A 108,523-nucleotide genomic window follows, 5' to 3' on the forward strand; every position below is an offset into this window, starting at 1 on the left:
CAAACGACAGCGGACAAAAGCAAGGCTACCGCAAAATCCGTGGCGGGCGCCCTGATGTCAGAACCGCGCTGTTCATGCCAGCCCTGCGCGCCGCAGCTGGAAGGGGCGAATTCGCACCCTTCTACAAACGCCTCGTCACAAACGGAAAAAAGCCAATGGTGGCAATCGCTGCCGTCATGCGAAAGATCATCGTTACCCTAAATGCAAGACTAAGGGACGCCGCCATTTCTCAGAGTTGATGACGAAGCGCGGGGGGCTTGGCGCTAACGAGGGAGAGGCAAGCCCTGTCGCTGACCATCCCCTGGTCCGCGCACTCCTTGCACCTTCGACCCCACCCCACCCCCCACCGGCCGGTAAAGCACCAGCGCGATCACCACGAACTTCGTCATCAGCGTCGTCTTCGAGGCCAGGCTTTCGGAGGTGTTGAGCAGGATCAGCCAGCCCAGCATCGTCAGCCAGAGGCCGGAATGGCAGCGGCGCGCCACTTCATGCATGAACAGGGTGAAGCCGACAAACAACAGCAAGGTGAAGAAGGCGCCCTGGTAGAGGACCAGGCGGATGATCGGGTTCTCGATGCCCTGTTCGAGGCCGTTGATGCGGCGCAGGCTTTCGATGAGATCGATATCGGGCCCCACGATCAGGTCGCGCAGTTCGAAATGTTTGAAGAGCTCGAACATTTCGACGCGGGCATTGGCGCTGCCACTGTCCGACACGAAGCGTTCCAGCAGCGCGTCGAAGAAACCGTATGACGCCGCGAGCGCGATCACGACCGGCACCAGCGCGGCAAGGATGAGGCCGAGTGCCGCGCCAAGCAGGTTGACGCGCCCCGTGCGCAGGCTGCGCAGGCCCTGGATGAGCAGGTAGCAACCGCCGAGCACGATCGTCGTCACCATCGCTGAGCGGCCGCCAAACGCGACCAGCGCCGCGAATTGCAAGCCGATCAGGCCGAGCCGCACTGGCATGGACAGCGATCTCGAACCGGAGAGCAGCGCCAGCACATAGACCGAGGTGACCGTGGCATTGGACAGCGGGTGGCCCTGAAGTGCTGTCGAGCGCAAGTCGGCCATGAACACCTCGCCGTCGAGGCGATAGGGAAAGATCAGCGTCTTGGTGGCGAACTCGAACAAAGCGAGCAAGGCGTTCACGGTCATGATGGCGTGAACGACGGTCTGCATCCGGGCGAATGTCTTCCCGTCGTCCTCGCCCAGCATCATCACCAGCAGCGCCGGCGCCACGAAGGTGTCGATCATGCCGGCCATGCCGGGACGCTGCCTGGCGATGACGATGACCAGCAGCACGATCGAGATGACCGCCATCAGCGTGCTGGCCGGACGCCGGTCGGCGACGGCGACCGCATAGCCGATCGGATTGCCGAAGGTGCAGGCGCGCCAGGCAAACACCAGCACGAGCAGATAGGTCGAAGGATGGATCTTGGTCGCGGGATTACCGGTCAGGCCGTCGTAATTATAGCCCACCAGCCACAACATGCCGCCGGAGATGCCGAACAGCAACGCCACCGTTGCGACCAGGCCGAAGCTGGTCAGCCAGTCGACGGAACTGCCCGCGCGCCCAGTGGCCTGACCCGAACCGCCTTGACTGGAACCGGGCCAGCCGGCAGCCCCGGTGCCAGTCTCGGTGGTGGCCATGTCAGGCAGCCTCGTCGACCAGCAAGGCGCCGGTCGGCAACCGCCCCATGACGGAAATGGCCTGCGAGGCCGCCGTGACGTCGGCCATCGGCGTCGAGTTGAGCGTCGCAACCATCACGATCTCGTCGACCATGGCGACCAGAGGCGAGGCGTTGAGATTGTCGGCAAGCGCGCCACCGTCGATGACGACGAGGTCGAAGTTGCGGCCGGCCTGGGCCAGCATATGCTGGGTGAAATAGACGCCCTGCGCCTCGGAGAAGACGGCCGTCTGCCGGCCCCTGCCCAGAACCGCGACATTGCTGCCTGCCGTGTAATGGCTCAGCGCCTCGAAGGCATATTCGCCGCGCAGCACGTCGAGGAGGCCGGGCTGCGTCTCCTTCTTGCCGCTGCCGGCATTGGTGTCGATGAACAGGACACGGCTGCCCCTGGCAGCCGCGGCATTGGCGAGCAGGCGTGCCACCCGGCTCCGATGCGCGGCGTCCTCGGGCGGCGACGTCAGCAATATGGACGGCACCAGCGGCCAGTTCGGCGGACGCCGGCTGGAGGCGAACAGGCGCCTCAGCGCCAGGCCCGCGACCGCATCCGTCTTCTGCCCTGCAGCAGTGGCGGCGCCGAAAGGCCACCAGCGGCGACGGGACGATTTTGCCGGCAGCACGCCAAACACCGGCGCATCGATGGCCGATTGCATCTGCGCGCTGGAAAGCACGGTCGGCGAGGAATATTCGGCGATCAGCGCCAGCGCGGTGCCGAGCCCCAGCCCGCCGAAGAGGGCGCCGAAAAGCAGCAGCGGCAAAGGCGGCCAGCTCTTCTTCAAGGCGGGCATGGCGTTGGAGATGATGCGCGCATTGGTGCTGTCGACATTGATCTGCTCGCGCGTTTCCTGCGCCCGCTGCAGATAGGTGGCATAGACGGAGCGCACTGCCTCGAGATCGCGCTGCAGTTCGCGCAGCTTGACCGAAGCCTGGTCGGTGTCGAGCGACTTGCTCTTCATGCCGGCGACCTTGGCCTCCAGCGCCTGCTGGTTGGCCAGCGCCCGCTCATAGTCGGTTTCGGCGGCAGCGCCGATGCGGCCGAGTTCACGCGCGATCAGCGAGCGCGTGTCGCGCAGCTGCTGCTGGGCGGCGATCATCGAAGGGTGGCGCGGCCCCAGTTCGGTGCCGAGCTGCGAGACCTGGTCGACAAGCGTCGCCTCTTGCGCCCGCAGGCTCGAAATCACCGACGAGCGCATCGCTTCCGAGGTGGCGTCCGGCGCGCCGCCGGACCGGCGCAATTGGTCGACCTGCGCCTTCAGTGTCGCGGTGCGGCTCTGCGCGGCCGAGAGCTGCGTGTTGATCTCGGTCAGCTCCTGGTCGCTGACCAGATTGCCCGCCGCCATCACCATGTTGTTGGCGGACTTGTAGGCCTCGACGGCGTTCTCGGCCTTCTGCACGCGCTTGCGCTGCTCATCCAGCCGCGCGGTGATGGAATCGGAAGCGTCCGTGGCCATCTTGGCGCGCGCGCTCGCCTGATCGGCCAGATAGGCCTGCGCGATGGCATTGGCGAGCTTCGCCGCCTTGTCGGCGCTCTTGGCGGTAACGATCACGTCGAGGACCAGCACCTTGTCGGCCCGCTTAACCGCCAGCCGCCGGCGCAGCGCATCGAGCGTCTTGCCCGTCCTGTCGGTTTCGGCCGAGCCCGAGCCCAGCACGCCGCCGAGCAAACGGCTCAACAACCCGCCCTGCCCGTTGAATTCCGGATCGTCGGTCAGATTGGTGGCCTGGATGGCCTTGAGCAGCACGCCCGTCGACTGGACGACGCTGACCTGGCTTTCCACCATGGTGATGCCGCCATCGGGCGGAACGCGGCTCGGATTGACGTCGTTGGTGACCACCTGCAGGTCTTGCGGATCGATGAGGATTTCCGACACGGAGCTGTAAAGCGCCGGCGTGAGCAATCCATAGGCCAGCGTCACCAGGGTCAGCAGCGCGGCGGTGGCAAGGATCAGGAAACGGCGGCGCACCAATATGCGCTTCAGGTCACCCAGTTCGACGGTCGAGGATGAATAGGTCGCCATCGGCACCGGCTCCGGGGCATATTGCATCGCCTCCGGAGCTTGTTGTTGCGGTAACGAGAGCAGGGATGATTGCAACGGTCGCTCCGACAACACTCCATGTGCCCCAAAAGAATAAATTGCGGCCTCAGCCTAGCTATTCCTTGAACTGTTAAAACACTGTTAATTATGTTGAGAGCTCGTCTGATTTTCGGCAGGGCGTTTACGCATTTTTGGCACGGAGTTTGCGTAATATTAGGCACAGGCGCTGATACGGGCGCGAGCGAGCAGGAGACGAATGGAAATGGGGCAGCACTTAAGTCCAGCCCTGCCGTGCCGCCATTTCCCCTGCCCTGATATCGAACACCGGCCAGACACGAGACATCACAACGCCAGGGGTGCGACATGCAAGTGAGCCTGCGCCTAGACAGCGAGTGTGTCCGTGCTTTCCACCTGCTGTTGCTGCAGCGGCTGAGCGCTCTCGCGCAGATCGAGGTTTCCGTCGACGCCAAGCCGGCCGGCGGCGGCATCCCAGGCAGTGTCGCGGCGCTGTTCCAGCTTGAAACGGTCCTCCATGGCCTGCCGGCGGAGGGGCTGGCCAAACGCCTGCCGCGGTCGGCGCTCGCTCCCTATCGCACGCAGTCACCCGCCTCTCCCGATCTGGTGATCGACCTCTGCGGCGACGTGAGCCTGCAAGGAGTGCGGGTCTGGCGCGTGACCTATGACGGCGCCGCCGGCGAAGCGGCTCTGCTGGCGCTGATCCTCGACGGCCGCACGCCGATTGCCCGCATCGAGGAGAGCGGCACCACTGTTGCCGAAGGACGCCTGGGCACCGAATATGGCGGCATCGCGCTGGCCTCCTTCCAGGACATGCTGGCGCGCACGGCAAGCCTGATCCTCGCGGCAATGCCCCCCTCGGCAATGAATGGCGCTGCGCGAGCCGTGCCTGTGCTGCCCGAACCGGCGCAGGCCGGTACCCCGCCGACGATACCCTCGCCCGCCAAGCTTGGCGTCAGGGCAGGCAAGGCGCTGGCGCGGCGCATCGTCCAGAAGATCTACCACCTCTGCTACAACGCCCCGCACTGGAAGGTCGGCTGGCGCCAGACCAATGGCCGTGACCTCTACGACCTGCGCGCCCATCCGGCATCCGGCTGGCAGGTGCTGCCCGACGACGGCAGCCGCTTCTACGCCGATCCGTTTCCGATCCTGTATCAGGGAAAGGTCACCCTGTTCGTCGAGGATTATATCCACCGTCTGGGCCGGGCCATCATCTCCGCCGTGCCGTTCGGCCCGTCAGGGCCGATCGGACGTCCCGAGCCGGTGCTCGACCTGCCCTATCACCTCTCCTACCCCTTCGTCTTCGAGCGCGACGGCGAAGTCTGGATGGTGCCGGAAAGCTGCGCCAACCGCACGGTCGATCTCTACCGGGCGACAGCCTTCCCCGGCGGTTGGGTCAAGGAAGCGACGCTGCTGTCCGACATCGTCGCCAGCGACGCCACTTTGGTCGAGCATGGCGGGCGCTGGTGGCTGTTCGCCACCGTCCGCGACGGCGGCGGTGCCTTCTCCGATGCGCTGCATCTGTGGTCGGCGCCGGACTTTCGCGGCCCCTGGACGCCTCATGCCAAAAATCCCGTTTTGGTCGATATCGCCTCGGCGCGGCCGGCCGGCCGCATGGTTGAGCGCAATGGCCAGTTGCTGCGTCCGGTGCAGGATTGCCGCAGGAGTTATGGCGCCGCCCTGGGCATCGCACGCGTCGCTCACCTTGATTTGAACGGCATGGAGCAGGTCGTCGAGACCATATTAACTCCTGGCGCGCTATGGAATGGGCGCAAGCTGCACACGCTCAATGAAGCGGGCGGCCTGGAATTCATCGATGGCTCGGCGATCGCGCCGCGCTGGAAACAGAAGGGCGACCGTCGTTAACCTAAACATTCGTTACTACCAGCCACGCGCGCTGGTTGCTTGAGGTTGATATGGGTCCACGGGATATTTCCACCACAGATTGTGGAGACGGAAGATGACTAGCATGAAGGGCGGTGCCATGCCCCCCGCCGAGCCCGCCCCGGCTGAAGTCGACGTGGCGATCATTGGCGCCGGAATGGCCGGCACCACCCTGGCAACGGTGTTGGGAAACGCCGGGCGCAAGGTGGCGCTGATCGATCCGCACCGCGTCCATCATGACGAGTTCCGGGCCGAGAAGATCGGCGCGAACCAGATGCAACTGTTCGAGAAGCTCGGTCTCGACAAGATGGTCATGCCTCTCGTCACCCCGTTTTCCGACATCGATGTCTTCCGCCTCGGTCAATTCTTCGCGCGTGAAAAGAAGTGGGAATACGCATTTTCCTACGGCGCGCTGATCAATGGCCTGCGCGATGCCTTGCCGTCGCAGGTACCGCTAACGGTCGGCAAGGTAACCGAGGTCTCGACCGGACCGGACCGGCAGCGGCTTGTGCTGGCCGACGGCACCGTCATCGATGCCCGCCTGCTGGTGGTGGCCACCGGCTACAGCGAATTGGTGCGGCGCGCCATCGGCGTCGAGCGCATCGAACTGTCGAAGGCGCATTCGCTGTCGATGGGATTCGACCTCGCCATTGCGCCGCGTGATTGCGCCTATCAGGCCGTCACCTGCTACGGCAAGCGGGCCTCGGACCGCGTCGCCTATCTCACCGTCTTTCCCATCGGCGACAGGATGCGAGCGAACATGTTCGTCTATCGCACCGTCGCCGAACAGTGGACGCGGGATTTCCGCGCCGATCCGCAAAAAATGCTTTGCGAACTGATGCCCGAAATTGCGGCGCAGTGCGGCAACTTCGAAGTGGCGAGCCCCGTCGAGGTCAGGCAGGTCAATCTGACCACGACGCAAGGCCATCGTCGCGACGGGGTGGTCTTCATTGGCGATGCATTCGTGACGACATGCCCGACGCCGGGCGTCGGCATCGGGAGGGTCATGATCGATGTCGATCAGCTCCATTCGGTTCACATTCCGCGCTGGCTGGAAACGCCAGGCATGGCCGCTGACAAGATCGGCGCTTTCTACGACGACCCGGTCAAGGTGGCTTCCGATGAGGAAGGCATGCGTGTGAGCATCTATGCCAAGCGGATCACCACCGAAACCGGACTGGAATGGCGCGTACGGCGCCTGCGCAACAACACGGCACGGCAGCTGATGATCCTCGGCCGCAAGATGCGTCATCTGGGACCGCGGCGGCAGCCCGGCATGGCGTGAGGGTCTTCCCCCTCACCCCAGTTGCAAGCCGGCCTTCCTCGCCTCTTCGCGCAGGAACGGCAGGCCGACGCCAATGACATCGTCTGGGTTGTCCGCCACCGGCCGCCATACCGCCAGCCCGCCGGCAATGTCGACATCGACATGGTTCATGCTTTCGAGCGTAATAGCGCCGGTGTAGCCGATGGCGGCGATTGCCTTCATGCAGGCCGCCCAGTTGAGCATGCCGCGCCCCGGCACGCCGCGATTGGCTTCGGAAACATGGACATAGCCGAGATAGGGTGCCGCCGCCTTGAAGCCGGCCTCGAAACTCTCCTCCTCGATATGCATGTGATAGGTGTCGAGATGGATGAAGATGTTATCGGCGCCGACACGTTCGATGATCCGCGTCGCGTCGATGCCGCGGTTGATCAGGTGCGTCTCGTAGCGGTTGCAGGGCTCGATGCCGAGCTTCAACCCATGCGCCTTGGCGGCCTTGGCGGCCCGGACCAGGAAGCGGCACATGCCGTCGATTTCTTGTTCGGTTGGTGCACGGCCCGACGTCTTGCCGATCGTGCCATAAGTGACGCCACCAAGGGCTGCGCTGCCGACCGCTTCACAGACGCCGAAGGCCGGCTCGAGAAAGGCCAGCGCCTCGTCCGGCCGTGCCACAACGTCGAGTGAAGCAGGCAGGCCAAGCGACGGAATAAGCTCGACATTCCAGCGTTCGGCGAAAGCCCGTGTACGCTTGGTGTCGATTTCCTCCGGCCGCAGCAGCGGGATTTCGAGCAGGCCGATGCCGAGGCCCTTCAGCCGCTCCATCTGCGGCTCGATCAGGTCGAGGTCCCAGACCGGGGCGATGGCGAAAGTGTGCAGTCCAAAAGTGTTCATCTCAGCCTCTCTGTTCGTGCGCCGCCGCGGCGCTGGTGTCGCCGCCGCCGACGATGCGGCCGACGACTTCGTTCATGTTGGTTTTCGCGGTGACGAGATTGGCCTCGGCGCGGCCGTGGCGCAGCACGACGATGCGGTCGGTGACCGCCAGCACGTCGTTCAGCCGATGCGAGATCAGGATGACGGCGATGCCTTCCGATTTCAGCCGGCGGATCAGGTCGAGCACGCTCTGCACCTCGCGCACGGCAAGTGCCGCCGTCGGCTCGTCCATGATCACCAGCTTCGGGTTGAAGGTGAGTGCCCGGGCAATCGCCACCGTCTGCTGCTGGCCGCCCGAGAACGAGCCGACCGAGCGGTTGATCGACGGCAGATGCGCGCCCAGCCGCTCGATCATCTTGGCCGCCTGCCGGTCCATCTCGGCCTTGTCGACAAAGCCTGGAATGAGCCCAAAGAGCTTCTTCACCGGCTCGCGGCCGAGGAAGATGTTGGCGGCCACGTCCTGCTGCTTGGCCAGCGACAGGTCCTGGTAGATCATCTCGATGCCGAGCTGGCGGCGCTGGCCGGGATCAAGCGGCAGGATGTCCTTGCCGTCGAGCTGGATGGAACCGGAATCGGCGCGATAAATGCCGGTGATGGTCTTCATCAGCGTCGACTTGCCGGCGCCATTGTCGCCGACCAGGCCGATCACTTCGCCGGCCTCGACCGAGAGGTCGACGCCATGCAGCACGTCGACCGCGCCAAAGCTCTTGCGGATGCCTTGCAGGGTAAGGAGGGTCATACGCGTGACTCCTTGCGCACCTGGTACTGGTCGATGAACACCGCCAGGATCAGCACCGCGCCGATCGCCATCTGCTGGTAGTAGGATTGCACGGCCAGCAGCGTCAGCCCGTTCTGCAGCACGCCCATGATCAGCGCGCCGATCATGGTGCCGAGGATCGAGGCGCGGCCGCCGAACAGATTGGTGCCGCCGATGATCGCAGCCGTGATCGCGGTGAGTTCGTAATTGATGCCCGCGGTCGGGTCGCCGGCATTGACGCGGGCGGTGAACAGCAGGCCGGCAAGGCCGGCGAGCGCCCCGGACAGCGTGTAGATGATGCGGCGGTGATGCTCGACGCGGATGCCGGCGGCGCGCGCCGCGCCCTCGCTGTCGCCTAGCGCCAGCGTATGGCGGCCAAAGCGCGTATAGGCAAGCAGGCAGTGCGCGACGATGGCCGTCAGCACCAGAAGGATGACCGGCATCGGCACGCCGAACGGCCGGCCCTGACCGATATAGACGATCTCGGGCGGCAGGCCGTAGATTGCCCTGCCCTGCGAGATGACCAGAGCCAGCCCGCGCGCCAGGCCGAGCATACCGAGCGTGACGATGAAGGCCGGCACGAAGGCGCGGGTGACCAGCTGCCCGTTGATGTAGCCGGCAACGCCGCCGGCGATGATGCAGGCGAGAACCGCCAGCGGCGACCACCAGCCGAGATTGACCGCGACGAAGGCGCCGGCGACGCCCGACAGACCCATGACGGAGCCCAGCGACAGATCAAGCCCGCCCGAGCCGATGACGAAGGTGGCGGCGATCGCCAGCACGCCGATCGTCGACGTGGCCAAGAGGATGTTGAGGAAATTGCTGAGCGACAGGAAATACGGCGACAGCACCGCCATGACGGCGCTGAGCGCCACCAGCACCAGCAGCGATTCCAGCCTGATATGAAGCCGTTCAACGGCTGCACGCTGCAGCCCGGACCAGAATGACATTTGGGTGCACCTTTTATGAGGGCAGTAGGGCAGTAGGTGAACAGAAGAGAGCAGAGGCGCGAAAACCGCCTGGTTTCCCTACTGCCTTACTGCCCTACTGCCCTATTCCCTTCCTACTTCACGTATTCCAGCATCGGCTCCTTGCCGGCGTCGATGACCTCTTTGGTCAGCACCAGGGTCGGCACGGCGATGCTGTCCTCGACCTTCTCGCCGGCCAGCGCCTTCTTGACGTTTTCGACCGCCTGCTTGCCGACGAGATAGGGCAGCTGCGCGACAGAAGCGTTGAGGCGGCCGTCCTTGATCGACTTCACGGCATCGGAATTGCCGTCGACGCCGATGATGGTCACCTGCGGACCCTTGCCGGCGGCGTAGACGGATTCCACGGCACCCAGTGCCATGCCGTCATTGGCGCAGAAGATGGCGACGAGGTCGGGATGCGCCGTCAGCGTGTCGGTGGCGATCGAGGCCGCCTTGCCGCGGTCCCAGTCACCCGGCAACGAGGCGACGATTTCCAGACCGGGCGCCAGCTCCTTCAACTTGTCGGCAAAGCCCTTGGCGCGTTTCTCGCCGGTGATGTTGCCCGACAGGCCCTCGATCACCAGCACCGGACCCTTGGCGTCCTTGCCGAGCTTGGAAACGAGATACTCGGCCCCTTGCGCGCCGGCGGCGTTGTTGTCGGAACCGATATGGAAGGTGACCTTGATGCCTTCCTTGTCGAGCACCGCCTGGTCGAGATTGTTGTCGAGGTCGACGATCTTGACGCCGGACTCCTGCGCCACCTTCAGGCACGGCAGGAGGTTGGTGGAGTTGATCGCGGCGGTGATCATCGCCGCCGGCTTGCGCTCCAGCATGGTGTTGCACAGGTTCAGTTGCGGCTCCGCTGCCTGGTCGCTCTCGGCCGCCTGCTCGAAGATCTTCACGCCGGCTCCCTTGGCGCCGGCCTCGACGCCCTGGCTCATCGCGCCCCAGAACGGATTGGCCAGCGTCTTCATCAGCACGCCGTATTCGGCATCGTCGGCCTTCGCCGCCGTGGCGGCGCAAAGCGCCATGGTGACGCCAAAAGCCACAGTAAATCGATTTATCTTCGGGATGAACGAGGTCATTTGTTTCTCCTCCGGTTGATGTCCGATGCCGCGAGCCGAGGCCAGGCGCAGCTACTGTGTCGACAATGGGGGCTATTGTCGGTTTCCTCCCCCGGAATGCGGGCCGCTGCCTGGCGAGCCAACGGATTCCCGCATCAAAACCCGGCAAGGCTCGAGCCGCGCTCTCGGCGGCCCCTCCTCGCCTTCAATCCTGGCAAACAGCGCCTCCATGGCGTGGCCTGCGATCTGCCGCACCGGCTGCACCACGGCGGCGATGGCCGGCCATGTCACCTGCATCCATTCGGCATCGTCGAAGCCGACCAGCGAAATGTCGTTCGGACAATGCCAGCCGCGCCGGCGGAACTCCGACAGCGCCACCAGCGTGCCCTTGAGGAACAGCGAATAGACCGCCGTCGGGCGCTCGCCCTTTGCAAAATAATCGCGCAACTGCGCCCTGAGCGGCTCGACATCGGTTTCGGCCAACACGACATCGATGCGCACATCCGGCGCCAAATGGAGCGCGGTGGCGCGGAACCCATCGAGACGGGCGCGCACCGTCGCCGCCTGCTCGCCAAGGCCGACCACCAATATGTGGCGGTGGCCCTTGCCGATCAGTTGGCTCGCCACCTCGGCGCTGGCGGCGGCACTGTCGGCCGACACGGTGTCGAAGGCGTCGTCGGACAGCACGCGGTCGATCAGCACCCCGGTCATGCCATTGGCCTTCATGAAGGCTGCCGCCGGGCCGTGCTCGTTGCGCACCGGCGCCAGCACCACGCCGGCCACCCGCCAGTCATGCATGCGGGCCAGGATTTCGGTTTCGCGTTCTTCCGATTCGCGGCTCGACGCCGCCACCAGCGTATAGCCGCGCTGTTCGGCCAGGCTCTCGAGCTGGGTGACCATCTGGCCGAAGAATTCGCTTTCGAATTCCGGCATGATGGCGCCGATGATGCGGCGCTTGGCCCGCCGCATGTCGGAGGCCAGCGGATCGACGCGGTAACCGAGATGTTCGATGGCATCCAACACGCGCTGCGCATTCTCGGGCTTCACGGTGGTGACGCCGGCCATGACCTTGGAGACGGTGGCGGCCGACACGCCGGCACGGCTGGCTACGTCGTGGATCGACGGACGCCGCTGCTGGTCCTGCCTATACGCCATTGCTCCTCCTCCCGAGGCGCGGACAGAGGCATTTTCTATCCGCTGACAAATGAGTAAATCGATTTTTCGCAGTTGTAAATCGGTTCATCGGCGGTATTTTAGCTGCCGAGCCACATGTCGACCGAAACTCTACAGCGGTTTTGCGACAACTACATGTGCAAAGCAAAAACGCGCGGGTAGCATCGCGCCGGGAGGAATCGTCATGCCAAACAAGGATTTGCCGCTGGTCATCAGCGCACCGGAACCACGCTCGCTCGAGCTGATCTTCACGCCACCGCAGTTGGCGCGCTTCAAGGCAAAGTACCGCATTGTCGAGACCACGGACGACGGCCTCGCCAAACTGCCGGCTGATGTACTGGCTGAGGCCCGCTACATCCTCGGCCAGCCGCCGATCTCGCCGGAGACGCTGGACACGATGAAGGCGCTGCGCTGCGTCTTCAATGTCGAGACCAACCTGCTCAACAACATGCCCTACGAGACGCTGTTCGCGCGCGGCATCCATGTCGTCACCACCGGCCTGGTGTTTGCCGAGCCGGTGGCCGAGCTTGGCCTTGCCATGGCGCTCAACCTTGCCCGCGATATCGTCGATGCCGACCTCGCCTTCCGCAAAGGCGAGGAATTGTGGGGCGGCGACGGCAATCTGACGGCGCGGCTGCTTTCGGGCGCCGATGTCGGCATCGTCGGCTTCGGCGATCTCGGCCGCGCGCTGAACCGGCTGCTCACAGGCTTCCGTACCCGCACAAAAGTGTTCGATCCCTGGCTGCCGCCCTCGATCCTGATCGACAATGGCGTCGAGCCGGCCTCGCTCGATGAAGTATTGACGCAGAGCGACTTCATCTTCGTCGTCGCCTCGGTCACCTCTGAGAACCAGGGTTTTCTCGGCGCCGACGCTTTCGCCGGCATGCGCAGGGGCGCCGCCTTCATCCTGCTCAGCCGCGCCGGCGTCGTCGACTTCCCAGCGCTGATGGCGGCGGTCAAAAGCGGCCACATCGTCGCCGCCAGCGACGTCTTCCCGGAAGAGCCGCTGGCGAGCGAACATCCTGTCCGAGCCCTGCCCGGCTTCCTGCGCTCGGCCCACCGCGCCGGCGCATTGGACATCGCCTTCAAGCGCATGGGCGACATGGTGCTGGAGGACATGGACCTGATCGACCGCGGCCTGCCGCCGCTGCGCTCCAAGCGCGCCGAGCGCGAGACGGTGTCGAGGATGCGGTCGAAGCCGGTGGTCCGGAATTGAGGGCAGCCTAGGAGACGTTTCCGTACCCGCATTTGCGCCGTCCTGCCTGCCCGCTTGACAATGAGCCGGCACGCAACGACCCTCAACCCTTCGAACGGCAGGAGGACTCGATGCGAAAGACCTATGACAAGCCGACCCTCGTCAAGCGGCAGAAGCTGTCGGCGGTAACGGCTCAGGAAGTGATCTCGGGCCCGATCGGCCCATCCGGCTAGTTTTCCACCCTTGATCGCTGCAAATGCCTGTTCGCTCGGCCCAGCGCCGCGCGGCCAACCAGACGGACCGAGGCCCCGCCATCGGAACCTTTTCCGCAGCGTTTGCGTTTCTTATCCGGATCGTCTCCCATTCGATCCGTTGATCCTCCAATCAACACCCCGTCAGGCTCTGGCCGGCGGGGTTTTTTGCGTCTGCTTGCGGCAACCGAAACAGTTGGCCATCCCTCCTTCTGAAGCGAAATCCAGCCATTTCGCACCATTTTGTGGGGTTTTAGCATCAGCAAGCCCTAAAACAACGAATGGCTCGTGTCTGAGGGACCGAAACGTTTGACACCGCGTTTTCCCCGGCGTCATGCTGGCTAACGTTGGGGTAAGGGGAAATGAAATGAAGAAAAACTACGCAAAGCCGACACTTCTGAAGCGCCAGAAACTGTCCTCGGTGGCAGCTGCTATCTGTCCGATCTCGCAGTGCGCGGACTGAAATCATCGTGCGCCCGGGGCTTGGGGCGCTTTGTTGAGGCCTGAATAGCGGCCCGGGACAGGGCTCGCCTCGGGCATATCAGAACGGGGGATTACATGAAAAAGACCTACCAGAAGCCAGTTTTGGTGAAGCGTGACAGGCTGTCAGCCGTGACCGCCAACTGCACCCCTTCGAACCCTTGCCAAAGCTGATCTCACACAGGGGATAGGCCATGAAGAAAACCTACGCCAAGCCGACGCTTTTGAAGCGCCAGAGACTCTCGGCGGTCACCGCGGGCAATTGCACCTCGATTTGCATCTGAACCGCAGGGCTTGTCGAAGAGCTGAAGCTTGAGACATAGGCGAAGTCTTGCGACCTCGCGCCAGGAAGACCTGCATGATCGGCAAAGCCCGCTCCCCTGAGGAGGCGGCTTCCGGTTGTGATGGAACGATCATGGCGCCGTGAAGTTTTCCAAACAGCCGGGCGGTGGGACGCCCGGTGTACTCCAGAAGGCCCGTCACGATTCGCGTCGGTGGCGGGCCTTTTCGTTTGGCGCCCTCCCCTGTGATGAGCGGAACTTTCCAAACAAAGCGACGTTGGTCCCCGCAAACAATCACGAAAGGAACTCCCATGGGAAGCACCAGCGACAAGGCATCGGGTCTCGCCAATCAGGCCGTCGGCAAGGCCAAGGAAGGCGTCGGCAAGGCCGTCGGCAATGACCGCCTGCGCGCAGAAGGCGCGGCACAGGAAGCCAAGGGCAAGGTCCAGAAGGCTGTCGGCGACGCGAAGTCGGCCGTCAAGGACGCAACCAACAAGACAGCCGCTGCGATCAACAAGAACCTCTGAGGTCCTGGTCGAGGTGAATCGAGGGCTGCCCGTGCGAACGGGCGGCCCTCTTCTTTGTTCGTCCGCATTCGACACGGAACGCATTGCCATCACGGAGATTGAGGAACGAGCGCAGCCCGCGCATTGACCTCAGGGGATTTTTCGTCATGGCCAAGCAAGCATCCAAACCGGCCGGGACGGCCGCGACCATTCATGATCAGAAACTGCAGCGCGGCGAAGGCGGCGAACTGCACCAGACGGCAACCGGATCGACACCGGTGCTGACCACCGCCCAGGGCGGCCCGGTTTCCGACGACCAGAATTCGCTCAAGGTCGGTGCGCGTGGCCCGACCGTGTTGGAAGACTTCCACTTCCGCGAAAAGATCTTCCATTTCGATCACGAGCGCATCCCGGAGCGGGTCGTCCATGCGCGCGGCTATGGCGCCCATGGCTATTTCGAAACCTATGAATCGCTGGCCAAATTCACCCGCGCCGACATCTTCCAGCGCGCCGGCGAAAAGACCCCGGCTTTCGTGCGCTTCTCCACCGTCGCCGGCAACAAGGGCTCCGCCGACCTTGCCCGCGACGTGCGCGGCTTCGCCGTAAAACTCTACACCCAGGAAGGCAACTGGGACATTGTCGGCAACAACATGCCGGTGTTCTTCATCCAGGACGCGATCAAGTTTCCCGACCTGATCCATGCCGCGAAGGCCGAGCCCGACAGCGACTTCCCGCAGGCGCAGACCGCGCATGACAATTTCTGGGACTTCATTTCGCTGACGCCTGAAAGCATGCACATGATCATGTGGGCAATGTCCGACCGCGCCATCCCGCGCTCCTTGCGTTTCATGGAAGGGTTCGGCGTCCACACCTTCCGGCTGCTCAACGCCAAGGATGAATCGACCTTCGTCAAATTCCTCTGGAAGCCGAAGCTCGGCCTGCAGTCGGTGGCCTGGAACGAAGCGGTCAAGATCAACGGTGCCGACCCCGATTTCCACCGCCGTGACCTCTGGGACGCCATCCATGCCGGCAATTTCCCGGAATGGGAACTGCAGCTGCAGCTCTTCGACCAGGAATTCGCCGACAGTTTCGACTTCGACATTCTCGATCCGACGAAACTCATCCCCGAAGAGGTGCTGCGGCCGATCGCGGTCGGTCGCCTGGTGCTCGATCGCATGCCCGACAATTTCTTCGCCGAGACCGAGCAGGTCGCGTTCATGACGCAGAACGTGCCGCCCGGCGTCGACTTCTCCAACGACCCGCTGTTGCAGGGCCGCAATTTTTCCTATCTCGACACGCAGATCAAACGGCTGGGCAGCACCAACTTCACCCACCTTCCGATCAACGCACCGAAATGTCCCTTCCACAATTTCCAGCAGGATGGGCACATGGCGATGCGCAACCCGGTCGGGCGGGCCAATTACCAGCCCAATTCATGGGATGAAGGCCCGCGTGAATCCCCGGCCAAGGGGTTCCGCTCCTTTGCCGAAGTCGAAGCCGGACCGAAGGCACGGCTGCGGTCGGAAACCTTCGCCGACCACTATAGCCAGGCGCGCCAGTTCTACATCAGCCAGCAGCCGGTGGAACAAGGCCACATCGCTGCCGCGCTGACCTTCGAGCTGAGCAAGGTGCAAACGCCTGTCATCCGCGAGCGTATCGTGTCCCATCTGCTCAACATCGATGACGGGCTGGCGGCCAAGGTGGCGGATGCGCTCGGCCTGAAGGCGATGCCGAAGCCCGCCGATGCGGCGTTGCCTACGCGTCGGGATCTCCCCGCGTCGGATGCGCTCAGCATCGTCAAGAACGGCCCCGGCCGCTTCGAGGGCCGCAAGCTCGGCATACTGGTGACCGACGGCACCGACGCCGCTCTGCTCAATGGCCTGAAGCAGGCGCTGACCAAAGCAGGCGCGACGTTCGAGATCATCGCGCCGAAAGTCGGCGGCGCCAAGGCGAGCGACGGCAGCTGGATCGACGCGCAGCAGATGATCGCAGGCGCGCCATCGGTTCTCTACGACGCGGTCGCGCTGTTGCCGGCAAAGCCTGCAATGGCCGACCTGCTGAAGGAATCCACCGCCCGCGATTTTGTCGCCGACGCCTTCGCGCATTGCAAGTTCATCGGCTTCGTCGAAGCGGCAGCCCCGCTGCTGGACAAGGCAGGCATTGTCGAGGATGAGGCGGTCATTGTGCTGGCCTCAGCCAAGGATGTCGCGGGCTTCATCACCAGGCTCGGCGACCTGCGCTTCTGGGCGCGCGAACCGAAGGTGAAGCTGGGCTGACATGCTGGTGGCAACTGGATTTGGCTGCGGTCACGTCACACCGCCAAGCCAAATCCAGTCGCTGAAAGCATTGCCGAAAAGCCACATCGGTCACTGCGGCTCTAGAGGGCACTGACAACTGCCGTTGCGCCCTCGGTTAAAAACGTACAGTCAAATCCCAGTGGGATCGATCGCGTCATTGACCAGTAGCCGGTAGTTGTGGGCACTGGCGTTTAGAGAGTTTGCAAAGCTCTCCCGCCACCTCTTAAGAGCCAGATCCCGGACCATGACCATGAAGGCGAGCATGTCTCGGCCTTCGCCTTCGACATCGTGTGCCAAACTTTCAGGAAGTCCGTTTGCGACCATCGTTTTCAACCGCGACCATAGATCAAACAAATCAGATGGGCCGATTGCGCCCAACTGTTCGTTCCGCTTCTGCTTCGAGCATCGTAAGCTTTTCCCGGATTTCTTCCGGTTCGGCATGCTCCAATCCGACAACGTCGTTTCTGGTCTCGTCCAATGAAACGATGATCTCGTCGAGCTTGGCGTGAATGGCAGCAGTGTCGCGATAGCCTTGTATCAGGACCACCCCAGTGATCACGATGGCCGCGACCGATAGTGCGTAGGTGACTGCATTTGTCAGGCCGAAAGGCACCAGCGCGGTGCACAACGCCATCGCTATCATCATGACGTAGAAGCCCGGTGGCCGAGAAAGAAAGTCGGCCGCCACGAACAGGATGCGGTTCATACCCCGGCCAAGGTCAACAATGCGAGCAGTGCGGTGATGGCAACGCTTATCGGCACTGCCGCGAGCAAGCCTGCCTCGAGCAACCGGGTCTCTTTGTCGCGGAACATCAGAACCTCACACGCTCGAATTTGGTTTGGATAGAGGGTTCGCTCGCCGCATAAGCGGCGGAGCGAACCCTATCAGCGCAGGAAGGGACATAGCTGCGCGGATCTGCACGAATGTTAGCCAACGATCACCCCCAGGAGTAGAAACGTGAGGGCGGTTGCGAAGATCGGTGCGAGCAACCACCGCGCTTGGCCAACACTCCTATCCATCTGTTTTCTCCCAATTTTTCGGAGACAAAACCTCGCGAAGACAGCGCGGTTCCACGGGTCGGCAACGCTCGGACCATTGCGTTTTTCCCATCGGACCTAGGTCCGGCACGACCCCCGACTCAAGCCGTAAGGGCGGAACGTTGCATCTGCATCGAGGTTGGCTGTCGGGCGCCGATCGATCTCGTTCGGCCCTGATCTAACAAGGAGAGAAATCATGAGAACGCATCTTTCTGCCGCAGCCGCGGCTTTTCTTCTGCTCGCCGGGGTCGGCGTCGCCGCTGCCGAAGACATCATCATCCAGCCCGAACAGGAAACGGTGATCCGCACCTATGTGAAGAAGCAGCCCTTGGCGTCGGTGAAGGTTCCCGGCGTGGAACTCAATATCGGCACCGCTTTGCCTGATACGGTCGAACTTCGCGAAATTCCCGACGTCAAATATCGCTACGTCGTGATCGACAACCGGACCGTCCTTGTGGATCCCGGCACGCACAAAATCATCAAGGTCTACGACTGACCACCTGCTGACATCTTCCAATCTGAGCCCGTCGCCTTGGTGGCGACGGGCTAACTCGTCAAACGGAAAACATCGCCATGTCGAACTCCGAGACTGAAAAATCCGATAGCTTGGGAACGCGCGTGGCCGACCTCAAGACCAGGATGCTGCATGCCCAAATTACAACCGGCGAAATGAAGACTTTCCAGAAGGTCTTGGCGGTCATGGAGTGCGGCCAAGGTCGTATTGACGGCGATGACCTCATTGCCGCTTCGTTCCTCGCAGGACAGTGACCCCGAAGTGGCTAAGACACCCGCCAGATGACCAAGGATGTCGCAGGCTTCCTCACCAGGCTCGGCGACCTGCGCTTCTGGGCGCGAACCGAAGGTGAAGCTGGGCTGACTTCGAACATAGCTCGGCCCACTCATGAGCAAAAGCGCCGCGAGCAGGCTGGCATGGCGGCTTCGCCCTTTCGACAGGGCTTGCGTATACAAGCGGTATGTCGGTTCTCGATTCTGCGAAGCAATGGGCGCGCAATATCAAGCGCGATGTCGTGGCACTCTGGCTTGCCGCGCGTGATCCGCGCGTTCCATGGTATGCAAAGGCCACTGCCGGCGCGGTCGCGGCCTACGCTCTAAGCCCTATCGACCTGATACCGGACTTCATTCCGATCATCGGCTATCTGGACGACCTCATCATTGTGCCGCTCGGCATCATGCTTGCCGTCAAGCTGGTGCCGACCGATCTCATGCAAGAGTTCCGGGACGAAGCGACACGCCGCGCCAAGCCGGTAAGCAAGGCAGGGCTGGCATTCGTGGTCGCGGCATGGATACTGGCGGCGCTTGTGATGCTCTGGCTGTTCTGGCCGAAGCCAGCTTAGGTAGCGCGACTTCGATTCGGGGCGCGCGAGCCGAAGGTGAAGCTCGGTTAAAAGTGATGCAACAACAGGGCCGTCGCCGTGGCCGCAAACTCGACTCTCTGATAGGGACATCGGACGATCTGGCTCCCGGCCCGCGTTAGACTGGCGTCCATGCGAGACAAGTACAGCTTTCTTCGCAGCTTCATATGGGTGGCGTGCCTGACCGCGCTCCTCATGTGGGCTTCAATGGCGGTGACAGTTATTTTTGTCGACTTTTTGCATGGCAACCCTCACAGGACACAATCCAATGCCATCGCAACGGTGCTCGAGGTTGGCCCGCTGTTCGCTTTGATGGTGCTGGTGATGGCGATGCTTGCTTTTGGCCCGCCTCAACTGTTCCAAGCAGTTCTGTCGAAAATCACGTCACGGGTCTTCGACAGGAGGACCAGCGCCATCATCCTCATCGCAGCACTCCCAATCACAGCGGTCATCACATGGTACTCGTTCGATTATCTGGTTCCGCTGGCGGACCCGTCACCATACCCTGATGACTGGGAGCCCTATCAGCATGGGATGACGACGACCCGCTACCTGTACTCCCTCGGAGCCCAACTGCCTGTCACTCTGTTCAACGTAGCATACGTCAATACGGCTTCTCATCGGCGGCTTCGCGTACGACTGATCGTATTCGCGCTGGCAGCCGTTGCCGTCGCAGGCGTCGTCATGGGCCACCGAGACGCCGTGAACCAATATAAGTTTCTTTAAACCGCGCCCGGACAGCAACCGTTCAACGGAAAGCGCGACACCTTTGGCCGGTTCCCCAGGCCGGTGTTCATTCATGTTGCAGCCTGGTCAGTTGCTTCTCGGCTTCCTCGACGGCGTTGGCCATCACCATGTCGAAGTCGATCATCGCTTCCAAATGGCCGTGGTCATCGATGGATTTCCGCAGCATTCGCATTGCCAGGATGGCGTCCGCCATCGCCTGTTCGATACTGACCACCATAAAGCAATCCTTGCTTCGCGAATAAACCTTTCTGGAAGCGTGCGGTTCCGCCCAAAACAAGACGGCATTTGCCAAACCGATACTTGCCTGGGCTCGCATCGATGGGACTGGCTGCGCCCTACGCGTCCGAAGGGTCGCTCTTCGTCGCATCCGGCCCGGTCCGGAAAATCCGCCTGAGAATGTCGCGCGCGATCTCGGCCCGATGCCTGTCCTGGCCGCGCAACTCAACCCCACCTAGCCTTGCGGGCGCGCCGCCCTTGTGGTCCCACACCATCCAGCTGCCGGATTCTTCCTTCAGGCACTCGAATCTGTCCCCTGGCATCAGGCGGATCTATCTCTCGGCATCAGCGTCTCCATTCACAGGCCCCGCAATCGAGGCATTTTCACCGCTGGCCATACCGGGTTGGGTTTGATGCCGGCCGTGTCCCGCGTCGGTCAAAGCGGCACCTGGGGTCCACCCCCGCGAAGCTAGCGAGTTGCCGGTGGCCGAACAATGAAGGAGGTCGCTTGGTACGTTTCCGAACAGTTCGCAGGACTGGCTAACCGATTGTCGGAAGCGTACAGTCGCTCTGTCGCCGGCCGTTGAATGGGCGCTGGCGCTTGAAGAGCCGTTCGCGCTTTCGCCCCACCGATGGGTAAAACGCGATGGTGCCAAACGGTTCGGCGGACTCAAATCAGCTTTCGATCCTGGCCAAAGTGCTCGACGAGTATTGTCGCCAGGCCGGCATTGGTGCCGGTCACGCGGCGCGGGAGTGGCTTGGCCGCCGCGTCATGGAGCTGTTCCAGGGCGGCATGGACAAGTCCGCGGAATTGCATGCCGCCATGAACGCCAGCTACGCCGAATGGCTGGGCGAGGTCGATCGCCTGTCTTCATCTTCACAACAGCCTGTCTTGTGGGCGATCGACCCTGCAATCACGGAACCATCCGCTGCCGAGACTGTTGATTCAGGTGGCGGCGGAGCATTGCGCTTCCCTCAAGCTGATGAGGCGGATCACTCCGCTATTTCGTCGCCACACCCCCTCTGAGAGACTGTTTGAAAACGGAGCGCCAGACAGGAGCAATCAGTCGGGAATCGGCAGCGGTGCCTCACTCAAGGTCCGCAGGTAAGCGATGACGTCTACTCGCTGCTTCTCGTCCTGCAGACCCGGGAAAATCATATCTGTTCCAGGCAAAGTGAGTGCGGGGTTTGAGATAAAAAGATTGAGTTCCTCAAAGGTCCAATCGCCACCAGCGTCCTTCAGACTTGATGAATATTCGACGTCGCTTTGCGAAGCCTTCCGCCGCCCTACGATGCCCCACAGATTGGCCTTTTTGGAAACCTTGACCCCCGGCGCCGCAAGATGGCAAACCCCGCACGTTCTGCCGAAAATTTCTTTGCCAGATTCAGCGCTTGCCGATGCTAGTCGTGCCGAAATCGGCGCAAGGGCGGGTCGTACGGCGCCATGACTGCGCAAGTAGGCCACGACGTCCTCGTGACCACCGAGCTTGGCCAAATGTATGGGCGGATTTCCATTCGATGTCAGTGCATTGACCTCTGCTCCAGCATCCACAAGATGGATGACGCACTGAAGGCAGCCCTTCTCGGCAGCCACGTGCAGCGGGGTCTGCGCTTTCGCCACCTGATTTGGATTGGCCCCATTATCGAGCAACAGCTTCACGATGTCGGCGTACCCACCCTTGTTGGCGGCGTAAAGTGGCGTTCTTTGCCAACTGACGGGCAGGTTAACGTCCGCCCCATGCTTGATCAGAAGTTTTGCCAATTCGACATTTCCGGCCTCGCAGGCGATATAGAGCGCCGTAACACCGTCAATTTCATTGATATCGGCGCCTTTGTCCAAGGCGGAAGTCACCGCTGCGACGTCGCCATTCCTGACAAGATCACCTAAGTTGCTGGCCTGGGCGGGCAGTGTAAAAAGCCAAAGGGCCGACGCAGCCCCTATCACCCACGTGCGCCCCCGCTTAATCATTGTATCTCCCTGACGAGAGTTCCATGACGGGTTTATCTTATAACAAGGGCTTGCTGGCGACAATGTATCGCTCACTGACGTTCTCAAACGGCTCCTGAGAAGAACTCCAGAAAAGCAACGCGGAACGGAACGACTCGCTATCGGAATGTCGAAAGCGTACAGTTCTCCTGTCGCTAGCCACTGAACGGGCGCTGGTGCTTGAGAGTGTCGATCGTACTCCCGCCCCTGCGGGAGCTACGCGATGAATTACGAAATTCCAAAATCGACTGTCACCGGCCAGGCACTGGCCGACGAAACCTCCACTCAGCCAAGATACCGAAATGAACTGTTGTGCAAGATGAGCGCGCAGGACCTTGCGCTGCTTGAGCCCAGCCTGCAGCGGATAGCTCTGCCGCTGAGAATGCCGCTTGTGACGCCCGGTGCGCCGATTGCAGCCGTCTACTTCATCGAGCACGGCATTGCGTCGGTGGTCGCGCGCACGTCCGGCGGCCGGGAGGCGGAGATCGGGTTCATCGGCTTTGAGGGGCTGGCAGGATATTCGCTGGTGATGGGCGACAACCGCTCGCCGCAAGCCTGCTTCGTGCAACTCGAAGGCGAAGCGATGCGCATCGACGCAAGCAGCTTCGACGCGGCTCTGGCGACCAGCCCTACATTGCGATTGTTCCTGTTGCGCTTCGTCAATTCTCTGCAGATCCAGACCGGCTATACGGCACTTGTCAATGCGCGGCTGAAGTTGGCAGGCCGCCTGGCCCGGTGGTTGCTGATGTGCGACGACCGCGTGGTGGGCGTACGGTTTTCCATTACCCACGAATTCCTCGCCACGATGCTGGGCGTAAGACGGCCAGGCGTCACCATCGCCCTGCAGGAATTGGAAGGACTCACTCTGATCCGATCGCGCCGGGGTGAGGTTGTCATCCTCGACCGGCCTGGGCTGATTGCGCTGGCTGGGGGCGGATATGGGGTACCGGAATCTGAATATGCCAGGCTTTTGGGAGAGGTCGGCTCGGAGCCTGAATTGACTGGCTAATGGATTGTCGGAAGCGTACATTTGCCCGGTCGTCCGCCGTCTGCGGCACACGGACGCTTGGGAGCCAAATCAGGTGCTTTCGCCCTTTCGGGAGGAAGTCATGGCTGAAGCAGAACAACCTATTCCGGATGGCGTCGAAGTCACCGAGACCATGGGCGAATGGCGTGTTCGGGTCGTCATCAACGGCAACGTGCACTTGAGCACGTTTGATGTGGAATCCTACGCCCGGTCCTTTGCCGATAGCCAGCGCATGCGCGTAGGGCTGACCCGGCTCGCTTCACGCATTTGATGCGAATTGCCCGCGCCGCCCAGATTGTCGGTTTGGTACCAATACTCGCCAACGAGCTTGTCGGAATCGTACGGTTCCAACAAAGTAAACGGTGAATTTGAACAAAATTGAATATTGTTATACTGATGCGTCATAGTTAATAGACGGAGCCTTGTTTAAGTGCTTAGTCAAGATGTCATCAGCTTTTGCACGGGCGCTGGTGCTTGAGAGCGCTTAACATTCTCCCGCCCAAGCGGGAGCTATGCAGTGACCGTCAACCAACCAAACATGTTTTCCGGAATTCCCATCGAGCGAAGTGACGGCACCATTTCGGTGCTTTGTACACTTCCCCAAATGGCCGACGCCTTGGCAGACGACTGGCCGTCCAATGGTCCCATGTTTCTGGCGGCACTTGCCGCCCTGGTGGGGGAACGGGTGGGATGCTGCAGCACAAGGGAGGTCCACCGGGCTTTCATTGCGGCCGCGGTCGAAGCCGATTGTCTTCCCGACAGCTACATGAAGGAGTGAACGCGAAATGCCCCTCACCCTGTGCACGACGCTTTGCGAAACGAGAGATGCGCTGCACGTGCTGCGACGGGCTTTGTTTGTCCGCGGGCATATCGAAGCCATGGAAGAGATCGATTCCCTCATAGGCGTCGCCGAAGACAAGGCAGTTCATCAGATCGGCAACATTGACCGGGCAGAGATAAGAAAGCCTGTCCTGGTGGCGGTCGCACATCCGGTAGAGCCGGCAGGTATTGTTCTGCCGATTGCGCAGCCGAAGAACCTTGGCGAGCTTCGGGAACAGGGCATGGGCCTAAGCATCTATTGCGGCAATGCACGCTGCGGTCATCTGCGCTCGCTGGACCTCGATGACCTGATCGAGACCTACGGCACCCACTATGATTTCAACATCGAAAGGCGGCTGGCATCGAAGCTCGTCTGCAAACGGTGCCATCATGTTGGAGGAAGGCTGGTCGTCGTTTCCGACAAAAGGCCCCGATATTGAAGACCAGGCGACGGACTGAAGCGCGTCGCGTGAAAACGGATTCATGCGACGCGCTTTAGTTCTTTGTTCTTATGCATGTCGTGTTCCCAAAACCGAGGTCACTTTTGGGCGACATGCATCAACCTCTGAGCCGCTCGTGCTTTTCGTGCGCGGACGGAACCTCTTGGCCGACAACCCGTTCCTGGTAGCGCCTCGGAAGCCCCCGGCCGAAAAAGGCGCCGGAAAGTTAGTCAAACAACTTTTCATTGAGCCCACCACTGACCCCTCGGTGGCGGGCTTGCATTTGTCGGTTTCGTACCAAGCCTCGCTATCAGATTGTCGGAAGCGTACAGTTTTCTTGTCGCTGGCCACTGAACGGGCGCTGGCGCTTGAGAGTGTACATCGTACTCCCGCCCCGAGGGAGTGAGACGATGAACGACGACACCGACAGGCCGGTCTCTGCCCTCGATTTCCATACCCTTCGCAGCGCATTCAGAAGTTTGGTCGCCGAAGGCTTGTTGCCTGAAGCCATTTGGGTTCGCCATGCCGAAGAAATGGTCAGGGACCTGACCGGATCGAGTGTTGTCGACCCCGAGATTGTCCTGCAGATCATCCGCAAGTGACGCTCAGGACGCATTGGCAAGTACAGTCAATTGCGGCTCACGCGGCGCGGCCAAACTCGTTCTGGACGATGTCGAGAAGCAGGCCGTCATTGTCCCAGCCAACAGGCTCTTTCAGCCGCCAGTCGCACCCCGAACGGTCGAACACGATCGGTGCCGAATAGAGCTGTGCGAAGCCAAGCACCAGCCGTTCGGCGTCAGCGTACGACAGGTCGCCGTGGCGGTCGGCCAGTTGAGCGGCCAGAACCGGCACGTTCACAATTCCATACTCGTAGATTGTCTTGACCAGCGTGTAATTCAGATCGTCACGCAGTTCGACCGGGTAGTTGTGCATGGCAAACTCCTGTCCGAAGGACTGGGTTTTCCCTCACTTTCACCATGCGCCAGGCGATTCGTTAAAGCAAGACAAATCTCAACAAAACATTAATAAAATCAATTAGTTAGTATGTTTAGCCGGTGATGCAACCCAGGCACTATGAGTATGTGGCGCAACAAAAGTGTTTGACTACCTCGGAACCAAATAGGCCATTGGCAAATTGTGGAACAGATAAGTCACTTACTCATTCGGCTCACCGGCTGGATTGCCGGAAGCAGGAGGCCATGATGACCGACAATCTTGAACGCCCCGAACGGCTGCAGGTGATGCTGAACGAAGAGGAATTCGCGGCGCTCGACACATGGCGTTTCGACAAGCGCATGCCGAGCCGCGCGGCTGCAGTGCGTGAACTGCTGCGCCGTGGCCTGGCTGCCGAAGGCTTTCTGCATGCCAACAGCGGCACGCGTTCCGGGGATTTCGGTCTTCTGAGCGGCGAACAGGGCGCTAGCAAGACGAAGCCTTCGTAAGAATATCAGCCTATCGCGTCGACGTCGGCGCGATGGCGTCCGCCAGGGCCTCGAAGCTTAAAACCTCGCTCAGCATTTCGACAGGGGCAGCCAGGCCCTCAAGGGTGGCGCGTATGCCCAACGTCACCATTACAAGGTGATCTTCAGCCTTGCCGTTGTCGTTCGCCTGCCTAGCGGCGGGCGGCTTCACTTGCGGATGATCCACTCGATGAAGCCGGTATCGACGTGAAGGCTGCCGGTGAGGTCGCGCATCATCGCCGTGGCGTGCTCCACCCATTGCCCTTCCGGCAATTGCAGTTCGGCGATCGATGCCTTGAAGGCATTTCTCAAAATGTGGGAATCGTGAGCGGATATCATGCCGCCCGGGCCTTGGTCGTCTTCCATCCGATGTCTCCCGGCAGGGCGGGAGTACAGGAACTCTCAAGCACCAGCGCCCGTTTCGTGGCCGGTGACATCTGAGTTCTAAGGCCATCGTGCGCGCACACAACAACAAATGTGATGTCGTTTCCGTACCGAGTCCCGGCTGCTGGAACATTTTCCTTCGGTCCGCATTTTCAGTGCCACCGAAGCAAAGGAGGATGCCGTGGCCCGACTGCCCCAGGACAAGGACCGGATTGAACGCGCCACCCGCGAGTCCCAAACGATCATTGATCTGGAACGTCAAGCTCGTGAAGCCAAGACAGCCCGGCTGCGGGCCCAGCGGCTCTCTGCCGACGCCCCTGCTCCTGCCCCACCTGCTGCGTCCAGGCGCAAGAGCGCAACTGGCAAAGCCCCGCGAAAAATCATCGACGCCAACTGACGCCACGCGGATACTTGCGGAACCGGCAAGATCTCTTTGGGCACGATCCAGCCCGCAATGTCCAGGGCCACTCCCGTTCGGCGATGCAAGTCAATTCACGGTGGAACGTTGGTCCTGCTTCAGGGTTGTAACCCGAGGAGGGCCGCCTGTGCCGGATCAACCCAGCATTGTCGAGACCTTGCGGACTGTCAGGGGGTTCCTGAGCCTGGCGCGAAAGGCGGTTATCGATGCGCGCCATCTCGAGGCGATGATCGAGATCGATACGCTGATGCAGGTCGCGCAGTCGGAAACCGACAAGCGGATTGCGAGCCTGGAGCGGGCCGCCGGCTTGTCCAAGCCATGATCTGCTCAGACACATTTTCGGAAAATCCGGGGATCAAGTCGAGCAGCCTGCAACAGCCGTCTGGTCGTTAGCCGGCGGATTTTCTCCGCCATCCTCCAAGTCAAGCCTTCGCGCAATATGTCGGTTTCGTACCAAGAGACGTTTGGTACGTTTCCGACACTAACTTTGACGTCGATCTTTTCGTATGCGAGCGGCTGTGGGGGACGCCGTGCATCGAATTCCAGACTGTATTTGTAGGTTTCTTCGTTCAAAGCCCCTATATCTGAGCGATCGTCGGCACGTTGATACGGGCGCGGACGGCTGGGAGATCGGATGGCTCTTGCCCTGCATGGGGCCGCGCCATGACTAAACCTGATCTCGACCGAAATCATCACTACCGAAACCAATTGCTGCTGCACATGAGCGCGGATGATCTGGCGTTGCTGGAGCCGCATATGCAGCGCTGCGAATTACCGCTGCGCATGATGCTTGTCACGCCCCATGTCCCGATCGAGGCGGTCTATTTTCTCGAACGGGGCATTGGCTCGGTCGTCGCCAGGACGACGAGCGGCCACGAGGCGGAGGTCGGCTTCGTCGGCTTCGAAGGCATGACCGGAACCGCCCTGGTGATGGGCGACGACCGTTCGGCGCATGCCTGTTACGTGCAGCTCGAAGGCGAAGCCATCCGCATCGATGCCGCGCCTTTCAACACGGCCCTTGCGGCAAGCCCGACCTTGCGCCTGTTCCTGCTGCGCTTCGTCAACGCCCTGCACACCCAGGCCGGCTGTACGGCGCTGGTCAATGCAAGGCTGAAACTCGAGGAGCGGCTGGCGCGCTGGCTGCTGATGTGCGACGACCGGGTGCCCGGCGAACGCCTTGCCATCACCCACGAATTCCTTTCAATCATGCTTGGCGTGCGGCGGCCCGGCGTGACTGTCGCCTTGCAACTTCTGGAAGGCCGCGCGCTGATCCGCTCGCGCCGCGGCGAGATCGTCATTCGCGACCGCGCCGGGCTGCTGGAACTCGCCAATGGCGGTTACGGCGAACCCGAAGCGGAATATATCAGGCTGATCGGTGAGATCATGCCGGGCTGATCGGAACGATCATCGCCGGCCGACACATCAAGCGTCGGCATTCCCACCGGACGTCCCGGCATCCGACGCCACCGGACTTTCGCCACGCCCGATCTCGTCGCTTGCCTCCATCACCACCAGCCGCGCTGGCGGCGAATAGGGAGGCATGCTGATCTGGTGCCACAATCCGTCGAACTCTTCCGCCGTGCCCGGATGCTCGAAGAATGGCACGCGCGGATCGAGCGGCGTCACGTCGAAGCGCTGCCCGGTCCGAGGGTTCTCGACGATGACATGCTTGTCGAGAATGTCGCCTGGAGACATCAGCCAGCCGCGCAACACCCGCCAGTCCGGATGTTCAGCGACAAAATCATGGCTGTTCTCATGCGCGTCGTAGCCGTCCATGGGAGACGAACCCAACTTGACATATCTGTAAGGTATCAAGACCGCCGCACGGCTGCCGGCGCGAAGTCTGGCGAAAAGGCTCAAGGCAGGCGCCGCACGCGCGTCGCTGCCTTGCCGGCGTCCGGCTTGGCCGCCCTTGCCTGGAAGCGGGCAACAGTGCCGCTCGCGCCGACTGGCGCATCCCTGCCAACAGGCGCATCCCTGCCAACAGGCATGCCGGCATGCTCGAGGCCGGCGAGCTTGCACTTCGTCTGCTCGGCCGCCGCGCCGATCAGGCAATCGATGGTGAACATGGTGCCGGCATGGTTGCTTGCCGCGACCGTCTGGCGGATCTTGCTCAATTGAGTGTGAGTATAGTCGAGAAGATCGATGAGCTCTGCATTGTCCAAAGCACTCTCCATCATTCGATGTCGAGACGCCGATCTAGGTCGCTCTTCGTACTAAATTACGCCCATTCGCCTGACTTGCATAGGCGCAGAGTACGAAACCGTACAATTTGCGCATTTCCGCAACGACTAACGGATGCCGACCAATAGCCGCCGCGTATTGGCCTAAGGTCCCATTCGCAGCAACGCGATGTTGTGCAAGATTGCAGCAATATAAGCAATTGCTGAACAATGGTTCGGACGGCTGTCGAGGGGCGTGTCGTGCCAATCCGCAAGAATCTTGCCGCGAATCTGCGACGGCTGGTTTCCGGCCATGCGTCGGTGGCCGCCGTATGCCGCGGGCTGGACATGAACCGCTCGCAGTTCGAGCGCTATCTGCAAGGCAAGAGCGTGCCCAACCGCGCGACAGCGAAGCTGATCTGCGCCTATTTCCGCATTGACGAGGATGAATTGTACCGCGCGCCGGAACCCGCCGCGCCCGAGCACCCGTTGCTGTCACCGCTCCACCAGACGCTCTACGAGAACATGGTGCGCGGCCCGGCGCCGGCGCTGGCCGGCGGCACCTATTTCACCTACTTCGCGGTTCCGGATCGGCCCGACCTTCTGATGCGGTCGGTCACCTTCGTGCGGCGCGGGGCCGAGCAGGTGACTTTCAGGCGCGTGACCCGCTGGGCCGAAGGCCTCCGCCGGGGCGGAGCGCGGGCGCCGGGCTGGCATTATGGCGTGGCGATCTCGCAGCTGAACTGGATCTATTTCGCCGGCATCAACCGCCGCCAGACCGGCGAGCCGTCGATCGTTGCCGTCCAGTGGGCGCCGTTCTCGGAGCCGGTCCTGGTCGGCAGCGCCTTCGTCCTGACCGGAACGAGGCCGGTCTGCGTCAAGGTCATCATGCGCCAGGAGACAGGCAGGATCAGCCTGAGGCAGGCGCTGCAGATGTCCGGCATCGTCAGCCTCGATGACCCACGCCTCGACCAGCTTGTGGCCAGCCTTGTGCGCGAAGACCAGGCAATTCCAGAGAAAGTGTGAACCGGGTTTCCCGGAAAAGCGCGTAGCGCTTTCCCCACAGGAATTGCGTCAAAACAAAGCGATAGAGCGGTTCGCAGTTTCTTTGAAACGGCGGACCGCTCTGGAGTGGCATCCCGGGTCAACAAAGATTAGCCTTGGCCAACAAGAATTTGTCCGGGCCGGCAAGGTCGGCCTGGCGCCAACAAGGGGTTGGCCGGGGAATACAAGGGTTCGCGATGCTCAACAGCTTCGACTATGGCGGCAAGGAAGCCGACACGGTGCACGCGCTGGAGGAGGACATCATCTTCGGCCGGCTGGCGCCCGGCACGCGCCTGGTCGAGGATGTGCTGCTCGCCCGCTTCCCGGTTTCACGCCACATCATCCGCCAGGCGCTCTACCAGCTGGAAAAACTCGGCATCGTCACGCGCGAGCGCAACAAAGGCGCCATGGTGCGCCGGCTCTCGCCAGACGAGGTGCGGCAGATCTACGAAGTGCGCGAAATGCTGCAGCGCCAGGCGGCGCTGATGATCCCGCTGCCGGTCAGCGACGAACTGATCGCGCAATTGACCGAGATTCATCGCATCTACAGCAGCCATGTCGACGCGGGCTACCTGCGCGGCATCCACGAGGCCAATGACCGTTTCCACCTCACAATGTTCTCGGCCTGCGGCAACGCCTATCTCGTCTCCTCGATCGAGCATTATATGCGTCTCAGCCTGCCGGTGCGGGCCAATTCACTGGCCGACCGGGAAAAGCTCGACGTCTCGCGCCAACACCACGCAATGATGATCGAGGCGCTGAAGCGCCGGGACAATTGGGTGCTGGCGCAGCTCTGTGTCGACCATTTGCAGCCGAGCAAGACGTTTTATCTCCAGGAGATCGAGACGGCACCAACGCTCTGAAGCAACGGTCTTCCTGCGAACACTCTCCCTATCTGACCTTGACGACGACCTTGCCCTTGGCACGCCCGGTTTCGACATAGGCCAATGCCTCGTTGGTCTTCTCGAACGGAAACGTCCGATCCATGACGGGGCGTATGACGCCGGATTCGATGAGCGAGGTGATCTTGCCCAACTGATCGCCCTGCGCCCACATGAACAGGAACGAATACCCGACACCGGCGCGCCTGGCCTTGCCGCGTATGCCGAGGCTCAGCAGGCGCAGGATCAGCTTCAGCACCATGTTCAGCCCCTGCTTGCTGGCAAATGCAGGATCCGGCGGGCCGGAAATGGAGATGAGTTTCCCGCCCGGCTTCAGCACATGCAGGGATTTTTCGAGCGTTTGGGCGTCCTGGCTGTTCAGGACGACATCGTAGCCTTGCAGGATTTTCTCGAAATCGTCTTTCTTGTAGTCGATGACGATATCGGCCCCGAGACCTTTCAGCAGATCGGCATTCGCCGCGCTCGCTGTCGTCGCGACGGTCGCGCCGAGATGCTTCGCCAGCTGGATGGCGAAGGTTCCTACGCCACCGGAACCGGCCTGGATAAACACCTTCTGGCCTTTCTTCAGCCCGGCTGTCTCGACCAGCACCTGCCAGGCGGTCAGGCCCACCAGCGGAGTCGAGGCGGCTTCCTCCATGCTGAGGTTTTTTGGCTTCAGCGCCACATCGGCTTCATCGATAGCGATGGATTCGGCGAACGTGCCGATCCGCCCGTCGCGCGGCCGCGCATAGATTTCGTCACCGGGCTTGAACCTGCGGACTTTCGACCCGACCCGCACGATGATCCCTGCCACGTCATGGCCGAGGATGAACGGCGGGCGATAAGGCACTATCAGCTTGAACTCCCCGTCCCGAAGCTTGGAATCGATAAGGTTCACCCCGGCAGCGTGAATCTCGACCAGGACATCATTGTCCCGCAACTCGGGTTCCGGCATCTCGGCGAGCCGCAGGGCGCCCTTCTTTTGATACTTGTCGACAACAAAGGCTTTCATCATGGTCGCTTTCTAAAAATGATTTCGGTGGCCGGCACGAACGGCCAAGCGATGCTTGCGTGTCGCACAAGCGTGAAGTCAGTGGCTGGGCTCAGACAGGCAGGCGAAATTGCTTGCGCAAGACTTTATCGAACATCGCAGCCGGCGCGAAGCGGCGCAGCATGCTGACCTGCCACGCTGCCTTGCCGGCAGTGTAGCGCCGCAGTGGATGCCTGTCGGTCGCGGCCTTGAGAACCACCTTCGCCACCACATCAGGCAGATCGGCCTTGGGCATCACCTCGCGAAGCAGTGCCTCGACTGCGGCGCGCGCCTGATCATATTCCTCTATGCGGGAATCGGGCTCGAATCCGTTCTGGTCGAATACCGTGCGCACATATGCCGGTTCGATGACCGAAACGCGGATGTTGAAGGCGCGAACCTCGTGGTCGAGCGATTCCGAATAGCCCTCAAGCGCGTGCTTGACGGCTGAATAATGGGCCGAGTACGGCGCCGGGACCACCCCCAGGATCGAGCCGATATTGACGATGCGCCCCTCGCCCAGCCGCCGCATCACCGGCAGCACCGCGTGGGTCATCCGCATGACGCCAAACAGGTTGACGTCGAACAGGGCCTGCGACTGCGAGACCGAGGATTCTTCCGCGCCGCCGAGCAGCCCGACACCGGCATTGTTGACCAAGAGGTCTATCCGGCCGGTCTTGCCGAGAACAGTCGACACCAGGGACGCGACGGACGCGTCGTCGGTCACGTCGCAGACCAGCATCGATATGCCGTTCATGACTTGGCTGGACGCCTTGCGGCTGGTGCCGAAGACAGTGAAGCCGGCGCGTGCCAAAATCTCGGCGCTGGCACGGCCAATGCCTGAGGAGGCGCCGGTGACAACAGCGGTCTTTCCAGAATTCCGGTTCATTTCTGAAGGCTCCAAACGTAAGAGGTCTTGCTTGTGATCATTCATTGAATTATGATTGTAATATCACATTACACTCATAATGCAATAGGGAAACGAGAAGGAGCCATCATGCGCTATGACAAGGGCCGGAAGGACGCATCACGCAGCCGGATCATGGAGGTCGCTTCGCACCGCTTCCGCGGTGACGGCATCGCCGCGTCCGGACTGGCCAGCATCATGAGCGACGCCGGGATGACGAATGGCGCCTTCTATCCGCACTTCCAGTCCAAGGCCGACCTGGTGCGCGAGAGCATGGCATCGGCACTGGAGACCCAGTCGCAGCAATTGCAGGAGGCACTGGCCTCAGGCGGCCTGGAACTGGCGATGGCGATGTATCTATCGCCCGAGCATAGGGATCATCCGGAGACCGGCTGTGCTTCCGCCGCGCTGTTGCCGGAAATCACGCGTCAGCCGCCCGAGACGCGCGCTCTCTACACCGAAAAGCTGCTGACCCTGGTGCGCCAGTTGGCCAAGGACCTGCCGCCGCACACCCGCGATCCGGAAGGCGTGTCGCTGGGCGTCTTCGCCGCGCTCATCGGCGCCCTGCAATTGGCCCGTGCGGTGGAAGGAACGGATTTGTCGGACCGCATTCTGGCCGCGGGCGCGAATGCAGCGCGCACGCTGACCCAGCCGCGGTAAGGGACGAGACATAAGCGTGACCTTGCCGGTTCGAACAGCAGCCCGAACCGACCTTTACCTCCGCCGTGAGAGTGCCGCTTATGTCGGTCTGTCAGGTCGCTTCGAGCACCATGTTGAGCGGCGTCTGGGCGGCCCGCCGGACATGCGAAAAGCCGCCGGACTGGATGACCTCCGTCAGTCGGGTCTCTCCGGCCTGCGCGCCAAGCGCGAGCCCGGTTTCCTGCGCCAGCGAGGTCGGCACGCAGATCATCGTCGACGCCGCGTAGTATAGCCTTCCGACCGGATTGATGTTTTCCTCAAGCGTGTTGCCGGCCATCGGCTCGACCACCATCCAGGTGCCGCCCTTCTTCAGCGCCTGGCGGATATGCGCCGCCGCGGCCTTCGGGTCGCCCATATCGTGCAGGCAGTCGAAGCAGGTGATCAGGTCGAAGTCCCTGCCGCCGAAATCCTGCGCCCGGCCGACCTCGAAAGTGAGGTTGGTCAGCCCGTGCGAGCGGGCATGCGCGGTGGCGGCGGCAATCGAGGCCGGATGGAAATCATAACCGGTGAACCGCGAAGCCGGGAACGCCTGCGCCATCAGGATGGTCGACAGCCCGTGCCCGCAGCCGACGTCGGCCACGACAGCTCCCGCCTTCAGTCTGTCGACGACCCCGTCCAGCGCCGGCAGCCAATCCTGCACGAGTGCATTGACGTAACCCGGCCGGAACAGGCGTGCGACCGCGCAGAACAGGCAGCCGGCCTGATCGCCCCAGGCAACGCCGCGCCCGGTCTTGAAGGCCGCCTGCACCTTCGGCTGGTTCTCGACCATCGCGGCCGCTGTATCGAAGCCACCGATCAGATTGACCGGGCTGTCGGGCTCGGCAAACACGAAGGACTGCTCTGGCGTCAGCGAGAACCGCCCATGCTCATAATGCACGTAGCCGGACGCCGCCTGCGCCGAGAGCCATTCCCTGACATAGCGGGGCGCGCAGCCCGCCGCCTCGGCAAGTTCGTCGGCATTTGCCGGCCCGATCTCCCGCAGTGTCTTGTAGAGGCCGAGCGCGTCGCCGATGCGGACCAGCGGCACGCTGACCGCGCCGCCAAGATCGCCAAGGATGCGGCCAACCAGTTCATTGAGCGTTGCTTCATTGAGTTGTGTCATGTCGGTTTCCTCCTCAAACGGCGCTTTGTCGCTCCGTCGATGCGAGGGATAGAACCCGCAATGGCCCTTGGCATGATGCGCCTGTCCCGCGCGGCCAGGGAATTCGCGGGCCTTACAGGGACAGATGTCCCGCCTTCGCAGCCAATGCCGCCGTCAATCCATCTCAGGCGCCCGGCCCTTGCCGGACAGCGTCATGACGATTGCCTGCGAGCGGCTGTGCACACCAAGTTTGCTAAAGATCACCGACAGCTGGTTGCGCACGGTCTTGACGCTCTTGTCGAGGCGCTCAGCGATCGCACGGTTGTCGAGCCCCTCCGCGACCAGCCCCAGCAGCGCCGTCTCAGCGGCTGTCAGGCCGGCCTCGCGGATGGCCTGCGGCTGCGTGGGCCGCTCGCGCCCGAGGAAGGCGGCGAGCTCGTCCTGGAACACCGCCCAGGCCGGTTCGTTCGGCAACAGCACGTGGTTCTTGCTGTCAAGCGGCACGAAGCGCGCACCGGGAATCGCTGCCGCAAGCTTACAGCCTTCGTCGAACGGCACGCGCATGTCGCCGCGACTATGCGCGATCAGCGTCGGCACGCGCAGCCTTGCCGCAAGGTCCAGAACATCGATCCCCTGCATGTGCGAGAGCAGCTGCGCGGCGACGTCGGGGGTTGCCGTCACACGTTCGAGGTCACCCCACCAGCGATGCTGTTCCGGCGTCCCGTCAGGGATGAATAAATTGGTGAAGAACCGGCAGAATGCCGGGTTTTCGCGTCCCCAGCCAATGCGCACGAAATTGACGAGTGTTTCCGCTTCCAGCCGCTCGGCCTCGGTTTTCGCCCGAACTCTGCCACCCTGGCCGTAAGCGTTCAAAAGCACAAGATGCGACACACGTTCGGGATGCCTCAGCGCATAGGCAATGCTGAGCGCGCCGCCCTGCGACAGGCCGAGCAGGATGAATTTTGGCTCCTCTATCGCAGCCGTCACGGCGTCGAGGTCCGCGTGCCAGGCTTCGATCGAGAGATCGGCGACATGACGATCCGACAGGCCGCAGCCGCGCGGATCGTAGCGCACGAACCGGTTGCGGGCCGAAAGCGCCTGCAGCCATGGCCGCCAGACCGGGCTCTCCAGATCATAGTCGACATGACTCAGCCAGTGCGCCGCCCGCACGATCACCTCGCCCTTCCCGCAGGAGGCGACTGCGATGCGCGTGCCGTCGGCGGAGGTGCAGAACCCTATGCTCTGGCTGAGCTTCATCGCCAAAGGATATCGCAGCAAGGCGCCGTGCGACAGGCCGGCTTCAGAACCGCCCAGGGGAAAAAGGCGCAAGTCTCTCGCTGTTGGGCCGCCGGTCGGCGATGAGGTCGCCGACCAGCCGCGCGGTGACGGCGGCAAGCGTCAGCCCGAGACCATGCCGCTCGAAATGTTCATCGGCCTCCGCGAAAAACTCTCGCCCGCCATCACCGCCGCCGCGACGCTGATGATGGCGCTGTCGATCGTGCTGCTGGTGGTGCCGAACCTACTCACCCGACGCGGCCAAGGCCGGCGGGCAGCAAGCGGCTGAGCCCGCTTCAGCGCCATCGGCAATCCCCGCGAAAAAACAGTGAAACTTTTCGCGCGGCGCTCTCGTTGCTGCTGGCATCGCCTTCCCAAGGCGATCGCAGACCTCCGATCATGCCCCGCCGGCCCTGCCGGTGGGGCCTTTTTTTGAGGCCGTGGCGGGCTGGCAGTACGGAACCATCAAGGAGTCGGGAAGTTTCAAATCGGCCAAACGCTGCGACGTCCGACCGGCTCCAGCGCCAGTCACGATTCACGTCCGTGATAGGTTATTGCGCTGCCATCCGGCAACGAAAGAGCTTTCGCATGGCATACGACAAAACCCCGGGAAGGTTTCAAGCTTCTGTCAGATATATTTTCAGAAAATAGAACTCATTTCACGCGGAGAGCTGGAACTTTTGCCCAAATCCTCCCGTTACACATTTGATCGTTGCTTCGACGGTCACAAAGCAACAGGGAAGGAACCTATCATGAATATCAAGATGATCTGCCTTGGCGCCATGACGCTTTCAATGGTCGCCGGCTCGGCCCTCGCCGCCGGCAACGGCACGTCCGCTCTCGACGACCCGGCCAAGATGCAGCCCTTCTACACCGATTCCAGCATGAAGACGCTGCGCGGCGATGATGATTTCATCAAGGCCTGGAAGGCGCTGACGCCGGACGACCAGACCGCAATGGCGACAGCCTGCGCGGATGAGGCCAAGAACGCCAGCCCGACCAACACCCATCCGGAATTCTGCTCGAGCGTGAAAGCGCACGGCGGCAGCAAGTAAACCTGATCGCCGCAGCCAGGAAACAGCCCCGTTCGCGGGGCTGTTTTGTTTGCCAGGCCGTCGCCGTGGCTTGCCCCGTAAAGGGCGATGGGCAATTGTCGTGCCGTTGGGAATGTCAGCGGGGCATCAGGAATGGAAGCGGTCAGGCGCAAGCGCGGCTTCTTCGGCTGGTTTTTCCTGCTCCTGTTCATCGGCTTCAACATCGTGATGCTATGGGCCGCCGATGTCGGTATGGGTGCCGCGGACAAACTGCCGGGTTTGAGCAGCAACGTCGTCAGCCTCGGCGTCGACCTCGGTGCTGCCATCGGCATCGTTGCCTTTGTCGTATGCTGGGTGATGGGCTTCCTGCTGCTTGGCCTGCTGGCCTACCTGACGCGCGGCCGCAAGGTGGTCGAGCCGGCTCAGTAGGGTCGAACCTGTTTTCGTGCGCAGGCTTCCGGCATGTTGGATCCCGCTGCACGGCGCGGCAGCCTCGTCGCAGGCATCGTTCTTCGCCGCCGCCCTCCCTTGCCTCTCCAGCGCCGCGTCGGCAATAATCCATCATCCCCGGAGAACCCCGATGTCACTCAGCCCCTTGCTCCATGCCTCGCCCGTCATCCAGCTCCATGCGCTGATCGCCATCGCCGCGCTGCTGCTTGGTGCCATGCAGCTTTGGCGCACCAAGGGCGACCGGATGCACCGGGCGCTTGGCCGCGTCTGGGTGGTGCTGATGGCGACGGTTGCCGGCTCCGGCCTGTTCATCTGGACGATCCGGCTGTGGGGGCCGTTCAGCCCGATCCACCTTCTGTCGCTATTGGTGCTGGTGATGCTGTGGCGCGGCGTGCGCGCAGCGCGCGGCGGCAACATTGCCGCGCACCGCCGCATCATGCAGGGCACCTACATTTTCGGCCTGATCATTACCGGGCTTTTGACCTTCATTCCCGGCCGCACCATGTATGCCGTCGCCTTCGGCCCGCAAGGCGCGACGCCGCAGAAGCTGATGGTCTTTGCCGCTTTGGTGGCAGCAGCGGCAGCGGCAGGGCTCTATGCCGCGCGGGGTGCAAGAACCGTGGCCCCGCGCCCGAAAGCATCCCCTGGCCTTTGATCCACCGGCTTTGCGAAACGCGCCGCGCCACGATGCGTTCGTGGCGATTCGGGATTCCAGTTAAACCTGGCCCATCCGATCAATACTGTTCAATTCGCGCTTTACCTGCGGTATCAGACCCCTTCGGCCGAGACCTAAACAAACGGCCGCGATCATATCTGCCCGCATGCTGAAATTGCTTGCCAGTACCCATCCCGGCATCTCGAAAGCATGAAATGAATGGACGCGTTCGCGATGATCTTCACGCGAAGGCCAAGTTGACGCCAAAAACGACTTGACGACGAAAACAATGTGGCGCCCTAATAAAGCTCAGCCTAAACAAAAGTTGCTGAATGGCTCGAAGAGAAGGCTGAACGATCAGGGGATGACGGCACCATGATGGTGCGCCCCGGCGCAAGGTCCGAGGGTTGGGGTCTTCGGTGATGCCGCGCAACAGTCATAGGGTTCGCGGGGGCGAAACCAATGACCTTGGATGTCTGGAACGATCCGGGCGTCACCAGCTTGCTTGCCGAGATCAAAGAGCTCGGCAAGCGGCCTGAGGTGGACGAGTTTTTCTGGCTCAAGGCGATCGCGTCCAAGGCGGCGGGTTCCACCTCCAATGACCTGGAATTCTTCAATGCCGCAGCGCCACCCGAACCGCCTCCGCCGCCCGAAAACGTCTACAGAGTAGCCAACATCGTCCTTCAGGGCGGCGGCGTGCTGGGCATCGCGCATGCCGGCTTCGTCACCGGCCTGGAAACCATTGGGGTTCGCTTCGCCGGCGTTGCCGGCGCCTCGGCCGGCGCCATCATGGCCATGGGCATGGCGGCAGTACGCGGCGACGATCTGCTCAACGAAACCCACAAGGACGTCGTCAACATCGTCAATGCCATGCCGATGAGCGCCTTCATCGACGGCCCCTACCGGACGCGCTGGCTGATCAAGCAGTTCCTGCTCAAGCGACAGTCCTTCTTGCCATCGTCGTGGCCGGCCTGGTTCGGCGCCTTTCGCCAAATTTTGCAAACGCGTGGACTCAACCCGGGCAACGCCTTCGAAGACTGGGTTCGCGGCGTTCTGGCCGAGCGCGGCCTGCGAACCGTAGATGACCTCTTCGACCGGTTGAAGACGATCTCGATACAGCTGAACGCGGCGATAGATGCCGTCAAGAAGCTCGGAAAACAGCCATTGTCGTCTCTGGAGCCGGTAGAAGACGAAGGCAGACATCTGCTTCAGGTGATGGCGGCCTGCGTGCCAATCGGCGTGAAATTCCAGTTTCCCGAGGATGTCAGGTATCTATCCGGCGAGACCGGTACGAACTCGCCGGCGGCACTCGTGCGGGCGTCTATGTCGATCCCGTTCTTTTTCGGGCCAGCCGCCTTTGGCGTCAACAAGACCAGTTGGAAAGAGTTCATCGACAACAAATTTGGTGGACTGACCAGCAAGGACAAGCTGGATGAATTCCGCAACATCGATGAGGTGGCGTTTCTCGATGGCGGGATGTTTTCGAACCTTCCGGTCGATGCATTCAGCGCAATCCTCCCGGACGTTCCGACAATCGCCGTGCCGCTGATGAATGCCACCCCAACCAAGCCCTACCGTCGCCGTGCCCGCCTGAGCAGCCTTGCCGCCGACATCGGAACAGTCGCTTTCATGGTTCGCGATCAGCGCGACCGTGACGCCATTGCCGTGCTGGACCGCAGAAGACAGGTGTTCGAAAGGCGAAAGCTTCAGGCTGGCACCACGATGCCTGCGCAATTCCCGTTCCGTCTCGCGGCCATCAACGTCCAGGACGCCGACTGGCTCAACTTCGCCATGGACGAAAGGGATCAGAGGGACCTGTTCGTGATGGGCCTGGAACGGGCGCGCGATTTTCTGGAACAAGATCTGGGAGGAAGCAATGGGTAGCGATAAAAGCCAAGTTGACGCCACGCCACAGGCCGCTGTGGAAGGTGTGGTGAATGAAACGAAGAATTGCTCGGACCAGGCCAAGGCGCTCTTTCACGCCGTGTATTGTCTGGTCAGCCGGCAGAACAGCCCCGCCATCTTCTACAACGACAAGGGAAATTCGCTGCCGTTGCCGCAGTCTGTCGACGACGTCCCAGAAGAGCGCAAGGCGCTCGCCGCTATCCAGAAGGTCGGCATCTCCAGCGCCGACACCATCAAGGAAATAAACCGCCTTCTCGACCTTGCCAGCGCCAAGCGCATCGCCGAGGAGATGGACATAGTCACCTATCATTCTAACGCGGGGCGGCTGTTTGACAGGGTCAAGGACGAGTTCGGCCAAGGCCTGAAAGTGTTCGAGCAGGATCGGCAGTCAATCGATGCGCAATTGGCGGATATTGGCCGTTTTCGTTCGCCATTGGAGTCGGTGTCCACAAGGCAGGCTCCGGCGAATCCTAACCAGCCCGCCGACGACAGACTGTTGGCCGAGGCCGAGGAGTTCCTCGCTCGCTACCGGAACTTCCTAGCTTACGCCGGGAACTATGCAGATAGGGTCGGTCGCGATTTCTACACCGAGGCTTCTGTCGATGCCTACAAGGAGGCGACGCGGCCCTACGCCATCCGGATCGAGAAAACCGGGCTTTTTGGCGCCAAGTCGGCCCTCATCACCGGTGGATTGACCGGCCTGGTCGTCGCATTTGCCTTGATCGTTTTCGACAACAATCTCGTCTTCAAGAACTGGATTATCCCGACCGCAGCCGTCGCGGCGATTGCAGCCTATGCTGCTTCAGTCATCTTCGAAAAGGCCAGGCGCGACAGCTTCATGAGCGCGTTGCGCGGAACACTTTATGACAGCGTTTTGGAAAACGCTGCCGAACTGCCAGGAGGCAGGGGAAATCAACCCGGCCTCACCAGGATGGACCGAATTCTGAACACCATGAAGGGAAAAAGGTCTGATCAATATTTCAGCTTTAAAAAACTAATATGGAAGGACTTTGAAAAAACTTCTCCAAAGAAAAATATTAGATCGAAACCGCTATCGTCAGAACTCGAAAGCTTCGTTAACACGTCTTCATCAAGAGAAAGTGTAACATTCCTGATAAACGCATTCACATCGATATTTTTTATTTTAGCGATGTTATCGCCATCCTTTTTTTCTGGAACACTGGGCCGCGACAAGCAATTCGCCTTCATTTCGCGAACCACCGAACTCGGCTCATGCGTTCTGGAACGCGGCCGCGTTCTGCTGGCCAGCGGTGGCAGCTATTTTGTCGAGACCCTTGACGGCAGTCCTGTCACAGAGATCGACAAGTCGCTGGTGCTGCGCATCGAGCCCGTCGATCAGGATAGAACAACAGCAAAGCAGGACGATGCGATCGCTCCCCAGAGTGATGAGACGGTCGGTCAGGTCGGGCCGCAAGCCAAGGGAATCCAGCCTGCCGAGACCAAACGCGCCGTCTCGCAGTCGAACTTGCCCGATTGCGCCGCGCCGCGCCCCGAGCCGAAGGCGTCGGACCAGGCCGCACTGGTGACGGCCACCGAGAAACTGGCCGGCAGCGTCACAGAGGGGCTGGCCTCGGTCACCAAACAGATCGGCACCGGCCAGGGCAATCCCGCTCTGGTGGGCGCCACCAAGGATCTGGCTGACAATGTCGAGAAGGGACTTGGCGCCATCGCCGACAAGCTTGGCAAGGGCACCGGACAGGACGATGCCTCGCCGCTTGCCAGGCTGGTAGGCGCGACCGGAAGCCTTGCAGCCAACATCAAGGAAGGCGCCGGCCTCATCGCAAGCTCGCAAGCGCCCGCCGCCCCCATCGTCGTGCCCATCATCATCAATGCCCCGCCGGCACCGCCCGGCGCGCCGGAAGCACAGGCCAGTGGCCCAACCTTCATCACCCAGGTCTACGCCGCCGACGGCAAGGTCTATGACTATGGCAGCGAGGCGATGATGCTACCGATCTTCCTCGATCCGGTTGTCAGCAATGGCGACAAGCAGATCGGCGGCGGCGATGGCGTGATCAACACCACCCAAGAGGCCTTCTTCTTCGGCGCGCGGAGCCTTAGCGATACGAATCTGCCCGACACCGGAGCAAAACGGAAGCTGCTGCACGAGATCGCTTCCAGCTATGCCACCTGCATGGCCAAGGCAAAAGATGCGTTCGACAAGGCCGGCAGCAAAGGCGCCTCGCCCAAACTGACCCTTCGCATCGAAGGCTTTGCCAGCGAGAAATGGGAGACCGTCAAGGATCCCGCATTGAGAAAGAACCTTAATCTCTATCTCGCCGAGGGCCGCCGCAACGCGGTAATCCAGGCACTGGAGGCCGATTCATCAGCGATCGAAATAGTGCCGAAGCCAGTCCGCCTGACATTTGCCCAGCTGACGGATGTCGATACGGCCAAGGTGACGAACGGTTTCGAGTTCGACAGTTATGACGCAATGGAAGCGTCCCTGATCGGCAAGGTTCCCGGCGGCAGCCAGCCGGAGGCTCCGGTCGATTTGCTGAAGCGGTCGGTCATCATCAGCGTCGACGGCGAACCACCGCAACAGTGCCGCCCAGCGGGCACGATTCCGGGAAAAGTGTGAAGCGGCTTTCCGTTCGCAGTTGCGTCAAAACCAGAAGATGGACCAGGCGTTTCCGTAAGCGCCGGACCACTCCAGCGCCGCCAGCTTGCGAGCGGCGACTCCCGGCAGGCTTAGGCGGCCTTTCCTGACATCGAGACGAGCGCGGTGACGCGGGAGAGCTGCTCGCGCTTGCGCAGCGTCGGCTTTTCGTAGGTCTTCTTCATGATATCCCCTTGCCCAAGTGATGGGCCGAGATTGCACCATGGACCGATAGCGTCAAGCCGCGACCGAGATATCGGCGCGGTGACGGCGGCCGGAAATGCCGCCCTGTTGCATTGTCACCACGAACGAGTTGGCGAAAATGCTCTGCGCCCGCTCAGATCGGGCCGGACGCCACGAACGCGACGACGCTGGACAGCTTTTCGCGCTTCACCAGTACCGGCTTTTCGTAAGTCTTCTTCATGGATGTCCCCAATCAAATCAACAGCACCTGACGGCGCACACCGCCATCGAGGCACTTGCAACTGCGATGCTTTGGAAGTGCGAAGCCGGGTTCAGAGCCTCACCTTGAGGGAACGCTGGCGACCACTTTCGACAGCTTTTCGCGCTTTTCGAGAACCGGCTTTTCGTAAGTCTTCTTCATGGAATGCCCCAATGCCCCAGGGAAAGACGCCAGATGGCACCATCCACCCAACCCTCGTCAAGCTGGAGTCAAGCAACCGGTGCGAAATCGCGAAATGTTGATCACACGGCCGGCATGGCCGCCAGCCGTGTCGTTGTAAATTCCGCCCTGCTGCTATTGGCAGAGCGAAGGTATGCAGGCGGCGGTGACCGCGGAGAGCTTTTCGCGCCGAACCAGCGTTGGCCTTTGATAGGACTTCTTCATTTTACATTATCCGGGCATTGGCCAGGAGATCGATTTCCGCCACCTTCCCTTTTTCGCCATGTTGCATTGCGAAAAGTTTGCTGCACTGCAATATTCTCTGTCCAGGCCGACACGCGAGGCCGGCTAGCGAAGGAGTTATCATGGCGGCATCGTTCCGGCCTGATATACAGGGGTTGCGCGCGCTGGCGGTCGGCGGCGTCGTTGCCTATCATTTCGGCCTCACCGCCCTGCCCGGCGGCTTTGCCGGCGTCGACATCTTCTTCGTCATTTCCGGCTGGCTGATCACCGCCCACCTGATGCGCGAGATCACCGAGACCGGGCGGCTCGACCTCTGGCGCTTCTATGCCCGCCGCGCCCGACGGCTTTTGCCGGCGGCGCTGTTCGTCATCCTGGCGACGCTCGCCACCGGCTACTTCATCATGGCGCCGCAGGAGCAGGCGCTTTATTCGCGCGGCGCCATGTATGCGTCCGCCTATGCCATCAATCTGTGGCTGCTGCGTTGGTCGTTCGACTATTTCGCCGCCGATGCGTTGAGCAATCCGTTCATCCACTTCTGGTCGCTGTCGGTGGAAGAGCAGTTCTATCTCGTCTGGCCGGCGCTGCTGCTGTTCGCCGCATGGCTGCATCCGGGCAAGCGCATGGCCGTGATCGTGATCGGCGTCGCCGGCCTCGCCTCCTTCGTCGCCTGCCTGTGGCTCACCAGCGCCTCGCCGGCCTGGGCCTTCTACTTCTCGCCGCTGCGCGCCTGGGAGTTCGCCGCCGGCGGCCTGGCGACGCTGGCGCCGGCGACATTGCTGCGCCGCGCGTGGCTGCGCGCAGTGCAGGGCTGGCTCGGCCTGGGGCTGATCGCCGTCGCCTATCTCTGCTTGAGCGAAGACATGCCCTTTCCCGGCTGGTACGCACTGCTGCCGGTCGCCGGCACGGTGCTTGTGCTGCTGGCCGGCGAAGAGAGCGACGCGAAGACGGCCAACCTGACCGGCTGGCAGGCCCTAATGCCCGCCACAGCACTTTCGCTGCCGCCGTTGCAATGGATCGGCACGCTCTCCTATTCGCTCTATCTCTGGCACTGGCCTGTCATCGTCTACGCGCAAATGCTGGTGCTGGATCTCGGCGTGGCGCAACGCCTCGGCTGCGGCGCCCTGTCGCTGGCGCTGGCGTTCCTGACCTATCATCTGATCGAGAATCCGGGACGGCGTTTCGGCTGGCTGACAGTGGGCGCTCGAGCGCTGGTTCCCGCCCTGGCGCTGACGGGCGTCGGCGTGGCGGTGGCCTACGCCAATGCGCATCTGGCCACGCGCAACATCGACCCCGCCCAGCGCGGCATCGAGCAGGCCGCCGAACAGCCTTCCACCGCGCGCGCCACCGACGAAAACTGCCTGCTCGACTTCAACACGGTGACGCCGAAACCCTGCACGTTCGGCGCGGCCGACGCCGCCCACACCATCGTGCTGTTCGGTGATTCCCACGCCGACCACTGGTCGACGCCGCTGGTCGAAGCGGCCAAGCGCAACGACACCAAGGTCGTCACCTATCTCAAATCCTCATGCCGTGCCTCGCGGCTGCCGACCTTCAGCGCGGTGCTGAAGCGCGACTACACCGAATGCGACGCCTGGCGCGAACAGGCGATAGCCGACATCATCCGCGCCAAGCCGCGGCTGGTGGTGATCTCCGAATTCTCGATCGGCAACCTGACGCGCGACATGCCCGCCGCCGGCCGCGAAGCCGAGACCGCGCGCTGGCAGGCCGGCCTGCGCTCGACACTGCAGGCCTTCAGCCAGGCCGGCGTCGAGACCGCCGTCATCCGCGACACGCCGATCGGCGACAGCTTTGCCGATTCCTGCGTGGCCCGCGCGCTGTGGTGGCGCGAAGCCCCCTCACGCTGCGACACGCCGAGAGCGCAGGCAGCCAATGACAGCGCCGCGGCGCAAGAGCGCGCCGTGGTCGAAAGCGTACCCGACACGCTCTACGTCGACCTCACCGACCGCTTCTGCGGCCCGACTGAGTGCCACGTCTTCATCGACGGCAAGCTGGCGTTCCGTGACAGGCATCATCTGGCGACGGCCTTTGCCGAGACGCTGGACGGGCCGCTGGAGAAGGCGCTGTTTTAGGGAGTGAGATGTCCTGGAGGGGAGGAAACTTGGCCTTGGCAATCTACATTTGCTCGTGGCACAAAGGTGGCCTTGCGAATGGTAGTCGAGGAGCACATTGAGCCCGCTAAGGAATTCTTCTCGATCGTTGATGATGTCAAAGGTACGGTCGCGAGATACCGCCCCGGAGATCAGAGTGCGAAAGCTCGCCCATGCGCTTGGATTTCGTTTCCGACTCCATCGTCACGATCTCCCCGGCACCCCCGATCTAATATTTCCTCGATACAAGATTGCGATCTTCGTCCACGGCTGTTTTTGGCATAGGCATCCAGGCTGCGACCGATCGTCGACGCCGTCCACAAATATCGATTTCTGGCTCGCCAAATTCGAGCGGAACCAATTGCGCGATGCTCAGGCGATTACATCTTTAGAAAGTATGGGATGGCAAGTTCATGTGATTTGGGAATGTGACACGCGTACGGAAAGTCGACTCCGGGGTATTCTGGACTCGGTTTTGACCAAAGGCGCGATTTTGACGTCGAACAAATCAAACTTCCGTGGGAATGCCCAGGGGACGACTCTCGAAATAAGTCGCTTGTAACTCAAAAGAATGCTAAGATTGATTTGGAGCGGCTACGTGAGCCTACTTGTGAAGACCGCCCGTGAACACAGTTACGGAGCGGCAGATTGTTGAACTGCATTGATTTGTTTGCGGGAGCTGGTGGATTCTCTCTCGCAGCGCGCAACGCAGGACTGACTATCAAACTTGCTGTTGAGCATAACAAAAATGCAGCCTCAACGTACCGAAAAAATTTCGCTGCTCTTGAGCCGAAGCTCGTCCTTCGAGATGAAGACATCCGCAAATTGTCGCCTGCGAAGCTGGCCCGAGAGATATTCGGTCGCAATGCTTCATGTGACTTACTGTTGGGCGGCCCGCCCTGCCAAGGTTTTTCGACGCATAGACTAAATGACGCTGGCGTTGCTGACGATCGAAATGACCTCATCCATATCTATTTTGATTTCGTGCGCGCATTCTCGCCTAGAGTTTTCCTGATGGAGAACGTGCCTGGAATGCTGTGGCCGCGACACAAAGCGGCTTTGGATCGCTTCTACTCCAAGGGAGCTGAATCAGGCTACGAAGTTTTTAGACCGGTGGTGTTAGACGCTCGCGACTATGGGATCGCTCAACGCCGAAAGCGTGTGTTCATTCTCGGGGTACGCCGAGGTGTAGAACGAGACGATCTTGTATGGCCTCCGAAGCAAACGCACGGGAGCGAAGTGCTCCGCAGGACAGAACCCCATCTCAAGTCCTGGATTGGATGCGAATCTGCTTTTCGCCCAGCCAACGCGGGCGATCCTAATGACATTCACATGAAGCACGGCAAAGAGTTGTTGGAGGCGTTTGAAAACACGCCGCCCAACGGTGGAAGCCGTCATGTTTCGGGCCGCATTCTCAATTGCCACGCTGACCATGACGGTCACAATGATGTCTATGGCCGCATCGACCCTAGCAAGCCGGCCCCCACGATGACGACGGCTTGCATTAATCCATCAAAGGGCCGCTTTGTGCACCCGACCCTCCACCATGGTATAACCGTCCGGCAGGCGGCACGGATACAGACCTTTCCCGATAACTTTGTGTTCGAGGGCGGACTGATGGCGGCTGGCGAACAAGTCGGAAACGCAGTTCCTATTGCATTTGCCCAGTTGCTTATTGAGCGTCTCAAGCCGATTCTTACTCCTCGGAAGGAGAGCGCCGAGGCTCGCAAAGATGCGCAGCAGCGAGAGCCCGCGTGATCTCCACCCTAGCCTTTCAGACCAAAGCTCGGACGGTTGACCATCTCGGGCGTGAGCAGATAGCGGATTGCCCTACCGCCATATCTGAGATCTGGAAAAACGCATTCGACGCCTATGCCAGAAATGTGGCTCTCGATATTTACGATGGAGACGAGCCGACCGCCGTTATAAGTGACGACGGCCATGGAATGAACAGACGTGAATTCGAAGAGCGCTGGCTTGTCGTCGGAACAGAGTCCAAAGCAACGGTCGATCATACGCCATTCGTAGATCGCAATGGCCTACGACAAAGAGCAAGACAGGGTCAGAAGGGCATTGGCCGCCTTTCGTGTGCCAACCTTGGGCCAATTCTGCTTCTAGTATCGAAACGCAGATCGCAACCCTTCGTTGCGGCGTTACTGGACTGGCGCCTATTCGAAAATCCATTCATTAATCTTGGGGATGTTTATATTCCGGTAACGGAATTCGAGAAGAAGGAAGAGCTTCTCAGCATACTGCCCGAACTTGGCGAGGGTCTGGCACAAAATGTTACTGGGGGTGAAGACAACCTTCGTAAGGCTCGGCTAACTGCTGCATGGCGAGCCTACGATCAGCTCTACGAGACTGAACATGCGACCGGAGTCACGAACAAGCTCGGGCCTCCGTCCGAAGAGATCCTTTCCACGATCACTAGTATTTCCTTTGGCGAGAGACATCTTGCCCAATGGCCGGTTTGGTCGGGCGATTCTGACCACGGCACCGCTTTGATGGTCGCGCACATTAACTATGACCTGCGCGTCGAATTGGACGAAGCGGTAGCCGATTCGTCAGCCAGGGCTGCGCGCGAACGTTTCTTTGAAACGTTATCGAGTTTCGTTGATCCTTTCCTAGAACCTACCGAAAGAGGGTCGGCGGCGAGCCAACTAGAATTCTCCTACTTTGTTCGCGCGTGGGACGGCCCCACTCCTCGACTTATAGTGGGTTCGGAAAAGCAATTTGATCGCCGTCTTCTCGACGGGATGGAACATCAACTCGTTGGCACTGTCGATTCGGGAGGGGTCTTTACTGGCAGGGTAAAAGCGTTCGGCAAATGGGTAACTGAACCATGCGTCATCGACCCGCCGAAGGATCTTGCGATTCCGCGTCGAGCAGACACCGAGGTCGGCCCCTTCGAGCTCTATATTGCGTCGATGGAATTCCAGGCCAGCAACACGACGCTGCCTCGCATGGAGTTTCAGCGCTTTCAGGAATTAGCTGAGCGCTACTCAGGCTTCATGATGTTTCGAGACGGCCTAAGAGTGCTTCCCTATGGCCGAACCGACAATGATTTTTTCGAGATCGAATCAAGGCGCAGCAAAAATGCCGGCCGGGAGTTCTGGAACCATCGTCAGATGTTCGGTCGCCTTGCTATCCGGCGTGATGCCAATTCCAACCTAAAGGACAAAGCGGGACGTGAAGGGCTCCTCGACAATCGAGCAGCCAAGACCTTGAAGGTTCTTGTTTCAAATATCCTCCGTCTATCCGCACGGCGATACTTCGGCTCCGATTCCGATATTCGAGAGGAAGTGCTGCCCCAGATCAAAGCTTCCAACAAGGCTGAGAAAGCTGGCGAAGCGCGAAATAAACTGCGCCAACGTCAACGAAGGGAGTTCCGCACAAAGCTTCAAACGGTCTCAGGCGAACTTCCTCGCTTCAACAAAGAGATGGAAGCGTTTGCACAGAACCTCTCGATCCGCAACGAGAACGAAATTGGACCTGCGCAGCAGCAGCTCGAGGTTTTTCGGGAGAGGGCCTCCGATCTTCGCTTACCAGGGGCACCCAAGTCGCTTGGTCCGCTGGAGGAAACATATTCTGACTACCGCGACAATATGCGAACCACCACCACTCTACTGGCTGCGATCACAACGAATCTAGACGAACAAGTCGAACGGATCAGTCCGGCACAACCGCGCGTCCTGCTGGAGCGTCAGATCGCGCGGAACGCGGCGCAGATCCATCATCGTATCCAGCAATGGAAACGCTCAGTCGACACATTACAGCGGGGCGAGTTCGAGCGACTCCGAGACCTAGTCAGTCACCGCAACAAACACTTCCACAACGAGGCCTCCCCACTTCTCGCTAGGTTTGACAGGGGCGAGTTGACGTACTCAGCAACCTCCAAGCTTTTGGATAGAATGAAGGAGGAAACAGATCTCGAAAATATCGAAATATTTGGTCCTTACATTGGCGCGCTTGAAAGCCTGAAGGAAAGCATCGATCTTGAACACCTAGCGTCGTTTGGAATGGAGGAACTAAGCGACCTTCGAGTAGAGCTTGAACGACTCAACAGCCTAGCCCAACTTGGGATCGCTGTGGAGATCGTAGGGCATGAGTTGCAGGCCTACGATGATATCATTGGCTCGGCCCTCCGCAAGCTTCCCGACGAAGTGCGCAACAGCAAAGCCGTGCAAGACATTGAGTTCGGCTACGACGGCCTTACAGATCAGCTAAGGTTCCTATCGCCCTTGAGGCTCGCTGGGCAGCGCATTCAGCGTTGGATCACCGGCGCCGAGATCGGCGAATATCTTTCCGAATTCTTCAAACTTAATCTAGCCAAGAATAAGATAACTCTAGACGTTAGCGCCAAATTCCGATCTCTTCGGATCTACGATCAGCAATCACGACTCTACCCAGTGTTCATTAATCTGTTGAACAACAGCATCTACTGGGTGGGAACGGCGTCAGAGGGGGAGCGTCGCATATTGATTGATGTTATTGGTGACGAGGTTGTCATTTCCGACAGTGGTCCTGGGGTGGACCCCGAGGACGTAGGAAGCCTTTTCAGCCTTTTCTTCACAAAGAAGGCGCGAGGCGGTCGCGGGGTGGGATTGTATCTCGCCAGAGCCAATCTGGCAGCTGGAGGCCACAGGATACGATACGAGCCAGTCGTTGCGGAAATGCCGCTAAAAGGTGCCAACTTCCTTATTTCATTTAGGGGTGCTGAGTTCGATGGCCGGTGAACACTACTCGGCCTTTGTGAAAGAAGCTTTCGTGAAGCCGATTCGTTCGGTTTTGATCGTGGACGACGACTACCCCACTTTCGACGAAATGCTTGACGCCGAGATCGCAAGAAGTGAGCAGAGAGAACATCCGAAGACCAAGGATTGGTACAAAGATCCTGCTCGCATAAAGAAAGTCATCGCGAGCTTCAGAATTCCCGGGCGCGCTCTTCTGGTCGACATCCATGACGGCACAAACGTATCGTCGGGCGCAGAGGTAAAAATAGCTTCCCATCTACATCAGTCGGATCTTCTTGTTCTTGACTACCAGCTCGACAAAGCGAAACCCGGCGACGGGGCGCTGGCTATCGAAATCATCCGAAGCCTTATGCGCAATGATCATTTCAATCTGGTCGTCGTACACACAAGCGAAGACCTGGAGATGGTCTTCCGCGAAACGCTTATTTCGCTTATGTCGCCGCTTGAAACCCGCCTCGACACCGCTGAAGTACAACGAGCGAAAACTTTACTCATCGACAGCGAAGACGCCGTTGAAGGGATCAGCCAGCGCCTTGCTAAAAGCGTAGGTGTTGATCAGTACGTGCACGCGAGACATTTCCAAACTACCTACCTTCGGACTATGGGCAACTCCCAGCAGCCTTACTCCGCGTTCAGGGCGGAGTGCGACCAGCTGCAATGGCAAACCGATGACCGAAAGTTGGTTTTGCGATATCTGCTACAACAGACCGAATCAGGTCTTTGCGCACGATTGAACTTAGATTCGCCTTCACAGATTGAATGGGATTACGTTAGCAACAAGTATATCAAAACAAATTCTGTATTCATTGCATTTTCGCAAAAGAATAACGAGGATGACCTCTTGTCGGAGCTGTTGGAAGCGTTAAACGCTTGGAAGCCTCAGCCGTCCAGGCTGTTTCTAGCCAAGCTACGTGCCGAGATGGATGAGTACGGTGTCATGGCGCAGAGCGCTGCCCTCGATAATCTACATGCCCTAGCGCACTGGTATAGGCGGCTTCTCGCCGCGAGTGGGGCGGACCGTCGATGGCTTATAGCTGAGAGTGTCGCCAGACACTCCGAGCAGCTTATGAACGGGATTCTTCGCCGGGTCGAAGATTTTGCAAGTCGGTTGATCGAAGCCGAGGCAAGAGCAGGCGGACCGGAGGAGTTAAGCAAAGAGCACTTTAATATCGATCTAACGAGTCCTCTGGATCAGCGGAAAGCCGAGTATGAGCACAACGCCTTTGTGAGTAGCCAGCCGCCTCACGGTTGGCACCTGACAACAGGTCACGTATTCGTAATTGATCAAGATTACTGGGTATGTGTGTCTCCGGCATGCGACACAGTTCCAGCTCAGCTATCACCGGCCCGAGTGGCGATTTTTGGTGAGAGGTTGCCCTTTATGGCGGTTAAGCTAGTTCCCATAGCCGAAGGTAAGACCCCCAAAGACGTCCAAACAAACCGCTACATCTTTCTTCGGATAGCCGACACCGTGAAGTGCTTCTGCTTTAACAATCCTTCAAACGACGTTTCAGCGCCTGGTTGGCACATGCTCTACGCAGACAAGCGTGGAGAGTTCTCGAATGACTTTAAATTCGAGGTATTCGTGACAGAGAAGGGTACGAGGGGGTTGAAGCAGCGGAAACGGGAGGCGCAAGTGGTCTCCCAATTGCGATACGAATATGCGCTAAATCTTGTCCAGCGCCTTGGGGGGTCGTTAACTCGCATTGGCTTGGATTTCGTCTAACCGGAACCGCCGACAATACGGGCGGATCGTCATCGAGACTGGGCTTCGTTAAGACACGAAAACATCTGCACGATGATGTGCTAGATAGCCTTGCTGCGACGGGCTGAAGGTCCCTGTACACCAGACGACGGGGGCTTCGGCGAAACCAAAGCGCTGCATTGCCAACTGCTCGAACCCGAGACGTTGCAAATCTGTTTTGTCGACACGTGAGGAGACAAGAACCTCGCCTTCGTCGCCAAAACTGATGAACCCACGGTCAAACAGGTGATCGGCGTCTGGCGTGAGCAACAGGCCATTCATGCCATCGAGTCGCTCCTGCGCAGATGTGCACAAGCGCCAAGGCTTGATATGGCTGGCGATCAGAAGCGACGGATTGGTGACGCCAGTAAGCCGGCACGAGCGCTCGATAGTTTCAACATTCGCACGAAATTTCCCCTGGCCGCGCCGCGCTTGAATCACGCTTTTCTTAACGGTGTCCTCAAGGGTGAGATCTTCCTTGATCCGACGCTCAACTGCGTTTTCTAGCAGTTCATTGACTACTTCAAAGGTAAGGCTGTTGGCACCGCCACGCGCCAGAGCGGCGCCGTCAAAGGCCGCGCCATCGACGATCGTTTGAAACACCTCAGGCGAGACACTTGCCAAGTAGGCCTTTTGATTGCCAGATCCGGAGCTGGCATTAATTGGTGAATACTTGGCGGGCAAAAGCGGCCCCAGCACATTTATCAATGCCTTCGGGCGCACCGGCGGCAAAAGCGGTGTCCAGAATACAGGGAGAAGCCAGCCTTCCTGGTTCCAATAAGATCCAGCTTCCTTGAATTCGGGCGGCTTAGGCGCTGTAAAGGCGAACTCAGCCACTCGGCCGACATAGCGTATGGCTTGATCGAAGAACGACATGACTAGATCGCCGGGCGTGGCTCGACGCATGTTGTTATAGAACTCGCTGCGCGCGCCGTTGCTTTCAGTTTTCGGAGACCAGAGGTACTGCCCATCAATCTCTTGGCGGGCTGTTTGATTATGATTGACCCACCAAAACTGCGCCATCGTGATGAAATGCTAGAGGCAATTGTCGACCAAGTTCTAGGCTAGGCTGTCGACCTGTTCAAGGCGCCCTCACCTCCCCATCATCATCCCATAATGCACCGCCAGCAGATCCAGCCCGACTTTCAGCAGCTTCGTCACCACGTCCCTGCCCTCGCCTGTCTGTTCCGCCACGCCTTTGACCGACTCCCCCACGCAGCAGACTTTTTGCGCCACCGCCGCGACCTCCCAGTGCCCCAGCGCCCTGGTGGCGGCGGCGTGGGCGCGGCCGGCATCGAGGACGCTGTCGGCGATGCCACCGCCATGGCGGCCGCCGTCGACGCGTTCGCTCCAGCGCATCGGTTTGACGCTGGCCTGGTGGCTGCACTGGAAGTCCTCGCGGTAGCGCTGGCCGGCCTCGCGCTGCTGGCGCGACAGCGAGGTGATGCCGACGAGCGGATCGATGGTGCGCACCCGCACAATGCCGCCGGTGGAGGTGTAGCCGTCATTCGACACCTCGTAGACGCGCCGCGCTTCAGCCGTGCCGGCGGCCAGGCGCTTGCGGCCGAAGGCGTCGTCGCTGAGCGCGAAATCATGGCCGACCTCGCGGCGGATGCGCACCTGCTCGGCCTCGCCCTTGGGGAGTTTCGGCGCCTGCGGTTTGGCGGCTCTGGTCTTTTTGGGCATGGGGTGGTTCCTTGGGTTGCGTAGTTCTGGATGGAGGCTCGGCCTTACAGGACTTGGGTTCCTCGCCCCCGCAACGCGGGGGAGAGGTGGATCGGGCGAAGCCCGAGACGGAGCGGGGGCAGCGCCGACGGTCGACGAGAAGGCGACACGGCGAAACAAGTGATCTCGTGCTCCATCCTCAACCGGCTTTGGCTTGGTTGAGGGCGTCCCCCTCTCCGTCCCGGCTTCGCCGGGCCACCTCTCCCCCACTGCGTGGGGGCGAGGAACCCAAGACTTGTGAGGCCACCCGCCGCGCCATCAGCTCGCGCATCACCCGCCGCTCCCGCACCTCGATGCAGAGCTGGGCGCTCGACGGACAGAACTGGGCGTTGCCGCTTTTCACCTCGCCGCGCACGAAGCGCTGGATGGCAGCCTGCAAATCGGCAAGCTCGGCGTCACGCACCGCGCCGAGATAGCCGCGCATCTGCATCTCGACATCAGTCAGGGCGGATTGCGGGAAGCATGAGAACATCGCCGCCAGCGCCTTCGTCGCCTGCTGCAGTTCGGCTGCGGTCATGGCTGCGGATCTCCTCGATGATGGCGTTGGCGGCGTCGGTATGGGTTTTCGGCCACTGCCAGCCGGGTTTCTTCCCCCGAAGACCGCGGATCTGTTCTGTTTTTACCTGTGTGGGAAAAACGCCCGGCCTTTTCCCGGGAAAAGGCGTCAGCCTTTTCACTCTGGTTTCTGGAGTCTGGAAAATGCTGCGGCAAAGCACCGGCATTTGCCGACGCATCGACCTTTGTTTTCAACGCGGTGGCGGCGCCGCCGCGTGCCCCGGCGGCGGCCCTCGCCTCGCTTTTGACCTGCGCCTTGTGCAGCTCTTTGGTCAGCCTCTTGTGGCCGATCTCGCCGCCCTCGCACTCGAAGAAGGTCAACAGATCGGCGCTGATGGCGCGCCATCTTTTCAAGGTCAGCCGCGCAACCCGCGCGAGCTTGGCGTCGTCGTCGGGCAGCCGGCCGCCGGCGTTCCACATCGCCATCAGGATCAGCATGTAGGCGCCGATCTGTTCGGTGGAGAGCTGCAACGTGTCGCCGACGAAATCGGAGACGTAGAGCTGCATGAAGGGGCGCTCGCTCATGCTGCGTTCAACGCCATTCTTACACGCCAGCTAATGGAACCAGCCGCAGGTCCGGACGTTATGCCGCGACCAATCCAAGGGGAGGTTCGCCCATGACGGCTTTCATGCCGATTACGCTGCGCTTTTGCGACAACAAGACCATGCTGGTCGGCTCGGTGGCCGATGCCGAGACCGCGCTGCGCCAGCAATGGCCCGACAAGACCGCGCCCAGCTATCTCGATGCCGCAAGGCTGGTCAGGCTGGCGGTCGAGGGTACCTGCTGCCCGCGCACCGCATTCGACGCCTTCAGCAAGACCGCCAGGCAGCAAGGCATATTGGTGCCCAGGCCGAGAAGCCGTGCGCATGAATGGCTCGATGCCGCCGCCAACCCGTGATATCGTCGCGACGGCGATGCAACCGCGCGACGGCCTCATGCGTTTATAAGCGCGGGCTTTAAGGCCGCGCCGAGATTGAAGGTGAACGCCGTGGGTACAATGAAAACCGGAGTGCCGCTTAAAGTCAGCATGGACGGGCATGTCGAGGAGATCGACAGCGTCAGCGATGCCGCCGATTTTCTGCAGCGCTGGCCGGTCGAGCGGCGCGGCCACGTCTACCGCAGCGCGCTCAACGCCTGCAGTGCCGCAATCGCGGCGCAGATATCGGAATCCGACGCGATAAAAGTGTTCACCGGCTTTGCCCGCGTCGCCGGGGTTCTGGTTGCAGAGGGTGGCCCAGCTATGAGGCTGGAGGCACGCAGCGTGCAGAGCCGCATGCCGAAGCAGGGTCGGCAGATACCGAAATAGGCTCACGCGCAAACCCGCCTCTGAAACCGCGCCTGATGGTAGCTGCAGTAGCTTTTCAGCGCCCTTGTGCGCATGCCGCAGCACAGCATGTCGGCGCCGGGCCGGCCGCCTGTCGCGTCGTTCTCCGGATTCTCCTCAAGCGTAGATCGAGCGGCGCGCGGCAGCGGGAAAACAGGCAGTCGATGAAGCGCATCGCCACGCCATGCGGCTGGCGCCCAATTGGTCCGCGCGGCGGCGCCGGCACCTTGAAACGATAGGCTTCGCCATCGGCGATCAGCACTCCCATTTCGCGCACGAACAGCCGCGGCGGCAGCCAGGCCGGCGAAGAGTCGCGCCTGGCTTTGTTCTTGCGCAGGACGGTGCCCTCGGCGGTATGCACGCTGGCGCGCTTTTCCGCAGCGGCCTTGCCGTTTGCCGGCTTTGCGGCCACTGGCTTGCGCATTGCCCGCTCCCCGGCGGCTTGCGTGGCGACCGGCGGCATCCCCCGGCCATTGGCAAAGCCGATCGCGCCCAGCATGGCGTTGCGGTGGACGATGCCGATAATGGCGTTGCGCGACACCGGGCTGCCGCGCAGCGCGCTGAACGCCGCCGCGATCCTCGAGGCCGAAAGCCCGTCCTTCAGCCAGCGGGCGATCTCTTGCAATTCGGCGTCGCTGTAGCTTGCCATGTCTAGGCTCCATCCAAGGGTGCGCCTTCGGCAGCACTTGAGAGAGCGCACCGTCGGCCAGGCGTCAGGGTTCGGGCCCGCTCGGGGGCACGGTCAGGGTGTTCGGTGCGAAAGCCGGCTCCGCGGGCCGGATCAGCCGGAGCGGATCGAATGCCCGGCGGTCAGGCGCGCCAGCCGCGCCTCGGCGGTCTTCCTGTCGGGGGCGGAAACCGCCCTGCCCATCATCGGCTCGAACAGGATGACGGTGCCGTCCTGCGTGCGGATGCAGGAGCGCGCGTAGGGACCGGCAGCGTGCCGATCGAATTGGGGGCCGGAGCCGCGGGGAGCGGCGGCTCCGGCCGTTCCGGCCGCCGGTGACAGGCGGGCCGGACCCGAGGCATCAAGGCGCTCGGGCTTCGCCCCGGCCAGGGAGGAGGACGGCCGGGACGGAAGGGAATGCGTGGCAACCTCAGTCGCCGGATGGGCCTCACAGAAGGCCGGCGCTTCGGCGCCATGAAAGCTGGACAGGTTATGCATGACCAGATATAAGCATAACTCAAAAGTAAATGCAAGCCATTCTTTCATAGACGAGAGCCGCTTTCATCGCTCACATGGGCGCCATGGCCAAAACGGAACTGTCGATCAAGGTCGGGGCGGCGATCCGCCAGGCGCGCAAGCAGCGCGGGCTGGTCATGCGCCACATTGCCGAGCACAACGACACCGATGTCGCCGCCGTCGGCAATTGGGAAACCGGCCGCAATCTGCCTAAGACCGAGAACCTGTTGAAGACCGCGGCCTTCCTGCGCGTCGACCCTGTAGCACTGGGCCAAGGGCAGGTCGTCTTCCTCGACGATGCCGGCCCGGTCGCCGATGCCGAGATCGTCACCGATGCCGGCCCGCTGCCCGCCGGCTCAATGGATATCGAGGTGCTGGGCGCCGCGGTCGGCGGCGATGATGGCGACTTCACCTTCAACGGCGAGCCGGCCGGTTACGTCCAGCGCCCGCCCGGCGTTCGCAACCTGCCAAAGGTGTTCGCGCTGCATGTGCTGAGCGACTCCATGGTGCCGCGCTACGAACCCGGCGACCTCATCTATTGCGGCGGCCGCGACGCGGTGCCCGGCGACCATGTCGTGATCGAGACGTTTCCGGAAGAAAACGAGCGCAACGGCAAGGCCTTCATCAAGAAGCTGGTCAAGCGCACGGCGGGCGAGCTGGTGGTCGAGCAGTACAATCCGCCGAAGACGCTGACCTTCAACCGCTACGCGATCAAGCATGTCTGGCGGGTTATACCGCTGAAGGAATTGCTGGGGTATTGAGGAGCGCTTCTTCCCTTCTCCCCTTGTGGGGTTGAGCGACCGGTTCGCGAAGCGAATTCATCGTGCCAGTGGCACGATGAAAGGTCGGCGAACGCCGGGACGCTGCGAAGCAGCGGGGACCCGGCAGGTGGATCGTGCTCCACCCCGCCCTTCGCAGGCTCAGGGCGTTCGAACCTCGAAAAGCCAAGCAATTGGCTTTTCGTCCGCTAACGCGGACCGCTTCTCACCCCACAAGGGGAGAAGGAAAAACCAGCGCCGGCGCTCCCCCTCAAGCCCGCCTCGACTCCTCCACCAACACCTCGCGGTCGCTCAGCATCTGCGCTTCGCTGCGCACGCGCTGGCGCTCGTCGATGAACGCCGCCTGGATCGACACCGCCGTGCCCGGCAGCCCGTCGGCGCGGCAGGCCGAGCAGACGATGCGCCCCGACAAGGAGGCCAGCGGCGTGTTGCCATTCACCCCGAACCGCTTCAGCTGGTCGGGCCGCCACCACCTGTTGCGGCCGCAATCGGCGCATTCGACCGAGATTGAGGCGACCTGCGCGATTACTGCTTCCTTGCCCGGTAATACCATCGCCCCTGCTCGCCTTTTGTTCGTGATTTGTTCTTATATTCCTGCGTTTCGAGCCAGGAGTCGAGTCGCCGTTTTAACACTTTCCCAAAAGTTTCCCTTCTGCACGTTTTGAGTTATGCTTATATATACTCGCAAATATGAGTCGGCAGGGAATTCGCCGCATCAGACCCGGGAGCAGTGATGGATGCCGCCGATTTCGCCCGCGCCTGCGGTTACACCGGCGACAGCCCTGCTTTGCTCGAAGCCTTCCAGGCGATCCGCCGCAACGGCATTGCGCAGGCCCGCCACGACCATTTCAGGCGCAAGGCCGTTATCGACGCGTTGAAGCAGTCGGAGCTGCTGTTCCTGGCCGCGATCGACCCGGCGCTGTCTGCGGAAGAAGCCATCGAGGACACCGCCCGCTTCATCGCCTGCTGGCGCAACATGCCGCGCTGGCGCCAGGAGCGTCGCCTGCCCGACCTCGTCAGGGCAAGGCAGCAGCGTCTTGTAGCGCGCTTCTTCCGCCGCTACGGCCACCGCCTGTGGGCGCGCGATGCGGCCTGAGGCGCTTCGCATCTTGACCACCCGGCTGGCCTGGCGCCGCGCCGGCCCTGATTCCGTCGGATTGCTGCGCTGATTGGTGCTTCGAAAACCAGGGAAGGACCACCATGAATCGCTTTGTTCTCGCCGCCCTGTGGGTGATGGCGTTTGGCTTGTCCGCCCACGCCGCCGGCGACAGCACGACCGGGCTTGCCGACACCACGGTGCTGATCGTGCGCCATGGCGAAAAGCCCGACAGCGGCCCCGGCCTGTCGCCCGCAGGCGAAGCCCGCGCGCAAGCCTATGTCGCCTATTTCCAGCCCTTCATGCTCGACGGCACACCGTTCCGGCCCGACATGCTGGTGGCCAGCGCCGATTCCAAAAACAGCGCGCGCGAACGACTGACGCTGACGCCGCTCAGCCAGGCCCTGAAATTGCCGATCGACCAGCGCTTCGCCGACCACGAAGTCCAGAACCTGGTCGCCGCGCTGTCGACCGAAAGCCACGGCAAGTCGATCCTGATCGCCTGGCATCACGGCCAGCTGGCCAAACTCATCAAGGCCTTCGGCGCCGACCCCAAGACGCTGCTGCCGAACGGCAAATGGCCTGACGATGTCTTCAACTGGGTGGTGGTGCTGCGCTTTGATCATGGCGGGCAGCTGGTGCCGGATTCGGCGCGGGTGATTGAGGAGAAGCTGCCGGGGTGAAATGGATTTCGGCTGGCGCGAGGCACCCCCCTCTGGCCTGCCGGCCATCTCCCCCGCAAGGAGGGAGATTGGCAGTTTCAGCCTTGTGGCTCTTCCTGCAACGTTAGCGCTTAGCGAAGGCCGTCATGACATCCGATCTCCCCCCTTGCGGGGGAGATGTCCGGCAGGACAGAGGGGGGTGCCTGGGCGCAAACCTCTCCTCACCTTCGCACCCTCGACTTCAGCCAGCGATCAAACGCCACCGCCAGGATCAGGATCAGCCCGATCACGATGCTCTGCGTGTAGGACGACACATTGTTGAACTGCAGCCCGTTCTGCAGCACGCCGATGAGCGCCGCACCCACCACTGTGCCGCCGACCGAGCCGATGCCGCCGAACAGCGAGGTGCCGCCGATGACGACGGCCGAAATCACCGTCAGTTCGTAGCCGATGCCGGCAACCGCTTCGGACGAATTCAGCCGCGCCGACAGCACGAAGGCGGCAAGGCCGGCGAAGAAGCCGACGATGACATAGACCGAGACCAGGATGCGGTCGACGCGCAGGCCTGACAACCGTGCGGCCTCGGCATTGCCGCCGACGGCATAGACGGCGCGGCCATAGCGCGTGTAGCGCAGCACGATGTGGCACAGGATGGCGGCAATGGCGAAGATGATCGCCGGCACCGGCACCGGGCCGATCAGGCCGGTGCCGAACCAGCGCATCGAGGCGTCGAAGCCCGAGATCGGGCCGCCATTGGAGATGGTCAGCGTCAGCCCGCGAAACACCGTCAGCCCGCCCAGCGTGACGACGAAGGGCGGCACTTTCAGCCTGGTGATGGCAAGCCCCTGCACGCCACCGGCCGCAGCGCCGACAATGACGGCGGCGAGCAGTGCCGCGAACCAGCCATAGCCTTGCGTGCCTGACGTCGACAGCGACAGTGTGTTGGCGGTGCCGCCCTTGGCGACGACGGCGGCGACCATGCCGCAGAAGGCGAGCAGCGAGCCGACCGACAGGTCGATGCCGGCGGTGAGGATAACGAAGGTCATGCCGAGCGCGATCAGCCCGGTGATCGAGATCTGCCGCGTGATGTTGAACAAATTGATCGGATCCATGAAGCTTGGCTTCAGCACGGTGAAAACGACGATCAGCGCCGCCAGGAACAGCAGCGGCCCGAAACTCATCAACAGCCGGGCGAAATTGATGCCGCCACGCTCGCTCTGTTCCGTCACGCTCATCGTGCCTGCCTCTCGTCCTGTGGCTTCCTGTCGAGCGCCATCAGTTCCATCAATCGTTCCTCGTTCGCCTCGACGCCCGGCATCTCGCCGGTGATGCGGCCCCGCCGCATGGTGACGATGCGGTCCGACACTGCCAGCACTTCGGGCAGTTCGGACGAGATCATCATCACCGCAATGCCGCGCGCCGCAAGCTGTACCAGAATCTGGTGCACCTCCGCCTTGGCACCGACATCGACGCCGCGCGTCGGCTCGTCGACGATCAGCACTTTTGGATCGCGCGCCAGCCAGCGCGCCAGGATCACCTTCTGCTGGTTGCCGCCCGACAGGCCCTCGATCGCCTGCTCGGCCGAGGCCATGCGGATCGACAGCATCTTTCTGAAACCCGACAGCGCATCGCGCTCGCGCCGCTCGGCCATGAAGCCAAAACCGTTGCTGAAGCGCCCGAGCGAGGCGACCGAGAAATTCGGCAGGATGCCTAGCGCGGCAAAGATCGCTTGGTGCTTGCGGTCTTCCGGCACCAGGCCGATGCCGAGCGCGATCGCATCGGCCGGCGAGGCCGGGGCGATCTGTTTGCCGTCGAGCGTGATGGTGCCCGCCGCGATCCGGTCGGCGCCGAAAATGGCGCGCGCCAGCTCGGTGCGGCCGGAGCCGACGAGGCCGGCAACGCCGAGGATTTCACCGGCCTTGAGATCGATGTCGACACCGTCGAGCACGATGGCATGCGGCGCCTCCGGATCGCGCACGGTGCGCAGACCGCGCACCGACAGCACGACATCGCCGGCGACGGCACGCTGCGCCGGCCGCGCGTAAAGTTCGGAGGCAGCGCGGCCGACCATCTTCTCGATGATCCGCGGCAATTGGATCGGCCCGCCCTGGCGGTCGAGATGGCCGGCCAGCCGGCCGTCGCGCAGCACCGTCATGCGGTCGCAGATGGCGGACGCCTCCTCCAGCCGGTGAGTGACGAACATGATGGCGACCTTGTCCTGGCGCAGCCGGTCCATGATCGACAGCAGCCGCTGCACCTCGGTCTCGGTCAGCGCCGAGGTCGGCTCGTCCATGATGATCAGCCGGCTCTTCAGCGACAGCGCGCGGGCAATCTCGACCAGCTGCTGTTCGGCCACCGACAGCGCCGACACCGGCGTCATCGGGTCGATGGAAAGGCCGACGCGGGCGATGATTTCTCGCGACGACGCCTCCATCCGCCGCCAGTTGACCAGCCCGAGCGGCCCGACCGGCGCGCGGCCGATGAAGATATTCTCCGCCACCGTCAGCGTCGGGATCAGGCTGAGCTCCTGGTAGATGGTGACGATGCCGAGCCGCTTGGCATCCTGCGGGCTCGATGGCGCGTAGTCGGCGCCATCGAAAGTGATGCGCCCGCTGGACGGCGGCATGACGCCCGACAGGATTTTCAAGAGCGTCGATTTGCCGGCGCCGTTTTCGCCCAGCAGGCCGAGGATTTCGCCGGGGCGGATGTCGAGCGAGACGTCGCTCAGCGCGGTGACGCCGGAAAAATGCTTGGTGACGCCCTCGACGGCGAGCAGGACGGGTGCGGCTTCAGCCAATGATTGCTTCCTCGATGCGGTTCATGCTGGTCCCGTCGCGCTTGAACACCCCCCTCTGTCCTGCCGGACATCTCCCCCGCAAGGGGGGAGATCGGCAGTGTCTTTGACGGCGCTTGTCCTGCAACGTTTTGGCGAAAGCAGAATGAACAGCCAATCTCCCCCCTTGCGGGGGAGATGCCCGGCAGGGCAGAGGGGGGTGCTGTCCCGCCGGCCTCTCCAATCCCCTACTTCGTCTCGCTCAACCTCTCCGCCTTATCAAGATTGTCCTTGCCGATGACGATCGGCGTCAACAGCACCAGCTTCTCCTTCGGCTCGGTCTTGTTCTTGGCGTAGGCGACCGCGATCTGCACGGCGGTGCGCGACTGCTGGCCGGGGAACTGTTCGACCGTGCCGGCGAGCTTGCCGTCGCGCACGGCAACCAGCGCCTCGGGCAGCGCGTCGAAACCGTAGATCTTGACGTCGGTGAAGTTGCGCGCAGCACACGCTTCGAGCGCGCCGAGCGCCATGTCGTCATTGGCGCAGATGATGGCGTCCGGCTTGCCGTTGGCGGCAAGGCCGGCTTCGGTCACCGACAGCGCTTCGGCCCGCGCAAAGTTGGCGGTCTGCTCGAAGATGATCTGGTACTTGTCCTTCAGCGGATCGAGCACATTGTGCACGCCCTTGTTGCGGTCGATCGCAGGTCCCGCACCCGGCTGGCCCTGCAGATGGAACAGCTTGGCGCCATTGGGGAACGCCGCCACCATGGCCTGCGCCTCGGCCTCGCCGCCCTTGACATTGTCGGCGCCGACATGGGCCAGAATGCCCTCGACGCCGTCGACGCGGCGGTCGATCGTCACCACCGGAACGCCGGCCTTGACCGCTTCCTCGATGGCCGGCGCCAGCGCGTTGACGTCGAGCGGCGAGATGACGATAGCGTTGACCTTCTGCACAAGTGCGGCCTCGATATCCGCGGTCTGCTTGGTGGCCGAGTTCTGGCCGTCGCTTTCGGTCAGGTTGACGCCCTGGGCTGCGGCTTCCGCCTTGATCTCGTTCAGCATGTGCACGAAGAACGGAAAGCCGAGATTGGGCACCGAGCCCAGTATGGTGAGCTTGTCCTCGGCGAATGCCGAAGGCGCGGCCAGCATCATCGCGCCCGCCGCCACGGACGTCATCAGGAATTCGCGTCTGTTCATGGTTGATCCTCCTCCACAGAGACGCATAATCCCCAAGACCGGGATCGGTCCTGAGAAGGGATCATGCGTCGGTTCAAAGTGTTGGAGCATCCTCCGTGCGCAAGACAGCGCATGCCGCTCCAGCTGATATCCGTTGCAAAAACTGCCTCCCATCGGCATCAGCAAATGGATGCTAACCCAGGGTCAACCATTTGTGCAACATCGATATAACAGTGTTTGATGGCCAATTATCGGAATTGTCGGAATTTTGACCGAGCCGGCCTGTCCGGCTTCCATTCTCCGGCCACGGCCCTAGTTTGAACCACGCCCAGCCCATCTCCGGAGAATTGCATGAAGCCGCGCATCATCTGCCATATGCTCGCCTCGCTCGACGGCAGCCTGCATCCGAGCCGCTACACCACGAGCCCGGACGGGACCCGGGCGGAGTGGTCAAGCCTCTACGAGCAGATCCACGGCGATCTCGAAGGTGACGGCTGGATCGTCGGCCGTGTCACCATGGCGGAGATGAGCAAGGCCGGCGCGCACCCGCCGGCGCAATTCGGCAAGGTCGAGCGGCCGCACCATTTCGCCCAACGCGATGCGGGCAGCTTTGCCGTGGCGCTCGATGCCTCGGGCAAGCTCCACTTTGCCAAGCCCGATGTCGGCGGCGACCATGTCGTGGTGCTGCTCGGGCACGGCGTCTCCGACAGCCATCTGGCCGAGCTGGCCGCCGACGGCGTGTCCTACATCGTGTCGGAAACGGCTGATATCGACCTCGCCGCGGTGCTCGATGTGCTGGCGCAAGAACTCGGCATAAGCCGGCTGCTGCTCGAAGGCGGCGCCGGCATCAACGGCTCCTTCTTCGCAGCCGGGCTTGTCGACGAACTCAGCCTGCTCGTCGCGCCCGCGCTCGATGCGCGGGCGGCAAACCAGGGTTTTGCCGAGTTCGGCGAAAGCGGCCTGGCGGGCAAGATGCAGTTGTCGCTGACAAGCTGCGAAACCCTCGCACATGGGCTCATCCATCTGCGCTACGCCGTCAGCCCCTGCTGAAGCCCGCTTTGTCAGCGCCTCAATATCGCATGGCGTCGAGATCGGCGATCAGCGTCGGGCCGGTCGGATGCCAGCCGAGCCGTGCCTGGGTCAGCGCGCTGGAGGCCGGCAGGTCCATCGGCGCGAACATCGCCATCCAGCCGAAATGCTCCGCCGCCTTTTCCGGCGCGATGGAAACGACCGGCAATTTCAGCCCTCGGCCGAGCGCCTCGGCGATGGCACGCACCTCGACGCCTTCCTCGCCGACCGCGTGGTAGCGCGCGCCGGGCTGGCGCTTTTCCACTGCAAGCCGGTAAAGCCGCGCCGCGTCGAGAAGATGCCCAGCAGAAAAGCGGTTGCTGCCTTCGCCGACATAGGCCGAAACACCTTTTTCACGCGCGATCTCGATCAGCGGCGTGATCAGCCCCTGCTTGACCGGATTGTGGACCTGCGGCAGGCGCACCACGGACACGTTGACGCCAGCCTCCAGCAAGGCATTTCCGGCGAGTTCCGAGGCGATGCGCGGATTGGGATGGCTGGCGTTGAAGACGTCCTCGACCGCCGGCTGGCCGTGGCCGGGGCTGCCCATGCCGACGCCTGATGTGATCACCAGCGGCCGGTCGGATCCGGCAAGGGCGGCGCCGAGGGCGGCGATCACGCGCTTGTCCTTTTCGCAGTTCTCGGCAAAGCGCGAAAAATCATGATCGAAGGCGGTGTGGATCACGGCGTCCGCCTTGGCCGCGCCGTCGCGCAGACCGTCTGGCTCTTCAAGGGTTCCCCGATGCACCTCGGCGCCGGCGGCGGTGAGTGCCTCGGCGCCGGCATCGGAGCGGGTGACGCCGACCACCTGATGGCCGGCCTGGATGAGTTCGGGAACGATGGCCGAGCCGATGAAACCGGTCGCGCCGGTGAGAAAGATACGCATGCAAAATCTCCTGCAGTTGCCTGCGTAATATCGACGGTCTATTATTCCATTAAAGTAGTGATCTTATCATGGTATAATTGCTAACAGGATGGCGACAGAATGCCCACCAATTCCCCCGGCACGCTCGCTGCCTTCCTGAAGGACCGGCGCACCCGGCTCGATCCCTCTTCGTTCGGCTTCTCCGGCCGCCGGCGCACGCCGGGGCTGCGCCGCGAAGAGGTCGCCCAGCGCGCCAACATCAGCCCGACCTGGTACACCTGGCTGGAACAGGGCCGTGGCGGCGCGCCTTCGGCCGATGTGCTGAACCGCATCGCCAAGGGACTGCTTTTGACCGAGGCGGAGCGCGAACATCTCTTCATGCTCGGGCTCGGGCGCCCGCCCGAGGTCCGTTACCGGGGCGACGAAGGCGTCAGCCCGCGGCTGCAGCGCCTCATCGACACGCTCGATGCCAGCCCTGCCTTGATCAAGACCGCGACCTGGGACGTCGTTGCCTGGAACCGCGCCGCCGAGATCGTGCTGACCGATTATGGCAGCATCCCCGCCGGCCGACGCAACGTCCTGCGCTTCATGTTCCTGACGCCCCACATCCGCGCCAAGCAGCACGATTGGCAAAACCTCGCCCGTTTCGTGGTCGGCGCCTTCCGCGCCGATGCGGCGCGCGCCGGCGCGGTCTCCGAGGTCACCCAGTTGGTGGACGAACTGTGCAGCGGCAGCGCCGAGTTCGCTGAGTTGTGGCAGGAGAACGACGTGCTCGCCCATGGCGACGGAACAAAGCGCCTGAAGCACCCGGAACTGGGTGACATCGAGCTGGAATACTCATCCTTCGCGGTCGACGGCAGACCGGATTTGAACCTGACCGTCTACAACCCGATCGACAGCAAGGTCGCCGACCGTATCCGCGCGTTGGCTAGAGCAATTCCAGGAAAAAGTGTGAACGGTTTTCCGTCCGGAATTGCGTAAAAAAAGGACTTAGAGCGGTTCGCCGTTTCCGTGAAACGGTGAACTGTTCTAAGCGCCCCAGGGAGTGAAGACCGGCGTCGCTGCGATGGCGGCCGTCCTTGCCCAGCGCCGCTCGCACACCGCCTTCAGGATCTGCAAGGTCGGCCCCCAATAGAGATCGGCATGCGGGCGGATCGCCGGCTCGGCGAAATCGCTGAGCGTCAGCGTCAGCAGCGTTCCCCCATCCGCCGGCGCCAGGGCGAAGCTGACCAGCGTGTGGTTTTCCGGCATATCCGCCAGCCGCGAGGCCGACAGCGTGCTCCAATTGCTGTAGGCGAAACTCTTCTCGGGCTCGAAGGCGCGGACGGTGCCATGGTTCTCGAATGGCATGCCATGCAGCAGCCCACGGATCACGATCGCGCCGCCCTCATGTCCCTCCAGGCTGACGGTCAGCTCTTCGTCCGACATCCATTGCGGGATCATTTCGGGTGCCGTCAGCACCCGCCAGAGCTTGGCCGGCGCGGCGCCAATGGCAACGGTCTTGACGATTGGTTCGGAGGGATCGGTCATGGCGCGCTTTGGGCTGATGGCTCGGGCGCCAGCACCAGCCCGATCTCCTGCGCCGCCCGCGCGGCATGGCGGCGCACGGTGGCAAGGTCGAGCATGCTGTAGCTGGTCGCTACATAGGGCACGGTGAGTGCCGCGACCGAATGGCCGAACGGCCCGATGACCGGAAAGGCAAGATCGATGACGCCCGGCTGCAACCCGTCCGCCACCTCCTCGTGGCCGGCAGCACGGATGCGGGCAAGCGCGCGCTCGACATCGGCCTTTTCATCAGGGATGCCAGAGGCTTGCAGCCATTGATTGACTCTGTCCTGCGGCTGGAACGCCATCAGCGTGCGGCCGGTGGCGGTGGCAAACAGCGGAAACTCGGCACCGACGCGCACGCGGAAACCGAACGCCGCCGGACTTTCCACCTGCGCCAGGATCAGCACCCGTCCAGCATTGTGGACGCCGAGATTGCAGGATTGCTGGATGGCGTCCGACAGCCGCCGCATCGACGGCAGCGCCGCCTGGACGAGGCCGCGCAACGGCTCGTGCCGGTGCGCCAGTTCGAACAGGCGCGGCGACAGGAAATAGAGTCCGGCCGGGCGATCGCGAAAAATGTAGCCGCGCCGCTCCAGCGCCTGCAGCACGCGGTAGATCTGGTGGATCGAGCGGCCGACCGCTTCGGAAATCTGGCCCTGGTTCAGCCCGTCCTTCTGCTCGGCCAGCAGTTCGATGATGTCGAACGCCTTTTCCAGGGCCGGTACCGAATAGTCCGGCGCGTCAGCAATTTTGCCAGCCATGCAGCTTTCCAGGATCAGAATCAGGAATTGTGGGCAAGTATAGTCAGCATGCCGCCCCCATCGTAGCCATCATCAGCCGGGCGATGCGCCGGTTGATGTCGTCGGGCACCGGCTGCGCGCCCGCCGCCAGCCCCTCGCCTTTCAGTACCCGCTCCAGCGACAGCGCCTGCAGCATGAAGCCGATATCCATGGATTCGATCGAATTGCCCTTCGGCTCGACGCCGGCAAGGTTGAACATGCGCCCTTCGGCGACGAGGATGACATGGCGGCCATTGGCGAGGTCGAGACGCCGCAAGGTACCGTCCAGATCGGTGGTGCCGGTCGTCATGGCGGCGAGACCCTCGGTGTCGATCTCCCACGGAAAGTGCCCGGAATTGGCCAGCACCGCGCCATCCTGCATGGCGGCGATCGCCTCGGCCGGCAGCACGCCGGCCCGACCTGTGGCGGTGATGAACACCTGCGCCCACGGTGCCAGTTCCGCCAGCGGCGCCACCCGGTAGCCGTCGAGGGCCGCCTCCAGCGCCTTGATCTCGTCGACCTCGACGACCGCCACGCGGCCGCCGAGCGCCCGCAAATATTGGGCGATGCCGCGCCCGCACCAGCCATAGCCGATGATGCAGAAGCGGCGGCCGGGGATCATCAGATTGGTGACACGCATGAAGCTTTCGACCACCGACTGGCCGACCGCGTGCTTGTTCTCGCCGATCGCCTTCAGTGGGCTGTCATTGATGACGATGGAGGGGAACGGCACCTTGCCGGCCAGCTCGCCGCGCAGCCGGTCGCCGCCCGACGTCGTCTCCTCGGTGCCGCCCAGGATGGACGCCGCCCTGCCGCGTTCGACAATGCCGGCGGCAAGGTCAGCGCCATTGTCGAGCAGCATGTCGGGCTGTGCGTCCAGCACGCGCGCCAGATTGGCATGATGGTCGGCGAGCGTATCGGCGCGGCGGCCGAACACGCCGATGCCCTGGCTCTGCAGGAAGGCGACGACATCGTCCTGCGTCGAACCGTGATTGCCGGTGCCGATTATCTCGGCGCCGCCTTCGGCCAGCACTTCGAGCAGCACCGCCGTCTTCGGCTCGATATGCAGCGACATGCCGATGCGCTTGCCGGCGAAAGGGCGGCTGGCGCGGAACTCCTCACGCAGCGTGGCCAGCATCGCCATGCGCGAGCGGATCCAGGCGACACGGCCGCGGCCGCGCTCGATCAGTTCCGCATTCGCCGGATTGACCTGGGTCATTCAAAGTCTCCAACACATACAAAAAAGTTTTTTGCATATGACGGGATGCACGGAAGATCGTCAAGCCCCGGCGCTTGGGGCGTCATTCGCGCAAGGCGTGCCTGATTACTGCGAATGCGGGGAGGCCATTGCCGTTCCGAGCGGCGCCGCGTTCGGCGCGGCCGGATCGGTCGCGCCACCTATTTGACCCCTGCGCGATTGCCGGCTGATCAGCGCGACGGCGGTGAAGGCCGTGATGCCGAACAGACCGACCACGACATTCAGCCACAAGGCCGGGAAAACGCCGAGGCCCGATATCATCAAGGTGAGGCCGAACGGGGCGAAGGCGGAACTGAACTGCCGCGCCGCCGTGATCCACCCGACATAGGAACCGTAGCGTTCATGGCCGAACAGTTCGAGCGGCAGCGTGCCGCCGACGATGCTCATCAGGCCCGAGCCGAAGCCGAAAAGCACGGCAAACAGCATGGCGCCGGGAACCGAGGGCGCCACCAGCAGCAGCACCGCAAGGCCGCCGGCCAATGCTGCGGTCGCGCCGAGCGCCAGCGATGTCTGTGTCAGGCCCCGGCCGAACAGCATGTTGACCAGCCGGCTCGCCACTTGCGACGGGCCAAACAGGCTTGCGACCAGCACCGAGGCTCCGCCGAGACCGACCATGCTGAGCAGCGGCACCATCTGCACGAGAACAGCCGAAAGCATGAAGCCTTCTATGGCAAATCCGGTCAGCACCAGCATGAACAGCGGCGACCATCGCTGGCCGGACGCGGGGCCAGACATGCCTGATGTGACCGGAACGATCCTCTCCCGGGCCTTGCCGGTGCGGCCGGAAAGCCGGGCCAGCCACCAATGGATCGGCAGGCAGACAAAGGCGTTGAGCGCGGCAAAGAGAACGAGAACCTCGCGCCAGCCAAGATGCTGGTGCAGCAGCGTCGTCAGGGGCCAGAACAGGGTCGAGGCGAAGCCAGCGATCAAGGTGAGATGAGTGATGCCGCGGCCCGCGCCGCCGAGTTGCACGATGGCGACGAAGGCCGTGCTGTAAAGGACGAAGCAGGAGGCGAGCTCCATGGCCAGCACGCCGAAGGCAAAGCCGGCACGTCCCGGCGCCAGCGCGCATAAAAGCAGCGCCCCCGCCGCCGCCAACGATCCCAGCACCATCAGGCGCCCTGCCCCGACACGGTCCGCGAGGTTGCCCGCGAACGGCGCCAGGATGGCGCTTGCCAAGAGCGACACCGACAGCACGGCGAACACCCATTGCTGCGACCAGGCGAGCTCCGCCGCCACCGCCGGCGCCAGGATGCTGTAGCTGTAATAGAGCGTGCCATAGCCGATGATCTGGGTGGCACCCAGCGCCCAGATGGCCGAGGCAGGGATCTTGCCGTCGCTCACGCGGCGGCTTCCATCTTGCCGGTGCAGCCGCAACCGCTTTTGCCGGCGGCCTTGGCGTCGGCATCCGCGACGCAGCAGGCATCGATCGCCGCCGGCGCCGGCCCGCCGCAACAACCCTGCGATGCGCGGCCTGCCGGCACGGTGCAGACACCGGTTTCGGGCAGCACCAGTTGCACCGCATCGGCCGCCGCCATGTCGCCGGCGATCGCCGCCGCGACCGAGCGGACCTGCTCGTAGCCGGTCAACAGCAGGAAAGTCGGCGCACGGCCATAGCTCTTGATGCCAACCGTGTAGAAACCGGGTTCCGGATGGCCGAGCTCGCGATGGCCGTGCGGCGGCACGTCGCCGCAGGAATGCTCGTTGGGATCGATGAGCGGACCGAGCGCCTTGACGCTTTCCAACCACGGATCGAGATCGAGCCTGAGCTCCCGGGTCAGCGACAGGTCAGGGCGCTGACCGGTCGCGGCGATGATGCGGTCGACGGGGCCAAGTTGAGCCAAGCCCTCCTCGCTTTGCCCCTCGACGATCAGCCGACCCTCATGCTCTCGGATCGCAAGCGTCGCAAAGCCCGTCGCCAGCCTGACGCGGCCGCTTTCGGCGAGGTCGCGCACATCGGCGCCGAGTTCGCCGCGCGCCGGCAGTTGGTCGGCGTCGCCGCCACCATAGATGCGCACGAGGTCGGTTCCACGCACCGCCCAGATGAAGGCCGTGCCGGGCTCGGCCTCCGCCAGGCTGGCAAGGTCGAGCAAGGCGTTGGCCGCTGAGTGGCCGGAACCGGCAACCAGTGTCGTGCGGCCGGCATAGAGCGTGCGGTCGCGACCCAGGACATCCGGAATGCCGTAGGCGATGCGACCAGCGAATTCCGCCTCGCCCTCCGCCGCGATACCGCCGGCGCCGAGCGGATTGGGCGTGCGCCATGTCCCCGAGGCGTCGATGACGGCCCGGGCGCTGTCACGCCTGATACCATCGGCGGTTTCGACGACGAGCATGAAGGGCCGCGTCGCGCGCTCACTGCCGCGCACTTTGTCGGCGCCCCAGCGCGATATGGCGACGACACGCGCATTGGTTTCGATCGCCGGCGCAAGTTCCGGCAGATTGGCGAGCGGTTCGAGATAATCCGCGACGAGTTCATCGGCTGTCGGAAACGCTTCCGCGTCCGGCATCTGCCAACCATGGCTTTCGAGCAGCCGGCCGGCCGCCTTGTCGACGCAATAGCGCCAGGGCGTGAACACGCGGACATGGCCCCAATCGCGCAAATTGGCCGCGACACCGCTGCCGGCCTCATAGAGCTTTACCGGCAGGCCCCGGGCCAAGAGATGAACGGCGGCCGCCAGGCCAACCGGGCCGGCGCCGATGACAGCGATGGGCAGATCGTTTTGTGTGGCCATAGCTTCTATCCTTCCAGTATTATCGAAATAACAGGCAAAAAATTATGCGGCCGCGTCACCAGCCGCCGGATTGCAAGCCACATCGGCGCAGCATTCGTCGGCCAGGAAGCCGATGAGGTCGTTCATCATGGGATAGTTGGCGCGGCAGATCAGCGTCGTCGCCTGCCGCTCCTGGCTGACCAGCCCGGTCAGGATCAGCCGGTGCAGATGGTGCGACAGCGTCGAGGCGGCGATGCCGAGGCTCTCCTGCAGGAAGCCGACCGGCCGGCCCGCCTCGCCGGCCCGGACCAGGATGCGATAGAGATTCAACCGCGTCGGATTGCCGAGCGCTTCCAACTGCTTCGCTGCTTGTTCGAGTTTCATGGAAATAACATGCCGCCAGCGACAAGAGTCGTCAAGCCTTATTTCGAAAAATACCGAAATAGGACTCAGATGACCTGCTTGCCGCCGGCATCGACGACGACCTCGCCGTCCTCCTTGATGAACGGGCCGATATCCGGGTTGGGCAGGATATCGAGCACCGCTTCCGATGGCCGGGCGAGCACGACGCCGAGCGGCGTCACCACGATCGGCCGGTTGATCAGGATCGGATGCGCCAGCATGAAATCAAGAATCTCGTCGTCGCTCCATTTGGCATCGCCAAGGCCGAGTTCCGCATAGGGCGTGCCCTTCTCGCGCAGCAGGTCGCGCGGGGTCATCGCCATCGCCTCGATCAGTTCGACGAGTTTTTCGCGCGACGGCGGTGTCTTCAGATATTCGATCACCTCCGGTTCCTCGCCGGACTGGCGGATGATCGCCAGCGTGTTGCGCGACGTGCCACAGGCCGGGTTGTGATAGATGGTGATGGTCATTGCGGTGTCCTTTCGCGAGACGCGGTGTTGCGGACGGCGGCCCCCTGTTCGTACCAACCCCTGCTTCGGTTCACGATCCACACCACGGAAAGCATGACGGGAACTTCGATCAGCACACCCACAACGGTTGCCAGTGCCGCACCCGAATTCAGCCCGAAAAGCGCGATCGCGGCTGCGACCGCCAGTTCGAAGAAATTCGATGCACCGATCAGGGCCGATGGTCCGGCCACGCAATGCCGCTCACCGGAGAGCCGGTTGAGCATATAGGCCAGACCGGAGTTGAAATAGACCTGGATCAGGATCGGTACCGCCAGCAGCGCGATCACCATCGGCTGGGCGATGATCTGCTCGCCCTGGAAACCGAACAAGAGCATCAGCGTCGCCAGCAGGGCAATCAGCGACAAGGGCTGCAATGCTGCCAGCAGCGCATCGAGCCCGCCTTGCCCCTTAGCCGCCAGCAACCGCCAGCGAACCAGTTGGGCAACGAGCACCGGCAGGACGATGTAAAGGGCAACCGATAGCACCAGCGTGCCCCATGGCACGGTGATCGCCGACAGCCCAAGCAGCAGGCCGACGATGGGCGCGAAGGCAACGATCATGATCGCGTCGTTGAGCGCCACCTGCGACAGCGTGAAGTTCGGCTCGCCGCGCGTAAGGTTCGACCAGACGAACACCATGGCCGTGCAAGGTGCGGCTGCAAGAATGATCAACCCGGCTATGTAGGAATCGATTTGCGCGGCTGGCAACCAGGACCGGAACAGCCAGCCGATGAAGAGCCAGCCCAGCAGCGCCATGGAAAACGGCTTCACCGCCCAGTTGATGAACAGCGTGACCCCGATCCCTCGCCAATACGTGCCGACGCCGGCCAACGAGGCGAAATCGACACGCAGCAGCATCGGCACGATCATCAGCCAGATCAGCACGGCGACGGGGATGTTGACCTTGGCGATTTCGGCGGACGCGATCGCGCCGAACACCCCCGGCAGCAGATGGCCGAGGGCAACACCAGCGACGATGCACAGCGCCACCCACACCGTGAGGTATTTTTCGACGAAGCCGATGCTCGGCCGCGCCGTTTCACCGGCATTCAGAATGTGATCTGACATTGTGATTCCTCCAGGCTCAGCCTGCCTTGGGCAGGTTGCGGCCGATCTCGTCCAGTCGCTTCCGCAGGGCGAACCGACCACCTCAACATTTGCAGGTCATCGCCTGGATGATCGGCTGGCAAAGCTCCGGCGCGCCGTTGCAGCAATCCTCCATCAGATAGGCCAGCAGATCGCGAAATCCGGTCATGTCGGCCGTGTAGCGGATGCTGCGCCCGTCGCGTTCGGCATGCACCAGCCCGGCCTGGCCGAGTATCTTCAGATGCGCCGACATGGTGTTCTGCACCGTGCCCAGCCTTGTGGCGATCTCGCCGGCCGGCACACCCTCGGCCCCGGCCCGGACCAGAAGCCGGAACACCTCCAGCCTGGTTTCCTGGCCGAGTGCTGCGAGCGCCAGCAATGCTGTTGTCTTGTCCATAAATCCATATATCCAGATTTATGGATTAATAGCAACCGACGATGACATCGATATGACAGCCAGGGCTCACGCTTTGCGCTGGGAACCCGTCGAGCGTGGTTCGCTGAGATGCGGGCGCCAGCCATGCACGCGGTCGCGCCCCGCGGCCTTGGCGCCGTAAAGCGCCTCGTCGGCGCGCCGCAGCAGATCGGCGATCTCGATATCAGCACTGCCGTCGAAGGTGCCGACCCCGATGCTGACGGTCACGACGCCCTTTTCGCTGCCGGCATGCGCAAGCCCGAGCTCGCGCACCTTGCCCCGCAGCGTTTCGGCGATGACGAAGGCGCCCCGCGCGTCGGTTTCGGGCAGGACGATCGCGAACTCCTCGCCGCCATAGCGGGCCGCCGCGTCGGCCGGCCGCCGCGCCGTCGCCTCGATGCAGCGGCTGACGGCGCGCAGGCATTCATCGCCCGCCGGATGGCCATACTGGTCGTTGAAGCGCTTGAACCAGTCGACATCGATGATGAGCAGGCTGAGCGGCGTGATGTTGCGCCGGCCGCGGGCGAATTCGCGCGCCAGCGCGTCGTCGAAGGCGCGCCGCGTCAACAGTTCGGTCAACCCGTCGCGGTGCGCCAGCAGGTTCAGCTTCTCGTTGGCGGCCAGCAGTTCGGCCTCGATCTGCTTGGCCTCGGTGATGTCGGAAAACACGCTGAGGCTGCCGCCATCGCCGGTCGGACGGGTCCGCACATCCAGCCAGCGCCCGTCGGCAAGCCGCACCTGGCGGTGGCTGGCCTGCGTCTGCAAGACCATGATGTCGGCGATCCAGTCCTCGGCCGCGTCGGGCGGCGTGACGCTTTCGCCGCGTGCAACCGAGGCGCGCAAGATGTCGCGGTGGTTTGAACCCGGCACCCTGATGTCGGCGGTCTTCGGAAACAGCGCGCGGTACTGGGCGTTGCACAGCATCAGCCTGCCGTCGGGGTCGAACATCACCAGGCCGTCGGCCATATGCGTCAGCGCGTCTCCGAGCCTGGCCTGGCTTTCCGCCAGTTCGGTCTCCAGTTGCTTGCGCTGGGTGATGTCGCGATTGTGCGTGATCAGGCCGATGACGGCCCCGGTCCTGTCGCGAAACGGCGCCTTCAGCGTCGCCAGCCAGGCATCGGTGCCGTCCTCATGGTGCAGGCGCTGCTCGATGGTGGTGGAGACGCCCGATGCCAACACCGCAAGCTCGTCCGCGCGGAATTCCTGCGCCGTTTCCCGGGGATAAAAATCGAAATCCGTCTTGCCGATCAGCGCCTTCGCGTTTGCCGCCTGCATCAGTTCGGCCGTTGCCGGATTGGCGGCGATGAACCGCCCGTCGAGATCCTTGACGTTGAGGCAATCGGGCAGCGTCTCGACAACGGCCTTGAAGATGCGCCTCGACTGCAGCGCTTCCAGGCGCCGCCGCTCCTGGTAGATCGCCAGCCCCGACATCGCCACGGAGACAAAGATGAGCAGGCTGGAGGGGAACACCACTTTTGGCAGGACCGTCTCGATAATGGACCGCGGCAGGACACTAAGGCCAAGCAGCGAACCGCACGCGGCCGCCGCACCCAGGATCATGATATCGCGCATGGTGGGGGCGCGGCCCCTCAGCGCAAGATTGCCGGCAATGCCGATCAGCATGGTGGCCGCGATCCCGACCGCGCCGGCGAAGGCGCCGATGCCACCCTCGAAAACCCGGAAGGCGCCGGCCATGACGCCGGCGACAATGCCGGCAACAGGACCACCGAAGAAGCCGGCAACCGCAATCATCGTCGCCCGGAGATCGACCATGACGCCCGGCTGCAACTGCATCGGCGTCAGCATCAGGATGATGGCGCCGGCGCCCATCAGCAGGCCGAAGGCCGCAGCCTTTACAACGGCCGGCCTGCGATCCAGCCACACATGCGTGTGGATCCAGACCGAAACGAACATCGCAACGACCGCAAGATTGGCCAGCAATTCGGACCAGGGCGAACCCATGCTTCACACGTCCATCGCACGTCGGCCATGCGCGACGCGGCCCCCGTGGATACGCCGGGCAAGGAAACAAAGCGTTACGGACCGGCTTTGGATTGTTTGGAATATGGTTTCCCTGGGATAGCCGGGATCACCACCGACCGGCTGCAGCTTTGCGCGACGACATGCATTCCAGCATGAGAACAGACACTTAAGCGCGCCGGTTGAATCTGTTTCGACCCGGCAGTTTGACGCTCGCGGCAGGGATTACCCGTGCCGTTCGCACCGGTTCTGCTCGCACCGGCATCAGCAATCGAACCCACTAATCAGTGTTGATAGTCGCTGACACTGGCCAGCTTTGCTCGCCGCCGGGTTGTTAATTATTACGAACACCACTCAACGAAATTCCCCAGGGAACGTCGCGGCCGGACGCGAGTTGTACCAGCGCAATCCAATCCCCGGAGGACAGTTTATGGCCAAGCGTCAAGAGCAACAGACGGATCTGACTCCAGCCGAGGCGACTGATCGCATCTGGCAGCTCGCCAAGGAAATCGACGTCTGCATGTTTGTGACGTGGGACGGCGAATACAATCGAGCCAGGCCGCTCTCCGCGCGCGTGTTCCGCGAAGAAAACGCCATCTACTTTCTCGTGAATGACGACAGTGCCAAGAACAAACAGCTGTCGAAATATCCGAAGGTTACGTTGGCCTGGAGTGACAGCAGTCACTACAAATACGTCACTATCTCCGGTGCTGCCGCAGTGAACAATGACAGGAAAAAAATCGCCGAGTTGTGGGAGAAGACTGACGCGGCATGGTGGGACAACGCCGAGGATCCCGAAATTCGTCTGATAACGGTCACACCTGACGAGGGCGAACTGTGGGACAGCCCAGGACTGATCGTGGCAACTGCAAAGATGGTGTTTGCGGCTGTCACCGGTTCCAAGCCGAATGTGGGCGACAATGCCAAGGTCGATCTCTGAAAAGATAGACCGCTATCACTTGTCGGAGCCACATATGTGCGATCCCGCGACGACGCCGTTGCAGGTTGCTGGGGGGCAGTTGCCGGGGAAAATGGACGAGTTCGGCCAGGATACCCCCTCGGTCAGGCGGGTCAGCCGGCAGAGCATGCGGCACTTTTCGTCCTGCTTGGTTAGGGCGAAATTACTTATACCGATGGAAGCGTATTTGGTGCCAATGGCGGCACAGGCGCAATCTGAACGCAGGTAAGAGTGCCTGCGACGCCAATGGAATTTCAATCAAGGCTCGATAGCCAGTGAGCTCGACAACTCGCGATAGGCTTCGATCTGCTTCTGCAATGTCGCGATCTTCTGCTCAGCCGTGGCGATGGCATCGGCGCCGGCCAGGAAGCGCCGGGGAAGCGCGGCCTCCTTGTCCAGCGTGATCAGGGCCTGCGCCAGTTTTGCGGGGTCGCCGCCCTGTGTGCTGTTCGCACCGGTCCAGAAGGCCTCCTGCTGCGCACGGCGCGCGCTGTAGTCCGCGATCGCGAGATCGGCATACTGGGTCGATTCCTCGGTGAGAAGTTCGGTGCGGAAGAAGCCTGGATTGACGATCATTGTCTCGATCCCGAACGGCGAGACCTCGACCTGCAGCGCTTCCATCCAGCCGTCGAGACCGAACTTGGACGCCGAATAGGCGGTGCAGAATTCGTAACCCATAAGGCCCGCCGTCGATGAGATCGAGATGATCCTGCCCGATCCCTGCTTGCGCATCGCGGGCAGAAAAGCGCGGGTGACATTCATCGGGCCGACAAGGCTCGTGGCCAGTTGCAGGTCCATCTGCCGAGGCGACAGTTCCTCGAAATAGCCGGCCTGGAAGCTGGCCGCGTTGTTGACCAGGACGTCGATGCGGCCAAAGCGTTCGATGGTGGCCTTGGCAGCCGTTTGCGCGTCGGCGCTGCTGGTGACGTCCAGCTTGACCACCAGAAGCCTGTCCGATTGACCGACCGCCTTCGCCACCTTGTCCGTATTGCGGCCGGTAGCGACCACCTGATGGCCGGCGGCGAGCGCTGCCCTGGCAATATGCAGGCCCATGCCTCGCCCGGCGCCCGTGATGAACCAAACTTTGCTCATGTTCCGAAATCCCTTCGTTGATGGGGCTAATGCATGTCGCCCAAAAGTGACCTCGGTTTTGGGACGACGACATGCATAAAAACAAAGACCTAAAGCGTGTCGCATGAATCCGTTTCGACGCGACGCGCTTTAGGTAGCCCCTGCTACGAAACGGGATTAGATGGTATTATCGGCATGAACCTAGAAATGGGATTGATGAATGCGAAGGCAGAATGTGAACGACCTTCTGGCCTTCATCGCGGTCGCCCGTGAGCAGAGTTTCACCAGGGCGGCTGCCAGGCTCGGCGTATCGCAGTCTGCCTTGAGCTATACGATCCGCACCCTGGAGGAGCGGCTTGGCCTCCGAGTTCTGACCCGCACGACCCGCAGCGTCGCCCTGACGGAGGCCGGCGAGAGGCTTCTAAGCAGCATCGGACCAAGGTTCGATGAAATCGAACGCGACATCCAGGCATTGGGGGAAATGCGCGACAAGCCGGCCGGCACGGTCAGGATCAATTCCGTCGAGCACGCCGCTGAAACCATCCTCTGGCCGGCCATGGCTCGGTTGCTGCCCAACTACCCGGATGTGAACGTCGAGATCATTTCGGACTATGGTTTGATCGACATCGTGGCGGAACGCTACGACGCCGGCGTGCGACTTGGCGAACAGGTGGACAAGGACATGATCGCGATGCGCATCGGTCCTGATTTCCAACAGGCGGTGGTTGGCGCACCGGCTTACTTCGAAGGCCGGGCGCTCCCGGGCACGCCGCAGGACCTCACCGAGCACCAGTGCATCAACATGCGTCTGCCGACGCATGGCGGTTTCTATATCTGGGAATTTCGCAACGATGACCGCGAATTGAAGGCCCGCGTCCAGGGTCGCGCCGTGTTCAATTCCATAAGCCTGATACGACAAGCGGCGCTCGACGGATTGGGGCTTGCCTATCTGCCGTTGGACGTGGTCGAGCCTGATATCACCGCCGGCCGGCTGCTGCGCGTCCTGGACGACTGGTGCACACCACGCCCGGGCTATCACCTCTACTATCCGGGCCGCCGCCAGCCTTCACCGGCCTTCGCTCTCGTTCTCGAGGCGCTTCGCCACCATTCCACACCTCAACCCCAGCGCATCGTGCCGACAAAATCGATGAAGGCGCGCAGCGGCGCCGGTGTCAGGCGGCGGCCGGGGTAGTAGAGGAACGGGCCGGAAAACTCCTGCCACCACGGCTCGAGCACCGGTTCCAGCCGGCCATCGTCGAAATAGGGGCGCAGCCAGTCCTCGAACAGCGAGACGATGCCGCCGCCGGCGATCGACACCTCGAGCGCCAGCGCCATGGCCGTGCCGGTGCTGACCAGCAGCGGGCCGGTCGGTTCGACGCTCACCACCTCGCCGTCGCGTTCGAATTCCCAGGGCGGCGTCAGGCCACTGGCGAAGCGTCCGCGCAGGCAGGCGTGATCGAGCAGGTCGCGCGGGTGCTCGGGCCGGCCATGCCGGTCGAGATAGGCCGGTGCGGCGGCAGTGGCGTAGTGCTGCCGGCGAGGGCCGATCGGCACCGCGATCATGTCCTGCTCCAGCCGCTCTTCATAGCGGATGCCGGCGTCGCAGCCGCTCGCCAGTATGTCGACGAAACTGTCCTCGGCGGTCACTTCGACCCTGATGTCGGGATAGGCGGCAAGGAAAGGCGGCAACAGTCGCGGCAGCACCAGTTTCGCCGCGACGACGGGCACGTTGAGCCGCAGCGTGCCGGCCGGGCGGCCGCGAAAGCCATTGACCACGTCGAGCGCCGCCTCGACTTCGCCAAGCGCCGGGCCGAGCCGTTCCAGCAGCCGCGCGCCGGCCTCGGTGGGTGCGACGCTGCGCGTCGTGCGGTTGAGGAGCCGAACGCCGAGCCCGGTCTCCAGCCGCCGCACCGTCTCCGAGAGGCTGGAGGCGCTGACGCTGCTCACCCTGGCCGCCTCGCGAAAACCGCCGGCGCGCGCCACCGCCATGAATGCCTGGAGGTCGCCGAGATCCGTTGCCATTGTTCGCCCTTCCGCACAGGGTGTACCGATTGCACCATATTATCGTGCAGGCGCGCCTTGTCTATATCTGGCTGATCCAAAGGAGATGAGACCATGACCGACATCAGCAAAGCCGGAACTTTCAAGCTCGGCGACCGCACCGTGAAACGCCTCGGCTACGGCGCCATGCAACTGGCCGGACCGGGCGCCTTCGGCCCGCCGAAGGATCGTGACGCCGCCCTCGCCGTGCTGCGCGAGGCGATCGCCAGCGGCGTCGACCACATCGACACCAGCGATTTCTATGGCCCGCACGTCACCAACCTGATCATCCGCGAGGCGCTGCACCCCTACCCTGCCGGTCTCACCATCGTCACCAAGATCGGCGCCCGCCGCGACGACAGGGGCGCATGGCTGCCGGCGATGGCCGCTGACGAGCTCCGCCAGGCCGTGCACGACAATTTGCGCAATCTCGGCCTCGATGCGATCGACGTGGTGAACTTCCGCCGCACCGACGGCCTGCATGAACCGTCCGAGGGCTCGATCGCCAAGGAGGTGACAGTTCTGGCGGAACTGCAACAGCAGGGCCTTGTCAAGCATATCGGGCTGAGCAACGTCACCCTCACCCAGGTCGAGGAGGCGCGCCGCATCGTGCCGATCGTCTGCGTGCAGAACCTCTACAACATAGCCCACCGCAACGACGATGCGCTGATCGACAAGCTGGGTGCTGCCGGCATCGCCTATGTGCCGTTCTTCCCGCTCGGCGGCTTCACCCCGCTGCAGTCGGACACGCTGGCCAGCGTCGCCAGGAAACTCGGCGCCACCCCGATGCAGGTGGCGCTCGCCTGGCTCCTGCGCCGCGCGCCCAACATCCTGCTTATCCCCGGCACCTCGTCGGTCGGCCACCTCCGTGAGAACCTGGCGGCGGCCGAACTCGACCTGCCGCGCGAGGCGATCGATGTGCTGAACGGCATCGCGGGTGAGAAGGCGGCCGCCTGAGGCGGTTAGAAGACCCTCTTGCCGGGCAGCGGGTTTCCTGCCCGGCAAAGGGAGGCCGACACGCTTCCGATATCGGCACCCCCACCCAAACGACGACATCCCAAGATCAACAGGCGGGAATTCGAAGTCGAACCAAGACTTCGAATTCCCGCCTTTGCTTTATCATTTGGAGTGGACTTCAGCGCCCACAGGGATAAGATGTATTGCATCTGGTGCTTGGAAGTATTTGGCGGGGAAGCAAGAGCCTGGTCCTGGCGGAGCATAAGCCGGGTCGGAGCGTTGATGCGCGGGTTGGGGTCCCATCGCAACCGGTCGCGACAGCTTGAGCCGTACCCGACGCAGAGCCGTGAACCGGCATCTGCAAGGCATGATTCATTGCCAAAAAAGGGGGAACGGGCATGTCAGTCGAGGGCTTTACGCGCGGTGTCGAGAGTGCTGACGGACCACCGGTTCTGGTCGTCATTCTGCATGGTTGGCGGTCCACGCCGGAAAGGGTTGGGGGCGTCGCACAGGCCAGCCGGGAGGCGCTGGGCCAGGACGACGGCGGAACGAGGCACCGCGTCGATACCTATGTCCCGAAGCTCCCCTATCATCTGGCTCTCAGCACGAAACGCGCCATCGACATCGTACTGGAGATTGTACGCGAAATCGACGAGCTGGTGCGCAAAGAGCCGGCTTATGAGCGGATCATCCTTGCCGGACACAGCATGGGCGCGACCATCGCGCGACGGGTGTTTCTCGTTGCGGCGGGCAATCCGCCCGGATTCCGGGCCGAAGGAAAATTTGACAAGCAGGGGCCACGCGGCTGGGCCGCCAAGGTCGAGCGGATTGTGTTGTTGGCAGCCTTCAACCGCGGCTGGCAGATTTCGCCGCGCCTGAGCTGGAAATATTCCATCGGCCTGAACATTTGCGGGCTGCTTGGGCATCTTGCGCCGAAAGGCTGGGTTCCCACCATCTTCGACATCAGGCTGGGCGCCCCGTTCATGGTCCAGACGCGCCTGCACTGGCTGGCTTACCGCCGCCAATGCCTCGCGGCCGGCGCCGGCAACGCCGCATCGCTGTCCGCCGCAAGCCAGCCTGCGGCGCCGCCGCCTGAACCCATCCTGATCCAGCTCATCGGCAGCCGGGACGATCTCATATCCCCGTTCGACCAGGTCGACATCGCGGTCGACGGCAACTCGTCGGGCAATCGCACCTATTTTCTGATCCAGTTCAATGAAACCGACCATATGAGTGCGATCCACTTTACTGGATCCGGCAGCGAGGCGGCGGCGGCCTCGGCCCGTAAAGAGAGATTTGTGCACGCGCTGACGGATACCAGGGAAGACCTGGCGAAGATCGCTTCCGATCCGGATTTGCTGATCGACGAGATCGACAAACCCGACGAGACCGTCGAGCAGACGGTATTCGTCATTCACGGCATCCGAGACGATGGTTTCTGGACCCATCGTGTCGCCGAAAAAGTCCGCGCGCTGACCAAGCGGCCGACCGTCTTCCGCGCCTGGACGCCGACCTACGGCTATTTCGCCATGCTCCCCTTCATCCTGCCTTGGATCAGGCGCCAGAAGGTGGAATGGTTCATGGATCAGTATGTCGGCGCGGTGGCGCAATATCCGAATTCGAAATTCCACTATGTCGGTCATTCCAACGGCACCTATCTCGCGGCCCGCGGCCTCCAGGATTATCCAGCCTGCGTCTTTGACCATGTCTTGTTCGCTGGCAGCGTCGTGCGCTGCAGCTATGACTGGCTGTCACTCGTCGAAAATCGCCGGGTTGCCCGCGTGCTGAACGTCGTTGCCAGCGCGGACTGGGTCGTGGCTCTGCTTCCAAAGAGCCTCGAGTGGTTCAAGAAATTCGACCTCGGAGGCGCCGGGTTCGACGGCTTCGACCAAGCGGGGCCGCAAGCTCCGCCCCATCCGGCGATCGCACAGCGTGAGTTCGTCCAGGGCAGTCATGGCGCTGGCATAGCGGAGGGCCAGTGGGAAAACATTGCGCGGTTTGTCGTCCATGGCCACGTGCCGGCCGACAACGCCCCAGGCTTTGTCAGGCAACAGCCACGATGGCTCAAGGCCTTGTCCGGCACGCACGCCGTCTTATGGGCAGGGGCGGCGATCGCGGGCCTGCTCGTGCCGGCGGCGATAATCTCGTCTCGAGTTGACGAATTGCTTTGTCTGTTCCGTTCCGAGCGGTTTTGTCTCCCTCCCCTTGCCTCGTTGACTTCCCACGAGGATGTGGTGCGGGTGATCGTTCTGGTCCTCTACCTGCTTGCCCTGAAATTCTTCATCACCCGTTTCTGATCGGCGGAAAGGCCCGCGCCTGATGCCGCGCTACGGCGCCAAGCCGTTGACAAGATCGGCACGCGCTTATACAGAACCAATTAGTTCCAGAACTACATGGTTCCATAATGACTCATCAAATCTCCCTCGACGACACATTCGCCGCCCTCGCCGACCCCACACGCCGGGCGATCCTGGCCCGGCTGCTTGACGGCGAAGCGTCGGTCGCGGAACTGGCGCAGCCCTTTGCGCTCACCGTGCGTGCCGTCTCCAAGCATGTCGGCGTGCTGGAACAGGCTGGCCTCGTCACCCGCAGCCGCGCGGCGCAAAAGCACCTCAGCCGCATCGAGCTCAAGCCGCTGCGCGACATCGACCGCTGGCTCGATGATTACCGCAAACTCTGGGAAGACCGTTTCGATCGCATGGAAGACCTGCTGCGGCGCGGCGCGGACAGACCGGAATGAGCGCGCCTGCACCCGCCGACCGCAGCTTTGCCATCGAGCGGATTTTCAACGCCCCGGTCGAGCGCGTCTTTAAGCTGTGGACCGATCCGCATCTGGTGGCGCAATGGTGGGGCATCAAGGACTGCACCATTCCCCATTGCGCGATCGATTTGCGCGTCGGCGGTCGCTGGCGCATCGACATGCTGACCGCCAGTGGCGCGCTCTACCGTAACCAGGGCAGCTATCTCGAGATCGTCGAAAACGCCAGGCTGAGCTACCGCGACGAACCGGACCCCGAAATCCAGGAATGGGCCGGCAAGCCGCCCGGCCAAAGCCGCCATACCGTAACCTTCACGCCCACCGGCGCGCGCACCTATGTCCATTTCGAAGTCACCTTGGCCAGCACCGCCGACCGCGAACGCCTGCTGGCGCTCGGCATGCGCGGCGGCTGGATGCAGAGCTTCGACCGGCTGGAACAGTTGATAGCCACGGGAGCCCACCATGCTGGCTGAAAGCGCCAGGCCGACCACGCAAGCCGTGTTGTCGGGGGATGGAACGCCGATCGCCTGCGAGCGCCGCGGCCAGGGTCATCCGCTCATCCTTGTCGACGGCGCGCTCTGCTCCCGCACCATGGGACCGAGCCTTCAGCTGGCCAAGGCGCTGGAAGGCAGCTTCACCGTGTTCCGCTACGACCGCCGTGGCCGTGGCGACAGCGGCGACACCTTGCCCTACGCGGTCGAGCGCGAGGTCGACGACATCGAGGCCGTGCTGCAGGTTGCCGGTGGCGAGGCCTGTGTCTGGGGCATGTCTTCAGGCGCCATGCCGGCGCTGTTGGCGGCAGCCCGCCTGCCCGGCATCCGGAAACTCGCACTCTACGAAGCGCCACTGATCGTCGACGACAGCCGCGCGACCACGCAAGGCGACTGGGCAACGATCAGGCAAGCCATAGCTGACGGCCGTCGTGGCGACGCCGTAACCGCCTTCCTCAAATCGGTCGGCACGCCCGGCCTGCTCATCGCTTTCATGAAGCTGACGCCGATCTGGCGCAAGCTCAAGGCAGTGGCGCATACGCTGCCTTATGACGGCGCCATCGTCGCCGGCGACCAGCTCGGCAAGCCACTCGATCCCGCCCGCTGGGCCGCGTTGAAAGTGCCGACGCTCGTCACCGATGGTGGCAAGAGCCCGCCATGGATGCAGCACGGCAACAAGGCGCTGGCCGAGGCGGTGCCCAATGCCAGCTACCGAACGCTGCCCGGCCAGAACCACATGCTGAAAGCCGCCGCGCACGCGCCTGTGCTGACGGAATTCTTCAACAAGCGGGATTAGGCGTGGGCGATAACCTCAAGCAGGCACAAGGAAATCCTCCCACCGCCGCCTTCTTCGACGACACGTGCGGCAACTTCATCGTGATGGCTGAACAAAGCCCGTGACCGCGCCGCCGTCGGGGTGACCGGTAGCGGCAGCGACCTATCAAGCCGGTCCTGATGGCTGCGGCAAGAGGCCCTCGAACAACGCGCTCTGGTCGCGGATCGCCGCCACCATGTGCTCGCGAAACACCCTGACGCGCTTGGTTCGCCGGAGGTCCGGATGGTAGAGCAGCCACAGCCCGAGATCATGGACCGGGTCCGGCTCACGAAAACGCTCCAGCTCCTCGGCGCTGTCACCCATGAAGCAGGGCAGATAGGCGAGGCCCAACCCCTGTTTCAGGGCGGCGAGCGTCAGCAGCGTGTCATCGACGAAGAAACTGTGATGGTGATCCGGGCAGGCCGCATGGGTCCAGGATTGGTGGAAGGCGCAGCACTCCACCCCGACCCACAGCGGCCTGGCGCCGCTGGCGCGCAACCCGCTGAGATAGCGCCGCTCTCCGTAGACGGCCGACGCCACATTGGTGAGCCGCGTGCCGACCAGCGTGTCGAGCGGCGTGTTGGTCAGCCGGATGGCGATGTCGGCATGGCGTTCGGCAAGGCTGACATATTTGTTGGAGACCTGCACATGCAGCCGGATGTCCGGATAGGCCTCGCTGAAGCCGGCGAAGATCGGCATCAGCACGGATGAAGCCATGTTGTTGATCGCCGACACCCTGAGCTCGCCTGCGACACGGTCTTCCTGACCACCGAGCGCGCCCTCGACCTCGAGCACCTCCATCTCCATCTTGCCGGCCGCCATTCTCAGTTCGTCGCCTGCCGGCGTCAGCTCGTAGCCGGATTTCTTGCGTTCGATCAGCCGCGTGCCGAGCTGCGTCTCCAGCAGCCGGATGCGCCGCGACACGGTGGAGTGCTGGATGTTCATGCGTTTTGCGGCGCCGCTTATCGAGCCGTCGCGCGCGACGGCCAGGAAAATCCGCAAGTCATCCCAATGCATCCTGGACCCCGATCCGTGCAATTTTGCAAAATGGGCGTCGAGATTTCGAGAATGGCACCAGAACTACGCGATCCCTAGGCTTTCCGGCAAGGCAATAGTGCCTTCGCGGAGGAAGCCATGACCATGCAGCAACCGATTTTCGATCCGGCAAAGTTCAAGGAAACCACCCGCAAGCAATGGGACAGTGCCGCCGAGGCCTGGAACCGCTGGGGTCCGCTGTTGACCCGCTGGCTCGGACCCGCCACCGAACTGATGCTCGACATGACCGATGTCGGCAAGGGCAGCCGCGTCCTCGACGTCGCCGCCGGTGCCGGCGAACAGACGCTGACGGCCGCGCGGCGTGTCGGGCCGACGGGCTATGTGCTGGCCACCGACATCTCGGCGGGCGTTCTGAACTTTGCCGCCGAGAATGCGAGGCTGGCCGGCTACGCCAATGTCGACACCGCCGTCGCCGATGGCGAAATGCTGGATGCCATTTCGGCCGAACCGTTCGACGCGGTGATCTCGCGCGTCGGGCTGATCTATTTTCCCGACCAGAACCGGGCGCTGGGCGGCATGCGCGATCATCTGAAGCCGGGTGGCAAGGTCGGCGCCATCGTCTATTCCACTGCCGACAGGAACCCGTTCTTCTCGATCCCGGTTGGCATCATCCGCCGCCGTGCTGCGCTGCCCGCGCCCCTGCCCGGCCAGCCCGGACCGTTCAGCCTGGGCGACCCGACGGTGCTGGCCAAGCGCTTGGCCGATGCCGGTTTCCATGACGTACGCATCGAGAAGGTCAACGCGCCGGTGCGGCTGCAATCGGCGCTCGAATGCCTGCAGTTCGAGCAGGAATCGTTTGGCGCACTGCACCAGATGCTGGCCGGCCTGTCGCCTCGCGAGCAGGACGACGCCTGGGCCGAAATCGAAACCGCGCTTGGTCAGTTCGAACATGACGGACAGTTCGAAGGCCCATGCGAAATGCTGGTCGCAGCCGCCACCAGATAGTGGACCTCTGCGGGCGCGGCTTGGGCGGCACCAGATTGTCCTTCACGCCCGGCCGAACAGCCGCGCCAGCCGCTTCTTGAGCGGCCGCAGCGACAGGCGCCGCCGCCGCGACAATTCCGCAATGCGCTGCCGCACCGCGCGCATGGCGTCGGCGTGGACGGCATCGACGCTCATCGAGCCGTCGCCGAGCAAGAGGTCCGGCCCGCGGGCCGGCCGCATGATGCCGCGCAACGCCCGCGCATGCATCTCGGCGTAGCGGCTGTAATCCACACCCGCCTCCCAGCCCGGCGGACGCGACATGACGGTCGGATTGTTGTTGATCTCGAAGGTCTGGACGCGACCGCCGACGAGGCCGTAGTCGATACGGCCGTAGTCGATGCCTGCCAGTGCAAAGATGCGGTCAAGTTGCGCCGCGTGCGGATTTTCAGCCGCATAGGCACGGCTTTCGGCGCGTTCGGCATCGCCAAGGATGGCTTCGGAAAACTTGATGTACCACGAATGACTGCTGAAGCAGTGCTGCGCATAGATACGGTCGCCAACCTTGAAGGCCGAATATTTGCGGAACCGGCCGTCAGCCGAAGGCGCGGTTCCGTATTCGACGATCATGACATCGCGATCCTCACGGATGCGGGATGGCATGGCGGCAATCGCCCTTTCCAGCCCATCCGCGCTATCGATCAGCCCGGTCAATGGTGGATCGTGCCGGCTCTCCCAGCGTATGAAGACCGGGAAGCGGCTGATCTCGCTGCGCTGGCCAATGCGGTGGACATCAAAATCGTTGAGCCCGGCCGCCTTCAAGCGCTTCAGCAGCGTGAAGCGGCCGGGCACGACGGCAGGATTGTTGAGCAGCAACAGGTCGGGATTGCGCTCGGCGATACGCTCGTGCAGACAAACCACGGCTTGCAATTGCGCTGGCGCCAGCCTCTCGAAATCCGTGAAGACAAAACTGCCGGCTGCAACAGGGCCGAGCCGCGCGGCCAGCTCGTAGGGAATGATGCGGACGAGATCGCCAAGCCCATGGTCGTAATAGCCAAGCAGCACACCGATCGTGTAAGCGTGTCGGCGTGTGCAGAAATAGTAGATCGGCGCCTGATCGACGGTCATGGCCGGAGTTTGATTTCCGGGCGACGCACGCCTCTCCCGGCTGGCACGGTGGGATTTTTCGAAAGACGATGCATAGCGAGCCCTCCTCCACCGCCACGTTCGAGGCCGCCGGCCATCCCTGGCACGGCATTCGCGCCGGCGCCTTCGAGGGCGCCGCGAACACCTACGCGATCCATGATGAAATGCGGCGGCAGGCCCCCGTCTGGCAGGCGCCGTGGGGCGACGTCTACGTCACCGGATACGATCTCGTTTCGAACGCCCTTGTCAATCGCAAGCTGTCGCACGTGCCGCCGGGCAGCGAGGCGGCGGAGCCCCGTTCGGCGATCCGCGACTGGCTGATCTATCAGGAGGGCAGCGCCCACGTCGCCCTGCGCCAAGCCCTGCGGCAACCCTTCGTCGGCAAGGGCATGGCGGCAATGCGTCCCGTGGTCATGCAGGCGGTCGAGGACCTCGTCGGCAATGGCGGCTTGTCCGGCGGCACGGTCGATGTCGTGGCCGCCTTCACGCGGGCCATACCTGAACGCGTCATCTGCCGCCTGCTTGGCGTGCCGGACGAGGACATGCCACTGGTGCGGGCATGGTCGGGTTCGATCCGCACCATTCTCGACACCGGCTTCGACGATGCTTTCGGCGGCCGCGCCAACCCCGCCGACGAGATGTCCGACTACTTCGTCAGCCATTTGCGCGGTCTGCTTGCCACCGGGCGGATGCCGCTGCTGCTGACCGGGCTGGCTGGCCTCGTCGAAGCAATCGGGCTGACGGCCGCCGGGCGCAACATCGCCTTCCTGGCCTTCGCCGGCCACGAGACGACAGTGCATCTCATCGGCAATATGCTGTTCCACCTTGCCCGCCAGCCCGCGCAATGGTCCGCCCTGCAGGCTGATCGCCGGCTTGCCGTCAATGCGGTCGCCGAAACGCTGCGGCTGGAAAGCCCGGTGCAGAAGATCTGCCGCTGGCCGCTGGAGGCCGTCGTCATCGGCGGCCAGGCGGTCGAGAAGGACCGCCTGATGGTGCTGCTGGTCGGCGCCGCCAACCGCGACCCGGCCCAATTCGTCGATCCATCGCATTTCGACCTCCGCCGGTCCGGCAGGCAGAACCTGGCCTTCGGCCGCGGCGCGCATGTCTGCATCGGCAGGGCGCTGGCCGAAATGGAAGGCGCCGCCGTGCTGGAAGCTGCACTCGCCCGCTGGAGAACCATCGAGCCGGTCGCCGCCCGCTGGATGGACAATTCCTCGATCCGCGGCCTGGAGATGCTGACCTTGCGCCTGACGGAGTGATCCGCCCGCGCCGGGAGGTCCAAGGCCACGCTCACGATGCATCCGCCAGCCCCTTGGCAAAGCTTGTAAGACCGTAGCGCTTCAGATTGCCAATCTCGAACTCCGCCAGGCAGGCGAGTTCGACACCTCTGGAGTAGAATGGGTTGGCTCTCAGGAAGAAAGCGGCGAAGCGATTGCGGACCGCCGTTTGCTCGACATCGGCCCATTGTCGCCGCAAATGGCCCTGGGACGGGCCGAAATCGACCAACCCCGTGGCCGGATCGAAATAGTGCCCATAGCGGGCGGCCGCAATCGTGTCGCGGATTGCCTGCAGGCGGGCCGAGTCCTGGCCATCGATGGCGGGAACGAACTCGCGGAAGAAGTTGGGCAGGATGCGGAATGTCCTGTGCCCGCCTATGATGGGGAACCAGAACAGGCGGCCCCCTACCCTTGCCTTGGCGGCGCCCGCCGCGCGGAAGAAACCGCGCAGCAGCATAGGGTCGCCCCAGCGCGCCGAATGGAGAACGGTATCGCCGGAAAAGAGATAGTGGACAGTGTCCTCGCCGACAGTCTGCGGCCTGACGAGATAGGTCGAGAAGCCGATGATCTCCCGGTCGCGCCGGATGATCACGACAGCATCCTTTTCGGCGAGATCGCGCTCGAAACCGTTGCGGTCGACGGCCTCGTAGTAGGTCTCGTACAACGCAAACATCTGATCGCGGTCGGACGGGGTCAAATCCGTGACCGGTGTGTTTACCTCGCGGATAGAATCGATTTCATCTGCAATACTTCGCACGCAATCTTGCCGCCCTATTGAACCCCGATATATCGAATATGAGATAGAGCTTGAGAAGTTCAACCCGCTCTTTTCCGAATCCTTGTCAAACCGGTTATGCCAGCGCGCCCGCCGCCGGCAGCTTGCGAACTCGCCCCCGCCCGTGCCATCAGTCGGCCCAACCGACACCAGAGCGACGGCCATGACACCACGGCGGACACACGATGCCGATAGACCGGCGACCACGAGGCCACATATGGCCAAGTCCCCCGGCGTCAGCCTGAACCGCGCGCTGTCCAAACTCGGCCTGTGCTCGCGCACGCAGGCTGAGGTGCTGATTGCCGAGGGCCGCGTGCGCGTCGGCGGCAAGGTTGCGCGTGACGCCTCGCTGCGCGTCGACCTCACCCGCGACCGCATCGTCGTCGATGGCGAGCAAATCGTTGCCGAGCGCAAGGTCTATGTCATGCTCAACAAGCCGCGCGGGCTGGTCACCACTCGCGACGACCCGCAACAGCGCGACACTGTCTATGCCTGCCTCGAAGGGCTCGACCTGCCCTTCGTCTCGCCGGTCGGCCGCCTCGACAAGGCGAGCGAAGGCCTGCTTTTGATGACAAACGACACGCATTTCGCCAACCGACTGATGGACCCCGCCTCGCATCTGCCCAAGACCTATCACGTGCAGGTCGGCGCGGTGCCGGACGAAGCGATGCTGGAAACGCTGCGCGCGGGCGTCACCGTCGACGGCGAGACCCTGACGGCAAACTCGATCGCGCTTTTGCGCAGCGGCGGCCGCACCGCCTGGCTGGAGATCGTGCTCGACGAGGGCCGCAACCGCCACATCCGCCGCCTGCTCGCCGCCCACGGCATCGAGGTCAAGCGCCTCATCCGCATCGCCATCGGCGGACTGCCTCTAGGCGACCTCGCCAAGGGTACGGCGCGGCACCTGACGGCGGAGGAGCTGGCGCTGCTGGCCGGCTGAGCAAAATCCCACCCGCCAGGCAGGAAGCAGGCCCGGCCATTCATTGCAGCACTGTCAGTCAGGGCGGTCAATCAAGTCTTGTTGGTGATCCACATGGTTGGCGCGCCGACCACGCCGGCGTTTCCCATCGCCTCTTTCAATTTTGGGTTTTTGATGAAGGCCTGCGCCTCGGCGACACTGGCGAAATCGTGCGTCACGGTGACGTCGTTGGGGTTGTCCGCCGCCTGATAGACGGTCTCTGCCTTCACGCCGCCGGCCTTTTGGACCGGGGCGAACCCGTCATAGACTTTGCGCCAGGCCTTGTAGTCGGACACGGTATGTCTCACGAAGAGCGTCGTCATCGTACATTCCTCCCAGGTTGTCGATGCGCCCAAGAGGTCGGCGATGGGCCGTCCAGTTTATCGCCTCAAGCGGATCTTTGGCAAACGCGGGGACGACGATCGGGGGGTGGTTCAGTTTGAAAACCAGAGGCGTTTATCGCGAACCTCCACCTAGGTATGACCTAGCGATGAAAAGATCGCGAGGAGATAGAGTGCGAAGAAACCGGGGACGCTCATCGCGGCGGCGGCGACGAATATCAGGATGCGCACGCCAAGTGGCAAATTCCTGACGAATATTCCAACAGCGAACAAAACGATTGCCACCACGGTCGGGACCCCGACATTGGCAACAAGCGACTGAAGATTTGCACTCATTATGCGGCTGACTTTTTATGCGGCTCGCGCGGTCCCGGTTTGGGCGCAACGGCGTGCATCTTCTCGCAAAGATCGTCCATTGACCAGAACGGCTGCGACACGCCTGCCTCGCGGGCAGCCTGAGAGAATTCTTCACCCCCCACCGATGATTTCCACCCACCCGCGCTGTCTTCACCTACAGGCGCCGGAATCCTCCGGGCCGGAAGAAGCGAGATGAGCCATGCAATCGTTGAAAGGTCAAAATGTCGTCGTGGTCGGAGGCAGCCGGGGTGTCGGCCGTTCGATCGTGGAAGCTGCGCTCAGCGAAGGAGCAACCGTGCTTGCCGTCGCTCGCAGCACGGAAGCTTTGAAGGAGCTCTCCTGGGAAGCGTCTGAAGTGACGACGCTTGCCGCCGACGCCACGCAGGACACTGCGCCCGACGCGGTGTTTGCCACCATGCAGCCGGACGTGCTGGTGATCTCGGCCGGTGCCTTCGCTCCGTCGGCCTCCATCCAGGACCAGAGCTGGGACGATTTCTCGGCGAATTGGGAGACGGACGTCAAGGCATCGTTCCTGTTCTGCAAGGCCGCCCTGCAAGGGGGGCTGAAACCGGGCAGCCGCGTGGTGCTGATCTCCAGCGGCGCGGCATTCAGCGGCGGCCCGCCGAACTCCGGCGGCTATTCCGGCGCCAAGCGCATGCAGATGTTCCTGGCCGCCCACAGCCAGAAAGAAGCTGACCGGCTGGGGCTTGGCCTGCGCTTCATGGCGCTGGCGCCGATGCGCATCATGGCCGGCACCGGCGTCGGCCAGCGCGGCATTTCGAGCATCTCCGCCTATCTCGGCATCAGCCCGGCGGATTTCCTGGCCAGCATGAGCGATGTGCAGACACCCGCCGATGTCGGACGCGCCGTGGTCGCGCTCGCCGGCGGCAAGGCGCATGGAACTGCCTTCACGGTGAGCGGCAGCGGCCTTGCGGCGGCGGGATGAGGCGCGCAGGATGAGAGATAAACTCCGCACGGCAGGCTCGACATGACAGACGCTCCCGGCCCGCTTGAGCCGCTGAGCCCGACAGGCAGGCCGATCCTCGATCGGCCGGCCTTCGAGCGCCTGACGACGACCCACCGCCGTGCGCTGAAGCTGCATTGCTACCGGATGATGGGCTCGCTGCATGAGGCCGACGACCTCGTCCAGGAGACGTTGCTGAAGGCCTGGCGCGGCCGCGCGCAATTCGACGGGCGCGGCTCACCGCGCGGCTGGCTCTACACCATCGCCACCAACGCCTGCCTCAACGCCATCAAGGCGCGGTCGTCCGCGCATCGCATTCTCGAGCCGCCGGACCGGCCGCCGACCGCGGGCCGCGCCGCCGCCGGGCCGGCCGCCGAGCTTTCCTGGCTGGAGCCTTACCCCGACGCCGAGCTGCCGGACCTTGTCGACGGCGAACCCGGCCCGGAGGCACGCTATGAGACAAGCGAAGCGGTGCGGCTGGCCTTCGTCGCCGCCATCCAGCTGCTGCCGCCCCGGCAACGCGCAGCCCTTCTGCTGTGCGACGTGCTCGGCTGGTCGGCGCTGGAGACCGCGCAGTTGCTGGGCGGCTCGACCGCCTCGGTCAACAGCGCCTTGCAGCGGGCGCGTGCGACGATGGCGCTGCGCTATCCGCAGGGACGTCCCTTGCAGCGATCGCAGCCCAACCCGGAGGAAGGTGCGCTGCTCGACCGTTACATGCAGGCCTGGCAGGCGGCCAATCTCGACGGCTTCATCGCGCTGCTGCGCGAGGACGCCACTTATCACATGCCGCCATGGTTGGACTGGTACCAGGGACGCCAGGCGATCCACGATTTCTTCAAAACCGTGTGGAGCAATTTCGCCAGCTACCGCGCGGTGGCGACACGGGCCAACGGCCAGCCTGCGGTCGCGGTCTACGCGCGGCGTCATCAGGAGACGGAATGGCGCGCGCAGTCGCTGCATGTCATCGAGCCGGCCGATGGCGGCATCGCCTCGCTGACGGTCTATGTCGGCCCGCTCGCGGCAGACCTGTTCGCCGCCTTCGGCCTGCCGCCAATGGTGCAGGAGAGCTGGTCCGAACCGGAAGCGTAGCCGTCGGGCTCCTCTCCTGACAGAAAGCTGTCAGGAGGCCTGGCCTATAGATCGGTCGGGAGCCGGGTCGCGGCTTCAGCGATCAAGGAGCCCTGCGATGAATTTCGTCTCTGTCCGCATCATCACCTCGGATGTCCAGCGCCTCGTGCGCTTCTACGGCGAGATCACCGGCATGCCGGTTACGGTCTACACGGAAGACTTCGCCGAACTCGCGACACCTTCCTGCACGCTGGCGATCGGCAGCACGCGCACCTTGATGCTGTTCGGCGGCGACATCGCCCGGCCCGCCGACAACCACACCGCCATCCTCGAATTCCGCGTCGGCGACGTCGATGCCGAATTCGCCCGGCTGTCGGACACGATCAGGACCGTGACCGTGCAGCAGCCGACCACCATGCCCTGGGGCAACCGCTCGCTGCTGTTTCGCGACCCCGACGGCAATCTGGTGAATTTCTTCACGCCGGTGAGCGCCGAGGCGATCCGGAAGTTCGACAAGTAACAGTCGAGCTGCGCGGGCTCAAATTCGTGCAGCGCCAGACATCCGGAATTGGCCTCCCCAACTTTCGTCATCCTAGGTCGTGAACCCATAAACGCGAACGGCTGAGATGAGGTGGAAAGCGGACTAAACGCTTGGACGGCTCAACCAGTAGTCGTTCTGCCAGTCTGCGTAGCCAAGCAATTCACCAAATCGCCGTTCGCGATCACGGGACCACGCGCCGGGTTGAGCGAGGAGCGTCCGAAAGGCGTCGATCCGCCACTCCTCGCCTGGCAACGAATAGAAGATTGAGCGACACTGGAACTGTGGTCGTTCAGGGGCTGGATCATGGAATTCACGCTTGATAAAGCGCCCCAAGCCAACGTGCCTATCGAACATTCGCCAATATCGGACAAGGCAATCTGGCTCGTGACCAGCCACATCCATGAAGTATGCGAGCGGCTTTACCCCTCTGAGCATTAAGCCGAGTTCTCGGTTCGTGTGAACCAGGTACGGGAGCTGTAGAAGCCGTTTCGGCAGCATAGCTTCGCTCTAAAGGCGCGGCGTTTAAATTCCGCTAAGGGTCGTTTGCCGACTTGCTGCTTTCACATCGCGCCGGATTCTGATTCAGGGCTCACCATGAGCCGATATGACCTGACAGACTTTGAATGGCGCGTGATCGAGCCGCTGCTACCCAACAAGCCAAGAGGTGTATCGCGTGTTGATGATCGGCGCGTGCTGACCGGCATCTTGCCGCCGTCAAGCTCGTCGCTATCCGCATCTGGCTACGCAGTAATGAGTCTACGGCCTAGGGCGGAGCAAGGAGCGATGCCCCCTACTTCCCATTCCACTTGCGCACGACCGGCTCGCTGAGATCATGCTCGTAGCCGAGCACGCTGATGCTGGCTGTATCGAGCACGAACAGCGCCCCGCCTTCCGGCGGCAGGCCGACCCAGCGGGCGGCGAGCACACGCAAGAAATGCGCGCTGGAAAAGATCAGTATGTCGGCATTAACCTTGCGCAAGGCGGCGATGATCCTGTCGGCGCGGGCGCCGACATCGGCGGCCATCTCGCCTTTTGGGCAGCCGTCGCGAAACACGTTCCAGCCCGGCCGCTCGGCCAGGATCTCTTTCGTGGTTCGTCCTTCGTAGGCGCCGTAGTCCCACTCCTGCAGATCGTCGTTTCTGACGCTTGTCGCGCCAAAGCCGGCCAGCACGCTGGTGTTGTAGGCGCGCTGTGAGGGGCTCGACCACACCGCCGAGAACGACAGGCCCTTGAGCCGCTCGGCCACGCCCCGCGCGGCCGCTTCGCCTGCCGGCGTCAGCGGCATGTCGGTGCGGCCGGTATGCTGCCCCGAAAGGCTCCATGCCGTCTCGCCATGCCGGACCAGGTGGATTTGCGGATATGCGTTGCTCATGGGCTGCCTTTCAATGTCGCCGGCACCTTAGAGGACGATGGAGCACAGGGGAATTCGGGGCGGCGTCGAAAGTCTGTGATCTGGACCGGGCGGCGCCGAGGCCGACCATTGGTCCACCCTCGGCTGTCCTTGATCCACGTGTCGCTGGACCTGTGAGGAAGCCCATGGCGCAACTATATCAGGATAAGCCGCTCCAAGGCTCCCGCCACCCCAAGGGCACCGGCCCTTGCACAACAGGTCAGAAGATCATGTACAAACATCTGCTCATCGCCACCGACGGATCGGAACTGGCCGACAAGGGCGTTGCCCACGGCCTCACCTTGGCAAAAGGCATCGGCGCCACCGTCACCTTTGTCACGGTTTCCGAACAATTCCCGATCTTCGCCTGGGGCGGCGCCATGGCCGGCTATGCGGCGGGCGATGAACTGGCCGTCTACCAGGAAGAATCGCGCAAATACGGCAAGGAGGTTCTGGCCAAGTGCAAGGCATCGGCCGATGCCGCCGGCGTGTCCGCTGAGGTGGTCCATGTCGAGGACAAACGGCCCGCCGAAGCGATCCTGGAACTGTCGCAGACCTTGGGCTGCGACCTGGTCGTGATGGCCTCGCATGGCCGCCGCGGACTGGGCAAGCTGCTTCTCGGCAGCCAGACGGCTGAAGTGCTTTCCTACACCGAAATCCCGGTGCTGGTGGTTCGATAGAGCGGCCTCTTCACGCTGGAACCGGCTTTCGGAATCATGCTCAAACAACAGCCGGGGTTATCCCGGCGCGGCTGTCATGCGCCACATTCGTTCGACCGCGCCCCTGAGGAAAATGACGAATGGCGCATGAGGATCGCACCAGGATAATCGCCGGCAGAACGCCGGAATCGGCGGCCATGCTGGCGGACGTCAAGCGGGCGATGGCGATCACCGCCAACCTCAACCGTTTGACATTCAACGACGCGGACGAGGTCCGCGCTTTGTTCAGCGAACTCATCGGCAGACAAGTCGACGACAGTTTTCTGCTGATCCCGCCCTTCTACACGACCGGTGGAGCCGAGATCCGCGTTGGGCGCAATGTCTTCATCAATCAGAACTGCACGTTTTATGATCTTGGCGGGCTCGACATTGCCGACGATGTGCTGATCGGGCCGAATGTCAGCCTCATCACATCGGGCCATCCGCTCGAACCGTCGCGACGGCGCGCCTTCACCACCGCAAAGCCGATCGTCATCGAACGCAACGTCTGGATCGCCGCCGGCGCAACGGTTATCGGCGGCGTGACGGTGGGCGAGAACTCTGTTGTCGCGGCGGGCTCGGTGGTGACCAGGGACGTTCCCCCGAACACGCTTGTCGGCGGAAACCCGGCGAGGATTATCAGGTCGATTGCCGAGTGAGGGGCAACCTCACCACAGCGCCTCCAACATCAGATACGCCCCCAGCACCAGCAGCCCGCCAAGGAACACTTTTCGAAACGTCTCGACGCTCATCGTCTGGCGCAGCGCCTGGCCGATGAACATGCCGGCCAACGCTGGCACCAGCGCCATGATCGACCCCGAAAGCTGCGCCGTCGGCGACACAAAAGCGCCCGTCCGGAACAGGCCGATGGCAAGAGACGCCGTCGAGACGGTGAAGGACAGGCCAAGCGCCTGGATGAGATCGTCCTTCTCCAGCCGCAGCGATTGCAGATAGGGCACCGCCGGGATGACGAAGACGCCGGTGGCGCCGGTGACCAGCCCGGTGGCCACACCGATCAGCGGTGAGGCCCACGCCTCGTGGCGCGCCGGCGTGGTGAAGCCAAGCTTGAGCAGGCCGAGAACGGCGTAGAGCACCAGTGCTGCGCCGAGCCCTGCCGAGGCCGCGCCCGTATGCGTGCCGGTGAGCACCCCGGCCCCGGCGACGGTGCCTAGCATGATGCCGGCCATCATCGTCCACAGCCGCTTGACGAGGCCGGCGAAGGAGGGGCCGGTGAACAACTGCCAGAGATTGGTGACCAGCGATGGGATCAACAGCAGGGCCGCGGCTTCAGCCGGCGGCATCGTCACCACCAGCAATCCCATCGCCACGGTCGGCAGCCCCATGCCGACGACGCCCTTGACGAAGCCGGCGGCCAGAAAGACCGCACCGATCCAGGCAATGATGCCGGCACTCAGCATGACCGCACCACGGTATCAGTCATGCAGCAGCATGTCCGTCGCATCGGCATCAGGGTTGGGTTTCGCCAGCGCGGCTTCATGGCTGAGCGAAGCCGTTGTCGTACATCCCGGCAAGCTGGGCTGCGCCTGCGCCATGGCAAGAAAAGCCACGGCGACCGCCAGCACGATGGCCATGGTTTCAAGAAGGCCGGGCCGGCCTGTCCCTTTTTCGCTCATCGCACATCTCCCATCGCAAAAGATTTGACTGACATGCGGCCCGCGCACAATGTGGAAGTTGCGCTGTCAGCCTTCGCCCTGGCCGAAGGCTGTGGCCGAAGCCGCACGGCCCGCAGGAGCAGAAAGATGCGCTTCGATCTTACCGATCTCCGGCTGTTCCTGCTGGTGGCCGAGCGCGGCAGCATCACCCATGGCGCCGAGCTTGCCGGGCTGGCGCTGGCCTCGGCGAGCGCCCGCATCAAGGGCATGGAGGAGCGGCTCGGCGCGCCGCTGCTGGAGCGCCGCCGCCGTGGCGTGGTGCCGACGGCGGCCGGCCAGGCGCTGCTGCACCATGCGCGGGCCGTGCAGAACCAGATCGAGGCGATGGCCGGCGACCTCGGCGCCTATGCCGGCGGCCTGCGGGCGCGTGTACGGCTGATGGCCAACACCGCCGCCACGGCCGAGCTGCTGCGCGACCTCCTGCCGGCATTCCTGGTCGCGCATCCCGGCATCGACATCGATCTGGACGAACGCCCCAGCCACGAGATCGCCGAGGCCGTGGCCAGCGGTGCCGCCGACCTCGGCATTGCCGCGACCTGGGCCGGTCTTTCGCATCTCGAGCAGAGACCGTTCTTCGTCGACCGCCTGGTGGTGATCACCGCTCGCGACTGGCCGGGGCTTGCTGGCCTGCACGTCGTCAACCTCGCCGATATCCTGAGCGAATCCTTTGTTGGCCTCAGCCTCGGCCACGCGCTGCAGGAGCACATCACCCGCCAGGCCGCCAGGCTCGGCGGCCACCTGCACATCCGCATCCGCGTGCCTGGGCTCGACAATGTCTGCCGGCTGGTCGCGCAAGGTGCGGGCATCGCCATCGTGCCGGAAAGTGCCGCGCGCCGCTCCGCGCGCACACTGCGCAGCCTGCGCCTCAGCGACGACTGGGCGACCCGCCAGCTCAACCTCTGCGCCCGCAGTTTTGAAGAGCTGACGCCACAGGCAAAGCTGCTGGCCGCCACGCTGGCTTGAGCCAGACAGCCGAACAGAAAGGCAGGTGCAACCTAGCGCCGGCCGGCGCACGATTGCCATTTCTGCTGAAAACAACGCCTTGCTTTCTAGAAATCCTTGACATAGCCTGTTTTCATATTGGCAAAAAGATTGCCGATATTTTTTCTCTTTATGAAAGACTGGCATTTTGCGGGAACATCTCGATCTGACCGATCGGCGGCTGGTCAAACAGCTGTCGCAGGACGCACAGCCGGGCATCAACCGCCTCGCCGAGATCCTGGCGATTTCGGTGCCGACGGTGCGCTCGCGGCTGCGCAATCTGCTCGACCGCAATCTGCTCAAGATCGTCGGCCTGTTGAACCTGACCGAGCGGCCCGAGCTGATCTCGGCCATTGTCGGCATCAATGCCCAGGGGCGCGGCCGGGCCCGCGAACTGGCGCAGCGCATTTCCGAACTGCCTTTCGTCAACTCGGCTTCGGTGGTCACCGGGCGCTTCGACATCATCGTCGACGTGACGGTGGCCGGTGACGTCGCCGACCTCTACCGCGTCACCAGCGAGCTGATCCCGGGCGCCGGCGAGCCGGGCGAAGTCGTGCGCAGCGAGACCTTCGTCGTCATGGCGTCCTGCAACAAATGGGTCAGCCTTCCCGAAGGCTGCTGGTCTGACGACCGCAAGGAGCCGGCATGAAGATCGCGGTTCTCGGCGGCCTCGGCCTGCAAGGCCGGGCGGCAATCGCCGATCTCGTCGCCAGCGGTGTCGAGGAGGTGATCTGCGTCGACACCGCACCGGATGGCGCGGCCCGGCTGGCGGATCTGACCGACCTTGCCCGCGTCCGCTTCGTCGTTCCTGAAGGCGCGATCGGCCCGGCTCTGGCCAGCGTGCTGGCCGATGCCGACGCCGTCATCGACCTCTTGCCGCAGCCATTGATGCGCGAAGCGGTGGAAGCCGCGATCGCGACCCGCACGCCGCTGGTCACCACCAATTACAGCAAGGCCATCGCCGATCTGGCGCCGGAAGCCGAACAGGCCGGTGTGTCTGTTATGACCGAATGCGGGCTCGACCCGGGCATCGACCTCGTGCTTTACGCCCGCGCCGCAAGGCAGTTCGACACCATCACCACGATCGATTCCTATTGCGGCGGCATCCCCGAACCGAAGGCGATGGCGAAGCCGCTTTGCTACAAGGTGAGCTGGAACTTCGACATGGTGCTGGTCAGCCAGAACCGCGACAGCGTCATGATCGAGGACGGCAAACGCGTCGCCGTGCCGGCCGCCCGCCAGCACGACAGTCATTTCATCCATGAGATCGAGGTCGCCGGCCTCGGCCGGCTTGAAGCCTTTCCCAATGGCGACGCGCTGCACTATGTCGAGATGCTTCCCGCGGCAAAAGGGCTGCGCCGCTCAGGCCGCTACACGCTGCGCTGGCCGGGATGGTCGGCGTTCTGGGCGCCGCTGAAGGAGCTTGGTTTCCTCTCCGAGGACAAGGTGCCCGGCACCTCCAACAGCCCGCGCGAATTCCTCGGCCGGCTGCTCGGCCCGCAATTGCAATACGGTCCCGGCGAAAAGGACCTTTGCGTGATGCGCAATGTCTTTTCCGGCCTCGAAGGCGGCCGCGCCAAGACGGTGACATCCGATTTGATCATCGAACGCGACCTGGGCTCGGGCCTGTTCGGTATGAGCCTCGGCGTCGGCTATCCCGCCAGCATCGTGGCGCAGATGCTGGCGCGGCGCGAGATCACCACACCGGGCCTTTTGAACCCGCTGCTGCATGTGCCTGACGGACCCTTCTTCGATGCGCTGGCCAAGCGCGGCATCAAGGTCATCGAGACGGTGGCCTGGGACTGAGAATTTTCGAACGGTGGCTGCCGCCGGCAAACGGCGCCGCCGCTCAAAAAAGAGCCCAAGGGACTCCGCGGGCAAACAACAACAGGGAGGAATACCAAAATGAAGATTGCCAGACTTTTCATCGCCGGACTTGCCCTTGCCGGGCTCACAGCCGGTGCCAGCGCCGGAACGCTCGACGAGATCACCAAGCGCGGCGAATTGCGCGTCGCGGTGCAGACGCAGGGACCGCCCTTCTCGCTGGTCGGCGCCAATGGCGAACGCACCGGCAGTTCGGTGGAACTCGCCGAGCTGATGGCCAAGGAAATGGGTGTGAAAATCACCTTCCTCGACTTCGACTGGGACGGGCTGATCCCGGCGCTCTTGTCGGGCAAGGCCGACCTGCTGGTCGCCGACATGACGCCGACGCTGGCGCGCGGCATGAAGGTCGCCTTCACCACGCCCTACATGTACACGGGCAGCACCGTCTTCACCAAGGCCGACAGCAAGTTCAAGACCACCGAGGACTGCAAGGCCAAGGGCACCAAGATCGCTGTTCTGCTCGGCGCCACCGGCGAGAAGGAAGCCAAGGCCGCCTTCCCCGATGCCGACATCAAGAGCTACAAGGGCGGCGGCCCGCTGCTGCTCGACGCCGTCAACAACGGCCAGGCCGATTGCGGCGTCAACGACGTCTCGGCGGTCAAGGGCCAGCAGACGGCCTACCCGGCCGGCACATTCACCATCATGCCGGACCTGCTGTCGAAGGAGCCGCTTGCCTTCGCCACCCGCTATGACGAGCCCGACCTGCTGGTCTGGATGAACCTGTTCCTCAACCAGGTCACCATCGACGGCCGTCTGCAGAAGAACCTCGACTACTGGGTGAATTCCGACGCCTGGAAGAAGGATCACTGAGGAATTAGCGAGATAGCGAGTAGCGAATAGGGAGTAGCGAATAGGGCATGGCCGTTCCGGCCATGCTTCGCTGCCCCCCTACTTCCCTACTCGCTATTCGCTATTCGCTACTCGCCCTTCCCTCTCACCGCCGCGCGGCCATGCTCGAAAATTTCAGTTTCCGCACCATCGTCGAATATCTGCCTCTGTTTGGGCAGGGCCTGATCACGACCGTATGGCTGTCGGCGCTGTCCTTTGTCGGCGCGCTGGTCGTCGGCATCGTGCTGTGCGCCATGAATTTGCAGCGTGGCTGGCTGTTTCGCGCGCCGGCCAAGGCCTATATCGACGCCGTGCGCGCCACGCCCTTGCTGGCGCAGCTCTATTTCCTCTATTTCGGCCTACCTCGGCTCGGCTTCGTCCTGCCTGAGCTCGTCGTCGGCATCCTCGCTTTGTCGCTGAACAGCGGCGCCTACATCGCCGAAATCATCCGCGCCGGCATCCTGTCGATCCCGCGCGGCCAGGTTGAGGCCAGCGTCGCCTCGGGCATGACCTATGTCCAGCGCATGCGGCTGGTCGTGCTGCCGCAAGCCTTCAAAGTGACGATCCCGCCGCTGCTCGGCCAGGCGATCGTGCTGGTCAAGGACTCCGCCCTGCTGTCGCTGATCTCGGTTGCCGAACTGACGCGCGCCGGCCAGTTGCTCGCCTCCGACCGCTTCATGCCGGCGGAAGGCTTTCTCACCATCGCAGCCTTCTATTTGCTGCTCTACTACTGCCTGAAGGGACTGGCCGTTCTGTCCAGCCGCTGGCTCGGCACAGCGGGGGCGCGGACATGATCTGGCAACATTTCCTCAGCCTCGCCGGCTCCTATCCCCTCGCACTGCGCGGCCTCGGCATGACGGTGGTGCTGTCGCTGATCAGCCTGGTGCTGGGCACCTTGCTCGGCTTCGGCCTCGGCATCTTGCGCACCGGCGGCAACCGCCTGATCTCGAGCGTCATCGGCGCCTGGGTCGACCTGATCCGCGGCACGCCGTTCCTGGTGCAGATCTTCCTGATCTTCTTCATCCTGCCGGAGTTCGGCATCGAGCTCGACGCCTTCACCGCCGGCATCATCGCGCTGACCAATCTCGCCGCCTGCTTCATCTGCGAGATCGTCGCCGCCGGCATCCGATCGGTACCGACAGGCCAGGTCGAGGCAGCGCTGGCATCCGGCCTGTCGCGCTGGCAGCGCATGCGCCAGGTGGTGCTGCCGCAGGCGATGCGCATCGTGCTGCCGCCGCTGGTCGGCCAATATGTGCTGCTGATCAAGGATTCTTCCGTCGTCTCGGCCATCGGGCTGACCGACCTTACCCGCGTCGGCTGGCTGGTGGTGCAGCGCGTGCCAAACGGCCTGCTGGTCTTCTTCCTCGTCGGCGTCGGCTATTTCATCGTCTGCTATCCCTTGATCATGCTCGCCCGCCGGCTCGAACGCCGCATGGGTGCGGCCCATGGCGAGGTGCAGCTGTGACATCGAACTCCAAAGGGCCAACAACCATGACCAAAGCGGGCATGACCAAATCAGGTCCGACCAAAACCGGCATGATCGACTTTCGCGGCGTCAACAAATGGTTCGGCACGCTCAACGTGCTGAAGGACATCACGCTGAGCGTCGAGCCGCGCGAAGTGGTCGTCGTCTGCGGCCCCAGCGGCTCCGGCAAGAGCACGCTGATCCGCTGCGTCAACGGCCTGGAGACGATCAAGGACGGCGATCTCATCGTCGACGGCCAACGTGTCGGCGACCCCGCCACCAACATGACGCAACTGCGCACCGAAATCGGCTTCGTTTTCCAGTCGTTCAACCTCTACCCGCACAAGACCGCGCTCGAAAACGTCACGCTCGCCCCGATCCATGTCCGCAAGATCCCACGCACTGAAGCTGAAAAGGCCGGCCGCGAACTGCTGGCCAAGGTCGGGCTGGCCGACAAGGTCAACGCCTATCCGGCGCAGCTCTCCGGCGGCCAGCAGCAGCGCGTGGCGATTGCCCGCTGCCTCGGCATGCGGCCGAAAATCATGCTGTTCGACGAGCCGACCTCTGCCCTCGACCCCGAGATGATTTCCGAAGTGCTCGACGTCATGGTCGCGGTTGCCGAGGAAGGCATGACCATGATGGTGGTGACGCATGAGATGGGCTTTGCCCGCAAGGTCGCCCAGCGCGTGGTGTTCATGGACGCCGGCGCCATCGTCGAAAGCGGCACCCCCGACGAGTTCTTCTCGCACCCCAAAACCGACCGCAGCCGGGCGTTTCTGAGCAAGATTCTCAGGCATTGAGGCGCCGAAATTTGCTCAGGCTCGCATAATTCTTGCGCGGGCCTTTGACCCGCCACGCCTCGGCCCATTCGTCCGGCCCGCGAAAGAAGAAGCGCCCGACATAGAGATCGGCGCCGCAGAGATGGCGCACGGTCTGCACCGCCTTTGGCTCCAGCGCGATGAAGTCGCGGCCATCGGCATGCAGGATGCGCATCGAACCCTCGCCCGGCTCGAGCCGGTAGCGCCGGCTTGCCGGCATTTCGCGGGAGCCGATCCGCATGATGCCATGCTCGCTGAAGGCATCAGCCGTGACCACGACGTCGCCGGCGAAGCGGTAGGTCGCGCCGGTCAGGAAATCGATCATGGTGCGGCGGACTTTCCAGTCGCCGACAAGGATGCCTGCCGTTGTCTCACCGGCCTTGCCATCGGCATCAAATGCCACAGCGCGGTGCGTGTCGCTGAAGCGATGAACCGCTCTCACGGCGCCTTGCCCAACGAACGCAAAGCGGCAATGGCCCCGGCTTGTTCGATAAAGCCCTTGGGACAAGTGGCGGCGGCGAGCCGATAGAGCCGCAGGGCTTCATCATCGTGGGCCTGCAGCCGGTTGAATTCGGCGCTGTAGAAATTCGCCTCGCAGACTTGTCCGGCGCCCGTGGCCTTGTCCTGGGCGACAGCTTCCGAAAGTGCCGCGGCTGGGGTCTTTCGACCCAGAAACATGCTGACGACAGGTCCTGGCCATTTCGACAGATCGAGCTTGCCGGCCTGCTTCAGCAAATGGCCGCGCCCGCCGGCGTGCCGCTCGGCGATATCAAGCCAGATGGCGACATAGGCATTGTCGGGCTTCAGCGTGGCGGCCTTGGTGAAATCGGCCTGTGCCTTGGCTGGCGTGTCGGAATAGACATAGAGAATACCCCGGCCCAGATAGGAAGCGACGTCGTCCGGATAGAGACTGATCGACTGCGAATAATCGGCAATGGCGCGGCCCGCATCGCCCTTCGCCGCCCAGACAATACCCCGGTTGCCATAGGTTTTCGGGTTTTTCGGATTGAGAACGGCTGCCCGGTCGAGGTCCGCCAGCGCGCGCTCGACATCGCCTTTACGAAGCCAGGCCGTGCCCCGGTCGCAATAGGCATCGGCAAATTCCGGATTGAGTTCGATCGCCCGGTCGAAGTCCGCGATGGCGCGGTCGAAATCGCCTTTGTTGCCCCAGGCCGCACCCCGGTCGTAATAGGCGGAAGGGTCTTTCGGGGCGAGGCTGACCGCCTTGTCCATATCGCTGATGGCGCGGTCGAAATCGCCCTTGTGCGACCACGCCTCGCCTCGATTGGAGTAGTCCACGGCCTGGTCGGGATCGAGCGCCATCGCCTGGCTGCTATCGGCGATAGCGCGGTCGTAGTCGCCCGTCTGGTTCACGGCGATGGCCCGCATGCGGTAAGCCTTGGCGTTTGCCGGATCGAGCACGATGAGCGTGCTGAAGTCGGCGGCGGAACGATCGTAGTCGCCCTTCCCGTACCAGGCGATGCCCCTGCTGTAGTAGGCATCGCCGAATTTGGCATCGAGGCGGATCGCCTGGTCGAGGTCGGCGATGGCGCGATCATTGTCATGGTTTCGCAGCCACGTCGCACCTCTGTTGTAGTAGATGCTGGCGTCGTTCGGATCGAGCTCGATGACCTTGCCGTAGTCGGCAATGGCGCGATCGTCATCGCCTTTTCGCGCCCAGATCAGGCCCCGACGATAGTAGGCATGGGCACTTTTCGGATCGAGACCGATCACCTGGTTGTAGTCGGCCATTGCCCTGATATCGTCGCCCTTGCGGTCCCAGGCATCGCCCCGGTTGTTGTATGAGCTGGCATTTTTCGGATCCAGCGAGATGGCCTGGCTGTAGTCGGCGATCGCCTTGTCGTCATTGCCCTTGTGCGACCAGATCAGGCCACGGTTGTGATAGGCCCTGGCATCCTTGGGATTGAGCTTGACCGTCATGTCGTAGTCGGCGAGCGCCCGGTCGTCATTGCCCCTGTAGGACCAGACGACACCACGGTTGTAGTAGAGTTCGGCGTTCTCCGGATCAAGGAAGATCGCCTGGTCGAAGCTGGTGGTCGCACTGTCGTAGTCACCCTTGCGCACATAGGTGAGGCCACGATTTTGATAGGCGGTGACAAGATCGGGATGCAGGACGATCACCTGATCGTAGTCGGCGATCGCCCTGTCGTAGTCGCCCTGCGCGGCAAGCGCATTGCCACGGTAGATATAGGCCGAGGCGCGGTTGTCCTCGGCTTCCGCCTTGTCCTCGATGATCGCGGTGCAGGCGGCAATCTTGCGGGCGGCCTCCACCCCTTCATTGACACAGTCGGCATGGTCGTTGTCGGCGGCCGTCGCCGCCGTGCCGAGCGCAAACACCACCGCCGCAGCGGCCAGACCGGAGCGCCAATGGAACTTCACGGCGCCTTGCCCATGACGTGCATCGCGTTGGTCGCCGCCGTGATTTCGATGAAGTCCCGAGGGCAGTCGCGCAGCGCAAGGCGATAGAGGCGTAGCGCTTCATCGTCGCGGTGCTGCAGCCGCTGGATTTCCGCGATGTAGAAATTCGCCTCGCAGACCTGCTCGTTCTTCTTCGTCGCGTCGGGGTCGGCAGCGGCCGCCAATGCCATCTCAGGCGTCTGATCACCCAGCAGCATGCGGATCAGCGGCGCCGGCCATTTCGTCATATCGAGCTTGGCGTCGCGCAGGATGCTCGGCTGGCCGTTGCGCCGCTGCGCCAGATCGAGCCAGATCGCATAATAGGCATTGTCGGGTTTCAGCCCGGCCGCCTGCTCGAAATCAGCCTGCGCCTCTGGAGACGAGCCGAAATAGAACCGGACGATGCCTCGGCTCTCGTAGGCGTCGGCATATTTCGGATCGAGGCGTATGGCTTCGCCGTAGTCGGCCAAGGCCTTGGCGTACTCAGCCTTGTAGACAAAGGCGAGACCACGCGTGTCGTAGGCACTGGCACTTTTCGGATCGAGGCTGATCGCCTGATCGAGATCAGCCATGGCGCGATCATAGTCCGCCTTGTACAGCCAGACGCGGGCCCTGCCGGCGTAGGCGTTGGTGTATTTCGGGGCGTGGCTGATCGCCTGGTTGTAGTCGGCGATTGCGTAATCGAATTGGCTCTTGCGAGCCCAGACCCAGCCCCGGTTCCTGAAGGCCCTGGCGTATTTGGGATCGATGAGGATAGCCAGATTGTAGTCGGCGATGGCGCCATCGAAGTTTCGTTTGGCCGCCTTCGCCATGCCTCTGTTGTCGTAAGCCTGCGCGTATTTTGGGTTCCTGATGACCGCCTGGTCGTAGTCGGCTATGGCACGATCGAAATCACCCTTGTCCGACCAGGCCAGACCTCGATTGTTGTAGGCGATGAAATAGTTCGGATCGAGGAGGATCGCCTGATCATAGTCAGCGATAGCCCGATCGAGATCGCCCTTGTCCGACCAAGTCGAGCCACGCCTGTTGTAAGCAAACGGATTTTTCGGATCGAGGCTGATGGCCTGGCCGTAATCGGCGATAGCGTGATCATAATCTTTCTTGTTTGCGAAGACGGATGCGCGATCGCTGTAGGTTTCGGAATCCTTGGGGTCGAGCTTGATGGCCTCGTCATAATCGGCGATGGCGCGATCGTTATCGCCCATCCTGGCCCAGGCACCACCACGTCGATGCCAGGCATTGACATGTTTCGGGTCGAGGCTGATCACCTGGCTGAAGTCGGCGATGGCGCGCTCGTCATTGCGCTTATACGACCAGGCAAGTCCGAGGTTGAAATACTGATCCGGGTCCTGCGGATCGAGAAAGATCGCCTGGCTGTAGCTGGTGACGGCGCTGTCGTAATCGCCTGTGCGCAGAAAGGCATTGCCGCGGTTGTTGTAGGCGGTGCTGTTTGCCGGGTCGAGGCTGATCGCCTTGTCGAGATCGGCGATGGCTTTGACATAATCGCGCTTGATGTCGTTCCAGATCATGCCCCGGTTCGAGTAGGCAACGGCGAGCTGCGGATTGAGGCTGATCGCCTGGCTGTAGTCTGATATGGCGCGGTCGTAGTCATTCTTGTGGCCCCAGGCCAGCCCACGGTTGTTGAAGGCATCGGCGTCTTTCGGATCAAGGCTGATCGCATCGGTGTAATCGCCGATGGCGAGGTCGTAGGCGCCCATATCGCCCGATGCATTGGCGCGGTTGAAATAGGCTAGCGCCCGATTGCCGGGGGTCGTCGCCTTGTCCTCGATGACACCCGTGCAGGCAGCAATCCGCTTGGCGATGTCGAGCTTGTCATTGCCGCAATCCTCAAGGCCTCCGGCCAAGGCGGGAGCGCCGAGCGCCAGCAGGATGGCGAGACCGGCGAGAGGCTGCAGCGCCTTTACAATCGATCGCCGAAATCTGGGAAGCATCATGTCAGCAGTTTTTGAAGCACAATTGCCGGTTGTTGGCCCTCTGCCGACTTGATCAGGCAAATTCTTGATCGCCGCAAGTCACCGCCGCAAAGAAATCCGTTCAGCCAGGCGCCGCCTCGGCAACGCAT

Annotated in this window: 117 protein-coding genes and 4 pseudogenes; 66 read left to right on the forward strand and 55 right to left on the reverse strand. The window is 62.7% G+C overall.

Translation table 11 applies throughout. From position 1 onward, the window contains the following. Window positions 1–239 (forward strand): annotated as a pseudogene (locus tag AC1DX4_RS24000) (IS110 family transposase); the annotation flags it as partial. Window positions 240–263: 24 nt separating this feature from the next. On the opposite strand, the gene AC1DX4_RS24005 reads toward AC1DX4_RS24000, so the two are convergent. Further along, window positions 264–1,646, reverse strand: a complete 1,383-nt coding sequence (locus AC1DX4_RS24005) for a VpsF family polysaccharide biosynthesis protein (RefSeq protein ID WP_477222662.1) — start codon at window positions 1,644–1,646, stop codon at window positions 264–266. Between the two features lies 1 nt (window position 1,647). Further along, on the reverse strand, window positions 1,648–3,726 hold the full coding sequence (locus tag AC1DX4_RS24010) for a GumC family protein (protein ID WP_477222663.1): 2,079 nt from the start codon (window positions 3,724–3,726) through the stop codon (window positions 1,648–1,650). Window positions 3,727–4,080: 354 nt separating this feature from the next. On the opposite strand from AC1DX4_RS24010, the gene AC1DX4_RS24015 reads away from it, so the two are divergent. After that, window positions 4,081–5,598 carry a glucosamine inositolphosphorylceramide transferase family protein gene (locus AC1DX4_RS24015; RefSeq protein ID WP_477222664.1) on the forward strand — a complete coding sequence of 506 codons (1,518 nt, stop codon included), beginning with the start codon at window positions 4,081–4,083 and terminating at the stop codon, window positions 5,596–5,598. Between the two features lie 94 nt (window positions 5,599–5,692). Further along, window positions 5,693–6,901, forward strand: coding sequence for an FAD-dependent monooxygenase (locus AC1DX4_RS24020; RefSeq protein WP_477222665.1), 1,209 nt, complete (start codon window positions 5,693–5,695; stop codon window positions 6,899–6,901). Window positions 6,902–6,913: 12 nt separating this feature from the next. Here the strand turns inward: AC1DX4_RS24020 and AC1DX4_RS24025 are convergent, their stop codons facing one another. From AC1DX4_RS24025 to AC1DX4_RS24045, 5 genes are all read right to left on the reverse strand, one after another. Continuing rightward, window positions 6,914–7,768, reverse strand: coding sequence for a sugar phosphate isomerase/epimerase family protein (locus AC1DX4_RS24025; protein ID WP_477222666.1), 855 nt, complete (start codon window positions 7,766–7,768; stop codon window positions 6,914–6,916). Between the two features lies 1 nt (window position 7,769). Beyond that, window positions 7,770–8,546 carry an ATP-binding cassette domain-containing protein gene (locus AC1DX4_RS24030; RefSeq protein WP_477222667.1) on the reverse strand — a complete coding sequence of 259 codons (777 nt, stop codon included), beginning with the start codon at window positions 8,544–8,546 and terminating at the stop codon, window positions 7,770–7,772. After that, window positions 8,543–9,514, reverse strand: a complete 972-nt coding sequence (locus AC1DX4_RS24035) for an ABC transporter permease (protein ID WP_477222668.1) — start codon at window positions 9,512–9,514, stop codon at window positions 8,543–8,545. The genes AC1DX4_RS24030 and AC1DX4_RS24035 overlap by 4 nt, the downstream gene beginning before the upstream one ends. Before the next feature lie 113 nt (window positions 9,515–9,627). Further along, a complete protein-coding gene (locus AC1DX4_RS24040) occupies window positions 9,628–10,617 on the reverse strand; it encodes a sugar ABC transporter substrate-binding protein (RefSeq protein ID WP_477222669.1) in 990 nt (329 codons plus the stop codon). A gap of 72 nt (window positions 10,618–10,689) precedes the next feature. Continuing rightward, complete coding sequence (locus AC1DX4_RS24045) at window positions 10,690–11,751, reverse strand: LacI family DNA-binding transcriptional regulator (RefSeq protein WP_477222670.1); 1,062 nt, start codon at window positions 11,749–11,751, stop codon at window positions 10,690–10,692. A gap of 202 nt (window positions 11,752–11,953) precedes the next feature. Between AC1DX4_RS24045 and AC1DX4_RS24050 the strand changes: the two genes are divergently transcribed. From AC1DX4_RS24050 to katE, 5 genes are all read left to right on the forward strand, one after another. Next, on the forward strand, window positions 11,954–12,985 hold the full coding sequence (locus AC1DX4_RS24050; RefSeq protein WP_477222671.1) for a hydroxyacid dehydrogenase: 1,032 nt from the start codon (window positions 11,954–11,956) through the stop codon (window positions 12,983–12,985). A gap of 110 nt (window positions 12,986–13,095) precedes the next feature. After that, window positions 13,096–13,197 carry a putative RiPP precursor gene (locus AC1DX4_RS24055; protein WP_477222672.1) on the forward strand — a complete coding sequence of 34 codons (102 nt, stop codon included), beginning with the start codon at window positions 13,096–13,098 and terminating at the stop codon, window positions 13,195–13,197. Between the two features lie 692 nt (window positions 13,198–13,889). Continuing rightward, on the forward strand, window positions 13,890–13,979 hold the full coding sequence (locus AC1DX4_RS24060; protein WP_477222673.1) for a putative RiPP precursor: 90 nt from the start codon (window positions 13,890–13,892) through the stop codon (window positions 13,977–13,979). A 308-nt stretch (window positions 13,980–14,287) separates the two neighbouring features. Then, window positions 14,288–14,503: a CsbD family protein gene (locus AC1DX4_RS24065; protein ID WP_019859538.1), complete on the forward strand. Its 216-nt coding sequence runs from the start codon at window positions 14,288–14,290 to the stop codon at window positions 14,501–14,503. A gap of 146 nt (window positions 14,504–14,649) precedes the next feature. Beyond that, window positions 14,650–16,758, forward strand: a complete 2,109-nt coding sequence (gene katE / locus AC1DX4_RS24070; RefSeq protein WP_477222674.1) for a catalase — start codon at window positions 14,650–14,652, stop codon at window positions 16,756–16,758. Window positions 16,759–17,134: 376 nt separating this feature from the next. Here the strand turns inward: katE and AC1DX4_RS24075 are convergent, their stop codons facing one another. Continuing rightward, window positions 17,135–17,485 carry a low affinity iron permease family protein gene (locus tag AC1DX4_RS24075; RefSeq protein ID WP_477222675.1) on the reverse strand — a complete coding sequence of 117 codons (351 nt, stop codon included), beginning with the start codon at window positions 17,483–17,485 and terminating at the stop codon, window positions 17,135–17,137. Between the two features lie 528 nt (window positions 17,486–18,013). Between AC1DX4_RS24075 and AC1DX4_RS24080 the strand changes: the two genes are divergently transcribed. From AC1DX4_RS24080 to AC1DX4_RS24095, 4 genes are all read left to right on the forward strand, one after another. Further along, a complete protein-coding gene (locus tag AC1DX4_RS24080) occupies window positions 18,014–18,313 on the forward strand; it encodes a DUF1236 domain-containing protein (RefSeq protein ID WP_477222676.1) in 300 nt (99 codons plus the stop codon). 77 nt (window positions 18,314–18,390) lie between these two features. Next, window positions 18,391–18,585 (forward strand): hypothetical protein, encoded by a 195-nt coding sequence (locus tag AC1DX4_RS24085; protein WP_477222677.1) that lies wholly within the window; start codon window positions 18,391–18,393, stop codon window positions 18,583–18,585. A gap of 206 nt (window positions 18,586–18,791) precedes the next feature. Continuing rightward, window positions 18,792–19,172, forward strand: coding sequence for a YkvA family protein (locus AC1DX4_RS24090; RefSeq protein ID WP_477222678.1), 381 nt, complete (start codon window positions 18,792–18,794; stop codon window positions 19,170–19,172). A 150-nt stretch (window positions 19,173–19,322) separates the two neighbouring features. Continuing rightward, the gene (locus AC1DX4_RS24095) at window positions 19,323–19,916 is read left to right on the forward strand and encodes a hypothetical protein (RefSeq protein ID WP_477222679.1); all 594 of its coding nucleotides are present in this window, start codon (window positions 19,323–19,325) and stop codon (window positions 19,914–19,916) included. Window positions 19,917–19,983: 67 nt separating this feature from the next. Here AC1DX4_RS24095 and AC1DX4_RS24100 read toward each other — a convergent pair whose 3' ends face one another. Together AC1DX4_RS24100 and AC1DX4_RS24105 are read right to left on the reverse strand one after the other, a co-directional pair. After that, entirely contained in the window at window positions 19,984–20,229 is a 246-nt protein-coding gene (locus AC1DX4_RS24100) for a hypothetical protein (protein WP_477222680.1), read from the reverse strand. Between the two features lie 43 nt (window positions 20,230–20,272). Further along, window positions 20,273–20,476, reverse strand: coding sequence for a hypothetical protein (locus AC1DX4_RS24105; protein WP_477222681.1), 204 nt, complete (start codon window positions 20,474–20,476; stop codon window positions 20,273–20,275). A gap of 323 nt (window positions 20,477–20,799) precedes the next feature. Between AC1DX4_RS24105 and AC1DX4_RS24110 the strand changes: the two genes are divergently transcribed. Then, the gene (locus tag AC1DX4_RS24110) at window positions 20,800–21,180 is read left to right on the forward strand and encodes a hypothetical protein (protein ID WP_477222682.1); all 381 of its coding nucleotides are present in this window, start codon (window positions 20,800–20,802) and stop codon (window positions 21,178–21,180) included. 36 nt (window positions 21,181–21,216) lie between these two features. On the opposite strand, the gene AC1DX4_RS24115 is transcribed toward AC1DX4_RS24110, so the two are convergent. Then, on the reverse strand, window positions 21,217–22,122 hold the full coding sequence (locus AC1DX4_RS24115) for an ankyrin repeat domain-containing protein (protein WP_477222683.1): 906 nt from the start codon (window positions 22,120–22,122) through the stop codon (window positions 21,217–21,219). 337 nt (window positions 22,123–22,459) lie between these two features. Between AC1DX4_RS24115 and AC1DX4_RS24120 the strand changes: the two genes are divergently transcribed. The 5 genes from AC1DX4_RS24120 to AC1DX4_RS24140 all read left to right on the forward strand — a co-directional run bounded on the left by AC1DX4_RS24120 (window position 22,460) and on the right by AC1DX4_RS24140 (window position 25,028). Then, entirely contained in the window at window positions 22,460–23,149 is a 690-nt protein-coding gene (locus tag AC1DX4_RS24120) for a Crp/Fnr family transcriptional regulator (protein ID WP_477222944.1), read from the forward strand. 100 nt (window positions 23,150–23,249) lie between these two features. Further along, the gene (locus AC1DX4_RS24125; RefSeq protein WP_172226416.1) at window positions 23,250–23,438 is read left to right on the forward strand and encodes a hypothetical protein; all 189 of its coding nucleotides are present in this window, start codon (window positions 23,250–23,252) and stop codon (window positions 23,436–23,438) included. Between the two features lie 246 nt (window positions 23,439–23,684). Then, window positions 23,685–23,945 (forward strand): DUF982 domain-containing protein, encoded by a 261-nt coding sequence (locus AC1DX4_RS24130; RefSeq protein ID WP_477222684.1) that lies wholly within the window; start codon window positions 23,685–23,687, stop codon window positions 23,943–23,945. 7 nt (window positions 23,946–23,952) lie between these two features. Further along, window positions 23,953–24,426: a hypothetical protein gene (locus tag AC1DX4_RS24135; RefSeq protein ID WP_477222685.1), complete on the forward strand. Its 474-nt coding sequence runs from the start codon at window positions 23,953–23,955 to the stop codon at window positions 24,424–24,426. A 410-nt stretch (window positions 24,427–24,836) separates the two neighbouring features. Beyond that, a complete protein-coding gene (locus AC1DX4_RS24140) occupies window positions 24,837–25,028 on the forward strand; it encodes a hypothetical protein (protein WP_477222686.1) in 192 nt (63 codons plus the stop codon). A gap of 37 nt (window positions 25,029–25,065) precedes the next feature. On the opposite strand, the gene AC1DX4_RS24145 is transcribed toward AC1DX4_RS24140, so the two are convergent. Continuing rightward, window positions 25,066–25,359 carry a hypothetical protein gene (locus AC1DX4_RS24145; protein WP_477222687.1) on the reverse strand — a complete coding sequence of 98 codons (294 nt, stop codon included), beginning with the start codon at window positions 25,357–25,359 and terminating at the stop codon, window positions 25,066–25,068. A gap of 269 nt (window positions 25,360–25,628) precedes the next feature. On the opposite strand from AC1DX4_RS24145, the gene AC1DX4_RS24150 reads away from it, so the two are divergent. Further along, window positions 25,629–25,868 (forward strand): hypothetical protein, encoded by a 240-nt coding sequence (locus AC1DX4_RS24150; RefSeq protein ID WP_477222688.1) that lies wholly within the window; start codon window positions 25,629–25,631, stop codon window positions 25,866–25,868. A gap of 186 nt (window positions 25,869–26,054) precedes the next feature. Here the strand turns inward: AC1DX4_RS24150 and AC1DX4_RS24155 are convergent, their stop codons facing one another. Continuing rightward, entirely contained in the window at window positions 26,055–26,252 is a 198-nt protein-coding gene (locus AC1DX4_RS24155; protein ID WP_477222689.1) for a hypothetical protein, read from the reverse strand. Between the two features lie 199 nt (window positions 26,253–26,451). On the opposite strand from AC1DX4_RS24155, the gene AC1DX4_RS24160 reads away from it, so the two are divergent. The 3 genes from AC1DX4_RS24160 (at window position 26,452) to AC1DX4_RS24170 (ending at window position 28,083) form a co-directional block, all read left to right on the forward strand. Beyond that, a complete protein-coding gene (locus AC1DX4_RS24160) occupies window positions 26,452–26,667 on the forward strand; it encodes a hypothetical protein (protein WP_477222690.1) in 216 nt (71 codons plus the stop codon). Window positions 26,668–26,815: 148 nt separating this feature from the next. Next, the gene (locus tag AC1DX4_RS24165) at window positions 26,816–27,010 is read left to right on the forward strand and encodes a hypothetical protein (RefSeq protein ID WP_477222691.1); all 195 of its coding nucleotides are present in this window, start codon (window positions 26,816–26,818) and stop codon (window positions 27,008–27,010) included. 341 nt (window positions 27,011–27,351) lie between these two features. Next, entirely contained in the window at window positions 27,352–28,083 is a 732-nt protein-coding gene (locus AC1DX4_RS24170; RefSeq protein WP_477222692.1) for a Crp/Fnr family transcriptional regulator, read from the forward strand. A gap of 27 nt (window positions 28,084–28,110) precedes the next feature. Here AC1DX4_RS24170 and AC1DX4_RS24175 read toward each other — a convergent pair whose 3' ends face one another. After that, window positions 28,111–28,464 carry a hypothetical protein gene (locus AC1DX4_RS24175; protein WP_477222693.1) on the reverse strand — a complete coding sequence of 118 codons (354 nt, stop codon included), beginning with the start codon at window positions 28,462–28,464 and terminating at the stop codon, window positions 28,111–28,113. A gap of 80 nt (window positions 28,465–28,544) precedes the next feature. After that, a complete protein-coding gene (locus AC1DX4_RS24180; protein WP_477222694.1) occupies window positions 28,545–28,853 on the reverse strand; it encodes a hypothetical protein in 309 nt (102 codons plus the stop codon). 258 nt (window positions 28,854–29,111) lie between these two features. On the opposite strand from AC1DX4_RS24180, the gene AC1DX4_RS24185 reads away from it, so the two are divergent. After that, window positions 29,112–29,876 (forward strand): helix-turn-helix domain-containing protein, encoded by a 765-nt coding sequence (locus AC1DX4_RS24185; protein ID WP_477222695.1) that lies wholly within the window; start codon window positions 29,112–29,114, stop codon window positions 29,874–29,876. 215 nt (window positions 29,877–30,091) lie between these two features. Continuing rightward, window positions 30,092–30,757: a GntR family transcriptional regulator gene (locus AC1DX4_RS24190; protein WP_477222696.1), complete on the forward strand. Its 666-nt coding sequence runs from the start codon at window positions 30,092–30,094 to the stop codon at window positions 30,755–30,757. A gap of 28 nt (window positions 30,758–30,785) precedes the next feature. Here the strand turns inward: AC1DX4_RS24190 and AC1DX4_RS24195 are convergent, their stop codons facing one another. Further along, a complete protein-coding gene (locus AC1DX4_RS24195; protein ID WP_477222945.1) occupies window positions 30,786–31,787 on the reverse strand; it encodes an NADP-dependent oxidoreductase in 1,002 nt (333 codons plus the stop codon). Window positions 31,788–31,878: 91 nt separating this feature from the next. Further along, the gene (locus AC1DX4_RS24200; RefSeq protein WP_477222697.1) at window positions 31,879–32,694 is read right to left on the reverse strand and encodes an oxidoreductase; all 816 of its coding nucleotides are present in this window, start codon (window positions 32,692–32,694) and stop codon (window positions 31,879–31,881) included. A 108-nt stretch (window positions 32,695–32,802) separates the two neighbouring features. Here AC1DX4_RS24200 and AC1DX4_RS24205 point away from each other — a divergent pair, with 108 nt between their 5' ends. Next, window positions 32,803–33,372, forward strand: coding sequence for a TetR/AcrR family transcriptional regulator (locus AC1DX4_RS24205; RefSeq protein WP_477222698.1), 570 nt, complete (start codon window positions 32,803–32,805; stop codon window positions 33,370–33,372). 91 nt (window positions 33,373–33,463) lie between these two features. Here AC1DX4_RS24205 and AC1DX4_RS24210 read toward each other — a convergent pair whose 3' ends face one another. Both AC1DX4_RS24210 and AC1DX4_RS24215 read right to left on the reverse strand, forming a co-directional pair. Then, a complete protein-coding gene (locus AC1DX4_RS24210) occupies window positions 33,464–34,513 on the reverse strand; it encodes a class I SAM-dependent methyltransferase (protein ID WP_477222699.1) in 1,050 nt (349 codons plus the stop codon). 153 nt (window positions 34,514–34,666) lie between these two features. After that, window positions 34,667–35,749 carry an alpha/beta fold hydrolase gene (locus AC1DX4_RS24215; protein WP_477222700.1) on the reverse strand — a complete coding sequence of 361 codons (1,083 nt, stop codon included), beginning with the start codon at window positions 35,747–35,749 and terminating at the stop codon, window positions 34,667–34,669. Between AC1DX4_RS24215 and AC1DX4_RS24220 the strand changes: the two genes are divergently transcribed. The 6 genes from AC1DX4_RS24220 to AC1DX4_RS24245 all read left to right on the forward strand — a co-directional run bounded on the left by AC1DX4_RS24220 (window position 35,730) and on the right by AC1DX4_RS24245 (window position 42,410). Beyond that, window positions 35,730–36,056, forward strand: coding sequence for a hypothetical protein (locus tag AC1DX4_RS24220; RefSeq protein ID WP_477222701.1), 327 nt, complete (start codon window positions 35,730–35,732; stop codon window positions 36,054–36,056). The genes AC1DX4_RS24215 and AC1DX4_RS24220 overlap by 20 nt on opposite strands. Window positions 36,057–36,519: 463 nt before the next feature. Then, the gene (locus AC1DX4_RS24225) at window positions 36,520–36,822 is read left to right on the forward strand and encodes a hypothetical protein (protein ID WP_477222702.1); all 303 of its coding nucleotides are present in this window, start codon (window positions 36,520–36,522) and stop codon (window positions 36,820–36,822) included. 132 nt (window positions 36,823–36,954) lie between these two features. Next, window positions 36,955–37,230, forward strand: a complete 276-nt coding sequence (locus AC1DX4_RS24230; protein WP_477222703.1) for a hypothetical protein — start codon at window positions 36,955–36,957, stop codon at window positions 37,228–37,230. Between the two features lie 151 nt (window positions 37,231–37,381). Beyond that, window positions 37,382–37,906 carry a DUF2306 domain-containing protein gene (locus AC1DX4_RS24235; protein WP_477222704.1) on the forward strand — a complete coding sequence of 175 codons (525 nt, stop codon included), beginning with the start codon at window positions 37,382–37,384 and terminating at the stop codon, window positions 37,904–37,906. 462 nt (window positions 37,907–38,368) lie between these two features. Continuing rightward, the gene (locus AC1DX4_RS24240; protein WP_477222705.1) at window positions 38,369–39,790 is read left to right on the forward strand and encodes a patatin-like phospholipase family protein; all 1,422 of its coding nucleotides are present in this window, start codon (window positions 38,369–38,371) and stop codon (window positions 39,788–39,790) included. Continuing rightward, entirely contained in the window at window positions 39,783–42,410 is a 2,628-nt protein-coding gene (locus tag AC1DX4_RS24245) for a hypothetical protein (protein ID WP_477222706.1), read from the forward strand. Before AC1DX4_RS24240 ends, AC1DX4_RS24245 begins: the two co-directional genes overlap by 8 nt. A 110-nt stretch (window positions 42,411–42,520) precedes the next feature. Here the strand turns inward: AC1DX4_RS24245 and AC1DX4_RS24250 are convergent, their stop codons facing one another. Together AC1DX4_RS24250 and AC1DX4_RS24255 are read right to left on the reverse strand one after the other, a co-directional pair. Further along, window positions 42,521–42,613 (reverse strand): putative RiPP precursor, encoded by a 93-nt coding sequence (locus tag AC1DX4_RS24250; protein WP_477222707.1) that lies wholly within the window; start codon window positions 42,611–42,613, stop codon window positions 42,521–42,523. A gap of 152 nt (window positions 42,614–42,765) precedes the next feature. Then, the gene (locus AC1DX4_RS24255; RefSeq protein ID WP_477222708.1) at window positions 42,766–42,864 is read right to left on the reverse strand and encodes a putative RiPP precursor; all 99 of its coding nucleotides are present in this window, start codon (window positions 42,862–42,864) and stop codon (window positions 42,766–42,768) included. Between the two features lie 551 nt (window positions 42,865–43,415). Here AC1DX4_RS24255 and AC1DX4_RS24260 point away from each other — a divergent pair. The 5 genes from AC1DX4_RS24260 to AC1DX4_RS24280 all read left to right on the forward strand — a co-directional run bounded on the left by AC1DX4_RS24260 (window position 43,416) and on the right by AC1DX4_RS24280 (window position 51,881). Further along, window positions 43,416–45,383 carry an acyltransferase family protein gene (locus AC1DX4_RS24260; protein WP_477222709.1) on the forward strand — a complete coding sequence of 656 codons (1,968 nt, stop codon included), beginning with the start codon at window positions 43,416–43,418 and terminating at the stop codon, window positions 45,381–45,383. A 97-nt stretch (window positions 45,384–45,480) separates the two neighbouring features. Further along, window positions 45,481–45,963 carry a very short patch repair endonuclease gene (locus tag AC1DX4_RS24265; protein WP_477222710.1) on the forward strand — a complete coding sequence of 161 codons (483 nt, stop codon included), beginning with the start codon at window positions 45,481–45,483 and terminating at the stop codon, window positions 45,961–45,963. 89 nt (window positions 45,964–46,052) lie between these two features. Beyond that, entirely contained in the window at window positions 46,053–47,159 is a 1,107-nt protein-coding gene (locus AC1DX4_RS24270) for a DNA cytosine methyltransferase (protein WP_477222711.1), read from the forward strand. Continuing rightward, window positions 47,156–50,137 (forward strand): ATP-binding protein, encoded by a 2,982-nt coding sequence (locus AC1DX4_RS24275; RefSeq protein ID WP_477222712.1) that lies wholly within the window; start codon window positions 47,156–47,158, stop codon window positions 50,135–50,137. Before AC1DX4_RS24270 ends, AC1DX4_RS24275 begins: the two co-directional genes overlap by 4 nt. Continuing rightward, a complete protein-coding gene (locus AC1DX4_RS24280; protein WP_477222713.1) occupies window positions 50,127–51,881 on the forward strand; it encodes a response regulator receiver domain in 1,755 nt (584 codons plus the stop codon). The genes AC1DX4_RS24275 and AC1DX4_RS24280 overlap by 11 nt, the downstream gene beginning before the upstream one ends. Window positions 51,882–51,929: 48 nt before the next feature. On the opposite strand, the gene AC1DX4_RS24285 is transcribed toward AC1DX4_RS24280, so the two are convergent. The 4 genes from AC1DX4_RS24285 to AC1DX4_RS24300 form a co-directional block, all read right to left on the reverse strand. Further along, window positions 51,930–52,922, reverse strand: a complete 993-nt coding sequence (locus AC1DX4_RS24285) for an HNH endonuclease (RefSeq protein ID WP_477222714.1) — start codon at window positions 52,920–52,922, stop codon at window positions 51,930–51,932. A gap of 69 nt (window positions 52,923–52,991) precedes the next feature. Further along, on the reverse strand, window positions 52,992–53,585 hold the full coding sequence (locus AC1DX4_RS24290; protein ID WP_477222715.1) for a DUF6456 domain-containing protein: 594 nt from the start codon (window positions 53,583–53,585) through the stop codon (window positions 52,992–52,994). Window positions 53,586–53,763: 178 nt separating this feature from the next. Beyond that, window positions 53,764–54,141, reverse strand: a complete 378-nt coding sequence (locus AC1DX4_RS24295) for a hypothetical protein (protein WP_477222716.1) — start codon at window positions 54,139–54,141, stop codon at window positions 53,764–53,766. Further along, window positions 54,138–54,704, reverse strand: coding sequence for a YdaU family protein (locus AC1DX4_RS24300; RefSeq protein ID WP_477222717.1), 567 nt, complete (start codon window positions 54,702–54,704; stop codon window positions 54,138–54,140). Before AC1DX4_RS24300 ends, AC1DX4_RS24295 begins: the two co-directional genes overlap by 4 nt. A 92-nt stretch (window positions 54,705–54,796) precedes the next feature. Between AC1DX4_RS24300 and AC1DX4_RS24305 the strand changes: the two genes are divergently transcribed. Continuing rightward, complete coding sequence (locus tag AC1DX4_RS24305; RefSeq protein ID WP_477222718.1) at window positions 54,797–55,078, forward strand: DUF982 domain-containing protein; 282 nt, start codon at window positions 54,797–54,799, stop codon at window positions 55,076–55,078. A 99-nt stretch (window positions 55,079–55,177) separates the two neighbouring features. Continuing rightward, entirely contained in the window at window positions 55,178–55,486 is a 309-nt protein-coding gene (locus AC1DX4_RS24310; protein WP_477222946.1) for a DUF982 domain-containing protein, read from the forward strand. Between the two features lie 55 nt (window positions 55,487–55,541). Here the strand turns inward: AC1DX4_RS24310 and AC1DX4_RS24315 are convergent, their stop codons facing one another. Together AC1DX4_RS24315 and AC1DX4_RS24320 are read right to left on the reverse strand one after the other, a co-directional pair. Beyond that, complete coding sequence (locus tag AC1DX4_RS24315) at window positions 55,542–56,153, reverse strand: GcrA family cell cycle regulator (RefSeq protein ID WP_477222719.1); 612 nt, start codon at window positions 56,151–56,153, stop codon at window positions 55,542–55,544. A 132-nt stretch (window positions 56,154–56,285) separates the two neighbouring features. After that, window positions 56,286–56,669, reverse strand: coding sequence for a hypothetical protein (locus tag AC1DX4_RS24320; RefSeq protein ID WP_477222720.1), 384 nt, complete (start codon window positions 56,667–56,669; stop codon window positions 56,286–56,288). A 74-nt stretch (window positions 56,670–56,743) separates the two neighbouring features. On the opposite strand from AC1DX4_RS24320, the gene AC1DX4_RS24325 reads away from it, so the two are divergent. Then, entirely contained in the window at window positions 56,744–57,448 is a 705-nt protein-coding gene (locus AC1DX4_RS24325) for an XRE family transcriptional regulator (protein WP_477222721.1), read from the forward strand. A 268-nt stretch (window positions 57,449–57,716) separates the two neighbouring features. Here AC1DX4_RS24325 and AC1DX4_RS24330 read toward each other — a convergent pair whose 3' ends face one another. Then, a complete protein-coding gene (locus AC1DX4_RS24330; protein WP_477222722.1) occupies window positions 57,717–58,019 on the reverse strand; it encodes a hypothetical protein in 303 nt (100 codons plus the stop codon). A gap of 180 nt (window positions 58,020–58,199) precedes the next feature. On the opposite strand from AC1DX4_RS24330, the gene AC1DX4_RS24335 reads away from it, so the two are divergent. Both AC1DX4_RS24335 and AC1DX4_RS24340 read left to right on the forward strand, forming a co-directional pair. After that, entirely contained in the window at window positions 58,200–58,562 is a 363-nt protein-coding gene (locus AC1DX4_RS24335; protein WP_477222723.1) for a hypothetical protein, read from the forward strand. Window positions 58,563–58,666: 104 nt separating this feature from the next. Further along, window positions 58,667–59,245 (forward strand): flagellar basal body-associated protein FliL, encoded by a 579-nt coding sequence (locus AC1DX4_RS24340; protein WP_477222724.1) that lies wholly within the window; start codon window positions 58,667–58,669, stop codon window positions 59,243–59,245. Between the two features lie 200 nt (window positions 59,246–59,445). Here the strand turns inward: AC1DX4_RS24340 and AC1DX4_RS24345 are convergent, their stop codons facing one another. The 4 genes and pseudogenes from AC1DX4_RS24345 to AC1DX4_RS24360 form a co-directional block, all read right to left on the reverse strand. Further along, window positions 59,446–60,459 (reverse strand): ABC transporter permease, encoded by a 1,014-nt coding sequence (locus AC1DX4_RS24345; RefSeq protein WP_477222725.1) that lies wholly within the window; start codon window positions 60,457–60,459, stop codon window positions 59,446–59,448. Then, window positions 60,456–61,517 carry a sugar ABC transporter ATP-binding protein gene (locus AC1DX4_RS24350; RefSeq protein ID WP_477222947.1) on the reverse strand — a complete coding sequence of 354 codons (1,062 nt, stop codon included), beginning with the start codon at window positions 61,515–61,517 and terminating at the stop codon, window positions 60,456–60,458. Before AC1DX4_RS24350 ends, AC1DX4_RS24345 begins: the two co-directional genes overlap by 4 nt. Then, window positions 61,512–61,940 (reverse strand): annotated as a pseudogene (locus AC1DX4_RS24355) (ATP-binding cassette domain-containing protein); the annotation flags it as partial. The gene AC1DX4_RS24350 and the pseudogene AC1DX4_RS24355, both read right to left, overlap by 6 nt. Window positions 61,941–62,245: 305 nt before the next feature. Beyond that, window positions 62,246–63,193 (reverse strand): substrate-binding domain-containing protein, encoded by a 948-nt coding sequence (locus AC1DX4_RS24360; protein ID WP_475459377.1) that lies wholly within the window; start codon window positions 63,191–63,193, stop codon window positions 62,246–62,248. Between the two features lie 330 nt (window positions 63,194–63,523). Between AC1DX4_RS24360 and AC1DX4_RS24365 the strand changes: the two genes are divergently transcribed. Further along, window positions 63,524–64,222 carry a RibD family protein gene (locus AC1DX4_RS24365; RefSeq protein WP_477222726.1) on the forward strand — a complete coding sequence of 233 codons (699 nt, stop codon included), beginning with the start codon at window positions 63,524–63,526 and terminating at the stop codon, window positions 64,220–64,222. A gap of 19 nt (window positions 64,223–64,241) precedes the next feature. Here AC1DX4_RS24365 and AC1DX4_RS24370 read toward each other — a convergent pair whose 3' ends face one another. Further along, complete coding sequence (locus tag AC1DX4_RS24370) at window positions 64,242–65,126, reverse strand: SDR family oxidoreductase (RefSeq protein ID WP_477222727.1); 885 nt, start codon at window positions 65,124–65,126, stop codon at window positions 64,242–64,244. 99 nt (window positions 65,127–65,225) lie between these two features. On the opposite strand from AC1DX4_RS24370, the gene AC1DX4_RS24375 reads away from it, so the two are divergent. Then, the gene (locus AC1DX4_RS24375; RefSeq protein WP_477222728.1) at window positions 65,226–66,086 is read left to right on the forward strand and encodes a helix-turn-helix transcriptional regulator; all 861 of its coding nucleotides are present in this window, start codon (window positions 65,226–65,228) and stop codon (window positions 66,084–66,086) included. Between the two features lie 48 nt (window positions 66,087–66,134). Here the strand turns inward: AC1DX4_RS24375 and AC1DX4_RS24380 are convergent, their stop codons facing one another. The 10 genes from AC1DX4_RS24380 to AC1DX4_RS24425 form a co-directional block, all read right to left on the reverse strand. Then, a complete protein-coding gene (locus AC1DX4_RS24380) occupies window positions 66,135–66,635 on the reverse strand; it encodes an SRPBCC family protein (RefSeq protein WP_477222729.1) in 501 nt (166 codons plus the stop codon). Beyond that, window positions 66,632–67,414, reverse strand: a complete 783-nt coding sequence (locus tag AC1DX4_RS24385) for an IclR family transcriptional regulator (protein WP_477222730.1) — start codon at window positions 67,412–67,414, stop codon at window positions 66,632–66,634. Before AC1DX4_RS24385 ends, AC1DX4_RS24380 begins: the two co-directional genes overlap by 4 nt. 43 nt (window positions 67,415–67,457) lie before the next feature. Next, entirely contained in the window at window positions 67,458–68,651 is a 1,194-nt protein-coding gene (locus AC1DX4_RS24390; RefSeq protein WP_477222731.1) for an adenosylhomocysteinase, read from the reverse strand. 105 nt (window positions 68,652–68,756) lie between these two features. Continuing rightward, window positions 68,757–70,034, reverse strand: a complete 1,278-nt coding sequence (arsK, locus tag AC1DX4_RS24395; RefSeq protein ID WP_477222732.1) for an arsenite efflux MFS transporter ArsK — start codon at window positions 70,032–70,034, stop codon at window positions 68,757–68,759. Then, window positions 70,031–71,422 carry an NAD(P)-binding protein gene (locus tag AC1DX4_RS24400; RefSeq protein ID WP_477222733.1) on the reverse strand — a complete coding sequence of 464 codons (1,392 nt, stop codon included), beginning with the start codon at window positions 71,420–71,422 and terminating at the stop codon, window positions 70,031–70,033. The genes arsK and AC1DX4_RS24400 overlap by 4 nt, the downstream gene beginning before the upstream one ends. A gap of 42 nt (window positions 71,423–71,464) precedes the next feature. Then, window positions 71,465–71,785 (reverse strand): ArsR/SmtB family transcription factor, encoded by a 321-nt coding sequence (locus AC1DX4_RS24405; RefSeq protein WP_477222734.1) that lies wholly within the window; start codon window positions 71,783–71,785, stop codon window positions 71,465–71,467. Window positions 71,786–71,850: 65 nt separating this feature from the next. Next, a complete protein-coding gene (arsC, locus tag AC1DX4_RS24410; RefSeq protein WP_477222735.1) occupies window positions 71,851–72,273 on the reverse strand; it encodes an arsenate reductase (glutaredoxin) in 423 nt (140 codons plus the stop codon). Then, window positions 72,270–73,379 (reverse strand): ACR3 family arsenite efflux transporter, encoded by a 1,110-nt coding sequence (gene arsB, locus AC1DX4_RS24415; protein ID WP_477222736.1) that lies wholly within the window; start codon window positions 73,377–73,379, stop codon window positions 72,270–72,272. Before arsB ends, arsC begins: the two co-directional genes overlap by 4 nt. An 82-nt stretch (window positions 73,380–73,461) precedes the next feature. Continuing rightward, the gene (locus tag AC1DX4_RS24420; RefSeq protein WP_477222737.1) at window positions 73,462–73,794 is read right to left on the reverse strand and encodes an ArsR/SmtB family transcription factor; all 333 of its coding nucleotides are present in this window, start codon (window positions 73,792–73,794) and stop codon (window positions 73,462–73,464) included. Between the two features lie 66 nt (window positions 73,795–73,860). After that, complete coding sequence (locus AC1DX4_RS24425; RefSeq protein WP_477222738.1) at window positions 73,861–75,774, reverse strand: diguanylate cyclase; 1,914 nt, start codon at window positions 75,772–75,774, stop codon at window positions 73,861–73,863. Between the two features lie 448 nt (window positions 75,775–76,222). Between AC1DX4_RS24425 and AC1DX4_RS24430 the strand changes: the two genes are divergently transcribed. Further along, complete coding sequence (locus AC1DX4_RS24430; RefSeq protein ID WP_477222739.1) at window positions 76,223–76,732, forward strand: pyridoxamine 5'-phosphate oxidase family protein; 510 nt, start codon at window positions 76,223–76,225, stop codon at window positions 76,730–76,732. 276 nt (window positions 76,733–77,008) lie between these two features. Here AC1DX4_RS24430 and AC1DX4_RS24435 read toward each other — a convergent pair whose 3' ends face one another. Next, a complete protein-coding gene (locus tag AC1DX4_RS24435; RefSeq protein ID WP_477222740.1) occupies window positions 77,009–77,842 on the reverse strand; it encodes an SDR family oxidoreductase in 834 nt (277 codons plus the stop codon). 199 nt (window positions 77,843–78,041) lie between these two features. Here AC1DX4_RS24435 and AC1DX4_RS24440 point away from each other — a divergent pair. Next, window positions 78,042–78,926 (forward strand): annotated as a pseudogene (locus AC1DX4_RS24440) (LysR family transcriptional regulator); the annotation flags it as partial. Window positions 78,927–78,937: 11 nt separating this feature from the next. On the opposite strand, the gene AC1DX4_RS24445 reads toward AC1DX4_RS24440, so the two are convergent. Next, window positions 78,938–79,843: a LysR family transcriptional regulator gene (locus tag AC1DX4_RS24445; protein WP_477222741.1), complete on the reverse strand. Its 906-nt coding sequence runs from the start codon at window positions 79,841–79,843 to the stop codon at window positions 78,938–78,940. A gap of 93 nt (window positions 79,844–79,936) precedes the next feature. On the opposite strand from AC1DX4_RS24445, the gene AC1DX4_RS24450 reads away from it, so the two are divergent. The 5 genes from AC1DX4_RS24450 (at window position 79,937) to AC1DX4_RS24470 (ending at window position 84,863) form a co-directional block, all read left to right on the forward strand. After that, window positions 79,937–80,818, forward strand: a complete 882-nt coding sequence (locus AC1DX4_RS24450; protein WP_477222742.1) for an aldo/keto reductase family oxidoreductase — start codon at window positions 79,937–79,939, stop codon at window positions 80,816–80,818. Between the two features lie 398 nt (window positions 80,819–81,216). Further along, window positions 81,217–83,115, forward strand: coding sequence for an alpha/beta fold hydrolase (locus AC1DX4_RS24455; protein ID WP_477222743.1), 1,899 nt, complete (start codon window positions 81,217–81,219; stop codon window positions 83,113–83,115). A gap of 107 nt (window positions 83,116–83,222) precedes the next feature. Beyond that, a complete protein-coding gene (locus tag AC1DX4_RS24460) occupies window positions 83,223–83,558 on the forward strand; it encodes an ArsR/SmtB family transcription factor (RefSeq protein WP_477222744.1) in 336 nt (111 codons plus the stop codon). Continuing rightward, window positions 83,555–84,049 carry an SRPBCC family protein gene (locus AC1DX4_RS24465; RefSeq protein ID WP_477222745.1) on the forward strand — a complete coding sequence of 165 codons (495 nt, stop codon included), beginning with the start codon at window positions 83,555–83,557 and terminating at the stop codon, window positions 84,047–84,049. The genes AC1DX4_RS24460 and AC1DX4_RS24465 overlap by 4 nt, the downstream gene beginning before the upstream one ends. Continuing rightward, window positions 84,039–84,863: an alpha/beta fold hydrolase gene (locus AC1DX4_RS24470; protein ID WP_477222746.1), complete on the forward strand. Its 825-nt coding sequence runs from the start codon at window positions 84,039–84,041 to the stop codon at window positions 84,861–84,863. The genes AC1DX4_RS24465 and AC1DX4_RS24470 overlap by 11 nt, the downstream gene beginning before the upstream one ends. Before the next feature lie 144 nt (window positions 84,864–85,007). On the opposite strand, the gene AC1DX4_RS24475 is transcribed toward AC1DX4_RS24470, so the two are convergent. After that, on the reverse strand, window positions 85,008–85,898 hold the full coding sequence (locus tag AC1DX4_RS24475; RefSeq protein ID WP_477222747.1) for a LysR family transcriptional regulator: 891 nt from the start codon (window positions 85,896–85,898) through the stop codon (window positions 85,008–85,010). Between the two features lie 117 nt (window positions 85,899–86,015). On the opposite strand from AC1DX4_RS24475, the gene AC1DX4_RS24480 reads away from it, so the two are divergent. Then, window positions 86,016–86,882, forward strand: a complete 867-nt coding sequence (locus AC1DX4_RS24480) for a class I SAM-dependent methyltransferase (RefSeq protein ID WP_477222748.1) — start codon at window positions 86,016–86,018, stop codon at window positions 86,880–86,882. Between the two features lie 42 nt (window positions 86,883–86,924). Here the strand turns inward: AC1DX4_RS24480 and AC1DX4_RS24485 are convergent, their stop codons facing one another. Continuing rightward, the gene (locus AC1DX4_RS24485) at window positions 86,925–87,986 is read right to left on the reverse strand and encodes a hypothetical protein (protein WP_477222749.1); all 1,062 of its coding nucleotides are present in this window, start codon (window positions 87,984–87,986) and stop codon (window positions 86,925–86,927) included. A gap of 68 nt (window positions 87,987–88,054) precedes the next feature. On the opposite strand from AC1DX4_RS24485, the gene AC1DX4_RS24490 reads away from it, so the two are divergent. After that, entirely contained in the window at window positions 88,055–89,263 is a 1,209-nt protein-coding gene (locus tag AC1DX4_RS24490) for a cytochrome P450 (RefSeq protein ID WP_477222750.1), read from the forward strand. A 31-nt stretch (window positions 89,264–89,294) separates the two neighbouring features. On the opposite strand, the gene AC1DX4_RS24495 is transcribed toward AC1DX4_RS24490, so the two are convergent. Next, complete coding sequence (locus tag AC1DX4_RS24495; protein WP_477222751.1) at window positions 89,295–90,221, reverse strand: hypothetical protein; 927 nt, start codon at window positions 90,219–90,221, stop codon at window positions 89,295–89,297. 52 nt (window positions 90,222–90,273) lie between these two features. Between AC1DX4_RS24495 and AC1DX4_RS24500 the strand changes: the two genes are divergently transcribed. Continuing rightward, window positions 90,274–90,996: a pseudouridine synthase gene (locus AC1DX4_RS24500; RefSeq protein WP_477222752.1), complete on the forward strand. Its 723-nt coding sequence runs from the start codon at window positions 90,274–90,276 to the stop codon at window positions 90,994–90,996. A 71-nt stretch (window positions 90,997–91,067) separates the two neighbouring features. Here the strand turns inward: AC1DX4_RS24500 and AC1DX4_RS24505 are convergent, their stop codons facing one another. Continuing rightward, window positions 91,068–91,337: a cyclase gene (locus AC1DX4_RS24505; protein WP_477222753.1), complete on the reverse strand. Its 270-nt coding sequence runs from the start codon at window positions 91,335–91,337 to the stop codon at window positions 91,068–91,070. Window positions 91,338–91,911: 574 nt separating this feature from the next. Here AC1DX4_RS24505 and AC1DX4_RS24510 point away from each other — a divergent pair. The 4 genes and pseudogenes from AC1DX4_RS24510 to AC1DX4_RS24525 form a co-directional block, all read left to right on the forward strand. After that, window positions 91,912–92,658: an SDR family NAD(P)-dependent oxidoreductase gene (locus AC1DX4_RS24510; RefSeq protein WP_477222754.1), complete on the forward strand. Its 747-nt coding sequence runs from the start codon at window positions 91,912–91,914 to the stop codon at window positions 92,656–92,658. A gap of 42 nt (window positions 92,659–92,700) precedes the next feature. Beyond that, window positions 92,701–93,765: an RNA polymerase subunit sigma-70 gene (locus AC1DX4_RS24515; protein WP_477222755.1), complete on the forward strand. Its 1,065-nt coding sequence runs from the start codon at window positions 92,701–92,703 to the stop codon at window positions 93,763–93,765. A 97-nt stretch (window positions 93,766–93,862) separates the two neighbouring features. Then, window positions 93,863–94,264 (forward strand): VOC family protein, encoded by a 402-nt coding sequence (locus AC1DX4_RS24520; protein ID WP_477222756.1) that lies wholly within the window; start codon window positions 93,863–93,865, stop codon window positions 94,262–94,264. A gap of 615 nt (window positions 94,265–94,879) precedes the next feature. Continuing rightward, window positions 94,880–94,993: pseudogene (locus tag AC1DX4_RS24525) on the forward strand (IS5/IS1182 family transposase); the annotation flags it as partial. An 82-nt stretch (window positions 94,994–95,075) separates the two neighbouring features. Here the strand turns inward: AC1DX4_RS24525 and AC1DX4_RS24530 are convergent. Then, window positions 95,076–95,657 carry a histidine phosphatase family protein gene (locus tag AC1DX4_RS24530; RefSeq protein WP_477222757.1) on the reverse strand — a complete coding sequence of 194 codons (582 nt, stop codon included), beginning with the start codon at window positions 95,655–95,657 and terminating at the stop codon, window positions 95,076–95,078. 248 nt (window positions 95,658–95,905) lie between these two features. On the opposite strand from AC1DX4_RS24530, the gene AC1DX4_RS24535 reads away from it, so the two are divergent. After that, on the forward strand, window positions 95,906–96,355 hold the full coding sequence (locus tag AC1DX4_RS24535) for a universal stress protein (protein ID WP_477222758.1): 450 nt from the start codon (window positions 95,906–95,908) through the stop codon (window positions 96,353–96,355). 119 nt (window positions 96,356–96,474) lie between these two features. Then, window positions 96,475–97,032, forward strand: coding sequence for a sugar O-acetyltransferase (locus AC1DX4_RS24540; RefSeq protein WP_477222759.1), 558 nt, complete (start codon window positions 96,475–96,477; stop codon window positions 97,030–97,032). A gap of 9 nt (window positions 97,033–97,041) precedes the next feature. Here AC1DX4_RS24540 and AC1DX4_RS24545 read toward each other — a convergent pair whose 3' ends face one another. Next, window positions 97,042–97,791 (reverse strand): sulfite exporter TauE/SafE family protein, encoded by a 750-nt coding sequence (locus tag AC1DX4_RS24545; RefSeq protein ID WP_477222760.1) that lies wholly within the window; start codon window positions 97,789–97,791, stop codon window positions 97,042–97,044. Window positions 97,792–97,806: 15 nt separating this feature from the next. After that, complete coding sequence (locus tag AC1DX4_RS24550) at window positions 97,807–98,007, reverse strand: hypothetical protein (RefSeq protein ID WP_477222761.1); 201 nt, start codon at window positions 98,005–98,007, stop codon at window positions 97,807–97,809. Window positions 98,008–98,133: 126 nt separating this feature from the next. Between AC1DX4_RS24550 and AC1DX4_RS24555 the strand changes: the two genes are divergently transcribed. From AC1DX4_RS24555 to AC1DX4_RS24585, 7 genes are all read left to right on the forward strand, one after another. Next, window positions 98,134–99,009: a LysR substrate-binding domain-containing protein gene (locus AC1DX4_RS24555; protein WP_477222762.1), complete on the forward strand. Its 876-nt coding sequence runs from the start codon at window positions 98,134–98,136 to the stop codon at window positions 99,007–99,009. A 166-nt stretch (window positions 99,010–99,175) separates the two neighbouring features. Continuing rightward, the gene (locus AC1DX4_RS24560; RefSeq protein ID WP_010910740.1) at window positions 99,176–99,676 is read left to right on the forward strand and encodes an Lrp/AsnC family transcriptional regulator; all 501 of its coding nucleotides are present in this window, start codon (window positions 99,176–99,178) and stop codon (window positions 99,674–99,676) included. Continuing rightward, window positions 99,673–100,833 (forward strand): saccharopine dehydrogenase family protein, encoded by a 1,161-nt coding sequence (locus tag AC1DX4_RS24565; protein WP_477222763.1) that lies wholly within the window; start codon window positions 99,673–99,675, stop codon window positions 100,831–100,833. Before AC1DX4_RS24560 ends, AC1DX4_RS24565 begins: the two co-directional genes overlap by 4 nt. Window positions 100,834–100,932: 99 nt before the next feature. Next, a complete protein-coding gene (locus AC1DX4_RS24570) occupies window positions 100,933–101,721 on the forward strand; it encodes an ABC transporter substrate-binding protein (RefSeq protein ID WP_477222764.1) in 789 nt (262 codons plus the stop codon). A gap of 140 nt (window positions 101,722–101,861) precedes the next feature. Further along, the gene (locus AC1DX4_RS24575) at window positions 101,862–102,533 is read left to right on the forward strand and encodes an amino acid ABC transporter permease (RefSeq protein WP_172226189.1); all 672 of its coding nucleotides are present in this window, start codon (window positions 101,862–101,864) and stop codon (window positions 102,531–102,533) included. Further along, window positions 102,530–103,204: an amino acid ABC transporter permease gene (locus tag AC1DX4_RS24580; protein WP_477222765.1), complete on the forward strand. Its 675-nt coding sequence runs from the start codon at window positions 102,530–102,532 to the stop codon at window positions 103,202–103,204. Before AC1DX4_RS24575 ends, AC1DX4_RS24580 begins: the two co-directional genes overlap by 4 nt. Window positions 103,205–103,230: 26 nt before the next feature. Beyond that, window positions 103,231–104,004, forward strand: coding sequence for an amino acid ABC transporter ATP-binding protein (locus AC1DX4_RS24585; RefSeq protein WP_477222766.1), 774 nt, complete (start codon window positions 103,231–103,233; stop codon window positions 104,002–104,004). Here AC1DX4_RS24585 and AC1DX4_RS24590 read toward each other — a convergent pair. The 3 genes from AC1DX4_RS24590 to AC1DX4_RS24600 are packed head-to-tail and all read right to left on the reverse strand — an operon-like array spanning window position 103,994 to window position 108,395. After that, the gene (locus AC1DX4_RS24590; protein WP_477222767.1) at window positions 103,994–104,464 is read right to left on the reverse strand and encodes a DUF6314 family protein; all 471 of its coding nucleotides are present in this window, start codon (window positions 104,462–104,464) and stop codon (window positions 103,994–103,996) included. The two genes, AC1DX4_RS24585 and AC1DX4_RS24590, sit on opposite strands and share 11 nt — an antisense overlap. Further along, the gene (locus AC1DX4_RS24595; RefSeq protein ID WP_477222768.1) at window positions 104,461–106,422 is read right to left on the reverse strand and encodes a tetratricopeptide repeat protein; all 1,962 of its coding nucleotides are present in this window, start codon (window positions 106,420–106,422) and stop codon (window positions 104,461–104,463) included. The genes AC1DX4_RS24590 and AC1DX4_RS24595 overlap by 4 nt, the downstream gene beginning before the upstream one ends. Beyond that, entirely contained in the window at window positions 106,419–108,395 is a 1,977-nt protein-coding gene (locus tag AC1DX4_RS24600; RefSeq protein WP_477222769.1) for a tetratricopeptide repeat protein, read from the reverse strand. Before AC1DX4_RS24600 ends, AC1DX4_RS24595 begins: the two co-directional genes overlap by 4 nt. Between the last annotated feature and the right edge of the window lie 128 nt (window positions 108,396–108,523).

The organism is Mesorhizobium sp. P3_A8, assembly GCF_056402995.1.

Bases quoted from the DNA above. Each gene is read 5' to 3' on its own strand.
- AC1DX4_RS24285 (WP_477222714.1), bottom strand. From the start codon at position 52,922: ATGGCGCAGTTTTGGTGGGTCAATCATAATCAAACAGCCCGCCAAGAG.
- AC1DX4_RS24080 (WP_477222676.1), top strand. From the start codon at position 18,014: ATGAGAACGCATCTTTCTGCCGCAGCCGCGGCTTTTCTTCTGCTCGCC.
- AC1DX4_RS24005 (WP_477222662.1), bottom strand. From the start codon at position 1,646: ATGGCCACCACCGAGACTGGCACCGGGGCTGCCGGCTGGCCCGGTTCC.
- AC1DX4_RS24500 (WP_477222752.1), top strand. From the start codon at position 90,274: ATGGCCAAGTCCCCCGGCGTCAGCCTGAACCGCGCGCTGTCCAAACTC.
- AC1DX4_RS24200 (WP_477222697.1), bottom strand. From the start codon at position 32,694: ATGAACCGGAATTCTGGAAAGACCGCTGTTGTCACCGGCGCCTCCTCA.
- AC1DX4_RS24600 (WP_477222769.1), bottom strand. From the start codon at position 108,395: ATGATGCTTCCCAGATTTCGGCGATCGATTGTAAAGGCGCTGCAGCCT.
- AC1DX4_RS24250 (WP_477222707.1), bottom strand. From the start codon at position 42,613: ATGAAGAAGACCTACGAAAAGCCGACGCTGCGCAAGCGCGAGCAGCTC.
- AC1DX4_RS24365 (WP_477222726.1), top strand. From the start codon at position 63,524: ATGAAGCCGCGCATCATCTGCCATATGCTCGCCTCGCTCGACGGCAGC.
- AC1DX4_RS24405 (WP_477222734.1), bottom strand. From the start codon at position 71,785: ATGAAACTCGAACAAGCAGCGAAGCAGTTGGAAGCGCTCGGCAATCCG.
- AC1DX4_RS24530 (WP_477222757.1), bottom strand. From the start codon at position 95,657: ATGAGCAACGCATATCCGCAAATCCACCTGGTCCGGCATGGCGAGACG.
- AC1DX4_RS24055 (WP_477222672.1), top strand. From the start codon at position 13,096: ATGCGAAAGACCTATGACAAGCCGACCCTCGTCAAGCGGCAGAAGCTG.
- AC1DX4_RS24460 (WP_477222744.1), top strand. From the start codon at position 83,223: ATGACTCATCAAATCTCCCTCGACGACACATTCGCCGCCCTCGCCGAC.
- AC1DX4_RS24065 (WP_019859538.1), top strand. From the start codon at position 14,288: ATGGGAAGCACCAGCGACAAGGCATCGGGTCTCGCCAATCAGGCCGTC.
- AC1DX4_RS24350 (WP_477222947.1), bottom strand. From the start codon at position 61,517: ATGGACGAGCCGACCTCGGCGCTGACCGAGACCGAGGTGCAGCGGCTG.
- AC1DX4_RS24475 (WP_477222747.1), bottom strand. From the start codon at position 85,898: ATGCATTGGGATGACTTGCGGATTTTCCTGGCCGTCGCGCGCGACGGC.
- AC1DX4_RS24490 (WP_477222750.1), top strand. From the start codon at position 88,055: ATGCATAGCGAGCCCTCCTCCACCGCCACGTTCGAGGCCGCCGGCCAT.
- AC1DX4_RS24585 (WP_477222766.1), top strand. From the start codon at position 103,231: ATGACCAAAGCGGGCATGACCAAATCAGGTCCGACCAAAACCGGCATG.
- AC1DX4_RS24290 (WP_477222715.1), bottom strand. From the start codon at position 53,585: ATGCCCAAAAAGACCAGAGCCGCCAAACCGCAGGCGCCGAAACTCCCC.
- AC1DX4_RS24545 (WP_477222760.1), bottom strand. From the start codon at position 97,791: ATGCTGAGTGCCGGCATCATTGCCTGGATCGGTGCGGTCTTTCTGGCC.
- AC1DX4_RS24125 (WP_172226416.1), top strand. From the start codon at position 23,250: ATGGCTGAAGCAGAACAACCTATTCCGGATGGCGTCGAAGTCACCGAG.
- AC1DX4_RS24445 (WP_477222741.1), bottom strand. From the start codon at position 79,843: ATGGCAACGGATCTCGGCGACCTCCAGGCATTCATGGCGGTGGCGCGC.
- AC1DX4_RS24420 (WP_477222737.1), bottom strand. From the start codon at position 73,794: ATGGACAAGACAACAGCATTGCTGGCGCTCGCAGCACTCGGCCAGGAA.
- AC1DX4_RS24400 (WP_477222733.1), bottom strand. From the start codon at position 71,422: ATGGCCACACAAAACGATCTGCCCATCGCTGTCATCGGCGCCGGCCCG.
- AC1DX4_RS24520 (WP_477222756.1), top strand. From the start codon at position 93,863: ATGAATTTCGTCTCTGTCCGCATCATCACCTCGGATGTCCAGCGCCTC.
- AC1DX4_RS24575 (WP_172226189.1), top strand. From the start codon at position 101,862: ATGCTCGAAAATTTCAGTTTCCGCACCATCGTCGAATATCTGCCTCTG.
- AC1DX4_RS24050 (WP_477222671.1), top strand. From the start codon at position 11,954: ATGCCAAACAAGGATTTGCCGCTGGTCATCAGCGCACCGGAACCACGC.
- AC1DX4_RS24095 (WP_477222679.1), top strand. From the start codon at position 19,323: ATGCGAGACAAGTACAGCTTTCTTCGCAGCTTCATATGGGTGGCGTGC.
- AC1DX4_RS24175 (WP_477222693.1), bottom strand. From the start codon at position 28,464: ATGGACGGCTACGACGCGCATGAGAACAGCCATGATTTTGTCGCTGAA.
- AC1DX4_RS24025 (WP_477222666.1), bottom strand. From the start codon at position 7,768: ATGAACACTTTTGGACTGCACACTTTCGCCATCGCCCCGGTCTGGGAC.
- AC1DX4_RS24550 (WP_477222761.1), bottom strand. From the start codon at position 98,007: ATGAGCGAAAAAGGGACAGGCCGGCCCGGCCTTCTTGAAACCATGGCC.
- AC1DX4_RS24105 (WP_477222681.1), bottom strand. From the start codon at position 20,476: ATGCCAGGGGACAGATTCGAGTGCCTGAAGGAAGAATCCGGCAGCTGG.
- katE (WP_477222674.1), top strand. From the start codon at position 14,650: ATGGCCAAGCAAGCATCCAAACCGGCCGGGACGGCCGCGACCATTCAT.
- AC1DX4_RS24020 (WP_477222665.1), top strand. From the start codon at position 5,693: ATGACTAGCATGAAGGGCGGTGCCATGCCCCCCGCCGAGCCCGCCCCG.
- AC1DX4_RS24455 (WP_477222743.1), top strand. From the start codon at position 81,217: ATGTCAGTCGAGGGCTTTACGCGCGGTGTCGAGAGTGCTGACGGACCA.
- AC1DX4_RS24190 (WP_477222696.1), top strand. From the start codon at position 30,092: ATGCTCAACAGCTTCGACTATGGCGGCAAGGAAGCCGACACGGTGCAC.
- AC1DX4_RS24360 (WP_475459377.1), bottom strand. From the start codon at position 63,193: ATGAACAGACGCGAATTCCTGATGACGTCCGTGGCGGCGGGCGCGATG.
- AC1DX4_RS24300 (WP_477222717.1), bottom strand. From the start codon at position 54,704: ATGAGCGAGCGCCCCTTCATGCAGCTCTACGTCTCCGATTTCGTCGGC.
- AC1DX4_RS24280 (WP_477222713.1), top strand. From the start codon at position 50,127: ATGGCCGGTGAACACTACTCGGCCTTTGTGAAAGAAGCTTTCGTGAAG.
- AC1DX4_RS24305 (WP_477222718.1), top strand. From the start codon at position 54,797: ATGACGGCTTTCATGCCGATTACGCTGCGCTTTTGCGACAACAAGACC.
- AC1DX4_RS24535 (WP_477222758.1), top strand. From the start codon at position 95,906: ATGTACAAACATCTGCTCATCGCCACCGACGGATCGGAACTGGCCGAC.
- AC1DX4_RS24385 (WP_477222730.1), bottom strand. From the start codon at position 67,414: ATGGCTGGCAAAATTGCTGACGCGCCGGACTATTCGGTACCGGCCCTG.
- AC1DX4_RS24155 (WP_477222689.1), bottom strand. From the start codon at position 26,252: ATGGAAGACGACCAAGGCCCGGGCGGCATGATATCCGCTCACGATTCC.
- AC1DX4_RS24150 (WP_477222688.1), top strand. From the start codon at position 25,629: ATGACCGACAATCTTGAACGCCCCGAACGGCTGCAGGTGATGCTGAAC.
- AC1DX4_RS24565 (WP_477222763.1), top strand. From the start codon at position 99,673: ATGAAGATCGCGGTTCTCGGCGGCCTCGGCCTGCAAGGCCGGGCGGCA.
- AC1DX4_RS24230 (WP_477222703.1), top strand. From the start codon at position 36,955: ATGGAAGCGGTCAGGCGCAAGCGCGGCTTCTTCGGCTGGTTTTTCCTG.
- AC1DX4_RS24295 (WP_477222716.1), bottom strand. From the start codon at position 54,141: ATGACCGCAGCCGAACTGCAGCAGGCGACGAAGGCGCTGGCGGCGATG.
- AC1DX4_RS24140 (WP_477222686.1), top strand. From the start codon at position 24,837: ATGAACGACGACACCGACAGGCCGGTCTCTGCCCTCGATTTCCATACC.
- AC1DX4_RS24425 (WP_477222738.1), bottom strand. From the start codon at position 75,774: ATGGGTTCGCCCTGGTCCGAATTGCTGGCCAATCTTGCGGTCGTTGCG.
- AC1DX4_RS24060 (WP_477222673.1), top strand. From the start codon at position 13,890: ATGAAGAAAACCTACGCCAAGCCGACGCTTTTGAAGCGCCAGAGACTC.
- AC1DX4_RS24010 (WP_477222663.1), bottom strand. From the start codon at position 3,726: ATGCAATATGCCCCGGAGCCGGTGCCGATGGCGACCTATTCATCCTCG.
- AC1DX4_RS24035 (WP_477222668.1), bottom strand. From the start codon at position 9,514: ATGTCATTCTGGTCCGGGCTGCAGCGTGCAGCCGTTGAACGGCTTCAT.
- AC1DX4_RS24215 (WP_477222700.1), bottom strand. From the start codon at position 35,749: ATGAAGCTCAGCCAGAGCATAGGGTTCTGCACCTCCGCCGACGGCACG.
- AC1DX4_RS24495 (WP_477222751.1), bottom strand. From the start codon at position 90,221: ATGGCCGTCGCTCTGGTGTCGGTTGGGCCGACTGATGGCACGGGCGGG.
- AC1DX4_RS24470 (WP_477222746.1), top strand. From the start codon at position 84,039: ATGCTGGCTGAAAGCGCCAGGCCGACCACGCAAGCCGTGTTGTCGGGG.
- AC1DX4_RS24320 (WP_477222720.1), bottom strand. From the start codon at position 56,669: ATGCATAACCTGTCCAGCTTTCATGGCGCCGAAGCGCCGGCCTTCTGT.
- AC1DX4_RS24450 (WP_477222742.1), top strand. From the start codon at position 79,937: ATGACCGACATCAGCAAAGCCGGAACTTTCAAGCTCGGCGACCGCACC.
- AC1DX4_RS24040 (WP_477222669.1), bottom strand. From the start codon at position 10,617: ATGACCTCGTTCATCCCGAAGATAAATCGATTTACTGTGGCTTTTGGC.
- AC1DX4_RS24110 (WP_477222682.1), top strand. From the start codon at position 20,800: ATGGTGCCAAACGGTTCGGCGGACTCAAATCAGCTTTCGATCCTGGCC.
- AC1DX4_RS24380 (WP_477222729.1), bottom strand. From the start codon at position 66,635: ATGACCGATCCCTCCGAACCAATCGTCAAGACCGTTGCCATTGGCGCC.
- AC1DX4_RS24375 (WP_477222728.1), top strand. From the start codon at position 65,226: ATGCCCACCAATTCCCCCGGCACGCTCGCTGCCTTCCTGAAGGACCGG.
- AC1DX4_RS24570 (WP_477222764.1), top strand. From the start codon at position 100,933: ATGAAGATTGCCAGACTTTTCATCGCCGGACTTGCCCTTGCCGGGCTC.
- AC1DX4_RS24555 (WP_477222762.1), top strand. From the start codon at position 98,134: ATGCGCTTCGATCTTACCGATCTCCGGCTGTTCCTGCTGGTGGCCGAG.
- arsB (WP_477222736.1), bottom strand. From the start codon at position 73,379: ATGTCAGATCACATTCTGAATGCCGGTGAAACGGCGCGGCCGAGCATC.
- AC1DX4_RS24540 (WP_477222759.1), top strand. From the start codon at position 96,475: ATGGCGCATGAGGATCGCACCAGGATAATCGCCGGCAGAACGCCGGAA.
- AC1DX4_RS24370 (WP_477222727.1), bottom strand. From the start codon at position 65,126: ATGCGTATCTTTCTCACCGGCGCGACCGGTTTCATCGGCTCGGCCATC.
- AC1DX4_RS24260 (WP_477222709.1), top strand. From the start codon at position 43,416: ATGGCGGCATCGTTCCGGCCTGATATACAGGGGTTGCGCGCGCTGGCG.
- arsC (WP_477222735.1), bottom strand. From the start codon at position 72,273: ATGACCATCACCATCTATCACAACCCGGCCTGTGGCACGTCGCGCAAC.
- AC1DX4_RS24170 (WP_477222692.1), top strand. From the start codon at position 27,352: ATGACTAAACCTGATCTCGACCGAAATCATCACTACCGAAACCAATTG.
- AC1DX4_RS24015 (WP_477222664.1), top strand. From the start codon at position 4,081: ATGCAAGTGAGCCTGCGCCTAGACAGCGAGTGTGTCCGTGCTTTCCAC.
- AC1DX4_RS24210 (WP_477222699.1), bottom strand. From the start codon at position 34,513: ATGACACAACTCAATGAAGCAACGCTCAATGAACTGGTTGGCCGCATC.
- AC1DX4_RS24515 (WP_477222755.1), top strand. From the start codon at position 92,701: ATGACAGACGCTCCCGGCCCGCTTGAGCCGCTGAGCCCGACAGGCAGG.
- AC1DX4_RS24030 (WP_477222667.1), bottom strand. From the start codon at position 8,546: ATGACCCTCCTTACCCTGCAAGGCATCCGCAAGAGCTTTGGCGCGGTC.
- AC1DX4_RS24465 (WP_477222745.1), top strand. From the start codon at position 83,555: ATGAGCGCGCCTGCACCCGCCGACCGCAGCTTTGCCATCGAGCGGATT.
- AC1DX4_RS24435 (WP_477222740.1), bottom strand. From the start codon at position 77,842: ATGAGCAAAGTTTGGTTCATCACGGGCGCCGGGCGAGGCATGGGCCTG.
- AC1DX4_RS24120 (WP_477222944.1), top strand. From the start codon at position 22,460: ATGAGCGCGCAGGACCTTGCGCTGCTTGAGCCCAGCCTGCAGCGGATA.
- AC1DX4_RS24315 (WP_477222719.1), bottom strand. From the start codon at position 56,153: ATGGCAAGCTACAGCGACGCCGAATTGCAAGAGATCGCCCGCTGGCTG.
- AC1DX4_RS24195 (WP_477222945.1), bottom strand. From the start codon at position 31,787: ATGAAAGCCTTTGTTGTCGACAAGTATCAAAAGAAGGGCGCCCTGCGG.
- AC1DX4_RS24085 (WP_477222677.1), top strand. From the start codon at position 18,391: ATGTCGAACTCCGAGACTGAAAAATCCGATAGCTTGGGAACGCGCGTG.
- AC1DX4_RS24205 (WP_477222698.1), top strand. From the start codon at position 32,803: ATGCGCTATGACAAGGGCCGGAAGGACGCATCACGCAGCCGGATCATG.
- AC1DX4_RS24310 (WP_477222946.1), top strand. From the start codon at position 55,178: ATGAAAACCGGAGTGCCGCTTAAAGTCAGCATGGACGGGCATGTCGAG.
- AC1DX4_RS24330 (WP_477222722.1), bottom strand. From the start codon at position 58,019: ATGGTATTACCGGGCAAGGAAGCAGTAATCGCGCAGGTCGCCTCAATC.
- AC1DX4_RS24045 (WP_477222670.1), bottom strand. From the start codon at position 11,751: ATGGCGTATAGGCAGGACCAGCAGCGGCGTCCGTCGATCCACGACGTA.
- AC1DX4_RS24220 (WP_477222701.1), top strand. From the start codon at position 35,730: ATGCTCTGGCTGAGCTTCATCGCCAAAGGATATCGCAGCAAGGCGCCG.
- AC1DX4_RS24325 (WP_477222721.1), top strand. From the start codon at position 56,744: ATGGGCGCCATGGCCAAAACGGAACTGTCGATCAAGGTCGGGGCGGCG.
- AC1DX4_RS24145 (WP_477222687.1), bottom strand. From the start codon at position 25,359: ATGCACAACTACCCGGTCGAACTGCGTGACGATCTGAATTACACGCTG.
- AC1DX4_RS24430 (WP_477222739.1), top strand. From the start codon at position 76,223: ATGGCCAAGCGTCAAGAGCAACAGACGGATCTGACTCCAGCCGAGGCG.
- AC1DX4_RS24580 (WP_477222765.1), top strand. From the start codon at position 102,530: ATGATCTGGCAACATTTCCTCAGCCTCGCCGGCTCCTATCCCCTCGCA.
- AC1DX4_RS24075 (WP_477222675.1), bottom strand. From the start codon at position 17,485: ATGAACCGCATCCTGTTCGTGGCGGCCGACTTTCTTTCTCGGCCACCG.
- AC1DX4_RS24510 (WP_477222754.1), top strand. From the start codon at position 91,912: ATGCAATCGTTGAAAGGTCAAAATGTCGTCGTGGTCGGAGGCAGCCGG.
- AC1DX4_RS24245 (WP_477222706.1), top strand. From the start codon at position 39,783: ATGGGTAGCGATAAAAGCCAAGTTGACGCCACGCCACAGGCCGCTGTG.
- AC1DX4_RS24235 (WP_477222704.1), top strand. From the start codon at position 37,382: ATGTCACTCAGCCCCTTGCTCCATGCCTCGCCCGTCATCCAGCTCCAT.
- AC1DX4_RS24115 (WP_477222683.1), bottom strand. From the start codon at position 22,122: ATGATTAAGCGGGGGCGCACGTGGGTGATAGGGGCTGCGTCGGCCCTT.
- AC1DX4_RS24480 (WP_477222748.1), top strand. From the start codon at position 86,016: ATGACCATGCAGCAACCGATTTTCGATCCGGCAAAGTTCAAGGAAACC.
- AC1DX4_RS24335 (WP_477222723.1), top strand. From the start codon at position 58,200: ATGGATGCCGCCGATTTCGCCCGCGCCTGCGGTTACACCGGCGACAGC.
- AC1DX4_RS24135 (WP_477222685.1), top strand. From the start codon at position 23,953: ATGCCCCTCACCCTGTGCACGACGCTTTGCGAAACGAGAGATGCGCTG.
- AC1DX4_RS24340 (WP_477222724.1), top strand. From the start codon at position 58,667: ATGAATCGCTTTGTTCTCGCCGCCCTGTGGGTGATGGCGTTTGGCTTG.
- AC1DX4_RS24505 (WP_477222753.1), bottom strand. From the start codon at position 91,337: ATGACGACGCTCTTCGTGAGACATACCGTGTCCGACTACAAGGCCTGG.
- AC1DX4_RS24390 (WP_477222731.1), bottom strand. From the start codon at position 68,651: ATGACCCAGGTCAATCCGGCGAATGCGGAACTGATCGAGCGCGGCCGC.
- AC1DX4_RS24225 (WP_477222702.1), top strand. From the start codon at position 36,520: ATGAATATCAAGATGATCTGCCTTGGCGCCATGACGCTTTCAATGGTC.
- AC1DX4_RS24345 (WP_477222725.1), bottom strand. From the start codon at position 60,459: ATGAGCGTGACGGAACAGAGCGAGCGTGGCGGCATCAATTTCGCCCGG.
- AC1DX4_RS24090 (WP_477222678.1), top strand. From the start codon at position 18,792: ATGTCGGTTCTCGATTCTGCGAAGCAATGGGCGCGCAATATCAAGCGC.
- AC1DX4_RS24485 (WP_477222749.1), bottom strand. From the start codon at position 87,986: ATGACCGTCGATCAGGCGCCGATCTACTATTTCTGCACACGCCGACAC.
- AC1DX4_RS24240 (WP_477222705.1), top strand. From the start codon at position 38,369: ATGACCTTGGATGTCTGGAACGATCCGGGCGTCACCAGCTTGCTTGCC.